This window comes from Streptomyces sp. NBC_00353 (genome assembly GCF_036108815.1).
GTDB lineage: Bacteria > Actinomycetota > Actinomycetes > Streptomycetales > Streptomycetaceae > Streptomyces.
Genome location: NZ_CP107985.1, coordinates 6,656,110 through 6,771,452 on the forward strand (window position 1 = coordinate 6,656,110; position 115,343 = coordinate 6,771,452).

The 115,343-nt window shown below is 69.9% G+C and carries 96 protein-coding genes and 4 tRNA genes (2 of these 100 only partly in view); 79 read left to right on the plus strand and 21 right to left on the minus strand.

Annotated elements, in window-relative coordinates; genetic code table 11:
* Together OHA88_RS44695 and OHA88_RS29970 are read right to left on the minus strand one after the other, a co-directional pair.
* Positions 1-143, minus strand: partial view of a hypothetical protein gene (locus OHA88_RS44695; RefSeq protein WP_443044306.1) — the 5' portion only. Its footprint begins 256 nt before the window's first position; only the first 143 of its 399 coding nucleotides appear in the window; its start codon is at positions 141-143; its stop codon lies beyond the left edge, outside the window.
* Between the two features lie 139 nt (positions 144-282).
* Positions 283-1,752 (minus strand): amino acid permease, encoded by a 1,470-nt coding sequence (locus OHA88_RS29970; RefSeq protein ID WP_328627807.1) that lies wholly within the window; start codon positions 1,750-1,752, stop codon positions 283-285.
* 251 nt (positions 1,753-2,003) lie between these two features.
* On the opposite strand from OHA88_RS29970, the gene OHA88_RS29975 reads away from it, so the two are divergent.
* Together OHA88_RS29975 and OHA88_RS29980 are read left to right on the plus strand one after the other, a co-directional pair.
* The gene (locus tag OHA88_RS29975) at positions 2,004-2,492 is read left to right on the plus strand and encodes a ribose-5-phosphate isomerase (RefSeq protein WP_326603730.1); all 489 of its coding nucleotides are present in this window, start codon (positions 2,004-2,006) and stop codon (positions 2,490-2,492) included.
* Between the two features lie 84 nt (positions 2,493-2,576).
* Positions 2,577-3,386: an Fpg/Nei family DNA glycosylase gene (locus OHA88_RS29980; protein WP_328627808.1), complete on the plus strand. Its 810-nt coding sequence runs from the start codon at positions 2,577-2,579 to the stop codon at positions 3,384-3,386.
* 184 nt (positions 3,387-3,570) lie between these two features.
* On the opposite strand, the gene OHA88_RS29985 is transcribed toward OHA88_RS29980, so the two are convergent.
* Positions 3,571-4,803 carry a GNAT family N-acetyltransferase gene (locus OHA88_RS29985; protein ID WP_328627809.1) on the minus strand — a complete coding sequence of 411 codons (1,233 nt, stop codon included), beginning with the start codon at positions 4,801-4,803 and terminating at the stop codon, positions 3,571-3,573.
* Between the two features lie 105 nt (positions 4,804-4,908).
* Between OHA88_RS29985 and OHA88_RS29990 the strand changes: the two genes are divergently transcribed.
* On the plus strand, positions 4,909-6,054 hold the full coding sequence (locus tag OHA88_RS29990; protein WP_328627810.1) for a PP2C family protein-serine/threonine phosphatase: 1,146 nt from the start codon (positions 4,909-4,911) through the stop codon (positions 6,052-6,054).
* A gap of 100 nt (positions 6,055-6,154) precedes the next feature.
* Positions 6,155-6,661, plus strand: coding sequence for an HD domain-containing protein (locus OHA88_RS29995; protein ID WP_328627811.1), 507 nt, complete (start codon positions 6,155-6,157; stop codon positions 6,659-6,661).
* Between the two features lie 5 nt (positions 6,662-6,666).
* Here the strand turns inward: OHA88_RS29995 and OHA88_RS30000 are convergent, their stop codons facing one another.
* Positions 6,667-7,821, minus strand: a complete 1,155-nt coding sequence (locus OHA88_RS30000) for an acyltransferase family protein (protein WP_328627812.1) — start codon at positions 7,819-7,821, stop codon at positions 6,667-6,669.
* Between the two features lie 480 nt (positions 7,822-8,301).
* Between OHA88_RS30000 and OHA88_RS30005 the strand changes: the two genes are divergently transcribed.
* The gene (locus tag OHA88_RS30005) at positions 8,302-8,496 is read left to right on the plus strand and encodes a hypothetical protein (protein ID WP_136325240.1); all 195 of its coding nucleotides are present in this window, start codon (positions 8,302-8,304) and stop codon (positions 8,494-8,496) included.
* A 76-nt stretch (positions 8,497-8,572) separates the two neighbouring features.
* Here OHA88_RS30005 and OHA88_RS30010 read toward each other — a convergent pair.
* Positions 8,573-8,646: transfer RNA gene (locus OHA88_RS30010), tRNA-Gly, on the minus strand.
* A 159-nt stretch (positions 8,647-8,805) separates the two neighbouring features.
* Here OHA88_RS30010 and OHA88_RS30015 point away from each other — a divergent pair.
* The 5 genes from OHA88_RS30015 (at position 8,806) to clpX (ending at position 13,478) form a co-directional block, all read left to right on the plus strand.
* Positions 8,806-8,882, plus strand: a tRNA-Pro gene (locus OHA88_RS30015).
* 150 nt (positions 8,883-9,032) lie between these two features.
* On the plus strand, positions 9,033-10,421 hold the full coding sequence (tig, locus tag OHA88_RS30020; RefSeq protein ID WP_328627813.1) for a trigger factor: 1,389 nt from the start codon (positions 9,033-9,035) through the stop codon (positions 10,419-10,421).
* A 264-nt stretch (positions 10,422-10,685) separates the two neighbouring features.
* On the plus strand, positions 10,686-11,291 hold the full coding sequence (locus OHA88_RS30025) for an ATP-dependent Clp protease proteolytic subunit (RefSeq protein WP_267008104.1): 606 nt from the start codon (positions 10,686-10,688) through the stop codon (positions 11,289-11,291).
* 47 nt (positions 11,292-11,338) lie between these two features.
* Entirely contained in the window at positions 11,339-12,022 is a 684-nt protein-coding gene (locus OHA88_RS30030; RefSeq protein WP_030921266.1) for an ATP-dependent Clp protease proteolytic subunit, read from the plus strand.
* Positions 12,023-12,179: 157 nt separating this feature from the next.
* Positions 12,180-13,478: an ATP-dependent Clp protease ATP-binding subunit ClpX gene (gene clpX / locus OHA88_RS30035; RefSeq protein WP_030970081.1), complete on the plus strand. Its 1,299-nt coding sequence runs from the start codon at positions 12,180-12,182 to the stop codon at positions 13,476-13,478.
* Positions 13,479-13,554: 76 nt separating this feature from the next.
* Here the strand turns inward: clpX and OHA88_RS30040 are convergent, their stop codons facing one another.
* Positions 13,555-14,538 (minus strand): hypothetical protein, encoded by a 984-nt coding sequence (locus OHA88_RS30040; protein ID WP_328627814.1) that lies wholly within the window; start codon positions 14,536-14,538, stop codon positions 13,555-13,557.
* A 138-nt stretch (positions 14,539-14,676) separates the two neighbouring features.
* Here OHA88_RS30040 and OHA88_RS30045 point away from each other — a divergent pair, with 138 nt between their 5' ends.
* From OHA88_RS30045 to OHA88_RS30140, 20 genes are all read left to right on the plus strand, one after another.
* Positions 14,677-17,298 carry a valine--tRNA ligase gene (locus tag OHA88_RS30045; protein WP_328627815.1) on the plus strand — a complete coding sequence of 874 codons (2,622 nt, stop codon included), beginning with the start codon at positions 14,677-14,679 and terminating at the stop codon, positions 17,296-17,298.
* A 130-nt stretch (positions 17,299-17,428) separates the two neighbouring features.
* Complete coding sequence (folC, locus tag OHA88_RS30050) at positions 17,429-18,952, plus strand: bifunctional tetrahydrofolate synthase/dihydrofolate synthase (protein ID WP_328627816.1); 1,524 nt, start codon at positions 17,429-17,431, stop codon at positions 18,950-18,952.
* Positions 18,953-18,956: 4 nt separating this feature from the next.
* Positions 18,957-19,298 (plus strand): DUF4233 domain-containing protein, encoded by a 342-nt coding sequence (locus OHA88_RS30055; protein WP_326603713.1) that lies wholly within the window; start codon positions 18,957-18,959, stop codon positions 19,296-19,298.
* 112 nt (positions 19,299-19,410) lie between these two features.
* Positions 19,411-19,824 carry a nucleoside-diphosphate kinase gene (gene ndk, locus OHA88_RS30060; RefSeq protein ID WP_267005201.1) on the plus strand — a complete coding sequence of 138 codons (414 nt, stop codon included), beginning with the start codon at positions 19,411-19,413 and terminating at the stop codon, positions 19,822-19,824.
* Between the two features lie 292 nt (positions 19,825-20,116).
* A complete protein-coding gene (locus OHA88_RS30065) occupies positions 20,117-21,136 on the plus strand; it encodes a rod shape-determining protein (protein WP_267005202.1) in 1,020 nt (339 codons plus the stop codon).
* A gap of 109 nt (positions 21,137-21,245) precedes the next feature.
* A complete protein-coding gene (mreC, locus tag OHA88_RS30070; RefSeq protein ID WP_326603712.1) occupies positions 21,246-22,265 on the plus strand; it encodes a rod shape-determining protein MreC in 1,020 nt (339 codons plus the stop codon).
* Positions 22,266-22,276: 11 nt separating this feature from the next.
* Complete coding sequence (gene mreD / locus OHA88_RS30075; RefSeq protein ID WP_030921244.1) at positions 22,277-22,939, plus strand: rod shape-determining protein MreD; 663 nt, start codon at positions 22,277-22,279, stop codon at positions 22,937-22,939.
* Between the two features lie 61 nt (positions 22,940-23,000).
* Positions 23,001-25,175, plus strand: coding sequence for a penicillin-binding protein 2 (gene mrdA / locus OHA88_RS30080; protein WP_328627817.1), 2,175 nt, complete (start codon positions 23,001-23,003; stop codon positions 25,173-25,175).
* The gene (gene rodA / locus OHA88_RS30085; RefSeq protein WP_267005206.1) at positions 25,175-26,365 is read left to right on the plus strand and encodes a rod shape-determining protein RodA; all 1,191 of its coding nucleotides are present in this window, start codon (positions 25,175-25,177) and stop codon (positions 26,363-26,365) included. The genes mrdA and rodA overlap by 1 nt, the downstream gene beginning before the upstream one ends.
* A gap of 61 nt (positions 26,366-26,426) precedes the next feature.
* A complete protein-coding gene (locus OHA88_RS30090; RefSeq protein WP_328627818.1) occupies positions 26,427-27,968 on the plus strand; it encodes a CYTH and CHAD domain-containing protein in 1,542 nt (513 codons plus the stop codon).
* 50 nt (positions 27,969-28,018) lie between these two features.
* Positions 28,019-29,974, plus strand: coding sequence for a TIGR03960 family B12-binding radical SAM protein (locus OHA88_RS30095; protein WP_326603708.1), 1,956 nt, complete (start codon positions 28,019-28,021; stop codon positions 29,972-29,974).
* A 280-nt stretch (positions 29,975-30,254) separates the two neighbouring features.
* Positions 30,255-31,484, plus strand: a complete 1,230-nt coding sequence (locus OHA88_RS30100; protein WP_328627819.1) for a hypothetical protein — start codon at positions 30,255-30,257, stop codon at positions 31,482-31,484.
* Between the two features lie 123 nt (positions 31,485-31,607).
* Positions 31,608-32,390, plus strand: coding sequence for a TIGR03936 family radical SAM-associated protein (locus OHA88_RS30105; RefSeq protein ID WP_328627820.1), 783 nt, complete (start codon positions 31,608-31,610; stop codon positions 32,388-32,390).
* A gap of 232 nt (positions 32,391-32,622) precedes the next feature.
* Positions 32,623-36,633 carry an Rne/Rng family ribonuclease gene (locus tag OHA88_RS30110; protein WP_328627821.1) on the plus strand — a complete coding sequence of 1,337 codons (4,011 nt, stop codon included), beginning with the start codon at positions 32,623-32,625 and terminating at the stop codon, positions 36,631-36,633.
* 269 nt (positions 36,634-36,902) lie between these two features.
* Entirely contained in the window at positions 36,903-37,655 is a 753-nt protein-coding gene (locus OHA88_RS30115; RefSeq protein WP_326814359.1) for a phosphocholine cytidylyltransferase family protein, read from the plus strand.
* Complete coding sequence (locus tag OHA88_RS30120; protein ID WP_326603703.1) at positions 37,643-38,704, plus strand: iron-containing alcohol dehydrogenase family protein; 1,062 nt, start codon at positions 37,643-37,645, stop codon at positions 38,702-38,704. Before OHA88_RS30115 ends, OHA88_RS30120 begins: the two co-directional genes overlap by 13 nt.
* Before the next feature lie 195 nt (positions 38,705-38,899).
* On the plus strand, positions 38,900-39,220 hold the full coding sequence (rplU, locus tag OHA88_RS30125; protein ID WP_073723125.1) for a 50S ribosomal protein L21: 321 nt from the start codon (positions 38,900-38,902) through the stop codon (positions 39,218-39,220).
* A 14-nt stretch (positions 39,221-39,234) separates the two neighbouring features.
* Positions 39,235-39,492, plus strand: coding sequence for a 50S ribosomal protein L27 (gene rpmA, locus OHA88_RS30130; protein WP_028813462.1), 258 nt, complete (start codon positions 39,235-39,237; stop codon positions 39,490-39,492).
* 142 nt (positions 39,493-39,634) lie between these two features.
* On the plus strand, positions 39,635-41,074 hold the full coding sequence (gene obgE, locus OHA88_RS30135) for a GTPase ObgE (RefSeq protein WP_328627822.1): 1,440 nt from the start codon (positions 39,635-39,637) through the stop codon (positions 41,072-41,074).
* Positions 41,075-41,424: 350 nt separating this feature from the next.
* The gene (locus OHA88_RS30140; RefSeq protein WP_328627823.1) at positions 41,425-43,458 is read left to right on the plus strand and encodes a glycosyltransferase family 4 protein; all 2,034 of its coding nucleotides are present in this window, start codon (positions 41,425-41,427) and stop codon (positions 43,456-43,458) included.
* Between the two features lie 72 nt (positions 43,459-43,530).
* Here the strand turns inward: OHA88_RS30140 and OHA88_RS30145 are convergent, their stop codons facing one another.
* A complete protein-coding gene (locus OHA88_RS30145; RefSeq protein ID WP_328627824.1) occupies positions 43,531-47,106 on the minus strand; it encodes a bifunctional glycosyltransferase/CDP-glycerol:glycerophosphate glycerophosphotransferase in 3,576 nt (1,191 codons plus the stop codon).
* 22 nt (positions 47,107-47,128) lie between these two features.
* Positions 47,129-49,360: a bifunctional glycosyltransferase/CDP-glycerol:glycerophosphate glycerophosphotransferase gene (locus OHA88_RS30150; protein WP_328627825.1), complete on the minus strand. Its 2,232-nt coding sequence runs from the start codon at positions 49,358-49,360 to the stop codon at positions 47,129-47,131.
* Positions 49,361-49,642: 282 nt separating this feature from the next.
* On the opposite strand from OHA88_RS30150, the gene galE reads away from it, so the two are divergent.
* Positions 49,643-50,614 (plus strand): UDP-glucose 4-epimerase GalE, encoded by a 972-nt coding sequence (gene galE, locus OHA88_RS30155; RefSeq protein ID WP_328627826.1) that lies wholly within the window; start codon positions 49,643-49,645, stop codon positions 50,612-50,614.
* 103 nt (positions 50,615-50,717) lie between these two features.
* Here galE and OHA88_RS30160 read toward each other — a convergent pair whose 3' ends face one another.
* Positions 50,718-52,781 (minus strand): hypothetical protein, encoded by a 2,064-nt coding sequence (locus tag OHA88_RS30160; RefSeq protein WP_328627827.1) that lies wholly within the window; start codon positions 52,779-52,781, stop codon positions 50,718-50,720.
* 552 nt (positions 52,782-53,333) lie between these two features.
* Here OHA88_RS30160 and OHA88_RS30165 point away from each other — a divergent pair.
* Genes OHA88_RS30165 through rfbD form a run of 3 tightly spaced genes read left to right on the plus strand, consistent with a single transcriptional unit; the run spans position 53,334 to position 56,280 of the window.
* Positions 53,334-54,404, plus strand: a complete 1,071-nt coding sequence (locus OHA88_RS30165) for a glucose-1-phosphate thymidylyltransferase (RefSeq protein WP_267005219.1) — start codon at positions 53,334-53,336, stop codon at positions 54,402-54,404.
* A complete protein-coding gene (gene rfbB / locus OHA88_RS30170) occupies positions 54,401-55,387 on the plus strand; it encodes a dTDP-glucose 4,6-dehydratase (RefSeq protein WP_328627828.1) in 987 nt (328 codons plus the stop codon). Before OHA88_RS30165 ends, rfbB begins: the two co-directional genes overlap by 4 nt.
* Positions 55,384-56,280, plus strand: a complete 897-nt coding sequence (gene rfbD / locus OHA88_RS30175; protein ID WP_328627829.1) for a dTDP-4-dehydrorhamnose reductase — start codon at positions 55,384-55,386, stop codon at positions 56,278-56,280. The genes rfbB and rfbD overlap by 4 nt, the downstream gene beginning before the upstream one ends.
* A gap of 57 nt (positions 56,281-56,337) precedes the next feature.
* On the opposite strand, the gene OHA88_RS30180 is transcribed toward rfbD, so the two are convergent.
* On the minus strand, positions 56,338-56,937 hold the full coding sequence (locus tag OHA88_RS30180) for a dTDP-4-dehydrorhamnose 3,5-epimerase family protein (protein WP_328627830.1): 600 nt from the start codon (positions 56,935-56,937) through the stop codon (positions 56,338-56,340).
* 377 nt (positions 56,938-57,314) lie between these two features.
* On the opposite strand from OHA88_RS30180, the gene proB reads away from it, so the two are divergent.
* The 5 genes from proB (at position 57,315) to OHA88_RS30205 (ending at position 62,465) form a co-directional block, all read left to right on the plus strand.
* Positions 57,315-58,421 (plus strand): glutamate 5-kinase, encoded by a 1,107-nt coding sequence (gene proB / locus OHA88_RS30185; RefSeq protein WP_326608460.1) that lies wholly within the window; start codon positions 57,315-57,317, stop codon positions 58,419-58,421.
* A 143-nt stretch (positions 58,422-58,564) separates the two neighbouring features.
* Positions 58,565-59,068 carry a hypothetical protein gene (locus tag OHA88_RS30190; RefSeq protein ID WP_328627831.1) on the plus strand — a complete coding sequence of 168 codons (504 nt, stop codon included), beginning with the start codon at positions 58,565-58,567 and terminating at the stop codon, positions 59,066-59,068.
* An 82-nt stretch (positions 59,069-59,150) separates the two neighbouring features.
* On the plus strand, positions 59,151-60,434 hold the full coding sequence (locus tag OHA88_RS30195) for a glutamate-5-semialdehyde dehydrogenase (RefSeq protein ID WP_328627832.1): 1,284 nt from the start codon (positions 59,151-59,153) through the stop codon (positions 60,432-60,434).
* Positions 60,435-60,500: 66 nt separating this feature from the next.
* Complete coding sequence (locus OHA88_RS30200; RefSeq protein WP_328627833.1) at positions 60,501-61,100, plus strand: SCO2584 family spore wall biosynthesis protein; 600 nt, start codon at positions 60,501-60,503, stop codon at positions 61,098-61,100.
* Positions 61,101-61,328: 228 nt separating this feature from the next.
* On the plus strand, positions 61,329-62,465 hold the full coding sequence (locus OHA88_RS30205) for an SCO2583 family membrane protein (protein WP_328627834.1): 1,137 nt from the start codon (positions 61,329-61,331) through the stop codon (positions 62,463-62,465).
* Here the strand turns inward: OHA88_RS30205 and OHA88_RS30210 are convergent.
* Positions 62,383-63,528, minus strand: a complete 1,146-nt coding sequence (locus OHA88_RS30210) for a M48 family metallopeptidase (RefSeq protein WP_328627835.1) — start codon at positions 63,526-63,528, stop codon at positions 62,383-62,385. The genes OHA88_RS30205 and OHA88_RS30210 overlap by 83 nt on opposite strands.
* Before the next feature lie 111 nt (positions 63,529-63,639).
* Here OHA88_RS30210 and OHA88_RS30215 point away from each other — a divergent pair, with 111 nt between their 5' ends.
* The 11 genes from OHA88_RS30215 to OHA88_RS30265 all read left to right on the plus strand — a co-directional run bounded on the left by OHA88_RS30215 (position 63,640) and on the right by OHA88_RS30265 (position 69,306).
* Positions 63,640-63,792, plus strand: coding sequence for a hypothetical protein (locus OHA88_RS30215; protein WP_176902209.1), 153 nt, complete (start codon positions 63,640-63,642; stop codon positions 63,790-63,792).
* 84 nt (positions 63,793-63,876) lie between these two features.
* Positions 63,877-64,041: a hypothetical protein gene (locus OHA88_RS30220; protein ID WP_030921167.1), complete on the plus strand. Its 165-nt coding sequence runs from the start codon at positions 63,877-63,879 to the stop codon at positions 64,039-64,041.
* Positions 64,042-64,079: 38 nt separating this feature from the next.
* A complete protein-coding gene (gene nadD / locus OHA88_RS30225) occupies positions 64,080-64,697 on the plus strand; it encodes a nicotinate-nucleotide adenylyltransferase (protein WP_267005228.1) in 618 nt (205 codons plus the stop codon).
* A gap of 19 nt (positions 64,698-64,716) precedes the next feature.
* Positions 64,717-66,468, plus strand: a complete 1,752-nt coding sequence (locus tag OHA88_RS30230) for an LCP family protein (RefSeq protein WP_328627836.1) — start codon at positions 64,717-64,719, stop codon at positions 66,466-66,468.
* Between the two features lie 103 nt (positions 66,469-66,571).
* Positions 66,572-67,003 (plus strand): ribosome silencing factor, encoded by a 432-nt coding sequence (rsfS, locus tag OHA88_RS30235; protein ID WP_267005230.1) that lies wholly within the window; start codon positions 66,572-66,574, stop codon positions 67,001-67,003.
* On the plus strand, positions 67,000-67,653 hold the full coding sequence (locus OHA88_RS30240) for a histidine phosphatase family protein (protein ID WP_030921157.1): 654 nt from the start codon (positions 67,000-67,002) through the stop codon (positions 67,651-67,653). The genes rsfS and OHA88_RS30240 overlap by 4 nt, the downstream gene beginning before the upstream one ends.
* A 140-nt stretch (positions 67,654-67,793) precedes the next feature.
* Positions 67,794-67,866: transfer RNA gene (locus OHA88_RS30245), tRNA-Ala, on the plus strand.
* A gap of 403 nt (positions 67,867-68,269) precedes the next feature.
* Positions 68,270-68,503, plus strand: a complete 234-nt coding sequence (locus OHA88_RS30250) for a hypothetical protein (RefSeq protein ID WP_328627837.1) — start codon at positions 68,270-68,272, stop codon at positions 68,501-68,503.
* Entirely contained in the window at positions 68,494-68,871 is a 378-nt protein-coding gene (locus tag OHA88_RS30255) for a hypothetical protein (protein ID WP_328627838.1), read from the plus strand. Before OHA88_RS30250 ends, OHA88_RS30255 begins: the two co-directional genes overlap by 10 nt.
* Before the next feature lie 3 nt (positions 68,872-68,874).
* Positions 68,875-69,108: a hypothetical protein gene (locus OHA88_RS30260; RefSeq protein ID WP_030921150.1), complete on the plus strand. Its 234-nt coding sequence runs from the start codon at positions 68,875-68,877 to the stop codon at positions 69,106-69,108.
* 125 nt (positions 69,109-69,233) lie between these two features.
* Positions 69,234-69,306 (plus strand) — tRNA-Ala (locus OHA88_RS30265).
* A gap of 75 nt (positions 69,307-69,381) precedes the next feature.
* On the opposite strand, the gene OHA88_RS30270 is transcribed toward OHA88_RS30265, so the two are convergent.
* Together OHA88_RS30270 and OHA88_RS30275 are read right to left on the minus strand one after the other, a co-directional pair.
* Entirely contained in the window at positions 69,382-70,959 is a 1,578-nt protein-coding gene (locus OHA88_RS30270; protein WP_328627839.1) for an NADH-ubiquinone oxidoreductase-F iron-sulfur binding region domain-containing protein, read from the minus strand.
* On the minus strand, positions 70,956-72,320 hold the full coding sequence (locus tag OHA88_RS30275) for a hypothetical protein (protein WP_328627840.1): 1,365 nt from the start codon (positions 72,318-72,320) through the stop codon (positions 70,956-70,958). Before OHA88_RS30275 ends, OHA88_RS30270 begins: the two co-directional genes overlap by 4 nt.
* A gap of 462 nt (positions 72,321-72,782) precedes the next feature.
* Here OHA88_RS30275 and leuS point away from each other — a divergent pair, with 462 nt between their 5' ends.
* The 5 genes from leuS (at position 72,783) to OHA88_RS30300 (ending at position 81,355) form a co-directional block, all read left to right on the plus strand.
* A complete protein-coding gene (gene leuS / locus OHA88_RS30280) occupies positions 72,783-75,656 on the plus strand; it encodes a leucine--tRNA ligase (RefSeq protein WP_328627841.1) in 2,874 nt (957 codons plus the stop codon).
* Positions 75,657-75,808: 152 nt separating this feature from the next.
* Complete coding sequence (locus OHA88_RS30285; protein WP_328627842.1) at positions 75,809-76,564, plus strand: hypothetical protein; 756 nt, start codon at positions 75,809-75,811, stop codon at positions 76,562-76,564.
* A gap of 139 nt (positions 76,565-76,703) precedes the next feature.
* Positions 76,704-77,549, plus strand: coding sequence for a DegV family protein (locus OHA88_RS30290; protein WP_267005237.1), 846 nt, complete (start codon positions 76,704-76,706; stop codon positions 77,547-77,549).
* Between the two features lie 516 nt (positions 77,550-78,065).
* Positions 78,066-78,767 (plus strand): helix-hairpin-helix domain-containing protein, encoded by a 702-nt coding sequence (locus OHA88_RS44700; RefSeq protein ID WP_443044307.1) that lies wholly within the window; start codon positions 78,066-78,068, stop codon positions 78,765-78,767.
* Positions 78,764-81,355, plus strand: a complete 2,592-nt coding sequence (locus tag OHA88_RS30300; RefSeq protein WP_328627844.1) for a ComEC/Rec2 family competence protein — start codon at positions 78,764-78,766, stop codon at positions 81,353-81,355. Before OHA88_RS44700 ends, OHA88_RS30300 begins: the two co-directional genes overlap by 4 nt.
* Positions 81,356-81,381: 26 nt before the next feature.
* Here the strand turns inward: OHA88_RS30300 and OHA88_RS30305 are convergent, their stop codons facing one another.
* Entirely contained in the window at positions 81,382-81,837 is a 456-nt protein-coding gene (locus OHA88_RS30305; protein WP_328627845.1) for a pyridoxamine 5'-phosphate oxidase family protein, read from the minus strand.
* 101 nt (positions 81,838-81,938) lie between these two features.
* Here OHA88_RS30305 and OHA88_RS30310 point away from each other — a divergent pair, with 101 nt between their 5' ends.
* A complete protein-coding gene (locus OHA88_RS30310) occupies positions 81,939-82,766 on the plus strand; it encodes an arylamine N-acetyltransferase family protein (protein WP_328627846.1) in 828 nt (275 codons plus the stop codon).
* A 184-nt stretch (positions 82,767-82,950) separates the two neighbouring features.
* Positions 82,951-83,835, plus strand: coding sequence for a YceI family protein (locus tag OHA88_RS30315; RefSeq protein WP_326814346.1), 885 nt, complete (start codon positions 82,951-82,953; stop codon positions 83,833-83,835).
* A 28-nt stretch (positions 83,836-83,863) separates the two neighbouring features.
* Here OHA88_RS30315 and OHA88_RS30320 read toward each other — a convergent pair whose 3' ends face one another.
* Positions 83,864-84,109 (minus strand): hypothetical protein, encoded by a 246-nt coding sequence (locus OHA88_RS30320; RefSeq protein ID WP_267005243.1) that lies wholly within the window; start codon positions 84,107-84,109, stop codon positions 83,864-83,866.
* Between the two features lie 84 nt (positions 84,110-84,193).
* Here OHA88_RS30320 and holA point away from each other — a divergent pair, with 84 nt between their 5' ends.
* A complete protein-coding gene (gene holA / locus OHA88_RS30325) occupies positions 84,194-85,180 on the plus strand; it encodes a DNA polymerase III subunit delta (RefSeq protein WP_328627847.1) in 987 nt (328 codons plus the stop codon).
* Between the two features lie 223 nt (positions 85,181-85,403).
* Here holA and rpsT read toward each other — a convergent pair whose 3' ends face one another.
* Positions 85,404-85,670 (minus strand): 30S ribosomal protein S20, encoded by a 267-nt coding sequence (rpsT, locus tag OHA88_RS30330; RefSeq protein ID WP_326603674.1) that lies wholly within the window; start codon positions 85,668-85,670, stop codon positions 85,404-85,406.
* 215 nt (positions 85,671-85,885) lie between these two features.
* On the opposite strand from rpsT, the gene lepA reads away from it, so the two are divergent.
* The 5 genes from lepA (at position 85,886) to OHA88_RS30355 (ending at position 94,696) form a co-directional block, all read left to right on the plus strand.
* Positions 85,886-87,760, plus strand: a complete 1,875-nt coding sequence (lepA, locus tag OHA88_RS30335) for a translation elongation factor 4 (protein WP_267005245.1) — start codon at positions 85,886-85,888, stop codon at positions 87,758-87,760.
* 315 nt (positions 87,761-88,075) lie between these two features.
* Complete coding sequence (locus tag OHA88_RS30340; RefSeq protein ID WP_328627848.1) at positions 88,076-89,965, plus strand: AMP-dependent synthetase/ligase; 1,890 nt, start codon at positions 88,076-88,078, stop codon at positions 89,963-89,965.
* Positions 89,966-90,167: 202 nt separating this feature from the next.
* Positions 90,168-92,141 (plus strand): ATP-binding SpoIIE family protein phosphatase, encoded by a 1,974-nt coding sequence (locus OHA88_RS30345; protein ID WP_328627849.1) that lies wholly within the window; start codon positions 90,168-90,170, stop codon positions 92,139-92,141.
* A gap of 33 nt (positions 92,142-92,174) precedes the next feature.
* Positions 92,175-93,416, plus strand: coding sequence for a radical SAM family heme chaperone HemW (hemW, locus tag OHA88_RS30350; protein WP_328627850.1), 1,242 nt, complete (start codon positions 92,175-92,177; stop codon positions 93,414-93,416).
* Positions 93,417-93,442: 26 nt separating this feature from the next.
* A complete protein-coding gene (locus OHA88_RS30355) occupies positions 93,443-94,696 on the plus strand; it encodes a hypothetical protein (protein ID WP_328627851.1) in 1,254 nt (417 codons plus the stop codon).
* Here OHA88_RS30355 and OHA88_RS30360 read toward each other — a convergent pair.
* Together OHA88_RS30360 and OHA88_RS30365 are read right to left on the minus strand one after the other, a co-directional pair.
* Positions 94,684-95,502, minus strand: coding sequence for a DUF3097 domain-containing protein (locus OHA88_RS30360; protein WP_328627852.1), 819 nt, complete (start codon positions 95,500-95,502; stop codon positions 94,684-94,686). The two genes, OHA88_RS30355 and OHA88_RS30360, sit on opposite strands and share 13 nt — an antisense overlap.
* Before the next feature lie 25 nt (positions 95,503-95,527).
* Positions 95,528-96,250 (minus strand): MBL fold metallo-hydrolase, encoded by a 723-nt coding sequence (locus tag OHA88_RS30365; protein WP_328627853.1) that lies wholly within the window; start codon positions 96,248-96,250, stop codon positions 95,528-95,530.
* A 191-nt stretch (positions 96,251-96,441) separates the two neighbouring features.
* On the opposite strand from OHA88_RS30365, the gene hrcA reads away from it, so the two are divergent.
* The 9 genes from hrcA to OHA88_RS30410 all read left to right on the plus strand — a co-directional run bounded on the left by hrcA (position 96,442) and on the right by OHA88_RS30410 (position 107,010).
* A complete protein-coding gene (hrcA, locus tag OHA88_RS30370; RefSeq protein ID WP_267008107.1) occupies positions 96,442-97,458 on the plus strand; it encodes a heat-inducible transcriptional repressor HrcA in 1,017 nt (338 codons plus the stop codon).
* A complete protein-coding gene (gene dnaJ / locus OHA88_RS30375) occupies positions 97,459-98,595 on the plus strand; it encodes a molecular chaperone DnaJ (protein WP_030921089.1) in 1,137 nt (378 codons plus the stop codon).
* Between the two features lie 188 nt (positions 98,596-98,783).
* On the plus strand, positions 98,784-99,863 hold the full coding sequence (locus OHA88_RS30380) for a nitronate monooxygenase (RefSeq protein ID WP_328627854.1): 1,080 nt from the start codon (positions 98,784-98,786) through the stop codon (positions 99,861-99,863).
* On the plus strand, positions 99,860-100,606 hold the full coding sequence (locus OHA88_RS30385) for a 16S rRNA (uracil(1498)-N(3))-methyltransferase (RefSeq protein ID WP_267005253.1): 747 nt from the start codon (positions 99,860-99,862) through the stop codon (positions 100,604-100,606). The genes OHA88_RS30380 and OHA88_RS30385 overlap by 4 nt, the downstream gene beginning before the upstream one ends.
* A 76-nt stretch (positions 100,607-100,682) precedes the next feature.
* Entirely contained in the window at positions 100,683-101,243 is a 561-nt protein-coding gene (locus OHA88_RS30390) for a hypothetical protein (protein ID WP_328627855.1), read from the plus strand.
* A 79-nt stretch (positions 101,244-101,322) separates the two neighbouring features.
* Positions 101,323-104,565, plus strand: a complete 3,243-nt coding sequence (locus tag OHA88_RS30395) for a S41 family peptidase (protein WP_328627856.1) — start codon at positions 101,323-101,325, stop codon at positions 104,563-104,565.
* Between the two features lie 128 nt (positions 104,566-104,693).
* The gene (locus OHA88_RS30400; protein ID WP_326630482.1) at positions 104,694-105,053 is read left to right on the plus strand and encodes a histidine triad nucleotide-binding protein; all 360 of its coding nucleotides are present in this window, start codon (positions 104,694-104,696) and stop codon (positions 105,051-105,053) included.
* A gap of 14 nt (positions 105,054-105,067) precedes the next feature.
* Positions 105,068-105,982, plus strand: a complete 915-nt coding sequence (locus tag OHA88_RS30405) for a ribonuclease Z (RefSeq protein ID WP_326603663.1) — start codon at positions 105,068-105,070, stop codon at positions 105,980-105,982.
* A 35-nt stretch (positions 105,983-106,017) separates the two neighbouring features.
* The gene (locus OHA88_RS30410) at positions 106,018-107,010 is read left to right on the plus strand and encodes an adenosine deaminase (protein ID WP_328627857.1); all 993 of its coding nucleotides are present in this window, start codon (positions 106,018-106,020) and stop codon (positions 107,008-107,010) included.
* Here OHA88_RS30410 and OHA88_RS30415 read toward each other — a convergent pair.
* Positions 106,974-108,332: an MFS transporter gene (locus tag OHA88_RS30415; RefSeq protein WP_328627858.1), complete on the minus strand. Its 1,359-nt coding sequence runs from the start codon at positions 108,330-108,332 to the stop codon at positions 106,974-106,976. The two genes, OHA88_RS30410 and OHA88_RS30415, sit on opposite strands and share 37 nt — an antisense overlap.
* Positions 108,333-108,662: 330 nt before the next feature.
* Here OHA88_RS30415 and OHA88_RS30420 point away from each other — a divergent pair, with 330 nt between their 5' ends.
* The 7 genes from OHA88_RS30420 to era all read left to right on the plus strand — a co-directional run bounded on the left by OHA88_RS30420 (position 108,663) and on the right by era (position 114,634).
* A complete protein-coding gene (locus OHA88_RS30420) occupies positions 108,663-109,766 on the plus strand; it encodes a carbohydrate kinase family protein (RefSeq protein ID WP_326603660.1) in 1,104 nt (367 codons plus the stop codon).
* Positions 109,767-109,914: 148 nt separating this feature from the next.
* Entirely contained in the window at positions 109,915-110,931 is a 1,017-nt protein-coding gene (locus OHA88_RS30425) for a PhoH family protein (protein WP_267005261.1), read from the plus strand.
* A 12-nt stretch (positions 110,932-110,943) separates the two neighbouring features.
* Positions 110,944-111,441, plus strand: a complete 498-nt coding sequence (ybeY, locus tag OHA88_RS30430; protein WP_030921061.1) for an rRNA maturation RNase YbeY — start codon at positions 110,944-110,946, stop codon at positions 111,439-111,441.
* Entirely contained in the window at positions 111,438-112,730 is a 1,293-nt protein-coding gene (locus OHA88_RS30435) for a hemolysin family protein (RefSeq protein WP_267005262.1), read from the plus strand. The genes ybeY and OHA88_RS30435 overlap by 4 nt, the downstream gene beginning before the upstream one ends.
* Positions 112,727-113,080 carry an MmcQ/YjbR family DNA-binding protein gene (locus tag OHA88_RS30440; protein WP_267005263.1) on the plus strand — a complete coding sequence of 118 codons (354 nt, stop codon included), beginning with the start codon at positions 112,727-112,729 and terminating at the stop codon, positions 113,078-113,080. Before OHA88_RS30435 ends, OHA88_RS30440 begins: the two co-directional genes overlap by 4 nt.
* Before the next feature lie 53 nt (positions 113,081-113,133).
* The gene (locus tag OHA88_RS30445; RefSeq protein ID WP_267005264.1) at positions 113,134-113,487 is read left to right on the plus strand and encodes a cytidine deaminase; all 354 of its coding nucleotides are present in this window, start codon (positions 113,134-113,136) and stop codon (positions 113,485-113,487) included.
* A gap of 172 nt (positions 113,488-113,659) precedes the next feature.
* Entirely contained in the window at positions 113,660-114,634 is a 975-nt protein-coding gene (era, locus tag OHA88_RS30450; RefSeq protein ID WP_326630492.1) for a GTPase Era, read from the plus strand.
* Between the two features lie 23 nt (positions 114,635-114,657).
* Here era and OHA88_RS30455 read toward each other — a convergent pair whose 3' ends face one another.
* Complete coding sequence (locus OHA88_RS30455; protein ID WP_267005266.1) at positions 114,658-114,924, minus strand: protealysin inhibitor emfourin; 267 nt, start codon at positions 114,922-114,924, stop codon at positions 114,658-114,660.
* A gap of 111 nt (positions 114,925-115,035) precedes the next feature.
* Positions 115,036-115,343, minus strand: the 3' end of a protein-coding gene (locus tag OHA88_RS30460; protein WP_328627859.1) for a M4 family metallopeptidase. It continues 766 nt past the right edge of the window; 308 of the gene's 1,074 nt are visible here — the last part of the coding sequence; the start codon falls outside the window, past its right edge; its stop codon occupies positions 115,036-115,038.

Consider the following 115,343-nt stretch of genomic DNA (forward strand, 5'->3'; position numbering starts at 1 on the left):
CCGCGTCCGGTCCGCTCGGCATGGCGCTGTCCGCGCCCGGGGGCGGACACGACGGCGGCCCGGACCTCGTCGGCATCGGTGACGCCGACGAGGTCCGGGCCGGAGCGTGGAACCTGTCCGGAACCCGGCCAGTTCCTCCGCATGTCCGGGGTCGCCGGGACGGAAGGTGTTCTGGGCGGGCAGCTGGTCGTTCGTGGAGAGGCTCTCCGTTCGCCCGGTGTGCGGCAGGAGAGAGCCTCCCCGGTGTACCTGACATCGACCGTCAGGTGGGGACGGGCTCGATCAGGCGTCGGCGGACGCGTCCGCCGTGACCGCGGCCGTTCCGGCCTTGCGCTGACGGACCTCACGTACCAGCGAGATCGCCACCACGATCGCCGCGACGAGCAGCGAGAGCAGTACCTGCTCACGGCCGCTGTCGTCGGTCAGCATGTAGACCAGCACGAACGAGATCATCGCGATGGTCGCCCAGGTCAGATACGGGAAGAGCCACATCCGCACGACCAGCTTCTCCGGCGACTCGCGCAGGATGATGCCGCGCATCCGCAGCTGGGTGAAGCAGATGACCAGCCAGACGAACAGGGCGACGGCACCGGACGAGTTCAGCAGGAACTGGAAGACGGTGTCCGGCCACTGGTAGTTGAAGAACACGGCGACGAAGCCGAAGACGACGGAGGACAGGATGGCCGCCCGCGGCACGCCCCGCTTGTTCGTCCGGGCGAACGCCTTCGGCGCGTCACCGCGCTCGCCGAGCGAGAACGCCATCCGCGAGGCCGTGTAGAGGCCGGAGTTGAGGCAGGACAGCACGGCCGTCAGCACGATGACGTCCATCACCTGTCCGGCGTGCGGAATGCCGATCGAGTTCAGTGCGGCCACATAGCTGCCGTCCTTGAGGATCGACGCGTCGTTCCACGGCAGCAGCGTCAGCACGATGAAGATCGAGCCCAGGTAGAAGACGGCGATCCGCCAGATCACGCTGTTGGTGGCCTTCTGGACGGCACGCTGCGGGTTCTCCGACTCGCCGGCCGCCAGCGTCACGATCTCGCTGCCCATGAACGAGAAGACGACCATGAGCACACCGGTGAGGATGGCACCCGGCCCGTGGGGGAAGAAGCCGCCGCTGTCGGTGAGATGCGCGAGCCCCGAGCCCGGATTGTCCGAACCGGGCAGCAGTCCGAAGACGGCGAGCAACCCGACGACCACGAACGCGGCGATCGCCACGACCTTGATCCCGGCGAACCAGAACTCGAACTCTCCGTACGAACTGACCGAGACCAGGTTCGTCGCGGTGAGCACCAACATGACGATCAGTGCCCATGCCCACTGCGGGACGGCCGGCACCCAGCCCTCCAGGATCTTGGCACCCGCCGTGGCTTCGACGGCGAGCACCACGACCCAGAAGAACCAGTACAGCCAGCCGATCGAGAAGCCGGCCCAGCGGCCGAGGGCCCGGTCGGCGTAGGCGGAGAAGGAGCCCGAGCTGGGCCGGGCCGCGGCCATCTCGCCGAGCATCCGCATCACGAAGACGACCATGAGGCCGACCAGCGCGTACGAGAGCAGAATGGCCGGTCCCGCGGCGGCGATACCGGCACCGGAACCCACGAAGAGGCCCGCGCCGATCACTCCGCCGATGGCGATCATCGAGAGGTGACGGTTCTTGAGACCGGCCTGGAGCCCGTCCGAGGAGCCCGGCTTGTCCGCCCGGCCCGGCTCGCCGGGCTGATGGCCCGGCCCTGCCAGAGTCGTTTGCGTCATGGATCGAATCCTTACGTTCTGGATCACTCGGTTCCGTGGCTGCGCCGCTGCACGGTGGTGGGCGGCGGGACCCAGGCATTGAAGCCCGCAGAACCCCGGAAGCGGAACCCCCTCTTCCGGATCATTGTCCGGATCGTTGCCGGTGTGGGGTTACGCACACACTCCCCGCACAAGGGCTCCGCACGGGGTAGCCCCGGAGGGTCCCGACCCCGATGACGGCTACCCCGTGATCCGCATGCCACACTCGACACATGCGCGTGTACCTCGGCTCAGACCATGCCGGCTTCGAACTCAAGAACCACCTCGTCGAGTGGCTCACGGCCCAGGGCCACGAAGCCGTCGACTGTGGCCCCCACATCTACGACGCCCAGGACGACTACCCGCCGTTCTGCCTGCGCGCCGCCGAGAGGACGGCCGCGGACGCGGGCAGTCTCGGCATCGTGATCGGCGGCTCCGGCAACGGCGAGCAGATGGCCGCCAACAAGGTGAAGGGCGTACGTGCCGCGCTCGCCTGGAGCGAGCAGACCGCCGCTCTCGGCCGCGAGCACAACAACGCCAACGTGGTGTCCATCGGTGGCCGCATGCACACGGTGGAGGAGTCCACGAAGTTCGTCGAGATCTTCCTCGCCACGCCGTACTCGGGTGAAGAGCGTCACACCCGCCGCATCGAGATGCTGACGGCGTACGAGACGACGGGCGAGCTCCCCCCGATCCCGGCCCACCACCCGCAGCAGGGCTGACCGCCCTACCCCCACCGTGCCGCCGGCCTGCCCGGCGGCACAGCCATTTCCCCCTATCCCACGTCACCGAGGAGAGCCGCCGCCGTGCCCGAGGGACACACGATCCACCGCCTGGCCGCGGACCACCGCGATCGGTTCGTGGGCGGGCCGGTGCGGGTCAGCAGCCCGCAGGGCAGGTTCTCGGACAGCGCGGCGCTCCTCGACGGCCGTGGGTTCACCGGCGTCGACGCGCACGGCAAACACCTGTTCCTCGGCTTCGAGGACGCCGGGTGGATCCACATCCACCTCGGCCTGTTCGGCAAGCTCCACTTCGGTACGACGCCGGTTCCGCCGCCCACGGACACCGTCCGGCTGCGCCTGGCCAACGACGACCACCACGCGGACCTGCGCGGCCCGACCACCTGCGCCCTCATCACGGAACCCGAGAAGCGCGCGATACACGACCGGCTGGGCCCGGACCCGCTGCGGACCGACGAGGACGGCGAACGCGCCTGGCGGCGGATCTCACGCAGCCGTATCACGGTGGCCGCGCTGCTGATGGACCAGAAGGTCATCGCGGGCGTCGGCAACGTGTACCGGGCGGAGGTCCTGTTCCGGCACGGTATCGACCCGTACCGGCAGGGCAAGGACCTCACCCGTGCGGAGTGGGACGCGATCTGGGTGGACCTGGTGACGCTGATGCGCGCGGGTGTACGGAACAACCGGATCGACACGGTGCGTCCGGAGCACATGCCGGAGGCGATGGGGCGGGCGCCGCGGGTGGACGACCACGGGGGCGAGGTGTACGTGTACCGGCGGGCCCGGCAGGGGTGCCACATCTGCGGCACGGAGATCCGCGCGGCGGAGCTGGCGGCCCGCAACCTCTTCTGGTGCCCGACCTGCCAGCGCGCCTAGCCCCGTGTCCTCAATCGCCGGGCGGGCTTGATTTTGCGCCCCCGCGCGCCTTCCGCACCGCCCCGGCCGTCACCCACCCCAGTCGGCGGACGGCCCGATTTCCCCGCACGCAGGCGCCTTCAAGGCCGCGCATCTTCTCCGAGCCGCGACCGGCCGCCGGGCGCCTCCGGCAACGTCACCCCCGCTAGAACCCCCGCGGAAGCCACGGCTCCACCATCCCCGAGAACGCCGACGCCGCCTCCGCCACCGCGCCCGCCCGCAGCTCCTGTACCCGCCCGGCCCGCGCCAGTGAGAGCAGCGATTCGCCGCCCAGGTAAGCCGACCCCAGCTCCCGTACGGAAAGCGCCAGATCAGCCGGATCATCCGTCCGCTTGCACGACGCGCCCCCCTTCGTGTCGGCCGTGAGCCGCCAACGCCCCGCGTTCCACGGGCAGAACGCGTCCTCGACCTCGAACACCACGTCCACCGCAGCCCGGTACGCCCGCGCCTCCAACGCCGCGCCCAGCTCCACCAGCCGTACGTACAGCGAGTCGCGCAGCTTGATGTTGCACCGGCGTACGTCCGAGACGAGATGCAGAACCGCATCGTCGACCGGCCGGTTCCGCGCCTCGACCGTCGACGTCAGGTCGATCTCGAAGAGGAACCGCCACAGCGCCGCGTACGCCGCCGGGTCAAGCGCCGACAGGTCGTCCACGGCGATCCGGCCCTTGGGGCCCGCCGCGTCCCAGTCCGGCTTGATGCGGAACGTCGAGTACCCGACGACCTCACCCGCCCGCTCCGCCAGCAGGCACTGCAGCGGCGACGCCCCCTGCCGCGCGCTCGCCGGGTCGATCAGCGCCCTCCGCTCCCAGCCGGGACCGTGCGCCGGCGTCCCCGGCCGCCCCGCCACCAGCCGCTCGTACACGCCCTCGCACGCAGCGGTCGCCTCGTCCGGCCTGGCGTACCGCAGGCGGACCTCGTCCGTGCCGTCCGGCACCGCCAGCCGCACCCGGTCCGTGTCGATCTCCAGGGACATCTGCTTCGTGGCCGCCCCGTACCCGAACCGGCCGTAGATCGCGGGCTCCGAGGCCGTCAGCACGGCCAGGGGTTCACCCAGCGCTCGGACGTCGTCGAGCTGACGCCGCATCATCGAGGTCAGCAGTCCGCGCCTGCGGTGTGTGGCCGCTACACCGACCATTGTCACGCCGGCTGCGGGCACCAGCGCCCCGCCGGGCACGGCCAGCCGGAAGCTGAAGGCCCCCGCCGTACCGACCACATCCGGGCCGTCCCAGATGCCGATCGACCGCTCGTGCTCGGTCAGCTCCTCCCAGAGCTCGCGCTCCTCCGGAGAGTCGGCTACGCCGCCGAACGCGAGCTCCAGGCTCCCGAACCATTCGTTCCATTCGGACGGACGCAACACCCGCAGCTCAGTAGTCATATGCCATGCCTACCAGGGGTACGGCAGACGGGCGACCCGTTTTCGAACGCATTGTCACAGGGGTCCCCCTGCACCTGAGGCGCTCGTGTGGATAAGGTCCCCGCAATGGCCCGTCGCGCAGGAGCAGACTCGTACCCGGCCCGATTGCAGAAATCGGCGCACCGGGCGCGCATCGCGCTGCGCAAATCCGGTGTCGACTACTTCCGCGGCGACGGCTCCGACTGGATCGCCCTGGTCGGCCTCCTGCTGACCGTCCCGGCCATCACCTGCGGCACGCTGCTGAACGCGGTGTGGTGCGCACCGGCCGCGCTCGTCCTGCCGATCGTCGCGGGCGGTCTGCTGCTGCGACCGGCCAGCCTGCTGGGGCTGTACGCGACCGCTGCCGCGGCCCTGATCGTGGAGTCGATCGCGCTCGGCCCGTACTCGGAGGGGCCGGCCCGGGTGACGCCGGGCACCGTCCTGGTGGTCGCGGCCTGCGGCTTCTTCGGCCTGATCCTCGCCCAGTTCCGGGCCAGGGTAGGCGTGCCGTGGCGGCGCGGCGGCACCATGCTCTTCGACCTGCGCGAACGCATCCGGGTGCAGAGCGCCCTGCCGCGGCTGCCGCAGGGCTGGCACCGCGAGATGGCGCTGCGCCCGGCTGGCGGCCAGTCGTTCTCCGGCGACTTCGTCGTCGCGGCCCGCACCAACGGCGGCCGCACCCTGGAGGCCGTACTCACCGATGTCTCCGGCAAGGGCATGGACGCGGGGTCCCGTGCCCTGCTGCTGTCCGGCGCGTTCGGTGGCCTGCTCGGCTCGCTGCCCCCGCACGGCTTCCTGCCCGCGGCCAACGCCTACCTGCTGCGCCAGGACTGGGACGAGGGCTTCGCCACCTCCATCCATCTGGTGCTGGACCTCGAATCGGGCGACTACGAGCTCCTCTCCGCGGGCCACCCGCCGGCCCTGCAGCTGCACGCGGGCAGCGGCCGGTGGGAGGAGAAGGCTGCGGAGGGCCCGCTGCTCGGGGTGTACGACGGGGCACAGTTCGACGCGGTGAAGGGCTCACTGGCCCCCGGCGATGTGCTGATGCTCTTCACGGACGGGCTGGTGGAGGCGTCCGACCGGGACATCGCGGAGGGCATGGACCGGCTGACCGGCGAGGCCGACCGCTATGTCGTCACCGGCTTCGACGGCGCGGCCTGGCATCTGATCGAGGCGTGCGCGAAGGACGTCAACGACGACCGTGCGCTGCTGCTGCTGTCCCGTCGGTCCTGAACCGTACGAGCCAGGGCTCGGCACTCGGCACCTGCCGGTCATGACGACGCCCGTCCACGCGGCCCTGCGCCGGACGACCACCCGTCCGTAGAGTCGTCCCATGCCCACGCCACGCACACCCCTGACCCTGACCGAAGTCGAGGCGATCGCCCGCAGCGCGCACGCCGGCCGGCAGGACAAGGCGGGACGCCCGTACGCCGAACACCTCGCCGCCGTCGCGGACGGTGTACGGGCCAGGGGCGGCAGTGTCGACCAGATCGCCGCCGCCTGGCTGCACGACGCGGTCGAGGACGACGCCCTGTCCGCCGAGTGGCTGGCGGACGCCGCGCTGCCGCAGCAGGTCAAGGACATGGTCCTCGCCGTCACCAAACGGCAGGGCGAGGACCTGGCCGCGTACACCCGGCGCATCCTCGCCACGCCGGGCGCTCTGCTGATCAAGGAATCCGACCTCGCCCACAACACCGACCCGGCCCGCCTCGCGGTCCTGGACCCGGCGACGCGTACCCGGCTGACCGCGAAATATGCGCAGGTACGCGCGCTGCTCGGACTCAGCGCCGGTGAATCGCCCACCGAACAGCTGGATCCGGCCAACACCACGGAGGGCTGATCCACTCAGAGCTTGGCGGCGTCCCGCCGGAACGCCCAGTCCATGTCCGGCTCGGTCACGAAACGCAGCGCCCGTCGCACCGGCGGCGTACACATCAGCGTCACCGCGCAGGCCGCGACCAGCGAGACGAGGACCAGCCCGGCCGGCGAGGCCAGCCACTCGTACCGGTCGAACAAGCCGACGTAGCCGGCACCCTTGACCAGGAAACCGTGCAGCAGATAGCCGCAGATCGTCCCGGCGCCCAGCACGGTGAACCACATGTGGCGACGCGGCACCCATGCCAGGAACCCGATGGTGAGCAGCAGCGCGCAGCCGAACATCATCAGCGTCATCACCGCACCCGACCACCACGGGGCGCCCATCTCAGGCGCGCTGTTGCTGCGGTAGAACCAGCCCAGCTGCATCCGCGGCGCCGCCCAGTACGCGAACAGGGTGGCCCCGGCGAACAGCGGCAGCGCCAGCAGACGCACCTCACGCCGGCGAACCAACTGAAAATGCTCGGGCTTCAGTTGGAGTCCGAGCACGAAGAACGGCAGGAACTGCAGGACCCGCTGGAGATCGAGGTCGTCGCCGATCGTGGGGGAGAACGACGCGAGCACGGCGATGACGAGCGCGACCGGCAGCGGGTGGCGCAGCGCCTGCCAGACGGGCGTGGTGAGCCGCCAGATGAACAGCGCGGCCAGGAACCAGGTGAGGAACCAGGGGTCGATCAGGCTGATCGGATGATCCGGCGAGTCGTCCGCGTACCGCTTGAAGAGCGAGTACGCCGTCTCGAACACCACATACGGCACGGCGATGCCGGTGACCAGGCGCTTCATCTTCTTGGCGCTCATGTCGAACGAGCGTGAGAAATAGCCGGAGATGATGATGAAGGCCGGCATGTGAAACGTGTACGCAACCATGTACAGCGCACGGGCGGTCCGGCTCCCGTCCATCACCGGCACCCACGCGTGCGCCACGGCGACCAGCACGATCGCCAGATATTTGGCGTTGTCGAAGTAGGCGTCACGCCGCTTCGTCGGCGCGACCGCAGAGGGCTGGTTCACCACCGGTGCGGGGGGCCTCGCGGTGATGGTCGTGCCGCCCTGGCGTCTGGGCTCCGACTCCCGGGTCGCTGGGCGGAGCGGGGCCCTCTGAAATGTGTTCGGAGCGTGGAACATCTAAAGCACCTTAGACGCCTCGATTGGAATTCGTAAAACTGCCGGCAGGTATTGCGTGTTCCCGCCCAATGGAAAGTGAAACTACCGAAAACCGCACCCTATGGCCCGATTGATCCTCCTTAAATGGTGCATATCGCCAGGCGGTTGGGCGGAGTGAATTTCATCGCATCCGGGGTGGCGAAACGCGTGTGAACGACCTGTGTGGATATGGAAACGATCACGGTCCCGGTTTTTTATGATCGCCGCCCACGGGTGGCCCCGTGCTGCAGGCCGCCCTCCCGGGCGGAGCCCCGGAAGGGCGGGTCGACGGGCCTGTCCGCCCCGCGCACGCGGGGCGTGAGGATGGCGCGATCCCGACAGTTCGATTCGTCACCTGGCAGCAACCACAGGGGAGTTGGTGGCACGATGGACGCAACGGAGGAGTGCTCGGCCGCACGCTTCCGGGCCGGCAAGGCGGACCGACCAAGGGTGTGATCAGTCGTGGCCATTTCACTGTCTGTGGTGCTTCTGTTGGCGATCATCCTGGTGGTCCTGATCCGAGGCGGCTCCATCAAGGCCGGACCCGCGATCGTCGCGGTGCTCTTCGGCTTCTTCCTGGCATCGACCGGCATGGCGCCGTCGATCAACAGGTTCATGAACTCGATAGCGGAGACCATCAACCAGATCAGCTTCTGATCCGCACCGCAGAAGGCGGGAAGCGGAACGCAGAAGGCCCGGTCCGACGAGCAATTCGCCGAACCGGGCCCACGCATGGAGCGGGCGACGGGAATCGAACCCGCGTAGCTAGTTTGGAAGACTAGGGCTCTACCATTGAGCTACGCCCGCAGGCGCCGCAGGTCCTCGGACCGCGGCACGAGGAGCATCGTAGCGGGTCGCGGACGTTGTCCGCACACCTCATTGCGGCACGGGGTGCCGCAATCCACGCCGCCCCCGTAAAGCGGTCTGTGTCCTGCCGGTCTGCATGTACCCTACGTGTCGCACCGACGGGGTGTGGCGCAGCTTGGTAGCGCGTCCGCTTTGGGAGCGGAAGGTCGTCGGTTCGAATCCGGCCACCCCGACCACATGCAAGATCGCATTGTGGGAGTCATCCCCCTTGCCGTTACTATGCAAATTGCGTGCCCGTGTGTCTGATGTACCGGGCTCGATCCGCGGAGCCGCTGTCCGGTGGCCGAGCAGAACCCCAAGAAGTCAGCCACCAAGGAGACCGAACCGTGAAGAGCGCCGTGGAGACCCTGAACCCGACTCGGGTTCGGCTCAGCATCGAGGTGCCCTTCGAGGAGCTCAAGGACAGCCTCGACGCGGCGTACAAGAAGATCAACCAGCAGGTCACGGTGAAGGGCTTCCGTAAGGGCAAGATCCCCAACCGCGTCATCGACCAGCGGTTCGGCCGTGGTGCTGTGCTGGAGGAGGCCGTCAACGACGCCCTCCCGAAGTTCTACACCGAGGCTGTCAACGAGGGTGAGCTCAACGTTCTGGGCCAGCCCGAGGTCGACATCACCGAGCTGAAGGACGGCGAGCTGCTGGCCTTCACCGCCGAGGTCGACGTGCGCCCCGCGATCGAGATCCCGGACTACTCCGGCATCGAGGTCACCGTGGACGCCCTCGAGGTCAGCGACGAGGACGTCGAGAAGGCCGTGGAGCAGCTCCGTGGCCGCTTCGCCTCCACCAACCCGGTCGAGCGCGCCGCCGCAGAGGGCGACGTCGTCACGATCGACCTGCAGGCCAAGGTCGACGGCGAGGTCCTGGAGGACGGCGTGGCCGATGGTGTCTCGTACACCATCGGTTCCGGCGAGCTCCTCGACGGCATCGACGCGGCCGTCACCGGCCTGGAGGCGGGTGGCGAGGCCACCTTCACCTCCGAGCTGAAGGGTGGCTCGGCCGAGGGCAAGGAGGCCGAGGTCACCGTCAAGGTCACCGCCGTCGCCGCCCGTGAGCTCCCCGAGCTGGACGACGAGTTCGCCCAGATGGCGAGCGAGTTCGACACCCTCGACGAGCTGAAGGCGGACAGCCGCAAGCGCCTCGAGAACACCAAGCAGTACGACCAGGCCACCCAGGCCCAGGAGCGCGTCCTCGACGAGCTGCTGAAGCTGGCCGAGGTCCCGATCCCCGAGAAGCTGCTCGCGGACGAGATCCAGACCCGCAAGCACAACCTCGAGCACCACCAGCTCGGCCAGATGGGTCTGACCCTCGAGAAGTACCTGGAGATCCAGGGCAAGACGCTCGAGGAGTTCGAGGCCGAGACCTCCGAGCAGGCGATCAAGGGCATCAAGACCCAGTTCATCCTGGACGAGCTCGTCAACAAGGAGAAGCTGAACGTCAACCAGGAGGAGCTCACCGAGCACCTCATGCGGCGCGCTGCTTCCTCCGGCATGAGCCCCGACCAGTTCGCCCAGGCCGTCGTCGAGGGCGGCCAGGTGCCGATGCTCGTCGGCGAGGTCGCCCGCGGCAAGGCGCTCGCCGTGGTCGTCGAGGCCGCCAAGGTCGTCGACACCAACGGTGAGCTCGTCGAGCTCGAGGACGACGAGGAAGAGGCCATCGAGACGGTCGAGGCCGCCGAGGGTCACACCGAGACCGCCGCCGAGGAGAAGACCGAGGCCTGAGCCTCGCGCTGAACCCGTACGACGGGCTCCGGACGCTCAGCGTCCGGAGCCCGTCGTCGTATCGGTGGCCGACCCCTACAACCCTTGTGCGCACTGCTCAGCTTGCGCTCCCAGCGAACAGTTGCGGAAGCGGGATGGCGTTGTCCTACCTGCGCGTTAGGGTCCATGAATAGGAAGGGTGGGGGAGTCCCCGCCCGCCCGGTACGAAGACGCTGAGACGGCCGGAGCCGTCAGAGACGAGCAGGTGGATACGTGACGAATCTGATGCCTTACGCCGCCGGAGAGCCGTCCCTCGGTGGTGGCCTCGGCGACCAGGTCTACAGCCGACTGCTCGGCGAGCGCATCATCTTCCTCGGTCAGCAGGTCGACGATGACATCGCCAACAAGATCACGGCGCAGCTGCTTCTCCTTGCCGCGGAGCCGGACAAGGACATCTACCTCTACATCAACAGCCCCGGTGGCTCGGTGACGGCCGGCATGGCGGTCTACGACACCATGCAGTACATCCCGAACGACGTGGTCACCATCGGTATGGGCATGGCGGCCTCGATGGGCCAGTTCCTGCTGACCGGTGGCACCGCGGGCAAGCGCTTCGCGCTCCCGAACACCGACATCCTCATGCACCAGGGTTCGGCCGGCATCGGTGGTACCGCGTCGGACATCAAGATCCAGGCGCAGTACCTGCTCCGCACGAAGCAGCGGATGGCGGAGATCACCGCCCGCCACTCCGGCCAGACCGTGGAGACGATCATTCGCGACGGTGACCGCGACCGCTGGTACACCGCGGAGGAGGCCAAGGAGTACGGCCTCATCGACGAGATCATCACGATCGCCTCGGGCGTTCCGGGCGGCGGCGGCACCGGGGCCTGAGCCCTGTCCGCCCAGCCCGCAGCCCCAGCCCCCAGAACGCCACCAGGATGGTGAACACCCACATGAACAACTTCCCCGGCGCCTCCGCGAGCGGTCTCTACACCGGCCCGCAGGTGGACAACCGCTACATCGTGCCGCGCTTCGTGGAGCGCACCTCGCAGGGTGTGCGTGAGTACGACCCGTACGCGAAGCTCTTCGAGGAGCGCGTGATCTTCCTCGGCGTCCAAATCGACGACGCCTCCGCCAACGACGTCATGGCGCAGCTGCTGTGCCTGGAGTCGATGGACCCGGACCGCGACATCTCGATCTACATCAACAGCCCCGGCGGCTCGTTCACCGCGCTCACCGCGATCTACGACACGATGCAGTTCGTGAAGCCGGACATCCAGACGGTCTGCATGGGCCAGGCGGCCTCCGCCGCGGCCGTGCTGCTCGCCGCCGGTACGCCCGGCAAGCGCATGGCACTGCCCAACGCCCGTGTGCTGATCCACCAGCCGTCCTCGCAGACGGGCCGTGAGCAGCTCTCCGACCTGGAGATCGCGGCCAACGAGATCCTGCGGATGCGTACCCAGCTGGAGGAGATGCTGGCCAAGCACTCCACCACGCCGCTGGAGAAGATCCGCGACGACATCGAGCGCGACAAGATCCTGACCGCCGAGGACGCCCTCGCCTACGGTCTCGTCGACCAGATCGTCTCCACCCGCAAGAGCGCGGCCGGAGCGATGGCCTGACGTCGGTCTTTACCCCTTGGCACGGTCGGTTCACACGGTCGTGACCGCGTGAACCGTGCCAAGGGGGGCCCGAACGGGGGGCCAGGCAAGGTACCGTCGGATAGAGGCACCAGGAGCCGCTGCACCAAGCTGCTCCCAGGCGAAGGGGAAGCACCTCGTGGCACGCATCGGTGATGGCGGCGACCTGCTCAAGTGCTCGTTCTGCGGAAAGAGCCAGAAGCAGGTGAAGAAGCTCATTGCGGGACCCGGTGTGTACATCTGCGACGAGTGCATCGATCTCTGCAACGAGATCATCGAGGAGGAGCTCGCGGAGACCTCCGAGGTGCGGTGGGAGGAACTTCCCAAGCCGCGCGAGATCTACGAGTTCCTCGAGGGGTACGTCGTCGGTCAGGAGCCCGCGAAGAAGGCCCTCTCGGTCGCTGTGTACAACCACTACAAGCGGGTCCAGGCGGGCGAGAACGCCGGCGCGCAGGGCCGGGACGACGCCATCGAGCTGGCCAAGTCCAACATCCTGCTGCTGGGCCCCACGGGCTCCGGCAAGACGCTCCTCGCGCAGACGCTGGCCCGCATGCTCAACGTTCCGTTCGCCATCGCCGACGCGACGGCGCTGACGGAGGCCGGCTATGTCGGCGAGGACGTCGAGAACATTCTGCTGAAGCTGATCCAGGCCGCGGACTACGACGTCAAGAAGGCCGAGACCGGGATCATCTACATCGACGAGATCGACAAGGTCGCCCGCAAGAGCGAGAACCCGTCGATCACCCGTGATGTCTCCGGCGAGGGCGTCCAGCAGGCCCTGCTGAAGATCCTGGAGGGCACCACCGCCTCCGTGCCGCCGCAGGGCGGCCGGAAGCATCCGCACCAGGAGTTCATCCAGATCGACACGACGAACGTGCTGTTCATCGTGGGCGGTGCCTTCGCCGGCCTGGAGAGGATCATCGAGTCCCGGGCGGGCGCCAAGGGCATCGGCTTCGGCGCGACGATCCGCTCCAAGCGCGAGATCGAGGCGAGCGACCAGTTCCAGGAGGTCATGCCGGAGGACCTGGTGAAGTTCGGGATGATCCCCGAGTTCATCGGCCGCCTCCCCGTGCTGACCTCGGTGCACAACCTGGACCGCGAGGCGCTGCTGCAGATCCTCGTCGAGCCGCGCAACGCACTGGTGAAGCAGTACCAGCGGCTGTTCGAACTCGACGGTGTGGAGCTGGACTTCGACCGCCCGGCACTGGAGGCCATCGCCGACCAGGCGATCCTGCGCGGCACCGGCGCGCGTGGTCTTCGGGCCATCATGGAGGAAGTTCTGCAGTCCGTGATGTACGAGGTGCCGTCCCGCAAGGACGTCGCCCGCGTCGTCATCACGGCGGACGTGGTCCGCAACAACGTCAACCCGACGCTGGTCCCGCGCGAGCCGCGCACGATCGGCAAGAACGACGGCGGACGGCACGAGAAGTCCGCGTAGCGGCAGCGATACGTACGTGAAGGGGCGCCCGGCCAGGTGACTGGCCGGGCGCCCCTTTTCGGTGCCGTGCGAAGTGCTACTTGACCTCGACGCGGACGTCGTTGCGGAGCTTGGCCGCGTTGTCGGCGGCGCTCTCCACCGACATGCTCTTACCGGTCATCATTGCGGCCATGTCCATGTCGATGACCACGGCGACGGTGCTGTGGTCGCCCCAGATGCAGATGGGCATGGACGTCGGCTTGGCCGATCCGCTCTCGCCCGAGATCTTGGATTCCTGGCACTTCAGGATGCCGTTCTCGAACCCGGCCGGGGTGTAGGTCTTCGGGCTGCCCACCAGTTCGCCGGTGGACTCCTTGTCCTTGGCGGCTTCGGTCTTCATCTTGCCGAACATGGCGTCGACGACAGCGGCGGGATCCTCGATCTCGCCGTACACGCCGCTGAACGACAGCAGCTTCTGGGCGGCCGCGTCCCCGGAGGCGTAATTGCCCGCAGCACTCTTGGGGTTGGCCACCCCGTACTGCTCGAACTCCTTGAGGTCCTCGTCCGTCATCTTGTCTTCGGTGCTGTTCGGCGCCTTCTTGTACGTGCCCCCGAGCACCGTCGCCGGCGTCGTCAGCTTGTACGTCTTGCCGTCGTCCGCGACCGACGTGCTGCCGCCCCCGCCCGACGTCAGGAAGTACGCCCCGCCCGCGATGACCGCCAGCGCGACCACGACGACGCCGATGATCAGGCCGGTCTTCTTCTTCGGCGCGGCCGGCGGCATCGGGACCTGGCCGCCGTAGGGGGCCTGGCCGTACGGGGCCTGGGGCTGCTGGCCGTACGGGCCCGGCTGCTGGGCCTGCGGGTAGCCGTAGCCCGGCTGGGGCTGCTGAGGAACACCCTGGGGGGCCTGCTGCGGGTATCCGTACCCCGGCTGGCCGCCCTGCGGCGGCTGACCGCCGTACGGGCCCGGCTGCTGGCCGTACGGGCCGGGCTGACCCTGCGGCGGCTGGCTGCCGTACGGTCCGGGCTGGCCCTGCGGCGGCTGGCCCCCGTACGGGCCCGGCTGGTTGTGGCTCATCTGTGCTGTCCCCTCCAGAATGCTTATGCGTTCCGAACATCCTGTCGGAAGCCCCACTGGCATGGGGCGACGGGAGCCACACCGTTACTCAACAAACCGGTTTCAGTGCACGACTGTGACGGCCCTAAACTGTCCCCCGTGACCGAGAACACTCAGCAGACGCCAGCCAGCAACCCCGAACTGCCGACCCAGTACGCACCGGCCGAGGTAGAGGGGAAGCTGTATGAGCGCTGGGTAGAACGTGGTTACTTCGAGGCCGACGCGACAAGCGACAAGCCTCCGTTCACCGTTGTCATCCCGCCGCCGAACGTCACGGGCAGCCTCCACCTGGGGCACGCCTTCGAGCACACGCTGATCGACGCCCTCACCCGCCGCAAGCGGATGCAGGGCTACGAGACGCTGTGGCAGCCCGGCATGGACCACGCCGGTATCGCCACGCAGAACGTGGTCGAGCGTGAGCTCGCCAAGGAGGGCAAGTCCCGCCACGACCTGGGGCGCGAGGCCTTCATCGACCGCGTCTGGCAGTGGAAGGGCGAGTCCGGCGGACAGATCTCCGGGCAGATGAGGCGCCTGGGTGACGGTGTCGCCTGGTCGCGTGAGCGCTTCACCATGGACGAGGGTCTGTCCCAGGCCGTCCAGACCATTTTCAAGAAGCTCTACGACGACGAGCTGATCTACCGGGCCGAGCGCATCATCAACTGGTGTCCGCGCTGTCTCACGGCCATCTCGGACATCGAGGTCGAGTACCAGGACGACGACGGCGAGCTCGTCTCCATCCGGTACGGCGAGGGCGACGACTCCATCGTCGTCGCGACGACGCGTGCCGAGACGATGCTGGGCGACACGGCCGTCGCCGTCCACCCGGAGGACGACCGCTACAGGCACCTGGTCGGCAAGGAGATCGAGCTGCCGCTCACCGGCCGCCGTATCCCGGTCGTCGCCGACGAGCACGTCGACCCCGAGTTCGGCACGGGCGCCGTCAAGGTCACGCCCGCGCACGATCCGAACGACTTCGAGATCGGCCAGCGGCACGGTCTGCCGAGCCTCGCCGTCATGGACGAGCACGCGATCATCACGGCGCACGGTCCCTTCCAGGGCCTGGACCGGCTGGAGGCGCGCAGCGCCATCGTCGGCGCTCTGCGCGCCGAGGGCCGGATCGTCGCCGAGAAGCGTCCGTACGTCCACTCCGTCGGCCACTGCTCGCGCTGCAAGACGACGATCGAGCCGCGGCTGTCCATGCAGTGGTGGGTCAAGGTCGGCCCGCTGGCCAAGGCGGCGGGCGACGCGGTTCGTGACGGCCGGGTCAAGATCCACCCGCAGGAGATGGAGAAGCGGTACTTCGACTGGGTCGACAACCTCCATGACTGGTGCATCTCGCGTCAGCTGTGGTGGGGCCACCGCATCCCCGTCTGGTACGGCCCGAACGGGGAGATCGTCTGCGTCGGCCCCGATGAGCAGCCGCCGACCGGCGAGGGCTGGACGCAGGAGACCGATGTCCTCGACACCTGGTTCTCCTCCGGCCTGTGGCCGTTCTCGACGCTCGGCTGGCCGGAGCAGACCGAGAGCCTGGCGAAGTTCTACCCGAACTCCGTCCTGGTCACCGGCTACGACATCCTCTTCTTCTGGGTCGCCCGGATGATGATGTTCGGCCTGTACGCGATGGACGGCACCCCGCCCTTCCACACCATCGCCCTGCACGGCATGGTCCGCGACCAGTTCGGCAAGAAGATGTCCAAGTCCTTCGGCAATGCGGTCAACCCGCTGGACTGGATGGACAAGTACGGCTCCGACGCACTGCGCTTCACCCTGGCGCGCGGCGCCAACCCGGGTGTCGACGTCCCGATCGGCGAGGACTGGGTCCAGGGTTCGCGCAACTTCGCCAACAAGATCTGGAACGCCACGCGCTTCGCGCTCATGAACGGCGCAACGATCGAGGGCGAGCTGCCCGACCCGTCGCAGATGTCCGCGACGGACCGCTGGATCCTGTCGAAGCTCAACAAGACCGTCGCCGAAGTCGACGCGTTCTACGAGGATTTCCAGTTCTCCAAGCTCAGCGACGCGCTCTTCCACTTCGCGTGGGACGAGGTCTTCGACTGGTACGTCGAGCTGTCGAAGACCACGTTCTTCGCCGGCGGCGAGCAGGCCAAGGTCTCCGGGCGGGTCCTCGGTGAGGTCCTCGACGTGATGCTGCGGCTCCTGCACCCGGTCGTCCCGTTCGTCACCGAGACGCTCTGGACCTCCCTGACCGGCCGCGAGTCCGTCGTCGTCGCCGACTGGCCGAAGGACTCCGGTTTCCGTGACGAGGCCGCCGAACAGGAGATCGAGCTCGTCCAGCAGGTCGTCACCGAGGTCCGCCGGTTCCGCTCCGACCAGGGCCTGCAGCCCGGCCAGAAGGTTCCGGCCGAGCTCACCGTGACCGGCACGGCGCTGGCCCCGCACGAGGCGGCCATCCGCCAGCTGCTGCGCCTGCAGCCCGCCGGGGACGGCTTCCACGCCACCGCGTCGCTGCCGGTCGCCGGGGCCACCGTCGCCCTCGACCTGTCCGGCACCATCGACGTGGAGGCCGAGCGCAAGCGCCTGGCGAAGGACCTGGGCGCCGCCGAGAAGGAGAAGGCCCAGGCCAACGCGAAGCTCGGCAACGAGGCGTTCCTGGCCAAGGCCCCGGACAACGTGGTCGACAAGATCCGTACCCGGCTCGCCAAGGCCGACGCGGACATCGCGCGGATCACCGCTCAGCTGGCGAACCTGCCGCAGAGCTGATGACCTGAGTGCGAAGCCCCCGTGCCCCTGACCGACCAGGGGCACGGGGGCTTCGCCGTACGGGCGCCCATTCGTGCCCATTGCCCGGGCGCTGCGCCGGATGTCCGTCCCGGTCCGTAGACTGGGCCCCGTGAGTGAGCCCCGCCCTTCCGACCGGCACGACGCGTCCGAGTCCGACGACACCTTCGCGGAGATCGTCGACGAAGCGACCCAACGCGACCCCGACCTGGCGGTGATCGAGGCCGGCAGCCGCACCCTGCGCACCGCCTCGGGACCGGTCCCGGGTGACGAGGTCCCCGCCCGCCCCGCCGACCCGGAGGTGGACAAGGCGCTGCGCGCGGTGGAGCAGGAGCTCGCCGGCCGCTGGGGTGAGACCAAACTCGAACCCTCGGTGGCGCGCATCGCCGCGCTGATGGACGTGCTCGGCGAGCCGCAGCGCGCGTACCCCTCGATCCACATCACCGGCACCAACGGCAAGACGAGCACGGCACGCATGATCGAGGCGCTGCTCGGCGCCTTCGACCTGCGCACCGGCCGCTACACCTCGCCGCACGTCCAGTCGATCACCGAGCGGATCAGCCTGGACGGCTCGCCGATGGACCCCGAGCGGTTCATCGAGACGTACCAGGACATCAAGCCGTACGTCGAGATGGTCGACGCCCAGCAGCCGTACCGGCTCTCCTTCTTCGAGGTGCTGACCGGCATGGCGTACGCGGCCTTCGCCGACGCACCGGTCGATGTCGCGGTCGTCGAGGTCGGCATGGGCGGTAGCTGGGACGCGACGAACGTGATCGACGGCTCGGTCGCCGTCGTCACCCCCATCTCGCTGGACCACACCGACCGGCTCGGCACCACGCCCGCCGAGATCGCCGGTGAGAAGGCTGGAGTCATCAAGCAGGGCGCCACGGTCATCCTGGCCCAGCAGCCGGTCGACGCCGCCCAGGTGATGCTGAAGAAGGCCGTGGAGGTCGACGCCACGGTCGCCCGCGAAGGCATGGAGTTCGGCATCGTCTCCCGCGAGATCGCGGTCGGCGGACAGCTGCTGACACTGCGTGGCCTCGGTGGCGAGTACGAGGAGATCTTCCTCCCGCTGTACGGCGCCCACCAGGCGCACAACGCGGCGGTGGCGCTCTCCGCGGTCGAGGCGTTCTTCGGTATCGGTGCCGAGCAGTCCGGCTCGCTCGACCAGGAGACGATCCGCCGGGCCTTCGCCTCGGTGCGCTCGCCCGGCCGCCTCGAAGTCGTACGGAGCAGCCCGACCGTGGTCCTGGACGCTGCCCACAACCCGGCGGGTGCCCGCGCCACCGCCGACGGGCTGTCCGAGGCATTCGGCTTCTCCCGGCTGATCGGCGTGGTCGGCGCCAGCGACGACAAGGACGTCCGGGGGCTCCTCGAAGCCTTCGAGCCGATCTTCGCCGAGGTCGTCATCACACAGAACTCCACCGGCCGCGCGATGGACGCCGACGCGCTGGCCGCCGTCGCGGTCGAGGTCTTCGGCGGTGACCGTGTCCAGGTCGAACCGCGCCTCGACGACGCGCTGGAGGCGGCGATCACCCTCGCCGAGGAGGAGAACGAGTACGCGGGCGCCGGCGTACTCGTCACCGGTTCCGTGATCACGGTCGGCGAGGCCCGGCTGCTTCTGGGAAGGCACTGACCCTGTGCGTACGCTCTGTGCATCGACGCTGATCGGCGAGTTCTTCGTGATCGGCTTCGCCGGACTCGTCGCCATGAAGTCCGACGACCTGTCGAGCGCCACCGTCTGGACGGTCTGCGGCATCGGCATGTTGCTGTCCGTCCTGCTCTGCGGCGTGATCACCCGCCCCGGCGGCGTGCAGCTCGGCTGGGCGCTGCAGATCGCGCTGGTCGCCGGCGGGTTCTTCATCCCGATGATGTACATCCTCGGTCTGCTCTTCGGCGCCCTCTGGTGGGCCTCGGTGCACTACGGGCGCAAGATCGATGAGGCCAAGGCCCGCTGGGCGGCGCAGGAAGCGACCAGCTAGGACCTCGGCGGCCGGCCGAAGCCGGTCACGGCGGGCAAACCCGGCCGTTGGCCCGTCCGCGTAGCCCTGTAATCTCGCCTCACCGCACCCGCATGCCTTCAAGGAGCCGCACATGACTCAGCGCACCCTCGTCCTTCTCAAGCCCGACGCCGTCCGGCGTGGGCTGATCGGCGAGATCGTCGGCCGGATCGAGCGCAAGGCCGGCTGGCAGGTCACCGCGCTGGAGCTGCGCACGCTGGACCGTGCGACCCTGGAGCAGCACTACGCCGAGCACGTCGGCCGCCCGTTCTACGAGCCGCTCGTCGAGTTCATGCAGTCCGGCCCGGTCGTCGTCCTGGTCGCCGAGGGCGAGCGGATCATCGAGGGCGTCCGCGCCCTGGCGGGCCCGACCGACCCGATCGCCGCCGCGCCCGGATCGATCCGTGGCGACTTCGGGACGATCACCCGCGAGAACCTCATCCACGCCTCGGACTCCGAGGAGTCCGCAGAGCGAGAACTGAAGCTGTTCTTTCCGGGACTTTCCTGACCTCGGATCAGCCGAACAGCGCTGATGACCTGGGGCGACCGAAGTAATTCGGTCGCCCTTCGGCATATGACCGCCGATCGGGGGAACGCATCCCTCCGACGTAGCGTCACCATGAGTGGAACGGCCACCCGTTCCGCCCAAACTGGCGAAGGCCCCTCGCGCGGTGTCCGTGCATACGGCACTACGATGGAATCTTCCACGCCCGCAGCGCTCACTTCGCCTACCAAAAACAAGCCATCATCGCTTTCTTGGGAAGGCCCGACGCATCCTCATGGGGAACAAGGGGAACTCAATGTCGTTCATCGGCCGTGACATGGCTATCGACCTCGGGACTGCCAACACGCTGGTGTACGTCAGGGGGCGCGGCATCGTTCTGAACGAGCCGTCCGTCGTGGCCATCAACACCAACACCGGCGGCATCCTGGCAGTCGGTTCCGAGGCCAAGAAGATGATCGGGCGCACGCCCGGCAACATCGTTGCCGTGCGGCCCCTGAAGGACGGCGTGATCGCCGACTTCGAGATCACGGAGCGGATGCTCCGCTACTTCATCCTGAAGATCCACAAGCGCCGCTACCTGGCCCGCCCGCGTGTCGTCGTCTGCGTTCCCTCCGGCATCACCGGGGTCGAGCGACGCGCCGTCATCGAGGCGTCTACGCAGGCCGGTGCGCGCCAGGTGCACATCATCGAGGAGCCGATGGCCGCCGCCATCGGCTCGGGCCTGCCGGTCCACGAGGCCACCGGCAACATGGTCGTCGACATCGGCGGCGGCACCACCGAGGTCGCGGTCATCTCGCTCGGCGGAATCGTCACTGCCCAGTCGATCCGGGTCGCCGGCGACGAGCTGGACAACGCGATCATCCAGCACATCAAGAAGGAGTACTCGCTGCTCCTCGGTGAGCGGACCGCCGAACAGATCAAGATCACCATTGGCTCGGCGTACGAGATCGACAAGGACGAGCACACCGAGATCCGCGGTCGCGACCTGGTCTCCGGACTGCCCAAGACCGTGGTCATCTCCGCGGCCGAGGTCCGCAAGGCCATCGAGGAGCCGGTCAACGCGATCGTCGACGCCGTGAAGACGACGCTCGACAAGTGCCCGCCGGAGCTCTCCGGTGACGTCATGGACCGCGGCATCGTCCTCACCGGCGGCGGTGCGCTGCTGCGCGGACTGGACGAGCGGCTGCGCCAGGAGACCGGCATGCCGATCCATATCGCCGAGGATCCGCTGGACTCGGTGGCGCTCGGATCAGGCAAGTGTGTCGAGGAGTTCGAGGCGCTCCAGCAGGTGCTGGACGCCCAGCCCCGCAGGTAATACCGGGTCGACAACACAGCGGTCCGCCGTACGGGCGCTGCCGCCCCGTACGGCGGATCGTTGATATACAGACACGAACATCCCGACGAGGAAGGCACGGCCGCCGCACGTGAGGGACACACGAGAGAGCCGGCTGCTCCTGGTTCTGCTGATCGCCATCGCATTCGCACTGATTACGGTGGACATCCGCGGCGGCGAGGAGTCACCGGTGGACGGCGCCCGGCAGGCGGCCGCAACGGCCTTCGGGCCGGTCGAGAAAGGTGTCGCGGCAGCCGTCGATCCGGTGGGCAACGCCATAGGGGCGATCCGTGCATCCGGTGCACGACACGACCGGATCGCCGTCCTGGAACAGCAGAACGCCGCGCTGAAGGCGAAGCTCGGCAGCGACGACCGCAACCGCAGCCGGGTCCGCGAACTCGACAAGCTGCTGAAGAAATCGTCCGCCGGGCAGTACGGCATCAAGGCTGCCGAGGTCATCGCCATAGGAGCGGCCCAGGGCTTCTCCTGGACCGTCACGATCGACGCCGGCTCCGACGACGGCATCAAGCGCGACATGACCGTCATCAACGGCGACGGGCTCGTCGGCCGGGTCACCACCGTCGGCCCGGACACCGCGACGGTGCTCCTCGCCAACGACCCCGACTTCACCGTCGGCACCCGGATGGAGAAGACCGACGAGCTCGGCTTCGCCACCGGCCAGGGCGACCGTCCGCTGTCCGTCCAGTTCCTCAACGGCAAGGCCAAGGTGAAGAAGGGCGACCGGCTGGTCACCTTCGGCTCCAGCAAGGGCAAGCCGTTCGTGCCGGGCGTCCCGGTCGGCGAGGTCGTCCGCGTGGACCCGTCGGGCGGTGACCTCACCCGTACCGTCTACGTCCGCCCGTACGCCGCCTTCAGCAAGCTCGACATCGTCGGCATCGTCGTCCAGGCACCGCGCGAGGACCCCCGCGACATGGTCCTGCCGAAGAAGGCCGAGAAGCCGAAGCCCACCCCGACGGTCACCGTCACGATCTCGCCCAACGGCGACATCGTCGACACCAACGGCAAGGTGGTCGGGAACGTCAACGGGACCCCCAGCGGGAGTCCGAGCCCCACCGGATCCACCGGCAACGCGGTCAACGAGCAGAGGTAGAGCTGATCCCCATGCGCTTCAACAGGACTCTGCTCTCCACCGCCCTGGTCGTGATCGCCCTCGTCGTCCAGGTCTCCGTACTCGCCCGACTGCAGCTCCCCGGCGCCGTCCCCGACCTGCTGCTCCTCGTCGTCCTCGGTCTGGCCTTCGTGTACGGACATGTCGCCGGCGCCCTGATCGGTTTCGGCGCGGGACTCCTCGCCGACCTGGCACCGCCCGCCGACCACGCCGCCGGACGCTACGCCCTGGTCCTCTGCGTCATCGGCTACTGCGCCGGACTCGTCCGGCCGGACAACGGCCGGCTCAAGTCCGCGTTCGTCCCGATGGCCGCCGTGGTGGCCGCAGCGATCGGGTCGACCCTGCTGTACGCCCTCGTCGGCGCCCTCGTCGGGGACACCGCCGCCCGTCATGTCGGCCTCGGCAGCCTGCTGTTCACCGCAGCCGTCTACGATCTGCTCCTCGCGCCGTTCACCGTTCCACTGATCATGGCGCTCGCCAGACGCACCGAGAACGACCCGCTCTCCGAGTCCTCCAGCGGCGGCGACATGGCCGCGGGCTGGCTCTCCTCCGGCACCGGACTCAGGATCGGCGGCCCGCGCGGCGGACTGCGTTTGAAGGCTGCCCGCAGCAGAGCGGCACGGGCCGGACGGATCAAGGGAGTCAAGCGACTGTGAGGCTGAACCTCGCCGGGGACACCCCCCGGACCCCCGGCCCGACCACTACCGGGGGCGCCCCGTGAGCAACATCCCGGAGACGGGCCGGACCCAGCGGGTCCAGATCCGGCTCATCATCATCCAGGTCCTCGTCTTCTCCCTGCTGCTGACGCTCGGCGGCCGCCTCTGGTACCTCCAGATCCGCAACGGCCAGGAGTACACCGACGAGGCGAAGAACAACCACGTCCAGCAGGTCGTCCAGCCCGCGGTCCGCGGCTCGATCCTCGACGCGCGGGGAGTGCCCCTCGCCGACAACGAGACCCGCCTGGTCGTCTCCGCCGACCGCACCGATCTGATGAAGATGGACGACGACGGCAAGGGCGTCCTGACCCGCCTCGCCGATGTGCTCGGCATGAAGCCGAAGGACGTCTTCGACAAGATCCGGCTCTGCGACGCGAAGACCCCGCAGCCCTGCTGGAACGGTTCGCCGTACCAGCCGATCCCGGTCACCGACGAGGCCACCACCCAGCAGGCCCTCCAGATCCGCGAACGTGCCGAGGACTTCCCCGGCATCACCGCCGAACCCACCGCCGTACGCCGCTACGCCGCACCCGGCAAGGCCAACACCGCCCAGGTCCTCGGCTACCTCTCGCCCGTCACCGACGAAGAGATCACCAAGGCCAAGGACACCGACTCGCCGTACCTCCGCTCCGACCAGGTCGGCCGCTCCGGCCTGGAGCGTACGTACGACAAGGAACTGCGCGGCAAGGCCGGCGTCACCCGCTACGAGGTCGACAACCTCGGCCGGGTCATCGGCCAGGCGAAGGACGACAAGGCCGAGCCCGGATCGAGCGTTGTCACCTCCATCGACGCCCGGGTCCAGGCCGTCGCGGAGTACGAGCTGAACGACGCGATGAAGGTCGCCCGCACCCAGTTCGACAAGAACACCAACGAGAACTACAAGGCGGATTCCGGCGCCGTCGTCGTGATGGAAGCCAAGACCGGCCGCGTCGTCGCGATGGCCTCCCTGCCCGACTACGACCCCAACGCCTGGGTCGGCGGCATCTCGGGCAAGGACTACGCCCGGATGACCAGCAAGAAGTCCAACTATCCGCTGCTCAACCGGGGCATCCAGGGTCAGGCCGCTCCGGGCTCGATCTTCAAGGTCGTCTCGACCGCGGCCTCCATCCAGGCGGGCTACCCGTTCGACGGCCACTACACCTGCGGCAGCTCGTACACGGCCGAGGGCCACACCTACCAGAACTTCGAATCGCAGAGCCACGGCCCCATCACCCTGGGCCAGGCACTCGAGGTCTCCTGCGACACCGTCTTCTACGCCCTCGGCTACCAGCAGTGGCAGAAGGACGGCGGGATGAAGCCGAAGAAGAACGCCAAGGACTGGTTCTTCAAGACCGCCCACCAGTTCGGCCTCGGCAAGGAGACCGGCATCGACCTCCCCAACGAGGTCACCGGCCGCGTCCCCGACCGCCAGTGGAAGAAGGACTTCTGGAAGGCCAACAAGGACACGTGGTGCGAACAGGCCAAGAAGTGGCCCAAGAAGAAGGACTTCAACACCGTGCTCGCCCACGAGAACTGCCTCGAAGGCATGAAGCTGCACGCCTATGACTCGATCAACTACTCGATCGGTCAGGGCGACACCCTCGTCACCCCGATCCAGATGGCGACCATCTACGCCGCCATCAGCAACGGCGGCACGCTCTACGACCCGACCGTCGGCAAGGCGATCGTCAGCCCCGACGGCAAGCACGTCAGCATGATCGGGCCCAAGTCCCACGGCAAGCTGCCGGTCAGCGCCAAGACCCTGAAGGAGATGGAGGGGGCGCTGGCGGGCGTCGCGACCCGCGGTACCGCCGCCTGGAGGTTCGGCGGCTGGCCGCAGGACAAGATCCCGATGCACGCCAAGACGGGCACGGCCGAGGTCTACGGCAAGCAGACGACCTCGTGGTTCGCGACGTACACCAAGGACTACTCGATCGTCATGACGATCTCCCAGGGTGGTACGGGCTCCGGCGCCTCCGGGCCTGCCGTCCGCAACATCTACGACGCGCTCTACGGACTCGACGACTCCGGCAAGCAGGATCTCAAGAAGGCGCTGCTGCCCACCCCGCAGAAGTCCCTGCCCAAGATCCAGCACGACGGCTCGATCGACTCCCCGACGATCAAGCCCTACGACCCGGACTCGCAGAAGGTCCCGGCGGAGCAGACACTCGCCGCGGTGCTCGGGAGGCGTGACTGATGTCCGGCTTCTCCGTCTCCCGGTACGCCCCCAAGCGTTCCGCCTGGGGCCGGCTCACCGCCCGCGACTCGGTCGTGCGCCGGCTCGACTGGCCGCTCCTCGGCTCCGCCATCGCGCTCTCCCTCATCGGCTCCGCCCTGGTCTACTCCGCGACCCGCGGCCGCGACGCCCTCACCCACGGGGACCCGTACTACTTCCTGCTCCGGCACGCACTCAACACCGGCATCGGATTCGCCCTGATGGTCGGCACGATCTGGCTCGGCCACCGCACCCTGCGCGGCGCCGTCCCGATCCTCTACGGCCTCTCGGTGCTCCTGGTCCTCGCCGTACTCACCCCGCTCGGCGCCACCGTCAACGGCGCCCACGCCTGGATCATCATCGGTGGCGGCTTCTCCCTGCAGCCGTCCGAATTCACCAAGATCACCATCATCCTCGTCATGGCGATGGTCCTCGCCGCCCGCGTCGACGCGGGCGACCAGGTGCACCCCGACCACCGGACCGTCGCCAAGGCGCTGGGCCTCGCGCTCCTCCCCATGGTGATCGTCATGGGAATGCCGGACCTCGGCTCCGTCATGGTCATGGCCGTCATCGTGCTCGGCGTGCTCCTCGCCTCCGGGGCGTCGAACCGCTGGATCTTCGGCCTCCTCGGCGCCGGCGTGGCCGGAGCCGTCGCCGTCTGGCAGCTCGGTCTGCTCGACGACTACCAGATCGCCCGCTTCGCCGCCTTCGCCAACCCGGCACTCGACCCGGCGGGCGTCGGTTACAACACCAACCAGGCCCGCATCGCGATCGGCTCCGGCGGACTCACCGGCACCGGCCTCTTCCAGGGCACCCAGACCACCGGTCAGTTCGTCCCCGAGCAGCAGACCGACTTCGTCTTCACCGTCGCGGGCGAAGAACTCGGCTTCCTCGGCGCCGGACTGATCCTCGTCCTCCTCGGCATCGTCCTGTGGCGCGCCTGCCGGATCGCCCGCGAGACCACCGAGCTGTACGGCACGATCGTCGCCGCCGGAATCATCGCCTGGTTCGCCTTCCAGGCGTTCGAGAACATCGGCATGACGCTCGGCATCATGCCCGTCGCCGGACTCCCCCTGCCGTTCGTGTCGTACGGAGGGTCGTCCATGTTCGCCGTCTGGGTGGCCATCGGACTGCTCCAGTCGATCAGGATGCAGCGGCCGATAACGGCCTGAGCAGGTGACCCATCCGCCGGGCCCCCTGCCGGGCGGCGGCAAACGCGTCTAGATTCGGTGCATGGCGGACTCGAAGCGCGAAATCGAGCGGAAGTACGAAGCCACCGTCGACACCCGGCTCCCCGAGCTCACCCGGGTGGCCGGGGTCGCGGCCGTGGACCACTGCGGCGTCATGGAACTCGACGCCGTCTACTACGACACCGAGGACCAGCGGCTCGCCGCCGACTCCCTCACCCTGCGTCGCCGCACCGGCGGCGACGACGCGGGCTGGCACGTCAAATTCCCCGTCGCCCATGGAATCCGTGACGAGATCCGGGCCCCGCTCTCCGACACCCTCCCGCGCAGCCTCGCCGCGCTCCTGCGCTCCCGGGTCAGGGAGACGGAACTCGTCCCCGTCGTCCGACTGCATTCCTCGCGCGACGTCCACCATCTGCTCGGCCCCGACGGGTCGCTCCTCGCCGAACTCAGTGTCGACGAGGTCCGGGCCGTTCGGCTCGCGGGCGGCAGCGGCACAGCGGCCTGGACCGAGATCGAGGTCGAACTCGCCGACGACGGTGACCCCGCCTTCCTCGACGCCGTCGAACACCGGCTCCGCAAGGCCGGCGTGAAGCCGTCCGCATCGGCCTCCAAACTGGCCCGGGCTCTCGCCGAGACAGCCCCGAGAGACAAGACGGTCCCGAAGAAGCAGCGCACCGCGAAGAAGACCGCACCACGGCCCCGGACGGCGGGCGACCACGTCATGGACTACGTGCGCGACCAGATCACCGCCGTCGTCGCCCTCGACCCCGCCGTACGCCGCGACCTCCCCGACTCCGTGCACCAGATGCGGGTCGCCACCCGCAGACTGCGCAGCGCCTTCAGGACGTACCGGAAGATCCTCGACCGCACCGTCACCGACCCCGTCGGCGACGAACTGAAATGGCTGGCGGCAGAGCTCGGAATCGACCGCGACCAGGAGGTCCTCGACGAACGCCTGCGCGCCCGGATCGCCGAGCTGCCCCGCACCCTGGTTCTCGGCCCCGTCCGCAGCCGGCTCCGGATCTGGTCCGTGGCCCGGCGGGCCGGCTCCCGTCGCCGGACCGTCGGCGTACTCGACGGCAAGCGCTACCTGGCTCTCCTGGAAAGCCTCGACGCACTCCAGGCCGCGCCGCCGCTGCTGCCCGCCGCGGCCCACGCCCCCGAGGACGCACTGCCCCGCGCCGTGCTGCGGGACTACGAGCGCCTCGCCACCCGTATCGGCCACGCCCTGGAACTCCGGCCCGGTCCCGACCGCGACCTCGCCATGCACGACGCCCGCAAGGCGGCGAAACGCGCCCGGTACGCGGGGGAGGCGGCGACCGTCGCGCTGGGCCGCCCCGCCAAGAAGTTCGCCCGGCGGATGAAGGCCGTACAGACCGTGCTCGGCGACCACCAGGACAGCGTCGTCGCCCGCGACGCCCTGCGCACACTGGCCGCCCAGGCGCACGCCGCGGGGGAGACCGCATTCACTTGGGGACTGCTGTACGGGCACGAGGAGGCGACCGCCGCCGCCCGCGAGCAGGAGCTTCCCGAGGTATGGGAACGGGCGTCCCGGCCGAAATTGCGGGCGGCGCTGGAAGGCTGAGCACCGGGGTACGCTGGATGGTCACCCCTGCCGGCTCTCGAAAGTTCGCGATGTCTGTCGAATCGGTCTTCCCACAGCTCGAAGCTCTGCTCCCGCATGTGCAGAAGCCCATCCAGTACGTCGGCGGTGAGCTGAACTCCACCGTCAAGCCGTGGGACGAGTGTGACGTCCGCTGGGCTCTGATGTACCCGGACGCGTACGAGGTCGGACTGCCCAACCAGGGCGTCATGATCCTGTACGAGGTACTCAACGAGCGCGACGGCGTCATGGCCGAGCGCACGTACAGCGTCTGGCCGGACCTCGAAGAGCTGATGCGCGAGCACAAGGTCCCGCAGTTCACCGTGGACAGCCACCGCCCGGTGAAGGCGTTCGACGTCTTCGGGCTGAGCTTCTCCACCGAGCTCGGCTACACCAACATGCTCACCGCCCTGGACCTCGCGGGCATCCCCCTCGACGCCCGGGACCGCGGCCTCGACGACCCGATCGTGCTCGCGGGCGGCCACGCCGCCTTCAACCCCGAGCCGATCGCGGAGTTCATCGACTGCGCGGTCATCGGCGACGGCGAGCAGGCGGTCCTGGAGATCACCGAGATCATCCGCGGCTGGAAGGCCGAAGGCCGCCCCGGTGGGCGCGAGGAGGTGCTGTTCCGGCTCGCGAAGACCGGCGGCGTCTACGTGCCGAGGTTCTACGACGTCGAGTACCTCCCGGACGGCCGCATCGGCCGCGTCGTGCCGAACAAGTCGGGCGTGCCGTGGCGGGTCTCCAAGCACACCGTGATGGACCTCGACGAGTGGCCGTACCCGAAGCAGCCCCTCGTCCCCCTCGCCGAGACCGTCCACGAGCGGATGTCCGTCGAGATCTTCCGCGGCTGCACCCGCGGCTGCCGTTTCTGCCAGGCCGGCATGATCACGCGCCCCGTGCGGGAGCGAAGCATCACCGGCATCGGCGAAATGGTCGAGAAGGGTCTCAAGGCGACCGGCTTCGAGGAGGTCGGCCTGCTGTCCCTGTCCTCCGCGGACCACAGTGAGATCGGCGACATCGCCAAGGGTCTCGCCGACCGGTACACCGAGGACAAGATCGGCCTCTCGCTGCCCTCCACCCGCGTCGACGCGTTCAACGTGGACCTGGCCAACGAGCTGACCCGCAACGGCCGCCGCTCGGGCCTCACGTTCGCCCCCGAGGGCGGCTCCGAGCGCATGCGCAAGGTCATCAACAAGATGGTCTCGGAAGAGGACCTCATCCGGACCGTCGCCACCGCGTACGGCAACGGCTGGCGCCAGGTGAAGCTGTACTTCATGTGCGGCCTGCCCACCGAGACCGACGAGGACGTCCTCCAGATCGGCGACATGGCGGTCAACGTGATCGCCAAGGGCCGCGAGGTCTCCGGGCAGAACGACATCCGCTGCACCGTCTCCATCGGTGGCTTCGTACCCAAGCCGCACACCCCGTTCCAGTGGGCCCCGCAGCTCAGTGCCGAGGAGACCGACGCCCGCCTGGAGAAGCTGCGCGACAAGATCCGCGGCGACAAGAAGTACGGCCGCTCGATCGGATTCCGGTACCACGACGGCAAGCCCGGCATCGTCGAGGGCCTGCTCTCGCGCGGCGACCGTCGCATCGGTTCCGTCATCCGCGCCGTCTACGAGGCCGGCGGCCGTTTCGACGGCTGGCGCGAGCACTTCTCGTACGACCGCTGGATGGCGTGTGCCGAGAAGACGCTTCCCGGGTTCGGGGTGGACGTCGACTGGTACACCACCCGTGAGCGCACCTACGAGGAGGTCCTGCCCTGGGACCACCTGGACTCCGGTCTCGACAAGGACTGGCTCTGGGAGGACTGGCAGGACTCGCTCGACGAGACCGAGGTCGAGGACTGCCGCTGGACCCCGTGCTTCGACTGCGGCGTGTGTCCGCAGATGGACACGTCCATCCAGATCGGGCCGACCGGCAAGAAGTTGCTGCCGCTGGCGGTCAAGAACGCCGCGCCTGCTCCCAGCGGGCACGCGCACTGAGGCGAGCGAGGCACTCGGTCGGGTGAGTCATGCCCTGGCGGGGGCGAGTGAGGCCGAGAGGGTGGCCGGGTGCGACGGCAGCCCTGGGCACCGGGATCCGCCGCGGGGGTACGGCCGAGGCCACATCCTCGCCAAGTCCCGTGCCTGCTCGACGACTTGCACAGCACTCAGCGCCGAGCGCGCAGACCGCATGGCCCCGGACGGCACGGTTCGGGTGACAGCTCGATGACGAAGACCCGGCCCGGGAAACCCTGGGCCGGGTCTTCGCGTCCTGTCCGGCATGGACCAGGAGAATCAGCCCCGCGCGTACGGCAACCATCAGGCGCCTGCGCACTACGAGTCCGGCGACGGCTGTCTGACCACGCTCATCAGGATTCCGGTACGGATCGTGGTGCTCGTGATCGTCCTGCCCGTACGGATGGTCTGGGACGCGCTCGTCGCCACCTCCCGCGCCGCCGACCGGATGCTGCTGCGCCCCGTGGGCCGGGCGCTGACGTGGCTGTGCCAGGTCCTCGTGGTGATCCCGCTGGTCCGGCTGTACGAGTCGGTCCTCACTCCGCTGGGGCACGGACTGCGGTGGCTGGCCGCCGTGGTCGGCCGGGGCCTGCGGTGGCTGGGCGCGGCCGTCCTCGTGTGGCCGTGGGTGGCGCTGTGGCGGTACGCGGTCGTGCCCGTGGTCCGATACGGCATCGTCGCGCCGGCGGTGTGGCTCTACGCGTCGGTCCTCATCCCGGTCGGGCACGGGCTGCGCCGGGTGTACCGCGTACTGCTCGTCCCCGCCGGACGGGGCGTCGCCACCGCGATCGGCCGGCTGCTCACCGCTCTCTTCGTGTGGCCGGTGGTCGGCGTGTGGCGGTACGTCCTGGTCCCGCTCGCGCTCACCCTCGGCCGGCTCGCGGAGTACCTGATCGTCGCGCCGCTGGCCTGGACGTACCGGGAACTGCTCACCCCGCTCGGCCACGGCATCGCCTGGCTGGCCGGCGTGGTGGCGCGCGGCCTCGTCGCGGCGGCCCGGGGGCTGGGCACAGCCGTCGCCTGGCTGGTCGTGACGGTCCTCGTCACCCCCGTGGGGTGGATCCGGCGGCGGGTCCTCGCCCCGGTCGGCCGGGAGATCGCCACCGCGATCGGTGTCGCCTGGCGCATTGCCGGACACGTCTCGCGGGCCGTCGGCCGCGCTCTCGCCCGGCTGGCGTGGTATCTCATCGGCGCCCCGGTGGCCTGGACCTACCGGACGGTGTGCACACCCGTCGGACACTTCGTACGCGACATGGTCTGGGCCCCGGCCGCACGCGCCGCCGTCGAGGCGGGACGCGCGGCCCGCGATGCCCTGCGCACCGCACGCGAGACCGTGCGCCAGGCCCGCCGCGACGCATGGCGGGCGCTGGTCGGCCGGGGCCCGGTCCCCGAGCCCCGGGAACCGGTGGCCCCCCTTGCGCGTACTCTGGGTAGTACAACGACTGTGCCCAGCGCGGCGCCCGAACCAGAGATCTCCCTGCGAAAGCAGGGGTGAGCCGGACCGGACACCCCCGGGCCACCCGTATTTCGAGGGCGGCGTGCCACCGCGTCCGCTCCGCACCGAGGAGAAGAACCACTGGGCAAGCGACAGCCCGAAGGCCCGCCGCCCGCACCGGCAGTGCAGCGCATCCGACTGCGCTACACCAAGCGCGGCCGCCTCCGGTTCACCAGCCACCGCGACTTCCAGCGCGCCTTCGAGCGGGCGCTGCGCCGCGCCGAGGTGCCCATGGCCTACTCGGCGGGGTTCACCCCGCATCCCAAGGTGTCGTACGCCAATGCCGCACCCACCGGCACGGGCAGCGAGGCCGAGTTCCTGGAGATCGCCCTCGCCGAACGTCGGGATCCCGACACGTTGCGCGACCTGCTCGACGCGTCGCTCCCGGACGGCCTCGACATCACCGACGCCGTGGAGGCCCGCACCTCGGGTCTCGCCGATCGGCTGACTGCCTCCGTCTGGGAGATGCGGCTCGACGGGGTCCCGTTCGAGGACGTCGAGAAGGCCGTCGCCGGTTTCCTCGGCGCCGAGAGCGTCGAGGTCCAGCGCCGCACGAAGAACGGCATGCGGACCTTCGACGCCCGCGCCGCTGTCGCGGACCTGGAAGCCGTCGATCCCCGGGCTGATAGGCCGGAGGACAAGCCCTGTGCGATACTGCGGCTGGTTGTTCGGCACGTGACACCTGCCGTGCGACCTGACGACGTCCTGTCCGGTCTCCGCGTTGTGGCCGACCTGGCGCCGCCGGTCCCCGCAGCGGTGACCAGGCTGGCGCAGGGGCTCTTCGACGAGGAGTCCGGCACGGTGACCGACCCGCTCGCGCCCGACCGCGAGGCAGCCCCGACCGTGCTACCCACGGCCACCGGGACCGCCGTCGCGACGGCGCCGGAAGGTGCAGGTTCCGCGTAAGGCGGTCGTTGTAGCGCAGTCCTCGGACTCGGGAGCCACCTGGGTCGGGCAGCGCGCTGACCCATAAGACTTTCGCCAGGCCGTGCGTACATCGCGTACGGAACCGGCGAGCCAGACATTCAGCTCCCGTGCGGCGCCCGCGCCCCGGACGGCGGTACCGCGTTTTCCATGCGGACCGTGCCGGACCGGAATCAGGCGTGGCGCCCGGGAGCGTGACGGGAGAACCGCCCGCATGCTCGAACCGAACGAGCCCGGCACGACCGGGAACGCCGAAGAGAACAACACCCCCGGGGACAAGCTGCCGCCGCGCCGCAGGCGCCGTGCCGCCTCCCGCCCGGCCGGTCCGCCGTCGGGCGCCGCCGGCTCGGAGGCTGCGGCGCCGGCCATACCGGCCGTTGACGCCGCAGTGTCCGACACCACCGTCGCCGCCGACGAGGCGGAGGCCGCACCGCCGGCACGTACGCGTCGCCGTGCGGTCCGCAAGGCGACCGCCCCCGCGGGTGCGCCGGAGGCCGCCGAGGTCGTGGAGACCTCCACGAGCGCTGCCCCCGCAGAGGCTGCGGAGGCCGCCCCGGTCGAAGAGACCGCTGAGGCCGCTGAGGCGCCGCGTGCGCGTCGCCGGGCGACCCGTAAGGCGACCGCTCCGGCGGGTACGCCGAAGGCCGAGAAGACCGCCGAGGTCGCCGAGACCGAGGCCGCCCCGGTCGAAGAGACCCCTGAGACCGCTGAGGCGCCGCGTGCGCGTCGCCGGGCGTCCCGCAAGGCCACCGCTCCGGCAGGTGCTCCGCCGGCCGCCGAGGCCGTGGAGGTCGTCGAGCCCACCCCGGCCGTCGAGACCGAGGCGCCCGAGCAGCCCGCCGTCGCCGAGCCCGTCGTGGCCGAGGCGCCCCGCCGTACCCGCCGCCGGGCATCCGCTCCGGCCGGTACGCCGCAGACCACGCCGGCCGACACCGGGACCGGTGAGACCGTGGAGGCCGCACCGGTCGCCGAGGCCGCTGAGCCGGAGGCCCCGCGCGGCCGTCGTCGGGCGGTCCGTAAGGCGACCGCTCCGGCGGGTGCGCCGCAGGCCGCCGAGGCCGTTGCCCCTGCCGAGATCGTCACCGAGACCCCGGTCGAGGCCGCTGCCGCCGAGGAGCCGGCCGCCGAGCCCGAGGAGGCGGCCGAGGGCGCCGCGCCGCGTGGCCGTCAGCGCCGTCGGGCCACCGCCGCCGCGGGCAGGCCGGAGTTCACCGGAAAGGTCGAGGAGCCCGCCCGTAAGAGCCGTCGCGCGACGCGCCCGGCCGTGGCCGTCTTCCAGGCGCCGGTCTTCGCCGAGCCGATGTTCCAGACCCCGGAGACCGCCGCAGCCGCGGCTGCGGCCGCCGGCACCCCCTCGCGTTACGACGAGGCCGAGGAAGAGATCGAGACGGTCGAGGAGACCGCCGTGACCGAGGAGGCCGCTGCCGAGGCGGCCCCCGTCGCCGAGGCCGCGCCGCAGGGCGGCTCCCGTCGGCGTCGCCGCCGTCGTGGCGAGGCCGCCGAGACCGAGCCGGTCGCCGAGCGGACGCCCGCGCCCGCCGCCCCGGTCGAGGAGCCGGCCGAGGACGAGCACGAGCTGGAGGCCGAAGGCGAGGCCGAGCACGAGGGCGAGGAGTCGGACGAGTACGGGGACCGGCCCTCGCGCCGTCGCCGTCGCGGTGGCCGTCGCCGTCGCCGCGGTGAGTCGACCGAGGGCGAAGAAGCCGCGGAGCAGCACGCCGACGAGCACGCCGCCGACACGTCCGAGGAAGAGCACGAGGCCGACGAGGAGGAGGAAGAGGACCACGAGCTGTCCGCTTCCGGCTCCAGCAGCAGCCGTCGCCGGCGTCGTCGCCGTCGTCGCAGCGGTGACGCCTCGCCCGAGGCCGAAGCCGGTACGGACGACCCGGAGCGTACGGTCGTCAAGGTCCGTGAGCCCCGGAAGAAGGAAGCCGAGCGCGAGCCCGGCACCGGCTTCGACGAGGTCCAGTCCATCAAGGGCTCGACCCGTATGGAGGCGAAGAAGCAGCGTCGCCGCGAAGGCCGTGAGCAGGGGCGCCGGCGCGTCCCGATCATCACGGAGGCGGAGTTCCTGGCCCGCCGCGAGGCCGTCGAGCGCGTGATGGTCGTCCGTCAGAACGGCGAGCGCACCCAGATCGGCGTCCTCGAGGACAACGTGCTCGTCGAGCACTACGTCAACAAGGAGCAGGCCACCAGCTACGTCGGCAACGTCTACCTGGGCAAGGTGCAGAACGTACTGCCGTCCATGGAGGCTGCCTTCGTGGACATCGGCAAGGGCCGCAACGCCGTCCTGTACGCCGGTGAGGTCAACTTCGAGGCGCTCGGCATGGCCCATGGGCCGCGTCGGATCGAGACCGCGCTGAAGTCCGGCCAGTCCGTCCTCGTCCAGGTGACGAAGGACCCGATCGGCCACAAGGGCGCCCGTCTGACCAGCCAGGTCTCGCTGCCCGGCCGTTACCTGGTCTATGTGCCCGAGGGCTCGATGACCGGTATCAGCCGCAAGCTGCCCGACACGGAGCGCGCCCGGCTGAAGACCATCCTCAAGAAGATCGTCCCCGAGGACGCGGGCGTCATCGTGCGCACCGCCGCCGAGGGTGCGAGCGAGGACGAGCTGCGCCGCGATGTCGAGCGGCTGCAGCAGCAGTGGGAGGACATCCAGAAGAAGTCGAAGAGCAACGGCAGCGCCAACGCGCCGACGCTGCTCTACGGCGAGCCGGACATGACGGTCCGAGTCGTCCGCGACATCTTCAACGAGGACTTCTCGAAGGTCATCGTCAGCGGTGACGACGCGTGGGAGACCATCCACGGTTACGTCGCACACGTTGCCCCCGACCTGACGGACCGTCTGTCGAGGTGGACCTCCGAGGTCGACATCTTCGCGACCTACCGGATCGACGAGCAGTTGATGAAGGCGCTGGACCGCAAGGTCTGGCTGCCCAGCGGCGGTTCGCTGGTGATCGACAAGACCGAGGCGATGGTCGTCGTCGACGTCAACACCGGCAAGTTCACCGGTCAGGGCGGCAACCTCGAGGAGACCGTCACCAGGAACAACCTGGAGGCGGCCGAGGAGATCGTGCGCCAGCTGCGGCTGCGCGACCTCGGCGGCATCGTCGTCATCGACTTCATCGACATGGTCCTGGAGTCCAACCGGGATCTGGTGCTGCGGCGTCTGCTGGAGTGCCTGGGTCGCGACCGTACGAAGCACCAGGTCGCCGAGGTCACCTCGCTGGGCCTGGTCCAGATGACCCGCAAGCGGGTGGGCCAGGGTCTGCTGGAGTCCTTCTCCGAGACCTGTGTCCACTGCAACGGGCGCGGCGTGATCGTGCACATGGAGCAGCCGACCACGGTCGGTGGCGGCGGCAACGGCAAGCGTGCGAAGAAGCGCGGCCGCGGTGGCGTCGGTGAGCAGCCCGAGGCTCTCGTCGAGCACGAGCACGAGCACGTTGAGGCCGAGGTGGAGACCGAGGCCGAGGTGGCTGCCGAGGTCGCCGCTCCGGTGGCACTTCCCGAGCCGGAGTTCGTACCGGACGAGGAGCTGTACAGCAGCCCGGCCGAGGCCGAGGCGGCCGCTTCGCGCGGCCGTGGCCGTCGGCGCGCGACCCGCAAGGCAACGGCCCCGGCCGGCGCCCCGAGGACGGCGCCCGAGCCCACCCCGGTCGTGGAGCCGGAGCCGGTGACCGAGCCCGTGCCGGTTGTCGAGGCCCCGGTGGCCGAGGCTCCGCAGGGCCGTACGCGCCGTCGGGCGACCCGCAAGGCGACCGCTCCGGCGGGCTCGCCGGCCGCGGCCGGCGAGCCGGTCGAGGCGCCGCTGCCCGTAGCGGACGTGGTTGCTGCCGAGGCCGTGGTGGTCGAGGCCCCGGTGGCCGAGGCCGCACCCGAGGAGGTGGCCGCCCCGCCGCGTGCCCGGCGCCGGGTGACCCGCAAGGTCACCGCCCCCGCGGGCTCGCCCGCAGGTGCGGACGGTGCGGAGGTCGTCGTGGTGACGGGCTCCACCGAGCCGAAGCCCGAGGCCGCACCGGCCCCGGCCGACGCCACCGCCGTTGCCCCGGAAGCCGCGGAGACCGCGGAGGCCGAGGCCCCGGCGAAGAAGACGGCCCGCAAGACCGCCAAGAAGGCCACCGCCAAGAAGGCAGCCACCAAGAAGACGGCTGCCAAGAAGACCGTCGCGAAGAAGACGACGGCCAAGAAGGCGGCGGCGAAGAAGACGGCGGCGGCGGAGCAGTAGTCGCCGCAGGCTTTGCAGAGGTCGGGCCCGACCAGGCCCGACCTCTGCAGCAGCGGACGCATCCGGACCGGCCCGTACGAGTGGCCGGTCGGCATGCGTCCGGTGCACCTGCCGCACCCGCCCCGGTCCTCGGAGACTGCGCGGGACCGGACCCGGCCGGGGCGGCTTCGCTCACGTGACCGAGGCAACTGTCCTCGGGCCGTCGTCGGACGCGCCGCGACCGGACAATGAGCTCGTAGAGCACGACCCAGGAAGCAAGGAGAACCTTCATGATCGGCCTGATACTCGCAGCCGGTGCCGGACGGCGTCTGCGCCCGTACACCGACACCCTTCCGAAGGCCCTGGTGCCGGTAGGCCCCGAGGGCGACGAGGAGAGCCTCACCGTCATCGATCTGACGCTGGGCAACTTCGCCGAGGTGGGGCTGACCGAGGTCGCGATCATCGTGGGTTACCGCAAGGAGGCCGTGTACGCCCGCAAGGAGGCTCTTGAGGCGAAGTACGGCGTCACGATCACGCTGATCGACAACGACAAGGCCGAGGAGTGGAACAACGCGTACTCCCTCTGGTGCGGCCGCGACTCGATCAAGCACAGCGTGATCCTCGCCAACGGCGACACCGTGCACCCGGTCTCCGTCGAGAAGACGCTGCTGGCCGCACGCGGTGACGGCAAGCGGATCATCCTTGCCCTCGACACGGTGAAGCAGCTCGCCGACGAGGAGATGAAGGTCGTCGTGGACCCCGAGAAGGGCGTCCAGCGGATCACCAAGCTGATGGACCCGGCGGACGCGACGGGCGAGTACATCGGTGTCACCCTCATCGAGGGCGATGCGGCCGACGAGCTCGCGGACGCGCTGCGGACGACCTTCGAGCGCGACCCGGACCTGTACTACGAGGACGGCTACCAGGAGCTCGTCAACCGCGGCTTCAAGGTCGACGTGGCGCCGATCGGCGACATCCAGTGGGTCGAGATCGACAACCACGAGGACCTCGCCAAGGGCAGGAGGATCGCGTGCCAGTACTGACCCGCCTCATACCGGCGCCGATCGTCGTCGATATCCGCGCGGGTGCCCTGGCCGATCTCGCGAGCGTCCTCGCGGACCAGAGGATCTCCAGCTCGGGGAAGCTGGCGGTCGCGATCAGCGCAGGGTCCGGTCAGGCGCTGCGCGAGCGGCTCTCGTCGAGCCTGCCGAGTGCTTCCTGGTTCGAGGTCGGCGGCGGCTCCCTCGGGGACGCGATCAAGCTCGCCGAGGCCATGAAGTCCGGGCGTTACGACGCCGTGGTGGGCCTCGGCGGCGGCAAGATCATCGACTGTGCGAAGTTCGCCGCGGCGCGTGTCGGGCTGCCGCTGGTCGCGGTGGCGACGAACCTCTCCCACGACGGTCTCTGCTCGCCGGTCGCCACACTGGACAACGACGCGGGCCGTGGCTCGTACGGTGTCCCGAACCCGATCGCGGTCCTGATCGACCTCGACATCATCCGCGAGGCCCCGGCCCGGTTCGTGCGCTCCGGGATCGGCGACGCGCTTTCCAACATCTCCGCGGTCGCGGACTGGGAGCTCGCCCATGAGGTCAAGGGCGAGGACATCGACGGCCTCGCTGCCGCGATGGCCCGCCAGGCCGGTGAGGCGGTGCTGCGCCACCCCGGCGGCATCGGGGACGACAGCTTCCTGCAGGTGCTGGCCGAAGGGCTGGTGATCACCGGTATCTCGATGTCGGTCGCGGGCGACAGCCGCCCCGCTTCCGGCGCGTGCCACGAGATCAACCACGCCTTCGATCTGCTCTTCCCTCAGCGTGCCGCCAGCCACGGCGAGCAGTGCGGTCTGGGCGCGGCGTTCGCGATGCATCTGCGCGGTGCCCGCGAGGAGTCCGTACAGATGGCCCGGACGCTGCGGGGCCACGGCCTGCCCGTGCTGGCCGAGGAGATCGGCTTCACCGCGGACGAGTTCGTCTCGGTGGTCGAATTCGCTCCGCAGACCAGGCCGGGGCGCTACACGATTCTGGAGCACCTGAACCTGTCCGCGGACGGGATCCGGGATGCCTACGCCGAGTACGTGAAGGCTGTCGAGGCCTGAATCAGGGGCCCGGTTTGACCGGCTGTCCAAGGCCCCGTAGCCTTGACCGTCGGCGTTTGTTCGCCACACCTCTGAGCACTGACCTCCCGCTCGTACGGGAGAGGCCGCTCGTCCAATCCGGATCGTCGCGGGTCTTCGGACCCGTGTGAGCGGCTGGCATCAGAGGATTCCGTTCCGAGCGAGAGTGAGATCCGCGTGTACGCCATCGTGCGCAGCGGTGGCCGCCAGCACAAGGTTGCTGTCGGTGACATCGTTGAGGTTGACAAGATTCCCACTGCCCAGGTTGGTGACACGGTCGAGCTCTCGACCCTGCTCGTGGTCGACGGCGACGCCGTGACCAGCGACCCGTGGGTGCTGGCCGGGATCAAGGTTCAGGCCGAGATCGTGGACCACCACAAGGGCGCGAAGATCGACATCCTTCGCTACAAGAACAAGACCGGCTACCGCCGTCGCCAGGGTCACCGCCAGCAGTACACGGCGATCAAGGTCACCGGTATCCCCGCGGCTGCGAAGTAAGGGACTGAGAAAAGATGGCACACAAGAAGGGCGCATCGTCCACCCGGAACGGGCGCGATTCCAACGCTCAGCGGCTCGGCGTCAAGCGCTTCGGCGGCCAGGCCGTCAACGCCGGTGAGATCCTGGTCCGCCAGCGCGGCACCCACTTCCACCCGGGCACGGGCGTCGGCCGTGGCGGCGACGACACGCTGTTCGCGCTCGCCGCTGGTGCGGTCGAGTTCGGCACCCACCGTGGCCGCAAGGTCGTGAACATCGTTCCGATCGCCGAGTAATTTCGGCGCTCGTCGAGCGGTTTCTGCGGAGGCGGACCTCACTTCCCGTATGGGAAGCGGGTCCGCCTTTCGCGTGTTTCTCCTAAGAGACACAGCATGAGCTTGAATCATTTCTGCATGTATGTAACTGGAGGTTCCAACCATGACCACCTTCGTGGACCGCGTCGATCTGCATGTCGCCGCGGGTAACGGAGGCCACGGCTGTGCCTCCGTTCACCGTGAGAAGTTCAAGCCGCTCGGCGGCCCGGACGGCGGCAACGGCGGCCGTGGCGGCGATGTGACCCTGGTCGTCGACCAGGACATCACCACGCTCCTCGACTATCACCACAGTCCGCACCGCAAGGCCACCAACGGCCAGCCCGGCGCGGGCGACCACCGCACCGGCAAGGAGGGTCAGGACCTCGTCCTGCCGGTCCCCGACGGCACGGTCGTGCTCGACAGGAACGGCAACGTGCTGGCCGACCTGGTCGGTCAGGGCACCACGTTCGTGGCCGGCCAGGGCGGCCGCGGCGGCCTCGGCAACGCGGCACTCGCCTCCGCCCGCCGCAAGGCCCCCGGCTTCGCGCTGCTCGGCGAGCCGGGCGAGTCCCGGGACATCGTCCTGGAGCTCAAGACCGTCGCCGACGTGGCTCTGGTGGGTTACCCGAGCGCCGGCAAGTCCTCGCTGATCTCGGTCCTGTCCGCGGCCAAGCCGAAGATCGCCGACTACCCGTTCACCACGCTCGTCCCGAACCTGGGCGTGGTCACCGCGGGCAGCACCGTCTACACCATCGCCGACGTCCCGGGCCTGATCCCGGGCGCCAGCCAGGGCAGGGGCCTCGGTCTGGAGTTCCTGCGGCACGTCGAGCGCTGCTCGGTCCTCGTACACGTGCTGGACACGGCGACGCTGGAGTCCGACCGCGACCCGGTCTCCGACCTCGACATGATCGAGGAAGAGCTGAAGCAGTACGGCGGTCTGGACGACCGGCCCCGCATCGTCGTCCTCAACAAGATCGACATTCCGGACGGTCAGGACCTCGCCGACTTGATCCGGCCGGAACTGGAGGAGCGCGGCTACCGCGTCTTCGAGGTGTCCGCCGTCGCCCGTACCGGTCTCAAGGAGCTCTCCTACGCGCTCGCCGGTGTGATCGCCGAGGCGCGTGCCGCCAAGCCCGTGGAGGAGGCGACCCGCATCGTCATCCGTCCGAAGGCCGTGGACGACGCGGGCTTCACCGTCACGCTGGAGGAGGACGGCATCTACCGGGTGCGCGGCGAGAAGCCGGAGCGCTGGGTGCGGCAGACCGACTTCAACAACGACGAGGCCGTCGGCTATCTGGCGGACCGTCTCAACCGTCTCGGTGTCGAGGACGAGCTGATGAAGGCCGGCGCCCGGGCGGGTGACGGTGTGGCCATCGGCGCCGAGGACAACGCGGTCGTCTTCGACTGGGAGCCGACCGTGGCGGCGGGTGCGGAGATGCTCGGGCGTCGTGGCGAGGACCACCGTCTCGAAGCGCCGCGTCCGGCCGCTCAGCGCCGTCGTGACCGTGAGTCGGAGCGGGACGAAGTCAGCAAGGAATACCAGGAGTTCGACCCGTTCGCGTAGCGCGGGATGCCGAGGGGCCTGTCCCCGGACCAGAGTTTTCTCTGGGCCGGGGACAGGCCCCTCGGCCGTTCCGGGAGACTGTCCGGCCGGCTCTCCTGCTCCTTGCCGGACGGCCTGTTGTTCGAATATGTGGGCTGATTCCGTACGTGATCACGGTAAATGGTTGGTTTTGTCCAAAGATTGGATAAACTTTCGTCCGGTGCGCAGCCTTTTGGTGCTTCTGTGTGTCTACCTCATGCGAGGACAGAAGCCTGCCCTCGCGACGACCGAGGGGGTAGGGGGAGCGTGATGACACTCGCGCGAGGCTGCCCGGGGATTGCTGCGAGCTGCGGCCCGGCCGAAAGACGCTGGTGAAGATTTCATTCCTGGTACGTGACCTGTGCCATATGGGCGGGGTGGTCAGCGCGACGCAGAACCTTGCGGGCGCGCTCGCCTCCCGGCACGAGGTGGAGATCGTGGCCCTGCGCAAGGTGCGGGACAAGTCGCACTTCCCGCTCGACCCGCGGGTCTCCGTGCGCGTTCTCACCGACCTGCGGGGGCATTCCCCCGCCTCCGATCTGGAGCACCCGTTGATCGGGGTCTTCCCGAAGGTCTACCCGGTCGACCCGGCAGAGAAGAAGCCGGTGGTCAGCAGACTGGCCGAGCTGCGGCTGCTGGAATTCCTCGCGACCACCGACTCCGATGTCGTGGTGAGCTCCAGCCCGCGGAACACGATCATGCTCTCGTACGCCGAGGGTGACTACCTGCGGGTCACGCAGGAGCACTCGATGCCCTCGATCTACGCGAAGTACTACCAGGGCCGACTGTTCAAGGCGTACCACTCGCTGGACGCGCTCACCGCTCCCACGCCCGAAGAGGCCGAGAGCATCGGCAAGCAGGTGCCCGGCGTCCGTAACCGGCTGGCCGTCATGCCGAACTGCGTGCCCGCCGCCCCGGTGCAGTCCAAGAGCACCAACAAGGTCATCATCGCGGCGGGTCTCCTCAAGGAGAACAAGAACTTCGCGGCGGTCGTCGAAGCCTTCGCCACCGTCGTACGCAAGCATCCCGACTGGCGGCTGCGCATCTATGGCGAAGGAATGGAGAAGGCCGATCTGCGCAAGCAGATCGAGAACCTCGGCCTGCACAACACCGTGGCGCTGATGGGACCGGTCGCCCCGGTCGCCCCGGAATTCAGCAAGGGTTCGATCTTCGTGCTCCCGTCCAAGCGGGAGGCGTTCGGCAATGTGATCGTCGAGGCGATGGCCGCCGGTCTGCCTGTGGTCAGCACCGACGCCGACCATGGACCGCGCAACATCATCACCCACGGCGAGGACGGTCTCCTCGTCCCGTGCGGCAACAGCGACGCCATGGCCGAGGCCGTCCTCGAACTGGTCGAGAACGACGAGCGCCGCAAGCTGATGGGCGAGGCCGCGGTACGCAACGCCGTGCGTTTCCACGAGCCCGCGAGCTGCGAGCGCTTCGAGGCGATCCTGCACGACGCGTTCGCCCGCCGGGCACTGCTGACGACGGCCGGCGCACAGGTGGACCCGGAGGGATCGGTCCGGATCGAGGTCGGCGTCCTGCCTCCGGAGGCGCACGGCGCCGAGATCGCCTGCCGCTTGGTCGGCAGCCTGGACCAGGAGCGGCGGTTCGCGATCGAACCCGGGGGCACCGCAGTGGTGCCGTGGCGCGACGGACTGCCCGAGGGGACCTGGGAGCTGTCGGTACGTACCCCGGCGGGCATCGAGGTGCCGCTGACGGTGGACGGTTACGGCTGCGACTTACGTGATGTGTTCAATGTGCCGTTGCCCCGGGAGGACGGCGCCCCGGCCCTGGAGCTGTTGCTGCCGCACCGGGGCGAGATGGACCGCCTCCGGATCCGTAGCGTGGTGCGCGACGCCCATGTGGAGATCGACGCGCTGGCGGTCAGCACCGAGACCATCGAGATGGAAGCGGTCGGCTGGGGTGTGGAGCTCGGCCGCGGAGCCGTCCTGGAGGCCGTGCTCCGCAAGGACAAGGAACGGGTGATGACCTTCCCGGTGGCGGCCGTGGAGGGCCGCCGGATCACCGCCCGGGTCGACTGCGCCGCGCTGGTGCGTGCGCACGAGGGACCCGAGCAGATCTGGGACATGTGGCTGCGGCCCGCGGAGGAGGCGGACCGGGTCCAGGTCGGCAAGCTGGCCACCGACGTGCTGCAACCGATCGGGGTGTTCACCTTCCCCCGTCCGGTGATCCGGGTACTGCCCGAGCCCAGCACGACACTGCCGGCCAAGGTGAGGCGCCGGGTGACCAGGGCGCTGAACGGTGGCAAGCCCGTACCGCTTCCGGTCACCAGGATCGAGATCAGGCCGTACTTCACGGCCCTGTCGCAGCTCGCCTTCAAGACGGTGGACGTACAGCCGTAGGACGGCACGGACAGGGGACAGAAGGGCGGGCCCGCGGAGATGTTCTCCGCGGGCCCGCCCTTCTGTGTGTGGCTAGTTCCCGTCGGAGAGCTCCGCGGGCTGCTCCATCATGCGGTCCACGACGCGCTGCGAGGCCCGGCCGTCGTCCAGGTCGCAGAACAGGTGGTGGAAGCGGTCGAAGCGCTCGCGGTACTCGGGCCAGACGCTGTCGATGTTCCGGATGGAATCGATCAGCTCACCGGAGGTGCGGATCAGCGGGCCGGGCGAGTCCTTCTCGAAGTCGAAGTAGAACCCGCGCAGGGTGTCGCGGTAGTGCTCCAGGTCGTACGTGAAGAAGAGCATCGGCCGCTTGAGGTGGGCGTAGTCGAACATCACGGACGAGTAGTCGGTGATCATGATGTCGGCGGCCAGATACAGATCGGCGATGTCCGGGTACTCGGAGACGTCCCAGACGAAGCCGTTCCCGGCCCCCGGCACGGCATCGACCACGTTGGAGTGACGGCGGATCAGCAGCACGTGGTCGTCCCCGAGCCGGCGGCGCGCGTCCTCCAGATCCAGCCGCAGGTCGAACAGGTACTGGCCCGCGCTGTGCGACTGGTCGTCGCGCCAGGTCGGCGCGTAGAGGACGACCTTCTTCCCGGCGGGCAGACCGAGCTTCGCCTTGACCTGCTCGACGATCTTCTCCCGGTCGGGGGAGTAGAGGTAGTCGTTGCGCGGGTAGCCGGCTTCGAAGATCTCGCCGTCGTACGAGAAGGCGCGCTTCAGGATGGGCGTGCTGAACCGGTTGGACGAGACGAGCAGGCTCCAGTTGTTCGCCTCGAGCGCCAGCCGGTTCTGGTACTCGCGGTCGAAGTAGAGCGTCTCGATGTCATGGCCGATCTTCTTCAGCATCGTGCCGTGCCAGGTCTGCACGATCACCTGGCCGGGGCGGCGCACCAGCCACTCGGGCAGGTGCCCGTTCGTGACGATGTACCGGGACCTGGACAGGGCCTCGAACCACTCGCGGCCCCACATGCGGACCTTCTCCGTGGCCGGCGGCAGGACGACCTGCCCGTCCCGGACGGCCCACAGGTGCTTGAGGTCACTGCCGCGGCGCAGGAGCTCCTCGTGGATGGCGCGAGGGCTGTCGGAGTATTGCTTGCCGTTGTAGCTCAGGTAGAAGACCTGGTCGAGCAGCGGCTTCTCGCGGCCGAGCTCGTACACCTCGCGGCGCAGCTGCAGCTGCCGGTACGGGCCGAGCTCCATGTCGCTCAGCTCGGAACGGCAGTTGAGCTGCGGGAAGTCGCCCCAGCGGTGCTCGAACCAGTAGCGGCGGCCGCCCAGTTCGGTGAGCAGCGGGAACTGGGAGGTGGCCAGCCGGTCGATGACGAAGGCCGCGTCCGGGACGTTCTCCTCCTCGGACCGCAGGAAGAGGTTCCACCGTCCCGCCTTGAGCGGAACCTGGCCGGAGCCGCCCATGACCGACGGGTCGAAGGAGGTGGTGAAGGTCCCGTCCGCGGCCCATTCGACGGCCGCCACGCGTTCGTCGAAGCGGCTGCGGGCCTTGAGGACCAGTTCGGCGCCGACGAGCCGGGGGCTCGTGCGGCCGCTGACGACGATCCGGCCGTCGCGCTCGGAGACGTCGGTGATCACGGCACGCCGCGCCCGGCCGATGATCTTCAGATAGCCGTTGTGGCCCGAGACCACGGCCAGCTCCTGATGGGTGCCCTCGTCGCCGAAGCTCTCCGGCAGGTCGAGGCGGAGGTCGGCCAGGCCCTCCCGGACGACACTGCTGAACTGGCGCTCCGTGCCGTCGGAGGCCGTGGCGAGCAGGGCCGTGCTCCACAGCCGGCGCTCGGGCTGTGCCTTCTCGTCCACCGCGTCGGCGGCGAGCAGGGCCACCTCGGCAACGGGTACGCGCACGCGGAACGTGGCGGTGTCACCGGCCCGCTCCACGGTCGCCGGGAACTTCTTGATCTCACCGCTCTTGGGGTTGGCCAGCCGCAGGTCGAGCGTCTCGCCGTGCTTCAGCGTGACCCGCAGCTCACCCCGGATCTCCAGCTGGTCGCCGTCCAGCCGGCGGTCGGTGACGAGGGCGAGGACCTTCTCGATGCGGAGCTTGAGCGCGCTGCGCTCGACGCTGGGCAGCAGCCGGAAGTCCTTGTCGAGCCACTGGTAGGGCGGGAAGTTGGCAGCCGCCCCGCCGCGCGCCCACACACCGCTGCGCCGCACCAGGCCCGAGGAGTAGACGTTGATGCCGACGTGCCACAGACCCTCCTGCCAGGCGCCGCCCTTGCGGAACTTGGCGGGGTCGAGTTCGAGCTCCCAGCCGGCCCAGTCGTAGTTGTAGCGCTTCTGACCGGAGCTGGTGGTGCACTCGGGGCGGTGGACGTTCTTCGCGGGCAGGAACAGCCGGCGCCGCGAGTTGTCCCGCTTGAGCTGGACGACCTTGATGCTGCTGCGCCTCGTCGACATGTCGATCTTGTCGATCCAGGCGTCGCCGGACAGCACCAGCCGGCCGTTCCTCCACTCGACCGAGCGCAGCGGCGCGCGCAGGTCCAGGTCCTGGTCGATGCGCAGCGCGGCCTTGGGCAGCTCGACGGAGCTCGACTCCAGCGGCGCGAAGCTGGCGTACTTACGGAAGCCGCCGGAGACCTCGACGGGCTCCTTGCGGCGCTGCGAGGCCAGCAGGGCGATCAGCTCGGGCGTGGCGTGCTTGCGCACGAGCAGCCACTGCACCCGCAGGTCCGCGGGCAGGGCCATGACGATCTGCGGGTCGATCGTGTCGAGGTAGCGGTTGGCGGCCTCGAGAAAGGCCTCGTGGAACTCCGCAGTCGCGTCGGGCAGCACGCGCAGGAACAGCCGCAGGTCGTCGCGGAGTACGCGGTCGTCGTACTGCCGCTTGTACTCGGCGAACTCGGGGCCCTGCTGCCGGGAGAGGAAGTCGCTGACCAGGCTCACCGCGGTGACCCGGTCCCTGATCGCCTGGGGCTCCCGGCGGCGCTGGGTGATCGACGGGGCGGACTCGCCCTCGCGCAGCCGCCAGAAGTACGTCGGCTCACCGATGATGTCGATCGCTTCGGCCCGGTAGTGGGCGGGGAGGACGACGGGGATGTCCTCGTGCAGGATGCCCTCGGGGAAGGCGAACCCGTGCTTCTCCCAGAAGGTGCGCCGGAACACCTTGTTGCAGGCGATGCGGTCGGCGACGAGATTGGGGTTCTTCGAGATGTGGGTCCGCTTGCGGGCCTCGCCCGCCAGCATCTTGAACAGCGGCACCTGCCAGGACTTCTCGCCCTTGAGGTGGAAGACGTTCCCGGTGGCGAAGTCGGAGCCGCTTTCGTCGAGGCTCGCGGTCATCAGCCGGTAGGCGTCCGGCGGGATGATGTCGTCGCTGTCGACGAACGTCAGGAACTCTGCGTCGGGAGATATGTGCGAGACACCCGTGTTGCGGGCCGCGCCGAGACCGCCGTTCTCCTTGCGTATGAGGATGAACCGCGGGTCGCGGGCCGCGTATTCGGCGGCTATCGCCGCGGAGCCGTCCGGGGACCCGTCGTCCACCATCAGGACCTCGATCTCCCGCAGCGTCTGCGACGCCAGCGAGTCGAGGCAGGCCGGGAGATAGCGCTCCACGTTGTAGATGGGGACGATGACACTGAGCCGAGGGGTCATGTCTTTCAGGATTCCTTTCGGGTCAGACCCGCTCGACCGGTTCGAGCGCCTGAGCTGGGGAGGGTGCCGGCTTGCGTTCGGCAAGCGGCACGACGGGAAGAAGACTCTCCTCGCCCAGGAAGACTCTGCGGACGACACGCTCCGCGGCGTGACCGTCGTCGTAGTCGCAGTACCGTTCGCGGAACTGGCTGCGGAAGGTGGCGGACTCCTCGCTCTGCCACTCGCCGGATCCGAGGATCTCGGTGAGCTGCGCCTGGCTGGTCGCAACGGCGCCGGGAGGCTCGGCCATCAGGTCGAAGTACGTACCGCGGACCGCCTTGTAGGTGTCCCAGTCGTCGGCGAAAATCACGATCGGCCGATCAAGATTCGCATAGTCGAACATTGCTGACGAGTAGTCGGTGATCAGGGCGTCCGAGGCGAGGTAGAGGTCCTCCACACACCGGTGCGCCGAGACATCGATGATGCGACCGCTGGTCTGGAGCTCGGCCATCCGCCCGTTCGGCTTGTAGAAGTAGTGGCCGCGCACCAGGAGGGTGATGTCCTCGCCCAGTTCATCGGCCAGCCGTGGAAGGTCGAGCCTCGGGGTGAAGTCCTTCTGGTACTCGCGGTGGGTCGGCATGTAGAGGAAGACGCTGGAGCCGTCGTTCAGGCCGAGCTCCCGGCGAACCCTTGCCACGTCCGCGGCAGTTGAGTTGATCAGGACGTCGTTGCGCGGATAGCCGGTCTCCAGGGAGGTGTACCGGCACGGGTACACCCGCTCCCACACCGTGGTCGAGAACCGGTTGGAGGAGAGACTGTAGTCCCAGCGGTCACAGCGCTTGAGCAGGTCCTCGAAGTCCATGCTGGTGGAGGCCGGGAAGTTCATCTGGTCGAGCCCCATGGTCTTCAACGGGGTGCCGTGATGGGTCTGCAGATGAATCTGGCCCTCGCGCTTGACCACCGCGTTGGCGAAGTTCACGTTGTTGACCAGGTACTTGGCGCGGGCCACCGCCGTCCAGTACGAACGGGAGCCCACGACCGCCACCTCGACGCCCTTGGGCACCCGGCCGACCTGGTCGGCCCTGACCGCCCATACCCGGCGGATGTGCGGGGCCAGACGGGCCAGTTCGGCGTCGATGGCCGCGGGGTTGCAGGAGTAGCCGCGGCTCCAGTAGGCGGAGAACACCGCCAGGTTGTCGTCCAGTCCCAGCCTCAGCTGGGACTGGTAGAACATCCCCATGGCAGCGCGCTTGGCGCGGATGACGCGTTCGCGGCTGCGAAGGCGGGACCGGTTGCGCAGCCGACGGGCCCGGGTGGCGGCGGCCAACGCCGGATAGGAGCCCATGCCGAGCAGCGCGTACTTGTAGCCGCGGCCGCCCGAGGGGCGTACGAAGCCGTCCGGCAGTCTGCGTCTGTAGTCCGCGGACGCCCGGTGGAAGAACTCGGACCGTGCGTTGCGCGGCAGCCGGCCCGGCTTCTCCATGATGGTCAGATAGTGGTCGGCCATCTTCCGGAAGACTGCCGTGCGCCAGTGGTCGAGCTCGGGGTGTTTTTCCAGATAGGTGAAAATGCGGTCGTACTGCTCGAAGACGTCGAAGTGTTTGCGGCTGACGGTACGGAGGATGTTGCCGCCCTCGCGTCGCTGCCGGTAGAAGACGCACGTGCGGTCGAGCACCGCCAGGCGGTCCGCGGTTATCAGGGTGGAGTACGTCCAGGGGGCGTCCTCGTAATAACCGGGCGGGAACTGGAAGCCGTGCCGGGTGACGAAGTCGCGTCGGTATGCCTTGTTCCATACGATCTGCAGCAGGTCCAGCAGCTCGGGCCGGTCCGCCAACGAGAAGACCGCGGGCCCGGTCTCGGCGAGCAGGTCGGCGCGCTGGTTCGGCAGGCGCCGGCCGTCCCAGTAGGTGCGCGTGTAGTCGAAGATCAGGACGTCGGGATCGTCTGTCGCGTCGAGCCGCCGGGCGATGGCGCCCAGGGCGCCGGGCGCAAGGGTGTCGTCACTGTCCAGGAACAGCAGATAGTCACCGGTCGCCTGTTCGATGCCGGCGTTGCGGGCGCGGCCCAGGCCCACATTCTCACCGAGGTGCAGGACGCGCACACGGGTGTCGCGACGGGCGAACTCGTCCAGGATCTCGCCGGAACCGTCCGGCGAGCAGTCGTCGACGGCGACGATCTCGAAGTCGGTGAAGTCCTGCTCCAGTACGGAGTCGATGCACTCCCGGATGTATCCCTGCACGTTGTAGGCAGGCGCGATGAGTGTCAGTCGAGGCATCCTTCACCAGTCCAGAGAGCTGTCGAGGGTCCGTGTGACGGCGCCGATTCGTACCGTCGAACGACGGGATGGCGCCGAAGTACCCGGACAGCGTAATTGATCGTCATTGGCTCGCTGTGGCCCTGCGTTGGCTGGGACTTCACCCGAAGGTGCCCGTCCCGGCATCTCCCCCGCGAGGGGGCATGTTGAAAGATAGTTCCGATTGGTCCTATTTGCTCGACTCCATTTTTCCCACACGTAGAGTGAAGCCGACGGTATGACCTCGTACAGGGAGACGCGCGAATGGCCTGGATGGTTACAGGTGGGGCGGGATATATCGGTGCGCATGTCGTGCGTGCGATGCTCGCGGGCGGTCAGTCGGTAGTCGTGTATGACGACTTGTCGACGGGAAGCGCAGAGAAGATTCCCGCCGGGGTGTCCCTGGTCGTCGGCAGCGTGCTCGACCGGCAGCGCCTCGACGCTGCGATCCGTGACCACGGTGTGACAGGCGTGGTGCACGTCGCAGGGAAGAAGCAGGTGGGCGAGTCCGTCGAGCGGCCGCTCCACTATTACCGGGAGAACGTGACCGGGCTGGAGACACTCCTGGAGAGCATGGTCGCGGTGGGCGTCGACCGGCTGGTGTTCTCCTCGTCGGCCGCCGTCTACGGCATGCCGGATGTGGATCTGGTCAGGGAGGACACCCCGTGTCTGCCGATGAGCCCGTACGGCGAGACGAAGCTCGTCGGAGAATGGCTGATCCATGCGGCCGCTCGGGCCCACGGCCTGCGCTGCGCCTCGCTCCGTTACTTCAATGTCGCGGGTGCCGCCTCCCCCGAGCTCGCCGACGCCGGAGTGTTCAATCTCATCCCGATGGTCTTCGAGCGGCTGGCGGCCGGTGAGGGACCGAGGATCTTCGGCGACGACTACGAGACGCCCGACGGCACATGCATCCGTGACTACATCCATGTGGAGGACATAGCCTCCGCGCACCTTGCGGCCGTGCGCAGGCTCGACGAGGCCGGGAGCGGTACCGACCTCACGCTCAATATCGGCCGCGGTGAGGGCAGTTCCGTGAAGGAGATGGTCGACCGGATCCTCAAGGTGACCGGCCGCGGCGACCTCACCCCGGAGGTGACGGCCCGCCGTGCCGGTGACCCGGCGCGCGTGGTCGCCGGGGCCGACCGGATCCGGACGGAGCTGGGCTGGTCGGCCACGTACGGAGTGGACGAGATGATCGACTCCGCGTGGCAGGGCTGGCTCCACCACCACCCGTAACTCCGCCACCACCCGTAAGCTCCACCACCCGTCACGAAGAGCAAATGGCGAAGGGGCCCGCATACCTGCGGGCCCCTTCGCCGTTGTGCCGGTGCGCCGGGCGCTACACCTCGGGCGTTGCCTTCAGCAGGGACTTCGAAGCCTCCGCCGACGTCGTCGTTTCCTCGGTCACGGCCCCGCGCGGCGCCGGAATCATGGACAGCAGCCGCTGCGCCATGCGCGCACGGTGACCGTCCGCCGTCGCGCAGAGACTGCGTGCCGCCTCGTTGAAGCGCTCCAGCGACGGCGGATCCGAGGGGCCGAGCAGATGAAGCTTCAGCTCAGCACGGCTCCGGGCCAGCGTGTCGTGCTCCGGATTGCGTACGGAGTGCAGCAGCGCCGCCACACCCTCGGCGTCCGGGGTGAGGATCGTCGCCGCGCGGACCGTCGGGAACGCTTCCCGGAAGGCGTCCTCCGGCAGCTCGCTGGTGTTCGCGACGGCGTACGGCTTCTCGCTCGCCAGGTAGTCGGTGACCACGCTCGACACATCGCTGATCAGCAGATCCGCCTGGTTGAAGCAGGCGTACAGCGCGGGCTGCGGGGCCGTGATGATCTGGTGCTCCCAGTCGGGCAGGGATTCCCAGTAGGTCTCTTCCCAGGCTGCGGTGGCCGCGGCGACCGCTTCGGCACGGCCCGCGACCGGTGCGCTCTGGGCCAGCATCCGCTCCGCGTCGTCCGAACCCTTCCGGAAGGTGGAGGCGGTGATCCGTTCCAGCTCAGTGGTCCGCAGGGCCAGCGCGGCCGCGGCCTCGGGGCCGGGCCGGGAGCCGGTGCGCCGGCGGTTGGCCTCGCGGATCAGCTCCTGCATGCGCTCGTTCGCGGCTCCCGCACGCGGATCGACCGAACCCGTCATCGGGTGCGGCTTGTAGAGGAGCCGTACCCCGGGATCGGCGAGCAGCGCACGGACGATGTTCTCGCCGGCCAGTATCACCGATGTGTTGCCGGGGTTGCCGTCCCAGCCCTCCCAGGTCGGGGCGTAGAGCACGGTGGTGAACGGGCCGGTGGGCGGGCCCGCGTACGGGGCGATCGGCGCCAGCTGGGGGCGGCCGATCTCCACCACGTCACGGTCGTCGATACCGACCTCGGCCTGGGCGTAGCGCTCCCGGGCGGCCGGTCCCGCGACCCAGACCTCGTCGTACGCCTTCGCGTAGGGATTGCAGCTGGAGAGCTTGTCGCTCTCACCGTGGTTGACGAAGGCGTGCTTGATCGTCGGGATGCGCAGGACCTGCGAGGTCTTGCCCGAGTTCGCGGGGTGGATCAGCATCTTGAGCGTCGAGTGCTCGAGGCGCATCAGCTGGGCGACCCTGGGGATGCACACGATGGGGATGTCCGTCGCGCCGATCTTCTGCATCATGAAGCGCTCGCGCAGCACGATGAGCGGGCGGCCGTCGGTCCGGGCCAGCGTGTCGAGCCACATATTGGCCTGGTACGCGGACGAGGAGCCGCCCGAGAAGTACATGCCGACGGTCGGCTGGTACTCGGCGAGCCAGGCGTCGAACCAGTCGAGCACCTCTTCCTGCGAGGCAGGACGGCGACGCGCAAGCCGCCACAGCAGGACGGCCAGTCCGGCGCAGGCGAGAAGGACCGAAAGCCCGATGCCGGCCGCGGCGAACTCCGGCTCGTCGCCCGCCGCCGTCACCAGCAGGCCCGCGGTCGCGGGCAGGCCGAACAGCAGCAGCCGCGGACCGGGCCCGCCCATCAGCAGCGCGGGGGGCGCCGGGGTGATCCGCAGGGCGGAGGCGTCGATGTTGCGCGTGAGCAGGGGCATGGTGCGGCTGGCGCGCACAAGTATCGCCGTGGCGTGACCGGCGAAGTGGAGCGCGTAGAAGAAGAGCAGCCCGCAGACGAGGGGGAGGTAGGCCGTTTCCTGCTGCTGACTGTCCAGTTCCAGCACGCCCACGACGAGCAGGAGGTCACGTATGACCTGTCGTACCGTGACATCGGCCCTGACCTTCGTGAACTGCGAGTTCAGGCCTGGCTGCCAGCGGTGCAGGGCGGCTTCTGTCGCGAGACCGGTTGCCGTGGCTGCGATGAGCAGGGGGACGTTCGGGAGAAGCGCGGCGGTGGCCTGGGCGACGAACGACGCGGCCAGCACGAAGATGAAGAAGGGCTTCGCGGCAGGCCGCATAGTGAGGGGAAGAGGTTGCACTCGGGGGACTCCAAGCAGCTCGAGCTCGCGCAGGGCGCGGTTGCGGCCGGATGGCACGGTGGTCGGGCCGACTGGTCAAGCCAGGGCCGGGGCCCCGGAAGTGGGTGTGATCCGCCCCCACCGTAGAGAAGGCACGTCATCCACTTGTGTGGCTCAGGTGAGGACTATGTAACAATATGCAGCTTCGTACAACCATTCTAGATGATGACCGTGCGGCTGTGCACACCCCGTCAGGCACCTGTGAGCGGACAGTCGCGGGCCGGTCCGCGCGGATGGAGTGCGGACCTGCGCCCGGGGATGGCCTCGGATGGCCTCGGACGGGCGGAAACGCGGTCGGTGCGGAAAATAATTCCCGCAATCCTCTCTCGCGGTGGAAGAAGCGTACGAGACGAGAAAATGTTTCCGAGTGTCAATCGGGCGCATCTCGATTCCATGGGCCCATTCGCGGCAGATCGGACAGTGAATCTCAGTAAAATCGCCCCGAAGGTCGCGGTCGCGACATGACCGGAATCTCACCATCGGGCAGGGAAAATGAAAGCTCTCGTACTTTCCGGTGGGGCCGGCACCCGGCTCCGTCCCATTACGCACACCTCTGCCAAACAACTGGTCCCGGTGGCGAACAAACCGGTGCTGTTCTACGGCCTGGAAGCCATTGCGGAAGCGGGCATCACCGAGGTCGGCATCATTGTGGGCGACACTGCCGCAGAGATCCGCGCGGCCGTCGGTGACGGTTCCCGGTTCGGCATCGAGGTCACGTACATCCCGCAGGACGAGCCGCTCGGACTCGCGCACGCGGTGCTGATCGCCCGGCGCTTCCTGGGGGACGACGACTTCGTCATGTACCTCGGCGACAACTTCATCGTCGGCGGGATCGCCGGCCTGGTCGAGGAGTTCCGCGCCGACCGGCCCGATGCGCAGATCCTGCTGACCCGGGTGCCCGACCCGAGCGCCTTCGGTGTCGCCGAACTCGACGGCGACGGCCGGGTGGCGGCGCTGGAGGAGAAGCCGAAGGAGCCGAAGAGCGATCTGGCGCTGGTCGGCGTCTATCTCTTCACCGCCGTCATCCATGAGGCGGTGCGCTCCATCGCGCCCTCCTGGCGGGGCGAACTGGAGATCACGCACGCCATCCAGTGGCTGATCGACCAGAAGCGCGACGTCCGCTCCACCACGATCCGCGGGTACTGGAAGGACACCGGCAATGTCACCGACATGCTGGAGGTCAACCGGACGGTGCTGGAGACCGTCGAGCCGTCCGTCGAGGGCGCCGACGTCGACGACGAGAGCGAGATCATCGGCCGGGTCCGGATCGAGGCGGGCGCCAAGGTCAGCGGCAGCCGGATCGTCGGCCCCGCGATCATCGGCGCCCGCTCGGTGATCAGTGGCGCGTATGTCGGTCCGTTCACCTCGGTCTCGGAGGACTGCCGGATCGAGGACAGCGAGATCGAGTACTCGATCGTCCTGCGGGGCGCCTCGATCGACGGTGTCCGCCGCGTCGAGGCGTCACTCATCGGCCATGACGTCGAAGTGACCCCCGCGCCCCGCTCCCCGTCCGCCCACCGACTCGTGCTCGGCGACCACAGCAAGGTGCAGATCTCCTCATGACCACTCGCATCCTGGTGACCGGCGGGGCCGGCTTCATCGGCTCGCACTACGTCCGCACGGTGCTCGGCCCGCAGGGGCTTGGAGATGTCGCCGTCACCGTGCTCGACAAGCTCACCTACGCGGGCAACCCGGCCAACCTCGACGAGATCCGCGACCATCCCGGTTTCGCCTTCGTGCAGGGCGACATCTGCGATGCGGAGCTGGTCGCCAAGGTGATGGTCGAGCACGACCAGGTGGTGCACTTCGCCGCCGAGTCCCATGTGGACCGATCCATCGACGGCGGCGCCGAGTTCGTCCGTACGAATGTGGTGGGCACTCACACCCTGGTCCACGCCGCGCATCTGGCGGACATCGAGACCTTCGTGCACATCTCCACCGACGAGGTCTACGGCTCGATCGACGAGGGCTCCTGGCCCGAGACCGACCCGCTGGCACCCAACTCGCCGTACTCCGCGGCCAAGGCGTCCAGCGACCTGATCGCCCTCTCGTACCACCGCACCCACGGCCTCGACGTGCGCGTGACCCGCTGCTCCAACAACTACGGGCACCACCACTTCCCCGAGAAGGTCATCCCGCTGTTCGTCACGAACCTGCTGGACGGCAAGCCGGTCCCGCTGTACGGCGACGGCGCCAACGTCCGCGACTGGCTGCACATCGACGACCACGTGCAGGGCATCGAACTGGTCCGCACGAAGGGCAGCGCCGGTGAGGTCTACAACATCGGCGGCGGCACCGAACTGTCCAACAAGGAGCTCACCGGCCTGCTGCTGGACGCCTGCGGTGCCGACTGGGAGACCGGTGTCATTCATGTCGAGGACCGCAAGGGCCACGACCGCCGCTACTCCGTCGACTGCACGAAGATCCGCAACGAGCTCGGCTACGAGCCCCGCAAGGACTTCCGTACCGGTCTCGCCGAGACCGTGCAGTGGTACCGCGACAACCGCGCCTGGTGGGAGCCGCTGAAGGACAGGGCCGCGCTGTGAGCCCCGTCTGGCTGGTCACCGGAGCCGCCGGCATGCTCGGCCGGGACGTCCTGGCCCGGCTCGCCGGCGAGTCCGTCACCGCGGTCGCCGCGAACCGCGTGGCCCTCGACATCGCCGACCCCGCCCTGGTGCGTGCCGCCCTGGAGTTCCACCGCCCCGCCGTCGTGGTGAACTGCGCCGCCTGGACCGCCGTCGACGACGCCGAGTCCCAGGAAAAGGCGGCGCTGCGGGTCAACGGCACGGGCCCCGAGGTCCTCGCCGCGGCCTGCCGTGAGCACGGCGTCGTGCTTCTCCAGGTCTCCACCGACTACGTCTTCGCCGGGGACACCGAGAAGCCGTACCCGGAGGACGCCGCCGTCGGCCCCCGCAGTGCCTACGGCCGGACCAAACTGGCCGGGGAACGCGCGGTGCTGGACACCCTCCCGGACACCGGTTACGTCGTCCGTACCGCCTGGCTGTACGGCGCGTACGGCCCCAACTTCGTCCGTACGATGATCAAACTGGAGGGCGTCAAGGACGCCCTCGATGTGGTCGACGACCAGCGTGGGCAGCCCACTTGGACCGCTGATCTGGCCGACCGGCTCGTCCGGCTCGGACAGGCCGCCCTGGCCGGCGCCGTCCCCGCGGGCATCTACCACGGCACCAGCGGCGGGCAGACGACGTGGTTCGGCTTCACCCGGGAGATCTTCCGGCTGCTCGGGGCCGACCCGGCGCGTGTCCGTCCCACCACCAGCGACGCCTTCGTCCGGCCGGCACCCCGGCCCGCGTTCAGTGTGCTCGGACACGACCGCTGGGCGGCGGCCGGTATGGAACCGATCCGCGACTGGCGGGCGGCGCTGGAGGAGGCGTTCCCCGCTCTGCTCGCAGCGGAACGGCGCGGCTCGCAGCGGTGATCTCGACCTCTGAATTCCGCCGGGGCCGCCCGTACTTCCCGCGCGGCCCCGGCCTGCTCAGCCTCGGGCGCGCAGCTCCGCGTAGTACGCCTGACAGGCCTCGTACGACGGCAGCAGCCCCTGCTCCTCGGCCTCGGCCAGCGAGGGTGCGGCGGCATCCTTGTCGGAGAGGAGCGGCGTGACGCCCTCGGGCCATTCGATGCCCAGCTCGGGGTCGAGTGGATTGATGCCGCGTTCACGACCGGGCGCGTAGCCCTCGGAACACAGGTAGACGACCGCCGTGTCGTCGGTCAGCGCCATGAAGGAGTGGCCGAGCCCCTCGGCGACGTAGACGGCGTGATGAACCACGTCGTCGAGACGTACCGCTTCCCACCGCTTGTACGTGGGGGAGCCGACCCGGATGTCCACAATGACGTCGAGCACCACGCCCCGTACACAGGTGACGTACTTGGCCTGGCTCGGCGGCACATCGGCGAAGTGGATGCCGCGCAGGGTGCCCCGGCTGGAGACCGAGAAGTTGGCCTGCGCCAGCTGCAGACCGTGTCCGGCGGCGTCGTTGAGGTCGGACCTCTTGAACCACTCGTGGAAGCTGCCGCGACTGTCCGGGAAGAGCTTGGGCTCATGCACCCAGGCCCCTGGCAAGGAGAGCTGCCGCATGCGATCACATCCTTGTTCTGGCGTTCGAGACAGACCGGAATGGCGAAAGCCAATTTAACGGGAATTGTCGCCGTTCATGGCTCCGGTGAATGAGATGTCCCGATAGCCGATTGGATTGATGCGCAATGATTGAAACCGGCCACGGTGGTACGGAATATGTGAATCATTTGATGTGACTTTCGTTGTCACGCCATCCACGGGCTGTGCGGTCATTACTCCGTGGCCGGAGGATGGAAAGTGGGAGTCCGATTATCGGGAACGCCTGTTCGGTCCGATGGCCCACCCTGCTCGCGTACCCTGACGGCCAGGCAGACGAAGCCGATGACGATGAAGACGACGAGGGCAGGAACGTGCACGTGGCAGGGGCAAGGCAGGGTGTGACCGAAGCGCGCAGGATCGTGATCAAGGTCGGTTCCTCGTCCCTGACCACCGCGGCCGGCGGCCTCGACGCCGACCGGGTCGACGCGCTCGTCGATGTCCTCGCCAAGGTCCGGAGCGGCGGGGAGAAGGAGATCGTTCTCGTCTCCTCCGGAGCCATCGCCGCCGGACTCGCCCCGCTCGGCCTGCACCGCCGGCCCCGGGACCTGGCCAGGCAGCAGGCCGCGGCCAGCGTCGGCCAGGGGCTGCTCGTCGCCCGTTACACCGCCTCCTTCGCGCGTTACGGCGTACGCGTCGGCCAGGTGCTGCTCACGAGCAACGACACCAGCCGCCGCGCTCACTACCGCAACGCCTACCGCACCCTCGACCAGCTCCTGGCGATGGGTGCGCTCCCGATCGTCAACGAGAACGACACCGTCGCCACCGACGAGATCCGGTTCGGTGACAACGACCGGCTCGCCGCGCTCGTCGCCCATCTCGTCCGCGCCGATCTGCTGGTCCTCCTCTCCGATGTGGACGGCCTCTACGACGGCGACCCCAGCACCCCCGGCACCTCACGCATCGCCGAAGTGACCGGCCCGGCCGATCTGGCCGATGTCACCATCGGCAGCGCGGGAAAGTCGGGCGTCGGTACCGGCGGCATGGTCACCAAGGTCGAAGCCGCCCGAATCGCCACGGCCGCCGGAGTGCCGGTCGTCCTGACCTCCGCGAGCCGCGCCGCCGACGCCCTCGCCGGCCGCGACACCGGTACGTACTTCCGCCGCACCGGACGCCGTTCGGCGGACCGGCTGCTCTGGCTGGCCCACGCCTCCACCCCGCAGGGGTCGCTGACCCTCGACGACGGGGCGGTGCAGGCCGTCGTCGAACGCCACAGCTCGCTGCTGCCGGCCGGGATCGCCTCCGTCGAGGGCGAATTCACCGCGGGGGACCCGGTGGAACTGCGCGACCTCCAGGGCCGCCCCGTGGCCCGCGGACTCGTCAACTTCGATGCCAAGGAGATTCCGCAGCTGCTCGGCCGGTCCACCCGGGACCTGGCGCGCGAACTCGGCCCGGCGTACGAACGCGAGGTCGTACACAGGGACGATCTGGTCATCCTGCACCGCTGACCGGCCCCCTGAAACGGCTGAAAGTCCGGACTTCGGGCAGAGACCTTCATGAAAACCGCCCCACGCCAGGCCCCGGGCTGGTCAACTTTGTAACGGGGACACAGCGGGGTACAGCACAGCAACGCATTCACAGGAGGCCGCCGGTGAGACGAGCTCGCCCGGGGGCGCCGCCCCGAGGAACGGGTGGCCGCGCCTTGACCAGCGTCGGAGCAGGTGTCGGCTTCGACGAGGTCCGGTCCGTCGACCGGACCGCCGACGGGACCAGCACCGACCCCGAGCCGGTGGTGGCGAAGGAGGAACACACCCGGTCGAAGCTGTGGCACATCACGCTCAGCGTCTCGGGTACCGAGACACCGCTGAAGGAGGTCAGGCGCGGTCTCGAACAGCTCGCCAACGACCATCCCTTCCTGCTGACCAGCCGGTACGCCAACGACCACGCGGAGATCCGCTACTGGGAAGAGGCACGGGACCTGCACGACGCGGCGGCGGTCGCACTGCGGCTGTGGGGCGAGCACCGCTCCAGCGCCAAGCTGCCGCCCTGGGAGATCGTCGGCCTGGAGGTCATCGACCGGGAGACGTACCACCAGCGCATCGCCGAGGGATACGGACCGCCCCCGGCGGCCCCGGTCGGCGTCCACCCGTACTGACCGTTCGGCTCCACTTGGGACGGCCGTCTCGCATCACGGGATACCTGCGGGATGCCCGCAGTGTGCGCACTACTCTGCGGGCATGACCACGCTTTCGCCGTACGACAACATGTCCCCGGTCGCCCAGGCCGCCTACCGGGCCCGCTCCGCCGCCGCCGACATCGCGCCACTGCCGCGCGCGGCGAAGGACGACGCGCTGCTGGCGATCGCGGACGCGCTGGAAGTGCGGACGGCCGAGATCGTCGCGGCCAACGCCGAGGACGTGACCCGTGCGCGCGAGGCCGGGACCAGCGAATCGATCGTCGACCGGCTCACCCTCACTCCCGAGCGGATCCGGGCCATCGCCGCCGATGTGCGGGACGTGGCGGCGCTGCCCGACCCGGTCGGCGAAGTGGTGCGCGGCTCGACCCTGCCCAACGGCATCGACCTGCGTCAGGTCCGGGTGCCGCTCGGCGTGGTCGGGATCATCTACGAGGCCCGGCCCAACGTCACAGTGGACGCCGCGGTGCTCTGCCTGAAGTCCGGCAATGCCGTCCTGCTGCGCGGCTCGTCCTCCGCGTACGCCTCCAACACCGCACTCGTCCGGGTGCTGCGCGACGCGGTCGGCGGCTCCGGACTGCCGGCCGACGCGGTGCAGCTGGTGCCGGGCGAGAACCGTGACTCGGTACGGGAACTGATGCGGGCCCGCGGTCTTGTCGACGTACTGATCCCGCGCGGCGGTGCCTCCCTGATCCGCACGGTCGTCGAGGAGTCCACCGTTCCGGTCATCGAGACCGGTACCGGCAACTGCCATGTGTACGTGGACGCGCAGACCGACCTCGACATGGCCGTCGACATCCTCATCAACTCCAAGGCCCAGCGGCCGAGTGTCTGCAACGCGGCCGAGACGCTGCTGGTCCACAAGGACATCGCCGCGGAGTTCCTGCCCCGGGCGCTGGACGCGCTGGCCGACGCAGGGGTGACGGTGCACGGCGACGAGCGGGTGCTGGAGTTCGCCGAGGGGTCCAAGGCCACCGTCGTGCCGGCGACGCCGGACGACTGGGAGACCGAGTACCTCTCGTACGACATCGCGGCCGCCGTCGTCGAATCGCTGGACGCGGCCGTCGCCCACATCCGGCTCTGGTCCTCCGGCCACACCGAGGCGATCGTCACCACGTCGCAGGCTGCCGCCCGCCGGTTCACTCAACTGGTGGATTCCACGACGGTCGCCGTGAACGCGTCCACCCGGTTCACCGACGGGGGGCAGTTCGGGTTCGGTGCGGAGATCGGAATCTCCACCCAGAAACTGCACGCCAGGGGCCCGATGGGCCTGCCGGAGCTGACCTCGACGAAGTACATCGTGACCGGGGACGGTCACGTACGGTGATCTTGGGTACCCGGCGAGTTTGCAGTCTCCCTGCCCAAAACGACCCGCCGGGGCTACGCTGAAGCTGTGCCGGACGACGTGGGGGGCAGGCCGTTTCCGGACGGCTGGGAGCCCGACGACGACCGCGGGGGCGCGGACGAGGACTTCGCCTCCGTGGTGTTCGACGAGGACTTCGTCCGGGCTGCCCAGTTCCATGAAGAAACCGCGGTCGAGCGGCTGTTGGCTGCCGCCCAGGCGCGTGCCGAGGCCGAGGCCGCCCGGGCCCGCGCCGGCGGCGGCCCCGCCGACGACGAACTGTACGACGACGGATACGGGCCGGGCAGCGCATACGGCCGCGGGAGCCCCTACGGCGACCCGCTGGACCACGACGGGCTCGACGACTACGACAACGGCCCGTACGGGCGCCACGGCGGCTCTCTACGCCCCTACCGGGGCGCTGCGCGGTGGCACCGCCCGGTGGCTTGGCTGCTCGCGCTGCTGATGGGCATCGGCATGGTCGCGCTGGCCTTCAGCGCCGTCTACCGGGGCGCCTCGGCCAACCGTCAGGACCAGGTCCCACCACCCGCCACGACCGGCGTGGACAGCGCGCCCGGCTCCGGTGCCACCCCATCCGCTTCCGCCGACTATTTCCGCCCCGCGGTGTCTGCGGTCCCACGCACGCACTGATGCGCGGCCGCCATGGCGCGTGAGAGCTCGCTCCGAGTTCTCACACGCCAGAGCGTTTACGTTGGTGGCAATCGACCTACCCTGAAAGTGTGACCCCTCCCCCGGAGGGGGCTTCTCACTCGTCCGCACACGCGAACCCGTGACGGACAGGCCCTGCCCGAGGCCCTTTCGGCCGAAGCAGTGCGTAGCGTGTCGGCTTCGGCCGGTGACGTGGAGTCGGGAGAAGTCATGACAGGCCGTGGAGAACCGCCAGAAGGAGCACCCGAGGGGCTCCCCGGCGGTGGTGAGGACGAGTACCGGTCCGTCGTCTTCGACGAGTCGTTCGTCCGTGCTGCCCGGCTCCAGGAATTCTCCGCCCAGGAGCGCATGGGCGAGCACGCCCGCGCCGTACGCAGCCTCCCGGCCCGGCACTTCCGCACCGGAACCCGGGCCGTCATCGCCCTGATCGTCCTGATAGCCCTCGCCTTTGCCACGGCCGTCTACATGGGCCTCAGCAATCCGTACCAGCCACCCGTCGGCACACGCGCCGAACCGCTCCGGTCGACCGTCATACCCCTGGCGCCCCGCGGCGCCGTCCCCGGCGGCAAGGCTGCCGACCTCTACGCCACGAGCCCTGCCGCCCACTTCCGGACAGGTGCCGCTGGCATCAACCTTCCGATGACCCGGCGGACCGAAAACTTCTCGGACAGCCAGGTGATCACTGCCCTGACCACGGTCAAGGACTATCTGGTGGCGTCCTCCCTCGACCCCGACGTCCTCACCGGCGGCTCGGTGCGGCCGGTGGGGCTGCTGCTCGACCCGGACCAGACGAACCAGTTCGACCGGAGCATGACCCGATCGGCCGACGACGGGCAGCATGCCGCGACCGGCTGGCTGGTGCGGTTCGACCCGGCGAAGGTGGCGCTGGCCGACCCGGACATCCGGGTCCAGGGCACCCTGGCCTACTCCGAGGCGGGGTCCGACACCCTGGAGGTGGTCTCGGACCACACCTTCACGTACGCCCTGCGTCCGGCCGCCTCAGGCCCCCGACAAGCAGGCAGCGTCTCGCTGTTCACCGTACGGCGCGAGCTGCACTTCCGCTTCGACCGGGAGGACCTGCGGCTGCACCGGCTGGAGCTGCGGACCAGTTACGTCCAGGCCGGACCGCAGGCCTGCTCGACGGACAGGACCGGCACCCTGCACCCGCTGCTCGCCGGCGAGCGCTCGGCTTCCCGCGGGCCGGCGGGCACCGACCCGTATGCGACGGGCCGGCCCACAGCGGCGCTCTGCGGGACGCTGGAGGTCAGCTCCCGGCCGGCCCGGGCCCCTGAGGGCTCCCCGGGTCCTCCGTCCCCGACTGCCGGGTCGCCCCGGAGTCATCCGTAGCGCCACCCTTGCCTGCCGCACCACCGCCATGGCTGCCGCCGGTGAACTTGTCGCGCAGCTTGCCGCCCAGGTCCCCGGCGCCGCCGGCTATGTCGCCGACGAGCTTCATCAGCGGGTCCTTGCTGGTGCGCACCGAGTCGGCGTAGTGCGAGGCGGACTCCCGGAACGAGTCCGTCACCGACGTGTCCTTGTCGTCCTCGCGCCGTGGGTAGTGGCCGTCCATGATCCGCTGGTAGTCGCGGCTCTCGGACCACTTCTTCAACTCGGCCGCGCGCACCGTGGTGAACGGGTGGGATCGGGGCAGCACATTGAGGATCTTGAGTACGGAATCGCGCAGGTCGCCACCCTTCTCGTACTCGTCCGCCTGGGCGAGGAAGGCGTCCACATTCATCTCGTGCAGATGATTGCCGCCGGCAATCTTCATCAGACCGCGCATGGAGGCCTGCAGATCCTGGCCGACCAGCAGCCCCGCCCGGTCCGCGGACAGCTCCGACTTGCGGAACCACTCGCGCAGCGCCATCACGATCGTCATGATCGCCACATTGCCGAGCGGGATCCAGGCGACCTTCAGGGCGAGATTGGTGAGGAACAGCAGAATCGTGCGGTAGACGGCGTGACCGGAGAGGGCGTGCCCCACCTCATGGCCGACGACCGCCCGCATCTCCTCCTCGTCGAGCAGCTCCACCAGCCCCGTCGTCACCACGATGATCGGCTCGTCGAGACCGATGCACATGGCATTCGGCTGCGGGTCCTGGTTCACGTACATCGGCGGGACCTTCTCCAGGTCCAGGATGTAACAGGCGTCGCGCAGCATGTCGTTGAGATGGGCGAACTGGGCGTCACTCACCCGTACGGAGTCGGAGAGGAAGAGCAAACGCAGACTGCGCTCGGGCAGCAGGCCGCTCAGCGCCTTGAACACGGTGTCGAAGCCGCTCAGCTTGCGCAGGGCCACCAGAGCCGACCGGTCCGCCGGGTGTTCGTACGCCCGGGACGAGATGCCCGAGAAACGCCTGCGCTGCCTGCTCGGCACGTGCTCGTGACTCGCGTGGCTGTTGTCGGTCATGAACTGGGCCCCCTGTTCGTACGAGACGTCGCTCGCCCCCTGACAAGTCCCAGCGTAGGTGCTGGGGCTACGGTGTGCGGGGGGCTGTGGATAACTGAGGAGACGCCCAACATGCCGCACACCGTTGCTCTGCTCGCCGCCGCATCCGAGGACCAGGGCCCGGGCAACACCCTTCGGATCGTGCTGCTCGCCGCGCTCATCGGCGCGGCGCTGCTCGCCTGGTTCCTGCTGCGCGGATACCGCAACGACGACAACAACGACTGAGTCGGCGTGAGCGTGCCCGGGGCCCCCGCATACGATGTCCGCGACGTCTTCCTTCCGACTCCCGATCGATAGGTCCTGCCGAAGATGAGCCTCACGAGCACCGCACACCAGCTGGTCACTCTCGCCTCCGAGGGCGGCGAGCACGGTGGTAACCACGAAAGCCTCAGCCCGTACCTCACCGGGGGCGGTGCGTTCGTCACGCTTCTGCTCCTGCTGTGGATCACCACCCGCTTCAACCGCGACCGCTGAGGCAGAGGCGTACAGCTGTGCCAGTAGGCTCTGCACGCATGGGAGAGCAGGAAGTGCCTACCGGCCGCGGCAAACGCCGACTCGGTGTGATGGGCGGGACGTTTGACCCGATTCATCATGGACACCTGGTGGCGGCCAGCGAAGTGGCCGCCCAGTTCCACCTCGACGAGGTGATCTTCGTTCCGACCGGGCAGCCGTGGCAGAAGAGCCACAAGCAGGTTTCCCCGGCCGAGGACCGCTATCTGATGACGGTCATCGCGACGGCGTCCAATCCGCAGTTCTCGGTCAGCCGCAGTGACATCGACCGTGGCGGACCGACGTACACGATCGATACGCTGCGGGACCTGCGCGCGGTCCATGGCGACGCGGACCTCTTCTTCATCACCGGCGCCGACGCGCTCTCGCAGATTCTCACCTGGCGGGACGCCGAGGAGCTGTTCTCGCTGTCCCACTTCATCGGTGTGACACGGCCTGGGCACGTACTCACGGACGACGGGCTGCCGGAAGGCGGTGTCTCCCTCGTGGAGGTCCCGGCGCTCGCGATCTCGTCCACGGACTGTCGTGCGAGAGTCGCGCAGGGGGAACCGGTCTGGTACTTGGTGCCGGACGGTGTGGTCCGCTACATCGACAAGCGCCAGCTGTACCGCGGCGAATGAGCCACGGAGAGGGGCACCGGTGAACGACCGACAGAACCCGTACGACCCGTACTACCCGCAGCCGCAGATCGTCGGCTACGACGAGTACGGGCAGCCGGTGTATCAGCAGCCCGGGCAGCAGCAGGAGCAGCAACAACACCAGCAGCCCCAGCGGCAGTACGACCCGTATGCGCAGCAGGGGCAGGGGCAGGGGCAGCCGGGATACGGATACGACCCGTACATCCAGCACCAGCCCCCGCAGCAGTCCCAGCCCCCTCAGCAGCCTCAGCAGTACGACCCATACGCCTCCCAGCAGCCTCAACAGTCTCAGCAGTCTCAGCAGCAGGCCTACGGCTACGACGGATACGGCTACGACACCGGCCAGCAGCCGGCCGCGGTCGACACCACGGCGCAGTGGAACATCCCGCAGCAGGCCCCCACACCGACGGCCGCCCCGGCGCCCACCCCGCAGCAGCGGGAGCGGGAGCCGGAGTTCGAGCCGGAGACGGTCGTTCCCGAGCAGCGCCGGGCGGACCGTGACTACGGCACCGGGCAGTTCTCCTTCATCGAGGAGCCCGACGAGGACTCCGAAGACGTCATCGACTGGCTGAAGTTCACCGAGAGCCGCAGTGAGCGGCGCGAGGAGGCGCGCCGCCGCGGCCGCAACCGGATGGTCGCGCTGATCGTCGTGGTGGCCCTGGTCGTGGTCGGCGGTGTCGGCTACCTCTGGTCCGCGGGCAAGATACCGGGCCTCGGTGGCTCGGAGAAGGAGAACACCGCGACGACGGGCCCGCAGAAGCGAGACGTCATCGTGGTCCATCTGCACGACACCAAGAAGGGCGGCACCTCCACGGCGCTGCTCGTCGACAACGTGACCACCAAGCAGGGGACCACGGTCCTGCTGCCCAACTCGCTCGCGGTAGCCGACGACGAGGGCAGCACGACCACCCTCGGCAAGTCCGTCGACGACGACGGCTCCAACGGCACCCGCGAGTCCATCGACACACTGCTCGGCACCGAGATCAGCGGCACGTGGCGGCTCGACACCCCGTACCTGGAGAACCTCGTCGACCTGGTCGGCAACATCGAGGTCGACACGGACATCGATGTGCCGGACGCCAAGAAGGGTGCGTCGCCCTTGGTCAAGAAGGGCGAGGCGCAGACCCTGAGCGGCCAGATGGCCGTTGCGTACGCCACCTACCGGGGCCCCGGTGAGGCCGAGACGAAGCAGCTCATGCGGTTCGGCCAGGTCATGCGCGGTGTGCTGCGGAAGATCTCGGACGATCCGAAGGCCGCCACGGTCACGGTGCAGACGCTGGCGCAGATCCTGGACCCGTCGCTGCCCGAGAAGGACCTCGGCGCGTCCCTCGCGAAGCTCGCCGAGCACGCCAAGATCGGCGACTACAAGACGGCACTGCTGCCGGTGCAGCCCGACGGCACCCTCACCGACGCGGCCACCGAGAGCGTCGTCAAGGACATCCTGGGCGGCACGGTGAAGGCCCCGGACCAGGACGCGGCCGTGCGGGTCGGTGTCAAGAACGGCACCGGGAACCAGGACGGCACGGAGTCCGCCCGGATCAGGCTGGTCAACGGTGGCTATGCCTTCGTCGGGGGCGGGAGCACCGACACCGCGGTGTCGTCCGCGGTCGTCTACAAGGCGGCGGCCGACAAGGAGAAGGCGACCCAGGTCGCCAAGACCCTGGGCCTGCCGGCGAGCGCGGTGAAGCAGGGCAAGCCTGCCGCGAACGTCGATGTGTCCGTTGTCCTCGGCCAGGACTACAAGATCAAATAGTCGGGGCTCCGCGCCTTGAACGATCTTCGAAAGATCGCTGCGTGGGCTGTCGGCGGTCCGTGAGACCCTAGAGGTTGATCTGACCGCCGACGAAAGCCTGCTTGTGACCGCCACGGACCGCTCCATCGAGCTCATCAACGCCGCCGCTCAGGCGGCCGCCGACCGGCTCGCGCACGACATCATTGCGTACGACGTCAGCGACGTGCTGTCGATCACGGACGCCTTCCTGCTGGCCTCGGCCCCTAACGACCGCCAGGTCAAGTCGATCGTCGACGAGATCGAGGAGCGGCTCCAGAAGGAGCTCGGTGTCAAGCCGGTGCGCCGCGAGGGCGACCGCGACGCCCGCTGGATCCTCCTCGACTACGTCGACATCGTGATCCACGTCCAGCACAGCGAGGAGCGTGTCTTCTACGCGCTCGAGCGCCTCTGGAAGGACTGCCCCGAGATCGCGCTCCCCGAGGACGCCGTCAAGACCCGCGGCAAGGCCGAGGAGCACGCCCAGCTCACCGGCAGCACGGAAGGTGACCTGAGCTGAACGGCAGCAGTAGCGGCAGGGGCCGCAGGATCGTCCTCTGGCGACACGGTCAGACGGCGTGGAACCTGGAGCGCCGGTTCCAGGGGTCCACGGACATCGAGCTGACCGAGACCGGCGTCGGGCAGGCCCATCGGGCCGCCCGGCTGCTCGCCTCGCTGAAGCCGGACGCGATCGTCGCCTCCGATCTGCGACGGGCGGCGGCCACGGCCGCCGAGCTCGCCGCGATCACCGGGCTGGAGATCGCCCATGACGCGGGGCTGCGGGAGACCTACGCGGGTGCCTGGCAGGGCCTCACTCATGAGGAGATCGTCCGGCAGTACGGCGAGCAGTACGCCGCGTGGAAGCGCGGCGAGCCCGTGCGGCGCGGCGGTGGCGAGCTGGAGACCGAGGTCGCCGACCGGGCCGCCCCCGTCGTGCTCGATCACGCCGACAAGCTGCCCGACGGCGGCACGCTCGTCGTGGTCAGCCACGGCGGCACGATCCGCACGACCATCGGGCGGCTGCTCGGCCTGGAAGCGCACCACTGGGAAGGGCTCGGCGGACTCTCGAACTGCTGCTGGTCGGTGCTGGGCGAGGGTGCGCGCGGCTGGCGCCTGTTGGAGCACAACGCCGGCACGCTGCCCGAGCCCGTGCTCGGCGACGACGCCTAGCGCGCCTCTTCGGGGCGCGCCGGTTCGGTGGCCGGAGGCCGCCTCCGGGCGGCGTCGGCCGGATTTCACTTTCTGGCTGGTCACAGGCTAAAGTTCTTCTTGTTCGCAGCGCGGAAACGCAGGGAAACACAGCGAACAGCGGGGCTATAGCTCAGTTGGTAGAGCGCCTGCATGGCATGCAGGAGGTCAGGAGTTCAATTCTCCTTAGCTCCACAATCAGGATCCCGTCCCCGTCAGGGGGCGGGATCCTTGCGTTCCGGGCTCGCTCCTCACGGCGTAGGCGCAGCGCCGCCGGCTCCCGCTCTCCTCGTCCGCCGGGGTGTACGCCACGATCCGGCACTCCGCCAGCCCGCAGGCCCTGGGGCCGGTGCACGACGGGACAGATCTTCTCGGCCACCGTGAACAGCGTCCACGCCATTGCGGATCCCTGTCGCCGTGATCGCGACCTTCATCGTCAATGTCGCCGGCCCGACGATCCGTACCGAACTCGGCGCGTCCGGCACCGGGTTGCAGTTCGTCGCTCGCGGTCTTCACTGCCGCCTCGTTCGCCTGCGGACTGGCTTCGGGCACCGGGCAGTTGATCGCCTTCCGGCTGGTTCAGGGCGTGGGTGCGGCGGTGGGGATCCCACAAAAGGTCCTGGTTCGGGGCGGGTTCGTCCTGGTGGCTGTCGCTTCAGTGGCTGTCGGGCTCGTGATGCGCGACGGCGGGGAGGGCGAAATCGGGCTGTATCTCGCTTTCGTCGTCTTGGGGGCCGGACTGGTGTCGGGCTTCGGCTCCACCCTGCCGGGCGCGCCCGCCGCCGTACGGCCGGAGGGCGCCGCCGATGCGAGCGTGTGCTGGTGGCCGTGACCCAGCTCGGCCAGTTGATCGGTGTCGCGACCTTCGGCACGCTCTTCCTCAACCGCCTTGATACGCCAGGGGCGCACGGGTCCGCGGGCGCGCTGTGGGTAAGCGCCTTCGCGCTCCTGATGGCCGCGATCGCGGGTGCGTCGGCAGGTCTGTACGGCGTCGGCAGCCGGTCGATTCTCCGCAGGGCTGACCCCCTTGCGGGGCCATGGCAGAATCGGACCGCCGGAGGGGGAGACGGACCGAACGGGAGGGAGCGCGCGATGCCTGCGAGCCGCCACGAGGTCGCGGACCTGCCCTTTGTTCCCGAAGTTTCCCGAGTGTCCGAAGCCCCCGAGGTCTCCGAGTTCCCCGAAGGCGGCGTCGGCTGACTCATGGGTGCACACAGGCGGAAGTGCGACTGGTGCGGCAGCGGTACGCCCATCGTCAGGGACATGGACCCGATCAACCTCGAGTACCAGTACTGGTGCGAGGAGTGCGCGCGGGCGCTGATCATAAAAGGCGACCCGATCGAGACATATCGGGAACTGGAGGGGGAGCCGATCTACGGGCGGCTCCTGGAGGAGCACTGCACCCTCAAGCGCTTCTACTCCTTCGCCACCGCCTGAGCGTCACGCCGGCGACTCTCCCGAATCGGGTCATACCGACACCGCGGGGAATCGATTTGGTGGTGGGCCGGGGTGACCGTGTAATGTTCTCGATGTCGCCAGGGAGACCGGGCGGAAAACAGCACGGGGCTATAGCTCAGTTGGTAGAGCGCCTGCATGGCATGCAGGAGGTCAGGAGTTCAATTCTCCTTAGCTCCACAGTGAAGTAACAGGAAGCGGGTCATCCGAATCGGATGACCCGCTTCCTGTCTGTGCAGGGCTTGTTTGTGCAGGTCAACTACGGCCGCTGCCAAGAGCCTTGCGGCCGGCGGCCGGCGGCAGCGCGGGACGTTCCGCCGGTGCCTGCTCGATACGGAGTGCCAGCGCGGGGCACCGGCGCACAGCGCGCTGCGCACGCCCTCGCAGATGCACCGGAACCGCGGCGTCCGCGAGCGCGGGATAACCGTCTGGGCCCAGCCTGATCAGCTCCGGGACGATGTCCGCGCAGAGCCCGTGACCCTTGCAGAGTGTCCAGTCCACCGCCAGCTTCTCGCCGCTCGGAATGGACTCCTCCAGGTCCTGGTAGCCGGGCGCGGGCAGGGGTAGTACCCCGACCGTCTCCCGGCCGCAGCCGCCGTCCAGGACGTGCGCGGCCAGATCGTCCGTGAACGCGGACAGGGTCGAGGCCAGGAAGCGGGCTGAGCCGTCCGGATGTTTGCAGGCGCCCCGGCCCTTCACCGCCTGCGTCACCTCGCGCAGCGCCTCCAGGGCCGCGGGACCGCCGCCGTTCAGCACGTCGGACAGTCCGCCGGCCGCGGCCGGCAGCCCCAGCTTGCAGGGGCCGCACTGGCCCGCGGTCTCGGCGGCCAGCCAGTTCGCGATCCGCAGCGACTCGCCCAGCGGGCAGGTCTCGGGCCCGATCGGCAGGATCGCGCCCGCGCCCAGCGCGCCGCCCGCCGCCGCCAGGGAGGCCCGGGAGACGACGGCGTCGTGCGTGGCCATCGCATCGATCCAGTTGCCGTGGTAGCCGCCGGTCAGCACGCCCTGGGGCAGTGGCGGCGCGCCGGCGAGCTGGAGTACGTACCGCAGGGGCACACCGGTGGGCACCTCGATGACCATCGGGCGCGAGACGGCGCCGGAGAGGGTGAGCAGCACCGTGCCGGGCTCGTCGGGCAGTCCGGTGTGCCCGTAGCGGCGGGCGCCGATCCGGGCGGCGACGGCGAGCTGCGCGTATGTCTCGGCGTTCGACAGCAGTGTCGGGGCGCCGCCGACGCCCGACTCGGCCGCCCGCTCGCGACGGCCCGGCGGCAGCGCGGGGCCGCCGCCCGCCGCCCTGATGACCGCGGAGGCCTCGCCGGAGACCATCCGCTCGGGGGTGCGCACCACCCGGGCGCGCAGCTGCTGTCCGCGCCGGTCGGACAGGCCACGCTCGGCGAGGGCGTTGCGTATGGAGATCTCCGTGGAGTTACGGGTGACGGCGACGATCAGCGTGCGGGCGCCGAGCGCCTCCGCCGCCAGCAGGGCGCCGTCCAGGATCAGGTGCGGTGCGCGGTTCAGCAGGACGGTGTCCTTGCGACAGGCCGGCTCGCCCTCGCTGCCGTTGATCACGACGACGGGGCGTACCCCGCGCCGGATCGATGCCTTGGCGACGGCACGCAGCTTCTTCCCGAAGGGGAAGCCCGCACCGCCGCGGCCACGCAGCGAGATGGTTTCGGCCAGTTCGGCCAGGCGCTCTCCGGTCATCGGTTCGAGCGGTCCGTGCACCTTCAGATGCATGGCGAGGTCGAGCCGCTCCACCAGGTCGAAGCCGGTGGTCAGCTGAGGGAGGCCGACGACACGGACTTCGGGCACGTCGGGGAGGGGGAGGTTCACGGTCGGTCTCCTGCGGGTGCCTGCCAGGGTTCTCCGGCAGGGGGCGGATAGAGCGGCCCCGGTAGCGGTGCGGTCTCGTCGACGGCGGGCAGCGGGCCGGTCGGCACGTCGGTTCCGTACGGGTCGTACGGGTGCTCCTGGGCGGGTTCGTACGGGGGACGGAACGTCTGGGTCTGCGCCTGGGCCGGTGGTGCCGGTGAGGGAGCGGGCCAGCGGCCGGCCGGTTGCTGAGGGCTCGGCCCGGGGACCGGGACCGCGTTCTCGGCGGCCCGCGAGACAGCACGGTAGGCGGCGGAGATTCCGGGGTCGGGGCCTGTACGGGTGGGTCCTGTGCCCCCGACGGGTCCGGTGTCGGGGCTCGTGGCCAGACGGTCGGCGTTGCGGGGCGGAGCCTCGTACGAAGTCTCGTACGGAGCCTCGTACAGCGGTGGGGCGGGTGCGGAGAGAGGCGTGCGCGGGCGGTCGAACGACGATGGCAACGGGGTCCCTCGCAGCTCCCGCCCGAGCTCGTCGCGACCCAGTTCGTCCCGGCCGAGCCCGCCGTAGGCACGTTCCCGGCGCAGTTCCTCCCGGCCCAGTTCCTCCCGCCCGAGCGGAAGTACGCGCTCCGCGCCGGGCAGCGGGGACTCGCGGAGCGCCGGATCCGGCTCGGAGAGGAGGGCGTCCGGCTTGATCAGAGCGGCGATCAGACCGGTGATCCGGCGTTTCGTCGTCGGCGGCAGCAGCCGCAGGCACAGGGCGGCGGCCACCGCGACCAGACAGAGGCTGTACATCACGACGACCCAGGTCGCGGGTGGCCGGCCCGCGTACAGACCGTGGATCAGCGCCGCACACCAGGCCGGATAGGACAGTGCGTGCAGCGCGCGCCAGCGGCCCGCTATGCGGCCCGGGGTGGCGAAGGCACTGCGCAGCGCGCCGGTCGCGGCGGCGACGACCATCAGCAGGCCCGCCAGCGAGCCGAAACCGATCAGCCCGGCGGTGCCACGCACACCGAGGCCGAAAGGTATGACGGCGCCGAGCAGCGCCACATGTCCGAGCGCGACCTTCACGGTGACATGCAGGAGCAGGAAGCCGAGCGAGGCGGCGGCAGCGGCCCGGTGGATGCCCTGGCCGAGCAGGCGCTGCCGTGAGGACAGGAACAGCCGGTCGGTGGCGATCAGGCCCCAGGCCACCGCGGCGGTGAGCGAGACCAGTGACAGCACACCGGTGGTGAAATCGAGTGCGGCGCGCAAGTCGTCGCTCCCTGCGACGGCGAGCAGAGGGATGAGAACCAGCACGGCGACGGTGAGCCCGCCCTGTACCGAGCGGTTCGGTCCGGCGCTCAAGGTGGGGGATGAGCGGATCTTGCGATGAGGGTTCATTGGGGCGACTCCGAATTGTTCGGCAAAGCGGTCCCGTTGCGGCATGCTAAGTCGCTCCATACCGGCCAGTACGGGGTTTGAGCGGTTGCCCCAATAGAGGGCGGTACGCGGAGTAACCCCCGCTTCCCGGACGTTCCGCCGCTGCCTCACGGAAGCCCGGCAGGAGCCTTGCGGACGATCCGCTGCCGCTTCCCGGGGCTTCTCCCGGGGCGTTCCTCGGGCCTTTCCGGGGGCTCCGTCGTCCGTCGTTGTCCACGGAGCGGCAGCGCCGGGCTGCGCTCCGGGCCTGTGCGGTACCCTGACGCCATGCGTGCCGTACGCCTTCTGCTTAGCGAGCCGCGCTGATCAGTCCCGACCGGTGTGAATGCCTGGTTGGAATCGGCGCGGCGTCCCCTCCTGTGCGAGGGGCTTTTTCGTTTCCGTAAGCGCTGGCAGATGACGATCGATGGAGCTTTGAGGATCATGAGCGAGACGAATTCCGCATCCGAGGTGGCTGCGCCGCACCGCTATACAGCGGCAATGGCTGCCGACATCGAGGCACGCTGGCAGGACTTCTGGGACGCCCACGGCACGTACGAGGCGCCGAACCCGACCGGCGATCTGGCGGACAATCCGGAACTGGCCGCCAAGCCGAAGAAGTTCATCATGGACATGTTCCCGTACCCCTCAGGTGCGGGCCTGCACGTCGGTCACCCGCTGGGCTACATCGCCACCGATGTCTTCGCCCGTCATCAGCGCATGACCGGGCACAACGTGCTGCACACCCTGGGCTTCGACGCCTTCGGCCTGCCGGCGGAGCAGTACGCCGTGCAGACGGGTACGCACCCGCGCGCCTCCACCGAGGCCAACATGGAGAACATGAAGTCCCAGCTGCGCCGGCTGGGGCTGGGCCACGACAAGCGCCGCTCGTTCGCGACGATCGAGGCGGACTACTACAAGTGGACCCAGTGGATCTTCCTGCAGATCTTCAACTCCTGGTACGACACCGAGGCGGACCGGGCCCGGCCGATCGCCGACCTGGTCGCGCAGTTCGAGAACGGTGAGCGCCCGACCCCGGACGGCCGTGACTGGAGCGCGCTGAGCGCCGTCGAACGCGCCGACGTCCTGGGTCAGTACCGCCTGGCGTACGCCTCCGACGCGCCCGTCAACTGGTCGCCGGGGCTGGGCACCGTACTGGCCAACGAAGAGGTGACGGCCGACGGCCGTTCGGAGCGCGGCAACTTCCCCGTCTTCAAGGCCAAGCTGCGCCAGTGGAACATGCGCATCACCGCCTACGCCGACCGGCTGCTGAACGACCTGGACGGGCTGGACTGGCCCGAGGCGATCAAGCTGCAGCAGCGCAACTGGATCGGGCGTTCCGAGGGCGCGCGTGTCGACTTCCCGGTCGACGGCGCGGGGGACATCACCGTCTTCACCACCCGCCAGGACACCCTGTTCGGCGCCACCTACATGGTGCTGGCGCCCGAGCACGACCTGGTGGAGCGGATCATTCCGGCCGCCTGGCCCGAGGGCACCCACCCGGTGTGGACCGGCGGTCACGCGTCCCCGGCCGAGGCGGTCACCGCCTACCGCAAGCAGGCCGCTGCCAAGTCCGACGTGGAGCGCCAGGCCGAGGCCAAGGACAAGACCGGTGTCTTCACCGGCGCGTACGCGACCAACCCGGTCAGCGGCGACAAGGTGCCCGTCTTCATCGCCGACTACGTCCTGATGGGCTACGGCACCGGCGCGATCATGGCCGTTCCGGCGCACGACGCGCGCGACTTCGCCTTCGCGCGCGCCTTCGAGCTGCCGATGCGCTGTGTCGTCGAGCCGTCGGACGACCGCGGCACGGACCCCTCCACCTGGGACGACGCATTCGCCTCGTACGAGGCGAAGCTGGTCAACTCCGCGAGCGACGAGATCTCGCTGGACGGCCTGGGTGTCGTCGAGGCCAAGGCGAAGATCACCGCATGGCTGCAGGCGAAGGGCCTGGGCGAGGGAACCGTCAACTTCCGGCTGCGCGACTGGCTGTTCAGCCGTCAGCGCTACTGGGGCGAGCCCTTCCCGATCGTGTACGACGAGGACGGCATCGCCCACTCGCTGCCCGAGTCGATGCTGCCGCTGGAGCTGCCGGAGGTCGACGACTACTCGCCGCGCACCTTCGATCCGGACGACGCCGACACCCAGCCCGAGACCCCGCTGTCGCGGAACGCCGACTGGGTCAACGTCACGCTGGACCTGGGCGACGGCAGCGGCCCGAAGAAGTACCGCCGCGAGACCAACACCATGCCCAACTGGGCAGGTTCCTGCTGGTACGAGCTGCGCTACCTGGATCCGAACAACGACCGGCAGCTGGTCGACCCGGCGATCGAGCAGTACTGGATGGGTCCGCGCGAGGGCCGGCCGACCGGTGGCGTCGACCTGTACGTGGGTGGCGCCGAGCACGCCGTACTGCACCTGCTGTACGCGCGGTTCTGGTCCAAGGTCCTGCACGACCTGGGGTACATCTCCTCGGCCGAGCCGTTCCACAAGCTGTACAACCAGGGCATGATCCAGGCGTTCGTCTACCGGGACAGCCGCGGCATCGCGGTTCCGGCGGCCGACGTCGAGGAGCGCGACGGCGCGTTCTACCACCAGGGCGAGAAGGTCAGCCGCGTCCTGGGCAAGATGGGCAAGTCCCTGAAGAACGCCGTCACGCCCGACGAGATCTGCGCCGAGTACGGGGCGGACACGCTGCGTCTGTACGAGATGGCGATGGGCCCCCTGGACGTGTCGCGGCCGTGGGACACCCGCGCCGTCGTCGGTCAGTACCGGCTGCTGCAGCGGCTGTGGCGCAACGTCGTCGACGAGGAGACCGGTGAGGTCACCGTCGTGGACACCGAGCCCGGCGAGGACACGCTGCGCGCGCTGCACAAGGCCATCGACGGCGTCGGCCAGGACATGGCCGGGATGCGCTTCAACACCGCCATCGCCAAGGTCACCGAGCTCAACAACCACCTGACCAAGGTGGGCGGCCCGCTGTCGCGGTCCGTCGCCGAGCGGCTGGTGCTGCTGGTCGCGCCGCTGGCGCCGCACATCGCCGAGGAGCTGTGGCGCAGGCTGGGCCACACCGATTCGGTCGTGCACCAGGACTTCCCGGTCGCCGACCCGGCGTACGTCGTGGACGAGACCGTGACCTGCGTGGTGCAGGTCAAGGGCAAGGTCAAGGCACGGCTGGAGATCTCCCCGTCGATCACGGACGAGGAGCTGGAGGCGCTGGCCCTGGCCGACCCGGCAGTGGTCGCGGCGCTGGACGGGGCCGGGATCCGCAAGGTGATCGTGCGGGCGCCGAAGCTGGTCAACATCGTCCCTGCGTGACGGTCTCCGGCTAGCCATCGAACGGCTGACGACGGTGTGAGGGCTTTCCCTTACGGGCAGGTTAGGGGTTCCGAAGGAACCCTCGGCCTGCCCGTTCCGTTTACGGTGGAGGGGCCGGTAGTCGGCAGCCGAATCGACATCCAAGGGGCGTCATGGAAGCCGTGATCCTGATCCTGGGGCTGCTCTTTGTCGCGTTCATGGCCCTGGGCGTCTATGTGAGCGTCAAGGTCATCGGCGCGGCGAAGCGCGGCGTGGACCGCACGATCACGCAGGCGCGCCGCACGGTCGAGGAGACCACGCTGCGGGCGAAGAGCTTCGGCCAGGTGGGAGTGGCCGGAGAGCTGGCACAGCTGCGGCTCTCGCTGCGGACGTCGATGCGAGCCACCCAGGAGGCGTTGCAGGCGGGTGTGGCCGAGGACGCCTCGCTGTCGGAGTCGCTGGGACTGTTCCAGCGACTGAGCGTGCACGGGCGGGAGCTCGATGACGAGCTGAAGAGGCTGGAGCGCGAGCCCGACCGGGCGACGGTCGCGTCGCTGCTTCCGGGCCTGAAGCAGCGCACGGAGCGGATCACGCACTCGGCGGAGTCGCTGCGGTGGGCCGCGCGCGATCGGGCGCGGCAGTTCGCCGACGACGATCTGGCGGCGCTGAACACGCAGATCAATGTGGAGGCGGGGGCGCTGCGGCACTGGACGGTGGAGGAGCCTTCGGCTGGTGCTGGTGCTGGTGCTGCTGGTGCTGCTGGTGCTGGTGGTGCTGGTGGTGCTGGTGGTGCTGGTGGGCGTGGGGGCGACCGGGCGCGGAGCGCGCAGACCGGCGAGGAGGGTCCGGAGGCGCTCACAGCTCGGGACCCCAGGGCGCAGACCGGTTACCCCTGGCAGAAGGCCGTGCGGCCCGAGACGACCAATTGAGCAGGTGGGGCGGGGCCGAAAGCCCGGGCTCGAACTGATGTGATCGGTCGTGGCAGGATGCGGCCCGAAGCGATCGGAAGTGATCACTCGGTCGGGGTCGGACTGCCGAGACAGCGTCCCGGCAGGTAACCTCCCGCTCATGTCCCGCCATGTCGCGATCGTCACCGATTCCACGGCCTACCTGCCGCCCCAGGCGATGGAGCGGCATGGCATCACCGCAGTGCCGCTCACCGTTGTCCTCGGCGATCAGGCGCTGGAGGAGGGCACCGAGATCTCGGCCCGCTCCCTCGCGCTGGCGCTCCAGAAGCGGCACCCCGTGACGACGTCCCGCCCCAGTCCCGAGGTCTTCGCCGCCACGTACCGGGCTGCGGCCGAAGCCGGCGCCGCCGGCATCGTCTCGCTGCACCTCTCGGCCGAATTCTCGGGCACGTACGACGCCGCGCTGCTCGCCGCGAAGGATGCCCCGGTGCCGGTACGGGTGGTGGACACCGGCATGGTCGCCATGGCCCTGGGGTTCTGCGCCCTGGCTGCGGCCGAGGCGGTGGAGGCGGGCGGCAGCCTGGACGAGGCGGTCGTGGCCGCCGAGAAGCGGGCCGCGGGCACCTCCGCCTACTTCTACGTCGACACGCTGGACTATCTGCGCCGCGGGGGACGCATCGGCGCGGCCCAGGCGCTGCTGGGGTCGGCGCTCGCGGTGAAACCCCTGCTCCAGTTGGACGGTGGCCGGATCGAGCTGCTGGAGAAGGTGCGGACGGCGTCGAAGGCCATCGCGCGGCTGGAAGAGATCGTCGCCGAGCGGGCGGGCACCGGCCGGGTGGACATCGCCGTGCACCACCTGGCGGCGTCCGAACGGGCCGAGCGGCTGGCCGAGAGGCTGCGGGAGCGCGTTCCGGGACTCGTCGATCTGCATGTCAGCGAGGTCGGCGCGGTGATCGGCGCGCACACCGGTCCCGGTCTGCTCGGAGCAGTGGTTTCGCCTCGCTGATCTCGCTCGTGAAGGTGAGGGAGTTATCCACAACCGGTCGGTTTTCCACCGGAATCAGGGCTGTTCAACGGGTTCGGGCGAATGTGCCTAGCGTCATGAGGCATGGCTCCCCGATCAGATCGTGCACATCGAGCACACCGTGCAAGCAGTGGAAGTGGACCCGGCCGCGCCGCGGCGTCGGACGTGCGCGCCCGACGCGGGTCCGGTGCGGGTCAGGGCGTCGGCGCCGGACACGGTCCTGGGTCCGGCTCCGGACCTGGACACGGACCCGCACCCGGGCGACGACGGTTGGCGCGTGGGCGTGCCGCCGGGGTCGCGGCGGCTTCGCGGCATCGCGCGGACGCACTCATGACCGGTGCGTACGGGGGGCGCGTCGCCCGGCCGGTGGTGGGCCTTGCGCCGCCTCCGGTACCACAGCCGACTCCGGCAGAGGAGAACGCGCGGGCGGTGCCGACGGCTCCGATCGCGCCAGGGCGGTGGGAGCGGCTGTTTCCGGCGGTGCGGGAGCGGCTCCCGATGTGGTTGCAGCTCAGGTGCGGTCTGGAGCCGAGAACCCTCGCCGCGCTGGCCGTCGTCCTGGTCGCCGCCGCGGTCTTCGCCGCCGTCCACTTCTGGTCCGCACGCCCGCAGTCCGTCCGTGCCCCCGATCCGGTCAGCGAGGGCGCGCAGGCCCCGGCATCGGACCCACGCATGGACGGGGGCGTGGAGCGGGCCCGCACCCCCGATCCGTCACCCGGACCGCCGCCCACCGGAGGACCGGGTGGAGGGATCGTCGTCGATGTGAGCGGCAAGGTGCGCCGGCCGGGCATCTACCCCTTACCGTCCGGTGCGCGGGTCGCCGACGCGCTGCGGGCGGCGGGCGGAGTCCGGAGCGGCGTGGATCTCACCGGGCTCAACCGGGCGCGGGTGCTCATGGACGGGGAGCAGGTCGTGGTGGGCGCGCCACCTGGGCCGCAGGCCTTCGGCGCCACAGGAGGAGCTGCCGCAGGAGGGGCTGCGGCGGGCGCCGGTGGCGGCCCCACGACCGGTCCGGTCAGCCTCAACAGCGCGACGGTGGAACAGCTGGACACCCTGCCCGGTGTCGGCCCCGTTCTCGCCCAGCACATCGTCGACTACCGCACGCAGCACGGCGGCTTCCGGTCCGTCGGTGAGCTCCGTGAGGTCAATGGGATCGGCGACCGCCGGTTCGCCGACCTCCAACCGCTGGTGCGGCCATGAGCCGCCCTGAGGACCTGCGACCGGAAGGCCGTCCGGACGTCCAACCGGGCACGCATCAGGACGTCCATACGGTGTCGGGCCGACGGCTGGGTGTCTCCGACCCGCAACAGGAGGGTCCGGTCGATCTGCGGCTCGTCCCGCCTGCCCTGGCGACCTGGGCAGCCGCGGCCCTCGCCGTGGGGGCGCCGGGGCGCTGGACGGCTGTGGGGACAGTGGTCTGTCTCGTCGCCGGCCTGGTGCTCCTGGGCGTGTCGCGGGCATCGGCGGCCCGGGCCACGTGCGCCCGGCCGGCCGGCGAGGGAGACGCTCGGGACGGCGGGGAGAGCGCCGTACGGAAGCGGCGGCGACTGCAGGCCACCGCGGCCGCCGCCGCTCTGCTGTGCGCGGCTGCCGGGGCGACGGCTGCCGGGCTGCACAGCGCGTACCTGCGGCAGGAGCCGGTTCATGGCCTCGCGCAGCGCTTCGCGCAGGTCGAGGCGGAGGTGACCGTGACGTCCGACGCACGGCAGACCCGGACCCAGGTCCGCGGTGACCACAGCAGCCCGGTCGCCCTGCTCCTGGACGCCGAGATCACCCGGCTGACGGCGCCCGACGGCGCCGTCACCCGGCTCCGGGTCCCGGTGCTGGTGATCGTGTCACCCGACCATTCGGCGGCGCAGTGGCAGCGGCTGCTGCCGTCCACACGGCTGCGCCTGAGCGGCCGCCTCTCGCCGCCTCTGCACAGCGGGGAGCGCAACGCCGCCGTACTGCGGCCGGACGGCAACGGCCCGCCCCGCGTCACCGGGCCTCCCACCCTTCTCCAGCGCGCGGCGGGTGGTCTGCGCGCCGGGCTGCGCACGGCGACCGAGGGGCTGGAGCCCGATGCGCGTGCGCTCTTGCCGGGGCTGGTCGTCGGTGACACCTCGCGGGTCACCCCCGAACTCCACGATGTGTTCCGAGCAGCCGATCTCACGCACCTGATGGCGGTCTCCGGCGCCAATCTGGCGATTCTGCTCGTGCTGCTCATCGGGCCACCCGGCACCGCGCTTCGGGTCGAACGCCGCGGTCTGGCACCTCGGTTGGGTCTGTCGCTGCGGATCACCGCGCTGCTCGGCGGGGCACTCACTCTCGCCTTCGTCCTCGTCTGCCGGCCGGAGCCGAGTGTGCTGCGGGCCGCGGTCTGCGGGCTGATCACGCTGCTGGCCATCGGCACGGGGCGCCGCCGATCGCTGATTCCGGCACTGGCGGCCGCCGTTCTGCTTCTTGTGCTGTACGACCCATGGCTGGCCCGTAGTTATGGCTTCGTGCTCTCCGTCCTGGCCACCGGGGCACTGCTCACCGTCGCGCCGCTATGGAGTGCCGCGCTGCGGCGGCGCCGGGTGCCGTCCCGGCTCGCGGAGGCGCTGGGTGCCGCTGCCGCGGCGCAGGCGGTGTGCGCGCCGGTCGTCGTGGTGCTCGCCTCGCGGGTCAGCCTGGTGGCGATTCCGTGCAATCTGCTGGCCGAGTTCGCGGTGGCGCCCGCCACCGTCCTCGGGTTTGCCGCGCTCGCCCTGGCGCCGGTGGCCATACCGGTGGCCCAGCTGCTCGCCAGGATCGCGGGGTGGCCGGCCGGGTGGATCGCCTCCGTGGCCCGCACCGGAGCGGCCCTCCCAGGGGCGGAGGTCGGCTGGCCCGACGGCTGGCAGGGAGCGCTGCTGCTTGCCGCCCTCACGGCGCTCGCGGTGCTGTCCGCCCGCCGTATCGCGCGCCACCCGTGGGTGTGTTCGGCCGCGGCACTGCTGCTGATCCTCGCTGTGCTGCGTCCGGTGCCGCTGACCCGGGTGCTGACGGGATGGCCGCCGCCGGACTGGGTGTTCGCGATGTGCGACGTGGGCCAGGGGGACGCCGTGGTGTTGGCGGCGGGGGCCGGCGACGGCGTGGTCATCGACACCGGGCCCGATCCACGGCTCGCCGACCGATGTCTGCACGACCTGGGTGTCACCCGGGTGCCACTGCTGCTGCTCACGCACTTCCACGCGGATCATGTCCGGGGCCTGCCCGGCGTGTTGCGGGGCAGAGCGGTGGGCGCGATCCAGACGACAAGCCTGGACGAACCGCCGGACCAGGCCGCGTTCGTACGCAGAACGGCTGCCGCCGCACGGGTCCCTGTGATGCGGGCGGCGCCGGGGGAGCGGCGCCGCATCGGTCCGCTCGACTGGCGCGTCCTGTGGCCCGTCGGCGGTGTCACGGCAGTCCCCGAACCGGAGGAGCCCAACGACGCCAGTGTCACGCTGTTCGTCCGGACCGGCGGACTGACCCTGCTGCTCCTCGGAGATCTCGAACCACCGGCCCAGCAGGGGCTGTTGCGCCAGTACCCGGCGCTGCCGCGGGTGGACGTCCTCAAGGTCGCCCATCACGGTTCCGCCCACCAGGACCCCGCGTTGCTGCGCAGTGCTCACCCTCGACTCGCGCTGGTGAGCGTGGGCAAGGACAACCCGTACGGGCACCCGGCGGCCCGTACCGTCGAGGCGCTCAGGGCCGGGGGAGCGGTGGTGCTGCGCACGGACCTGGACGGCGCGATCGCGGTGACAGGTTCCGGGCCGGGGCTGCGGGCGGTCGGACGCTCATGACTCCTGCCCGGCCGATCGCAACCGCCTCAGCTCAGCCACGTGCCGTCAGTCATCAACTCGCGCCCGGTCAGTTCGTTCTCCTCCCGCCAGGCCCTGACCGCGTACGGCGTGAAGCGGAGGTACACCCAGGGCGTGCGGCCACACAGGTCCCAGTCGAGTTTCGTCGCGAAGGCGTCGCCCGATTCCGCGGAGAGTTCCGCGCCCTCCACGACCTCGGCGGTCGCGTCGATGAGCACCACATCGCGGGTGTGGCCCAGGCTGATCCTGGCCTGTCCGGTCGGAGTCACATTGCGCGCGGTCGGATCGGTGCGCCGAGTGGCCATCAGGAGCGTCCCCCGGTCCCACACGAACGACAGCGGCACCAGTGTCGGCACACCATCCGCCGAAGCGGTCGCCACCCAGGCGTCGTTGTCCTTCTCCAAGCGGTTGAGCACATCCTGCCTGCGCTGTTCCCGGCTGCGCGCCGGCTCCGCATTCGTCATGCTCCGTACGCTGGCGAGTGTGCGCGATCGCGCACCTGGGTCGGCGGTCCTAGGACCACCGGATCATGGCGCGGGGCGGCGCACCGGGACAGACTGTGGCCATGGACCCGCAATCGCCGCAGACCGTCGACGCCTACCTGGACCGCATCGGCGCCGTCCGTCCCGCGCGCCCCGACGCGGCTGCCCTGCGCGATCTGCAGGTGCGGCACCTCACGGCCGTGCCCTTCGAGAATCTGTCGATCCATCTCGGCGAAGACATCGTGCTGGAGGAGAAGGCGCTCCTCGACAAGGTGGTGGGCGCCCGGCGGGGCGGCTTCTGCTACGAACTGGGCGGCGCCTTCGCGGCCCTGCTGAGGGCCCTCGGCTTCGGCGTCACCCTGCTCCAGGGCCGCGTCTACGGGGACGGCGGACGACTCGGGATTCCGTACGACCATCTCGCGCTGCGCGTCGAGACCGACGACGGCACCGGACCCTGGCTCGCCGATGTCGGCTTCGGCGACCACGCCCACTTTCCGCTCGTGCTCGACGACCGTACGGACCAGGAGGACCCGCGGGGTACGTACCGGATCCGGGAGACGCCCGACGCCACGGACGGTGCCGGGGATCTCGATGTGCTGCGTGAGGGAGTGCCCCAGTACCGCCTCGATCTGCGGCCGCGGGCTCTCGCGGACTTCCGCGCCGGCGCCTGGTACCACCGCACCTCGCCCGATTCGAACTTCACCAAGTCACTGGTCTGCTCCCGGCTCACCGGCGTGGGCAGGGTCACCCTCAGCGGGCGCACCCTCATCACGACGGTGGGTGGCGAGCGACATGAAGTTCCGCTGGCCACCGACGCCGAGGTGCTCGCCGCCTACCGTGAGCACTTCGGGCTGCGGCTCGACCGGCTGCCCACAGTTCGCACGTCGGGCATTCACGGACCGAACGGTTGACGCACACAAGCGGAACGTTCAATTCGGACCTTCGGTAACACCTCCACCCAAGCCCTGTCCAGACCCTCCGTTTGCCTCGAACACCTCAAGGGTGATCGAATGCATGCTCGTCGGCGGGCCGCTGCTCCGACAACGACGTCCAGCCGTCAGGCCCCATGGTGAATCTCCCCCGGGGGTACTGAAGATGTTCGGCCGTTGGCTGGGAAGCAAGAAGGCGACGCACGCGGCGGGCAGCAGCCCGCTCGCCGGACTCGCGGTGCCGCGCACTGCGGGGGTGCTGAGCTGTCGTGTGCTCGATCCGGTCAACGTGGCTGTTCAGCAGGCCGAGTTCGTGGTCACGGACAGCGCGGGCCGCAAGGTCGTCGGCGGCGAGACGGACCCGTACGGGAACGTCCTCGCCACCGTCCCGGCGGGCGAGTACCGGCTGGCTGTCACGGCGGAGGGCTTCACGCCGTTCCATGGTTCGGCCACCGTCAGCGAGAGTGGCCACGCGGGCCTCGGCGACGTGATGCTTCAGGTCTCCGCGCCCCCGCAGTTGCCCGCCCCCGGTGACTGGGAGATCGAGCCGAACCACTCGCAGATCGGGTTCACCGCCCGTCACATCGGGCTGGCCCGTATCCACGGCCGGTTCAACACGTTCGCCGGTGCGGTACGGATCGCCGACCGCATGGAGGACTCCGCCATGCACGTCATCATCGATGCCGCGTCGATCGACACGAACGTGCAGATGCGCGACGACCACCTGCGCTCCAGCGACTTCCTCGACGTCGGGCGCTACCCGACGCTCGAGTTCTACAGCGACCGTTTCGTTCACCGGGGCGGCAGCCGCTGGGGCGTCAGCGGCGCGCTGACCCTGCACGGCGTCAGCCGTACGGTGACGCTGGACACCCAGTACCTCGGCCTGGGCAACGGTCTTGAGGGGGAGACCCGGGCGGCGTGCCGGGCCACCACGGAGCTGCACCGTGAGGACTTCACGCTGACCTGGCAGACGATGCTGGCCCGCGGTATCGCCGTCGTCGGTCCCAGCATCGCCATCGACATGGACATCCAGATCGTCCCCAAGAGCTGACTCCGGGGTGGCCTGCGGCCGGGCGCCGTCAGGGCGCTTCCAGCCATCCCTCGTACTCCGCGGCGAACGCGTCGAGCGTCGCGGAGTCCAGCCGGCCGGCCGGGTCCTCGACGACCACCAGCCACTGGGCGTCCTCGGCGTCGTCCTCGCCGGCCAGCGCGTCGCGTACGAGCTGGGGCTCCTCGGCGACACCGAAACGGTCGGCGAGCTCTCCGGCCACCTCCTCCGCCGTGTCGCGGTCGGGCAGGACCAGCACATGTCTCACATCGCTCACCTGCCCATTCTCCGGTACGGCGACGTATGCGGGGACAGGCTGTCCGAGCCGGGCTGTCAGTGGGGCGTGGGATGCTGGACGGCGATGGCCACCAGAAGGAATTCCACCGACGACCCGCTCGCCCCCCTCACGCTCGCCGTGGGCCAGGAGGACCTCCTCCTCGACCGTGCGGTGCAGCAGGTGGTGGCGGCGGCCCGTGCGTCCGACGCCGACACGGACGTCCGCGACCTCACCCCCGACCAGGTCCAGCCGGGCACTCTTGCCGAGCTGACGAGCCCTTCGCTCTTCGCCGAGCGCAAGGTGGTGATCGTGCGCAATGCGCAGGATCTCTCCGCCGACACGGTGAAGGACGTCAAGGCGTACCTCGGTGCGCCGGTCGAGGAGATCACGCTCGTGCTGCTCCATGCGGGCGGCGCCAAGGGCAAGGCGCTGCTGGACGCGGCGCGCAAGGCTGGTGCGCGGGAGGTTGCCTGCCCGAAGACGACCAAGCCCGCCGAGCGGCTCTCGTTCGTACGGTCGGAGTTCCGGGCGCTGGGGCGTTCCGCGAGCCCCGAGGCCTGCCAGGCGCTCGTCGACTCCATCGGCAGCGATCTGCGCGAGCTGGCGAGTGCGGTGTCGCAGCTGGTCGCGGATGTCGAGGGCACGATCGACGAGGCGGTGGTCGGGCGCTACTACACCGGCCGTGCGGAGGCGTCCAGCTTCACCGTTGCCGACCGGGCGGTGGAGGGACGGGCGGCGGAGGCGCTGGAGGCGTTGCGCTGGTCGCTGTCGACCGGGGTGGCGCCCGTACTGATCACCAGTGCGCTCGCGCAGGGCGTACGAGCCATCGGCAAGCTGTCCTCGGCACGCGGGGGGCGTCCTGCGGATCTTGCGCGTGAGCTGGGGATGCCGCCGTGGAAGATCGACCGGGTGCGGCAGCAGATGCGGGGGTGGACGCCGGACGGGGTGGCGGTGGCGCTGCGGGCCGTCGCGGATGCGGATGCGGGGGTGAAGGGCGGTGGGGACGACCCCGAGTACGCCCTGGAGAAGGCCGTCGTTGCTGTTGCGCGGGCGGCGCGGAGCGGCCGGTGACCGTGGCACGGCGAGGTGGGTGCCGGTCGTGACCGGCTGGGCTTGAGCGGGTATGCCGAAGGCCCCGGTTCGCCGCCCTGGGGAGGGTGGCGGGCCGGGGCCTCGGTTTCAGCTTGGTGCGCCGCACCCGCGTGGCGAACGCAGGTTCGGTGTGCGGCGCGGGGGCCGGGCAGGGACGGGAGAGAGGGCCCGCTGGTCCGTTCCGGCAGTTACATCAGAAAGCTCAGCCCTGGAGGGCGGCAACCTTGGAGGACAGCGCCGACTTCTTGTTGGCGGCGGCGTTCTTGTGGATGACGCCCTTCGAGACAGCCTTGTCGAGCGCGCGCGAAGCGTCGCGAACGGCCGTGGTGGCCTTCTCGACGTCGCCCGCTGCGGCAGCCTCACGGGCCTTGCGGATCGCGGTCTTGAGCGAGGACTTGACGGCCTTGTTGCGCAGGCGCGCCTTCTCGTTCGTCTTGTTCCGCTTGATCTGGGACTTGATGTTCGCCACGAAAGAGCCTTTTCAGGTTCGTTGGATCTTCGATGTGCGCCCCGCCGCTCGTAGGAGCCACGAGGCACAGCTGTCAACGGTACCAGCCGCGCTCCGACCGGCCCAAACCGGTCTCTGCGCCGCAGCCGTGGGACGATGGAAGCTACGTATCGATCCGACCGACCCGACATCGACCCGAGACACGGCGTTCGGCGTCTCAAGAATCAGGACCCTGCGTGCCCGCGACTCCTACCAACGTGCCCGAGCCGAGCCGTACCGACCCGGCGCTGATCCGCAACTTCTGCATCATCGCTCACATCGACCACGGCAAGTCGACCCTTGCCGACCGGATGCTCCAGCTGACGGGCGTGGTCGACCAGCGGCAGATGCGCGCTCAGTACCTCGACCGGATGGACATCGAGCGCGAGCGCGGCATCACCATCAAGTCCCAGGCGGTCCGTCTGCCGTGGGCGCCCACCACGGGCGAGGGCGAGGGCAGCACCCACGTCCTCAACATGATCGACACCCCGGGCCACGTGGACTTCACGTACGAGGTCTCCCGCTCGCTCGCCGCCTGCGAGGGCACGGTCCTGCTGGTCGACGCCGCGCAGGGCATCGAGGCCCAGACGCTGGCCAACCTGTACCTGGCGATGGAGAACGACCTCACCATCGTTCCGGTGCTCAACAAGATCGACCTGCCGGCCGCGCAGCCCGAGAAGTTCTCCGAGGAGCTGGCCAACCTCATCGGCTGCCAGCCCGAGGACGTCCTCAAGGTCTCGGCGAAGACCGGCGTCGGCGTGGACGCACTGCTGAACCGCGTGGTCAGGGATGTCCCGGCGCCGATCGGCAAGGCCGATGCCCCGGCCCGCGCGATGATCTTCGACTCGGTCTACGACTCGTACCGCGGCGTCGTCACGTACGTCCGTGTCGTCGACGGTCAGCTCAACAAGCGCGAGCGCATCAAGATGATGTCCACCGGCGCCACCCATGAACTGCTGGAGATCGGTGTCTCCTCCCCGGAGATGACCCCGGCCGACGGCATCGGTGTGGGCGAAGTGGGCTACATCATCACCGGGGTGAAGGACGTCCGGCAGTCCAAGGTCGGTGACACGATCACCTCCCTGAGCAAGGGTGCGACCGAGGCGCTGGGCGGTTACAAGGACCCCAAGCCGATGGTGTTCTCGGGTCTGTATCCGCTGGACGGCTCCGACTACCCGGACCTGCGCGAGGCCCTCGACAAGCTCCAGCTCAACGACGCCGCCCTGGTGTACGAGCCGGAGACCTCCGCGGCCCTCGGCTTCGGCTTCCGTGTCGGCTTCCTCGGGCTGCTGCACCTCGACGTGATCCGCGAGCGGCTGGAGCGCGAGTTCGGTCTGGAGCTCATCGCCACCGCCCCCAACGTGGTCTACCGCGTCGAGATGGAGGACGGCAGCGAGCACATCGTCACCAACCCGAGCGAGTTCCCCGAGGGCAAGATCGACAAGGTGCACGAGCCGGTCGTACGTGCCACTGTCCTCGCCCCCAGCGAGTTCATCGGCGCGATCATGGAGCTCTGCCAGAACCGGCGCGGCACCCTGCTCGGCATGGACTACCTCTCCGAGGACCGGGTCGAGATCCGCTACACCCTGCCGCTCGCCGAGATCGTCTTCGACTTCTTCGACCAGCTGAAGTCCAAGACCCGCGGCTACGCCTCGCTCGACTACGAGCCCACCGGCGAGCAGTCCGCCCAGCTCGTCAAGGTCGACATCCTGTTGCACGGCGACAAGGTCGACGCGTTCTCCGCGGTCACGCACAAGGACAAGGCCTACGCGTACGGCGTGCGGCTCGTCGCCAAGCTGCGTGAGCTCATCCCGCGGCAGAACTTCGAGGTGCCGATCCAGGCGGCCATCGGCTCCCGGGTCATCGCCCGTGAGACCGTCCGCGCCATCCGCAAGGACGTTCTCGCCAAGTGCTACGGCGGTGACATCTCCCGTAAGCGGAAGCTGCTGGAGAAGCAGAAGGAAGGCAAGAAGCGGATGAAGATGGTCGGCAATGTGGAGGTGCCGCAGGAGGCCTTCATCGCCGTGCTGTCCACCGACGAGTCGGGCGGGGAGAGCAAGGGCAAGAAGTAGTTCCCGGCGGATTTCCGCTTCTGTCCCGGCTTGAGCCAGGCTGCCCCTACTCGGTGGTAGCCCCAACGGACCCTTGCGTCGCAGCACCCTGCGGCGTGGGGGTCCGTTTGTTATGAAGCGGCGTCCGATTGCCTCTTACGCGGCGGACCCGCGCGCTCTACCCTGATCACGGCTCGTAGTTACTCGCGAGTTAAACAAGCGGAATCAGGTACGCAGGATCAGCACGCAGACGGACGCACGTAAGCAGGAACAAGCAGCAGCACGCAGCAACCAAACAACCGGTCGTGAAGCACTGCCGCAGGCCCGGAGGATGTCGTGAGCGACACACAGACCCTGATCGATAACCGACCGCCCTCCGTGGCGACCCTCTTCAGCGACCGCGTCGCGGCCACTCCGGACGGGGAGGCCTACCGCTACCCGGTTCCCTCGGCCACCGGACAGGGGGCCGACGAATGGAAGTCGCTGAGCTGGGCACAGGCCGCGGAGCGCGTGTACGCGATCGCCGCAGGGCTCATCGGTCTGGGGGTGGAGCCGGAGGAGCGGGTCGCGCTCTCCTCCGCCACCCGCGTCGAGTGGATCCTGGCCGACCTCGGCGTGATGTGCGCCGGCGCCGCGACCACCACGATCTACCCGTCGACCAACGCCGAGGAATCGTCGTTCATCCTCGCCGACTCCGAGAGCCGGGTGCTGATCGCCGAGGACGCCGGTCAGCTGGCCAAGGCCCGCGAGCGCCGCGCCGACCTGCCGAACCTCACCCACGTCGTCGTCATCGACCCGGACGGCGTCGAGCCCGACGCGGCCGACCCCGAGGGCTGGGTGCTCTCGCTGGCCGATCTGGAGGCCCGCGGCGCCGAACTCCTGGCGAAGAACCCGGGAGCGGTGAAGGAGCGGGTCGACGCGATCACCGCCGAGCAGCTGGCCACCCTGATCTACACCTCGGGCACCACAGGCCGCCCCAAGGGCGTACGGCTGCCGCACGACAACTGGTCGTACATGGCCAAGGCCACCGTGGCGACCGGCCTGATCACCAAGGACGACGTCCAGTACCTCTGGCTGCCGCTCGCGCACGTCTTCGGCAAGGTCCTCACCTCGGGCCAGATCGAGGTCGGCCATGTCACCGCCGTCGACGGCCGGATCGACAAGATCATCGAGAATCTGCCGGTGGTCCAGCCGACGTACATGGCCGCAGTGCCCCGCATCTTCGAGAAGGTCTACAACGGGGTCGCGTCCAAGGCGCGGGCCGGTGGCGGAGCCAAGTACAAGATCTTCCAGTGGGCGGCCGGGGTCGCCCGCGAGTACGCGAAGGTGTCCCAGGACAACTTCCGGCGCACCGGCACGGCCTCGGTCCCGTTCGGCCTCGGCGCCAAGCACAAGGTCGCCGACGCCCTGGTGTTCGCCAAGATCCGTGAGGCCTTCGGCGGCCGGCTCCGCGCCTGTGTCTCCGGCTCCGCGGCGCTCGCCCCCGACATCGGCTACTTCTTCGCAGGTGCCGGCATCCACATCCTGGAGGGCTACGGACTCACCGAGTCCAGCGCCGCCTCCTTCGTCAACCCGGGTGAGGCCTACCGCACCGGCACGGTCGGCAAGCCGCTCCCCGGCACCGAGGTACGGATCGCCGACGACGGCGAGATCATGCTGCGCGGCCCCGGCATCATGCAGGGTTACCACCGGCAGCCGGAGAAGACCACCGAGGTGCTGGAGGCCGACGGCTGGCTGCACAGCGGTGACATCGGCGAGCTGTCCGTGGACGGCTACCTGCGGATCACCGACCGCAAGAAGGACCTGATCAAGACGTCGGGCGGCAAGTACGTCGCTCCGGCGGAGGTCGAGGGACAGTTCAAGGCGGTGTGCCCGTTCGTCTCCAACATCCTGGTGCACGGCGCGGACCGTAACTACTGCACCGCCCTGATCGCCCTCGACGAGCCGACCATCCTCGGCTGGGCCGCCGAGAACGGCCTGGAAGGCAGGCCGTACGCCGAAGTGGTGGCGTCCCCGAAGGCCGTGGAGCTCATCGACGGCTATGTGAAGCGGCTCAACGGGGGGCTGCAGCGCTGGCAGACCATCAAGCAGTTCCGGCTGCTGCCGCGCGACCTCGATGTCGAGCACGGCGAGCTGACGCCGAGCCTCAAGCTCAAGCGGCCGGTCGTCGAGCGCGAGTACAAGGGCCTCATCGACGAGATGTACGTGGGCGCCCGCGAGGCCTAGGCACGGCCCATGGTGCGGGCGGGGCGGACTGCCCCGTCCGCACTGCTGTTCCAGGTCCCGTTCCTGATCGTGGTTCCTGCGTCTTCTCCTCCCACTTCGGTAACTCGGTGCTTCTGGGGAGGATCGGTCTGTCACTCTGTCCGTGTCGTCAGCGGCACACGGCGCGAAACAGGCCGTGCGAGAACAGGTCAGGAGCGGCGCCATGGGGCCCATTCCCTTGCAGCGGGACACCGTTCAGCGTCCCGGTACCCACGTCGGGCGGGAGGACGCGCAGCCGGTCGCCCGGACGAGCCTGCCGGGGAATCTCCTCGCGCCGGCCGCCGCGCGCCGGTTCGTCCGGGCCGCCCTCGCCGAGTGGACCGGGCTCGGGCTGCCCGCGGCCGTGGGCTTCAGCGACCGGCTGGCCGACGACGCGGTGACCGTCGCCGATGAGCTCGTCACCAACGCCGTCGTGCACGCCGGGACCACCGTCGACCTGCTCTTCCGGCTGGAGGAGGCGGCCGAGGACGAGGCCGCAGCTCTGGTGCTGGAGGTCGCCGACCACCACCCCGCCCGTTCCGTACGCAGCGAACGCCCCGGCCCGGTGCCCGCAGCGGACCCGGATGACCCGGCCGAGGGCGGGCGCGGGCTGCAGGTCGTCGCCGCACTCGCCGAGCGCTGGGGCATCACGTACCGCACCGGCCTGAAGACCGTCTGGGCCCGGCTGCCCGTCGACGACTGGACCGCGTTGCCCGAGCCGGCCGCCGAGCCGGAACTCCGGAGCGGGCTGCGCACCGCCGAACTGCTCGCCCCCACTGCCCGGCGCGCTCTGCGCGACGACGCGGACTGGGCGGGCCGCGGTGCGCTCTCGTTCCTCGCCGAGGCCTCCGACCTGCTCGCCGGTCAGCTCGACGAGGACATCGTGGCGGCGCTCGCCGGGCAGTTACTGGTGCCGAGACTCGCCGACTGGTGCGCGATCTGGCTGGAGCCGGAGAACGGCGGGCCCGCGGCCGTCCCCCGGCTCGCGAGCGTCTGGCACCGTGACGAGGCCGAGACCGGGCAGCTGCGCAGCGTGTTGGAGCAGGACCCGATCCGGCTGCCGGAGCGGGTGGGCACCGGGCCGGTCTCCATGCCGTGGCCCGGGGCCGACGAGGACGGGACCGGCCCGGGCGCCGGCGAGCGCTCCAGCGGCCGTGCGGGGGCCGCGCTCGCCTATCGGATAACCGCCGGCGGCCGCACGCTCGGAGCCGTGCTCCTGGGGCGGGAGGGCATCGCCCGCGTCCCTGACGGGGTGACCGCGCTGATCGAGGACTTCGTACGCCGTGTCGGCCTCGCCGTCGGCGCCGCCCGCGCCTACACCCGGCAGGCCACCATCAGCCGCATCCTGCAACGCGGACTGCTGCCCAGCAAGGTCGCCGACATCCCCGGAGTCACCAGCTCGCTGGTGTACGAGCCCAGCGACGACGGCGTCGTCGGTGGTGACTTCTACGACATCTTCGCGTGTCCCGGCGACCGCTGGTGCTTCATCCTCGGCGATGTGCAGGGCAGCGGTCCCGAGGCCGCCGTCGTCACCGGTCTCGCCCGGCCCTGGCTGCGGCTGCTGGCCCGGGAGGGCTTCCGCGTCGGCGAGGTGCTGGACCGGCTCAACCGGCTGCTCCTCGACGACGCGATGGAGACCGCCGAGGCCGCCGCCCTCATGGTCGCTGCGGCGGGCGGGCAGCACCTGCAGGAGGGCGGCCAGCGTCTGCGGGAGGACGGTCAGCAGCTGGCGGACGGCGGGCAGCCCCGGTTCCTCTCCCTGCTGTACGGGGAGATGGTGCCGCTGCCCGGCGGCGGTGTGCGCTGCACGCTGGCCAGCGCGGGCCATCCGCTGCCGCTGCTGCTGCGCCCGGACGGCACCGTGCGGCCCGCCGCCGAGCCGCAGGTGCTGCTCGGGGTCGTCGAGGACGTCGCGTACGAGAGCCAGAGCTTCGACCTGGCGCCGGGCGACAGCCTGCTGTGTGTCACGGACGGCGTGACGGAGCGGCGCTCCGGGCCGCTGATGTTCGACGACGGGGACGGTCTGGCCCGGGCACTGGCCGGCTGCGCCGGGCTGACCGCGGAAGGGATCGCGGACCGGATCAAACGGGCCGTGCACGAGTTCGCCGAGCGGCCGCCGGACGACGATCTGGCGCTGGTCGTGCTGCAGGCCCAGTGAGCGTGGGCCGGGAACGGTCGGCGGCGAGTGACAATGGACGGTATGCCTTCCGTACTGCCCGATGGTGAACCCGTGCCCGACGACGGGGCCCTGCCCCGCCATGCCCTGGAAGGCGCCGCCGACCGCCCGCTCGGCTTCTACCTGCATGTGCCGTACTGCGCGACCCGCTGCGGCTACTGCGACTTCAACACGTACACCGCGACCGAGCTGCGCGGCTCCGGCGGTGCGCTGGCCTCCCGTGACAACTACGCCGCCCACCTGATCGGCGAGGTCCGGCAGGCCCGCAAGGTGCTCGGCGACGACCCGCGGCCGGTCCGTACGGTGTTCGTCGGCGGCGGCACGCCCACGTTGCTGGCCGCCGGCGATCTCGTACGGATGCTGGCGGCGATCCGGGACGAGTTCGGGCTCGCCGACGACGCGGAGATCACGACCGAGGCCAATCCGGAGTCCGTCGATCCGGCTTATCTGTCGGAGCTGCGGGAAGGCGGCTTCAACCGGATCTCGTTCGGGATGCAGAGTGCGCGGCAGCACGTGCTGAAGATCCTCGACCGTACGCATACGCCCGGGCGGCCCGAGGCCTGCGTGGCGGAGGCGAGGGCCGCGGGCTTCGAGCACGTCAACCTCGACCTGATCTACGGCACCCCCGGGGAGTCCGACGACGACTGGCGGGCCTCGCTGGACGCGGCGATCGGGGCGGGGCCGGACCACGTGTCCGCCTACGCGCTGATCGTCGAGGAGGGGACGCAGCTGGCGCGGCGGATCCGGCGAGGCGAGGTGCCGATGACGGACGACGACGTCCACGCCGACCGCTATCTGATCGCCGACGAGGCGATGGCCGCGGCGGGCTTCTCCTGGTACGAGGTGTCGAACTGGGCCCGGACGCCGGAGGGGCGGTGCCTGCACAACGAGCTGTACTGGCGGGGCGCCGACTGGTGGGGGGCCGGCCCGGGCGCGCACAGCCATGTGGGCGGGGTGCGGTGGTGGAACGTCAAGCATCCCGGTGCGTACGCGCAGGCCCTGGCGGAAGGGCGGTCCCCGGGCGCGGGACGCGAGGTGCTCTCCGAGGAGGACCGTCGCGTCGAACGGATCCTGCTGGAGCTGCGGCTGGTCGACGGCTGTCCGCTGTCGCTGCTGGCTCCGGCCGGGCTGGCCGCGGCGGGGCGCGCGGTGGCGGACGGGTTGCTGGAGGCGGCGCCCTATGCGAAGGGGCGGGCCGTGCTGACTCTGCGGGGTCGGCTGCTTGCGGATGCGGTGGTCAGGGACCTGGTGGACTGACCGCGGAAGAATTACAGTGCCGCGTCATGATCATTGACATACAGCCGGCCGCGGATGCCACCGTGCTGCGGTACGGGTTGCGGCGGCTGTTGTGGGCGCTGCCCCTTCTGTTCGTGGTGCTGTTCGGTCCGTTCATTTTGTACGTGACGCTCACCACGCGGTCCGCCGGCAGCGGTTGGCAGTGGCTCCCTGTGGTTTTGTGCCTGCTGTTCAGCGCCGTGTGCGGAGGCGTCCTCGTCTCCCGTTGGCGCAAGCGCCGCGCGGTGACCGCGTTCGACGCCGTCGGCTTCTGGTGGATCGAGGGCAAGCAGGCCGCGCTCATCCGCTGGGACTCACTGGCCGGTGTCGGGATCTACTGGGCACGGCCCGGCAAGACCGTGGTGCACACGGTCGAGCTGTGCCCCAAGGGCGAGATCGACCGTGACGACCCGCTGCTGTGGAGCTACGTCCGGGACGCCGCCCCGCTCCACCCGGACCTGCCCCGGCTGCGGTACCGCATCGACGTGGGGAACTTCTCCGTGGCGTACGGGAAGGCGCTGCAACAGTGGGCGCCGGAGCTGTGGTTCGGTCGCCAGGAGCAACCCGATTCGTATATGGGCGCACCGGACCGCGTGGGTCACCGGGAGCGGACGGCCGCCGCGCAGGAGGCCGCTCTCCAGCCGCCCGAGATCGGCGAGACGGTCGTCGTCCACGAAGGCAGGCGCCGCGCCCGGCGCGGATTCCTCGTCCTGCCGATCCTGACCGTCCTCGGCGCACTCGCCGTGTGGGGACTTGTTCCAGGGCACGGGCACGGAGTGGTCGCCGTCGTCCGGTATGTGATCGCGGCGGTGATCGCGTTGTATGTCGGCTGGCTGGATGCGATCGGTGTGCGGAACATGCGGACGAAGTGGAATCAGCGCATCACCATGGACGCCACCGGAGTCCACTGGACTCAGAAGGGGATCGGGGCGACGGTGCCGTGGTCGTCGCTCGCCGCCGTGGGCATCCACTACTCCGCGCACGACCACACGCTCGAACTCTGCCCCAAGGGCGAGGTGGACCGGGACGCCCCGGTGCTGTGGCAGTTCGTCCGTGACGCCGAACCCCAGCAGCCGGGCCTGCCACGGTTGCGCTACCGCATCTCCGTGTTTCCCGCCTCCGGGCAGTACGCCGTAGCGGCAGGCTGCCGGCGCTGGGCACCCGAGCTGTGGTTCACCGGCGGGCGCATGGCCGACAACTACGTGGGAAGCCCTGACCGGAAGGGGCACAGGCAGCGCCTGCGTGCCGCTCAGGCCGGCTGAGTCACGAAGTCGATCAGCTCCTCCACCCGGCCCAGCAGCGCCGGCTCCAGGTCCCGGTACGAGCGGACCGTGGACAGGATGTGCTGCCACGCCGCCCCCGTGTTCTCCGGCCAGCCCAGTGACCGGCACACGCCCGTCTTCCAGTCCTGGCCGCGCGGCACCACCGGCCAGCTCGCGATGCCGACCGACGACGGTTTCACCGCCTCCCAGACGTCGATGTAGGGGTGGCCCACCACCAGCACGTTCGCGTCCGTGACCTCGCTCGCGATCCTCGACTCCTTGGAGCCGGGGACCAGGTGGTCCACCAGGACGCCCAGTCGCGCGTCCGGGCCGGGGGCGAAGTCGCGGACGACGGCCGGGAGGTCGTCGATGCCCTCCAGGTACTCGACGACCACGCCCTCGATGCGCAGGTCGTCGCCCCAGACCCGTTCGACCAGCTCCGCGTCGTGCCGGCCCTCGACATAGATCCGGCCCGCCCGTGCCACCCGCGCCCGCGCCCCGGGGACCGCGAGCGAGCCGGAGGCCGTGCGGGCGGGGCGTACGGGACCGGGCGCCGACGGGCGTACGAGGGTGATGACCCGGCCCTCCAGCAGGAAGCCGCGCGGTTCCATCGGGAACACCCGGTGCTTGCCGAAACGGTCCTCCAAGGTCACCGTCGGGCCCTGGGCCGTCTTCTCGCAGCGGATCACCGCACCGCAGAAGCCGCTGGAGACCTCCTCCACGACCAGATCGGGCTCGGCGGGGACCTCGGGGGCGGGGGCGGACTTCTTCCACGGTGGGGTCAGGTCCGGGTGGTAGCTGCGCATCGGACGACGATAGGACGGGAACGGGTCACGACACGCCGAATGCAGTGGACAGTTGGTCACGTTGCGCACGTAGGAACGAGGCGTCCACGAGCGCACCGTGCCCCGGCACATACACCGCATCCTCGCCGCCCAGCGCCAGCAGCCGGTCCAGCGCGGCCGGCCAGCGCGACGGGATCGCGTCCGGGCCCGCCTGCGGTTCGCCGGACTCCTCGACCAGGTCGCCGCAGAGCACGACGGCGGGGGAACCGGGCACCAGGGCCGCGAGATCGTGGCCGCTGTGGCCGGGGCCCACGTTCGCCAGCAGCACCTGGCGGCCACCGCCCAGGTCGAGGGTCCACTCGTCGCACACCTGGTGGTGCGGCGCCACCAGCACGTCGGCCGCCTGCGCCGCGTCCTCCTCGGGCACCCCGTGGCGCACCGCGTCGGCGCGCAGCTCGTCCGCTCCGCGGGCCAGGAGATCCGTCACTCCGACCGCCCCGTACACCTCGGCCCCGGAGAAGGCCGCGGCGCCGAGCACATGGTCGAAGTGGGGGTGGCTGAGTGCGATATGCGTCACCCTCCGGCCGGTCAGTGCCTGCACCTGGGCCCGGACCTCCGCGCCTTCGCGCAGCGTCGATCCGGTGTCGAAGAGCAGCACCCCGTCCGCTCCGACCACCAGTGCGACTGTCGCATCCCACCCGGGGAGCCGCCGCCGGCCCACACCGTTGCCGAGTCGCTCCCAGCCGAACTCTTCCCAAGAGGCGTCCATGCGGCGACGCTATCGGCAACGACCTGCGCAGTCTCGGGGTAGCGTGGCCGGTCGCCCTTGCTAGGGCCCTACCCGACCGCCGTACACTGGCGGGGGATTACTGGCACTCGTACGCATCGAGTGCCAGGGCTCTTCGAGGAACGACCGAAACGACCGGGATCCACCGAGTGACACAGCTGGAGGTGTGCGCCATGCTCAGCGAACGCAGACTCGAAGTGCTGCGCGCCATCGTCCAGGACTATGTCGGCACCGAGGAGCCCGTCGGTTCCAAGGCGCTCACCGAGCGGCACAAGCTGGGGGTCTCCCCGGCCACGGTCCGCAACGACATGGCAGTGCTGGAGGACGAGGGCTTCATCGCCCAGCCCCACACCAGCGCGGGACGCATCCCGACGGACAAGGGCTACCGGCTCTTCGTCGACAAGCTCGCGGGGGTCAAGCCCCTGTCGTCGCCGGAGCGCAGGGCCATTCAGAACTTCCTCGACGGCGCGGTCGACCTCGACGACGTCGTGGGCCGCACCGTACGGCTGCTCGCGCAGCTGACGCGGCAGGTTGCCGTCGTGCAGTACCCCTCGCTGACCCGGTCGACGGTGCGGCATGTGGAGCTGCTGTCGCTGGCGCCCGCCCGGCTGATGCTCGTGCTGATCACGGACACCGGCCGGGTCGAGCAGCGCATGATCGACTGCCCCGCGCCGTTCGGTGAGACCTCTCTTGCCGATCTGCGGGCCCGGCTCAACAGTCGGGTCGTAGGACGCCGTTTCTCGGACGTCCCGCAGCTGGTGCAGGATCTGCCGGAATCCTTCGAGAGCGAGGACCGGGGAACCGTGTCCACCGTGCTCTCGATCCTGCTCGAAACCCTCGTCGAGGAGACGGAGGAGCGGCTGATGATCGGCGGCACCTCCAACCTCACCCGCTTCGGGCACGACTTCCCTCTGATGATCCGGCCGGTGCTGGAGGCATTGGAGGAGCAGGTCGTGCTGCTGAAGCTGCTCGGCGAGGCCAAGGACTCGGGCATGACCGTACGTATCGGGCACGAGAACGCCCACGAGGGGCTCAACTCCACGTCCGTCGTCGCGGTCGGCTACGGTTCGGGCGACGAGGCAGTCGCCAAACTCGGCGTGGTCGGACCGACCCGCATGGACTACCCCGGAACGATGGGAGCGGTACGCGCAGTGGCACGTTACGTCGGACAGATCCTGGCGGAGTCGTAAGTGGCCACGGACTACTACGCCGTACTCGGCGTGCGCCGCGACGCATCTCAGGACGAGATCAAGAAGGCCTTCCGGCGGCTCGCACGCGAGCTGCATCCGGATGTCAACCCCGATCCGAAGACCCAGGAGCGGTTCAAGGAGATCAACGCCGCCTACGAGGTGTTGTCGGACCCGCAGAAGAAGCAGGTCTACGACCTCGGCGGCGACCCGCTGTCCGCCTCCGGCGGCGGTGGCGCGGGCGGATTCGGACAGGGTGGCTTCGGCAACTTCTCCGACATCATGGACGCGTTCTTCGGTACGGCGTCGCAGCGCGGACCCCGTTCGCGCACCCGGCGCGGCCAGGACGCGATGATCCGGCTGGAGATCGATCTCGGCGAGGCCGCGTTCGGCACCACCAAGGACATCCAGGTCGACACGGCCGTGGTCTGTACGACCTGCAGTGGCGAGGGCGCGGCCCCCGGCACCTCCGCACAGACCTGTGACATGTGCCGCGGCCGCGGTGAGGTCTCCCAGGTCACCCGGTCGTTCCTCGGCCAGGTCATGACCTCGCGGCCCTGCCCGCAGTGCCAGGGCTTCGGTACGGTCGTGCCGACCCCGTGCCCGGAGTGCGCCGGTGACGGCCGCATCCGTTCGCGGCGCACGCTCACCGTGAAGATCCCCGCCGGTGTCGACAACGGCACCCGCATCCAGCTCGCGGGCGAGGGCGAGGTCGGCCCCGGCGGCGGCCCGGCCGGTGACCTGTATGTCGAGATCCACGAGCTGCCGCACGCGGTGTTCCAGCGCCGCGGCGACGATCTGCACTGCACTGTCACGATCCCCATGACGGCGGGCGCGCTCGGCACCAAGGTGCCGTTGGAGACGCTCGACGGCCTGGAGGAGGTCGACATCCGGCCGGGCACCCAGTCCGGTCAGTCGGTCCCGTTGCACGGCCGCGGCATCACCCACCTGCGTGGTGGCGGGCGCGGCGATCTGATCGTGCATGTCGAGGTGATGACCCCGTCGAAGCTGGACCCGGAGCAGGAGCGACTGCTGCGTGAACTGGCGAAGCTGCGCGGCGAGGAGCGGCCCACCGGTCAGTTCCAGCCGGGGCAGCAGGGGTTGTTCTCCCGGCTCAAGGACGCGTTCAACGGCCGCTGAGGGCCGTCCGTCGCGTCACCGCCCTCTGTAGCGCACCGCCCGCCGGTTCTGGACCGGCGGGCGGTGCGCATATGGCGGTACCCCTTCCGGTCACCCTTCGGCTCCCCTTCCGGATCCCGCTTCGGATATCTTTCGGGCCGCCTCATGGCTGATTCGGCACGGTGCAGGCGACGTGGCACGATGCGGTCATGTCATCCGCGTTGACCGATCTCTGCCGGTATCCGATCGTGCAGGCCCCGATGGCGGGCGGTGTGTCCTGTCCACAGCTGGTCGCGGCCGTCGCCGAAGCGGGCGGGCTCGGCTTCCTCGCTGCCGGGTACAAGACGGCGGACGGCATGTACAACGAGATCAAACAGCTGCGCCGACTGACCGGGCAGCCGTTCGGCGTCAACCTCTTCATGCCGCAGCCGAACCTCGCGGACCCGAGCGCCGTCGAGGTGTACCGGCAGCAACTGGCCGGTGAGGCCGCCTGGTACGAGACTCCGCTCGGCGACCCGGACTCGTCCGGCGACGACGGATACGAGGCCAAGCTCGCCATCCTTGTGGAGGACCCGGTTCCGGCGGTCTCCTTCACGTTCGGCTGCCCCACCCGCGACACCTTCGACGCGCTCGCCGGAGTCGGTACGTACACCGTCGTGACCGTCACCACGCCGGAGGAGGCGCAGACCGCCCAGTGGGCGGGCGCCGACGCGGTCTGTGTCCAGGGCATCGAGGCGGGCGGCCACCGGTCCACCTACCGTGACGACCCGGAGACCGACGGCACCGGCATCGGCATCGGGGTGCTCTCCCTGGTGGCCGAGGTCCGTGAGACCGTTCAGCTGCCGGTCATCGCGGCGGGCGGCATCATGCGTGGCTCCCAGATCGCGGCCGTGATCGCGGCGGGTGCGGAAGCGGCGCAGCTCGGCACGGCTTTCCTGGCCTGCCCCGAGTCCGGTGCCCATCTGCTGCACAAACAGGCGCTGACCAACCCGTTGTTCGCACGGACGGCGCTGACCCGGGCGTTCTCCGGGCGCCCGGCCCGCGGCCTGGTCAACCGCTTCATGCGCGAGCACGGGCCGTACGCCCCCGCCGCCTACCCGCAGGTGCACCATGTCACCAGCGGGCTGCGCAAGGCCGCCGCCAAGGCCGGGGACGCCCAGGGCATGGCCCTGTGGGCGGGCCAGGGCCACCGGATGGCACGCGAGCTGCCGGCCGGCCGGCTGACCGAACTGCTCGCCGAGGAACTGGATGCCGCACGCGCGGCAGTGAGCACAAGGAGCACGCAGTGACCGCACCGGTCTTCGTCGTCGAGCAGGTCCCCAGCGGCCCGCGGTTCGTCCTGGACGGGCCCGAGGGGCGGCACGCCGTATCGGTGAAACGGCTGCACGCCGGTGAGGACGTCGTCCTGACGGACGGGCACGGCCGGTGGGTGGAAGGCGTCGTGGAGGCTGCCGAGGGCAAGGACCGGCTCGTCCTGACGAGCCTCGGCACGGTCCACGAGGAGCCCCGGCCCGCGCCCCGTATCACCGTGGTCCAGGCGCTCCCCAAGGGCGACCGCGGCGAGGTCGCCGTCGAGACCCTCACGGAGACCGGCGTCGACGCGATCGTGCCGTGGCAGGCCTCGCGCTGCATCACCCAATGGAAGGGTGATCGTGGCCTCAAGTCCCTGGCGAAATGGCGGAACACGGCCCGCGAGGCGGGCAAGCAGTCGCGCCGGGTGCTGTTCCCTGAGGTGACGGACGCAATGACGACCAAACAGGTGGCCGCACTTCTGGCCACAGCGGACTTCGCGGCCGTCCTGCACGAGGAGCGGGCGTACGACAGCGAGCCGCTGGCCACCGTCGGACTCCCGGCAGGGGGCGAGATCATGCTGGTCGTGGGGCCCGAGGGCGGTGTCTCGCCGGACGAGCTGGAAGCCTTCGCCGAGGCCGGCGCCCGGACCTGCCGGCTCGGCCGGAGCGTGCTGCGCACCTCCACGGCCGGCACCGCGGCGACGGCCCTGCTGCTGGGGCGCACCGGTCGCTGGGCGTAACCACCCCATACAGCAAGTACGGTGTGGCCGCAAGCGGTCTACCGCGCGGTGGGGGAGTAGTGGGACGCTTCCACGTATGCGGACATTGAGGGCATCAAGTCCATGGGGGCGCGGCCGGACCCGTCGCATTCCGGCCGTACTGTGCCTCGTCGGTACGGCGGTTGCGGGGGCCGTCGCCTGTGAGCCGATCGACGGGCTGAATTCCGCGTCCGTCGCCCTGACCACGGACCGGACCGGCACCGGGGCGCTGGAGCGCAAAGGGGTCGATGTGCGGTGGCTGAACTGCACGGCCGAGGTCGAGGGCGGCGGTGCGACACGGTCCTCGCCCTCACCCTCCGCGTCCGTGCGGCAGGTGGCGCGGGTCGACTGCCGCGGCCGGACCGTGGGCGGCAAGGACATCACGCTCGCCGGCAAGGTCACGAAGGAGGTCAACGGGGTTTGTGTGCGGGGGGACTTGACGGGGAGGGTCAGCGACAGGACCGTCCTGCGGGCCGATGCGCTCGGCAACTGTGACGCCTCACCCTCGACCGGCGGTGCGAAACCGCCGACGGGAGGTGGAGCCGGCGGAAGCGGCGGCGGTGCCCGGCCGACGGTCACCGTGACCGTCACGGTGACCGAATATCCCGGGGGCAAGTGAGCGCGTCCGACACGCAGGTGTGGGCGGACTCCGGCCAACCCCGTTCCCCGGAGCACGACCGCGGCCTAGGGTGATCGATGTGACACAGCCTGCCTATCTCCGGTACCCCCATGTCCAGGGCGAATTGATCGCCTTCACCGCTGAGGACGATGTCTGGCTGGCGCCGCTCGACGGCGGCCGGGCCTGGCGGGTCAGCGCCGACAACCGGCCCGTCAGCCAGCCGCGGATATCGCCCGACGGCACCCACGTCGCCTGGACATCCACCCGGGACGGTGCCCCCGAGGTGCACCTCGCGCCCGTCGACGGCGGCCCCTCGAAGCGGCTGACCTACTGGGGCGACGCCCGGACGTCCGTACGCGGCTGGACCCCCGAAGGCGACGTCCTCGTCATCAGCACCCAGGGGCAGGTGTCGCTGCGCCGCAGCTGGGCCCGCGCCGTCCCGGTCGACGGCGGGCCCGCCCGGACCCTGCCGTACGGACCGGTCGGCTCCCTCGCGTACGGACCCGGCGGACGGGTCCTGCTGCTCTCCGCCACCATGGGGCGCGAGGCCGCCACCTGGAAGCGCTACCGGGGCGGCACGGCAGGCAAGTTGTGGCTCGCGCAAGCACCCGGGGAAGGCCAGGGACCGGACGGCGTCGCGGACTTCGTACGGATCCACGAGGGCCTCGACGGCAACATCGAATGCCCGATGTGGGTCGGCGACCGTCTCGCCTTCCTCTCCGACCACGAAGGCGTCGGCGCGCTCTACTCCTCGCTCCCCGACGGCTCCGACCTGCGCCGGCACACCGAGGCCGACGGCTTCTACGCCCGCCACGCGACGACCGACGGCACCCGCGTCAGCTACGCCTCGGCCGGTGAGCTGTGGCTGCTCGACGACCTCGAAGGCGCCGGACCCCGACGTCTCGACATCCGCCTCGGCGGCCAGCGCGCCGACCTCCAGCCGCACCCCGTGCACGCCGGGAGCCACCTCGACTCGGCGTCCCCGGACCGTACCGGCCGCGGCAGCGCCGTCGGGACGCGCGGCGCCGTCCACTGGGTCACCCACCGGGAGGGCCCGGCCCGCGCACTGGCCGTCGAACCCGGGGTACGGGCCAGACTGCCCCGTACCTTCCAGGCCGACGGCGATCAGCACGTCGTCTGGGTCACCGACGCGGAGGGCGACGACGCCCTCGAGTGCGCACCCGCCACCGGGATCGCCCCTGGCACCGCACCGCGCCGGCTGGCCGCCGGCCGGCTCGGCAGGGTGCTCGACCTGGCGGCGTCCCCCGACGGCAGCCGGTTCGCCGTCGCCTCGCACGACGGCCGGATCCTGATCGTCGAGCGGGAGAGGGGAGAGGTCCACGAGGTCGACCGCAGCGAACACGGCGACGCCTCCGGGCTCGTCTTCTCGCCCGACTCCGCATGGCTCGCCTGGTCCCACCCCGGGCCCGAGCCGCTGAGCCAGCTCAAGCTCGCGCACCTCGCCGACCTGTCGGTCGCCGAGGCCACGCCGCTCCGCTTCCGGGACTACGCCCCGGCGTTCACCATCGACGGCAAGCACCTCGCCTTCCTCTCCGAGCGGGCCTTCGACCCGGTCTACGACGCGCACGTCTTCGACCTGGCCTTCGTCGGCGCCTGCCGCCCGCACCTGCTGACGCTCGCGGCCACCACACCCTCCCCGTTCGGGCCGCAGCGCCACGGCCGCCCGACCGAGAAGGAGAAGAGCTCCGGCGAGGGCGACCAGGACAACCCCACCGCGCTGCCCGTCACCCGGATCGACCTCGAAGGGCTCGCCGACCGGATCGTGCCGCTGCCCGTCGAGGCCGCCCGCTACTCCTCCCTGCGCGCGGCGAAGGACGGACTGCTGTGGCTGCGGCACCCGGTGACGGGCGTGCTCGGAACGGCAGGGGCGACGCCGGACTCCCGGGGGCCGGAGACCGTCCTGGAGCGGTACGACCTGGAGAAGCTGCACAGCGACGAACTCGCCTCCGACGTCAGCCGGTTCGCCGTCAGCGGCGACGGCAAGCGGCTGGTCCTGCACACCCGGGGCAAGCTGCGCGTCGTACCCGCCGACAGTCGTGTCCCGGCGGGCTCCGACGACGACCACGACGGCGGCAGCGACACCGTCGACCTCTCCCGGATCCGCCGGACCGTCGAACCGGCCGCCGAATGGCGCCAGATGTACGACGAGGCCGGCCGCATCATGCGCGACAACTTCTGGCGGCCCGACATGGGCGGCGTCGACTGGGACGGGGTCCTCGACCGCTACCGGCCCGTGCTGGCGCGCGTCGCCACCCATGACGACCTCGTAGACCTGCTCTGGGAGGTGCAGGGGGAGCTCGGGACCTCGCATGCGTATGTGACGCCGCAGGGCGGCCGGCACGACGACACGAGCCGGCAGGGGCTGCTCGGGGCCGACATCTCCCGTACGGACGACGGCCATTGGCGCATCGACCGGATCCTGCCGTCCGAGACGTCCGACCCGGCAGCCCGCTCGCCGCTCGCCGCGCCCGGCGTCGCGGTCCGCGCCGGGGACGCGATCCTTGCCGTCGACGGGCAGGAGATCGACCCCCTGACCGGGCCCGGACCGCTGCTCACCGGCTCGGCGGGCAAGCCGGTCGAGCTGACCGTCGAACCGGCGGACGGCGGCAACCTGCGTCATGTCGTCGTCGTGCCGACCGCGGACGAGGAGGCGCTGCGGTACCACGCGTGGGTGGCGGACCGGCGGGCGTACGTGCACGAGCGGTCCGGCGGGCGCCTCGGCTACCTCCACGTCCCCGACATGGTCGGCTCGGGCTGGGCCCAGCTCCACCGGGACCTGCGGGTCGAAGTGGCCCGTGAAGGGCTGGTGGTGGACGTGCGGGAGAACCGGGGCGGCCACACGTCGCAGCTGGTCGTGGAGAAGCTGGCCCGCCGCATCGTCGGCTGGGACCTGCCGCGCGGCATGCAGCCGTACAGCTACCCCGGGGACGCGCCGCGCGGTCCGGTGGTGGCCGTGGCGAACGAGTTCTCCGGCTCGGACGGCGACATCGTGAACGCGGCGATCAAGGCGCTCAGGATCGGGCCGGTGGTCGGTACGCGGACGTGGGGCGGCGTGGTGGGCATCGACAGCCGGTACCGGCTGGTCGACGGCACGCTGGTCACGCAGCCCAAGTACGCGTTCTGGCTGGAGGGGTACGGCTGGGGCGTGGAGAACCACGGGGTGGATCCCGATGTGGAGGTCGTGATGGCGCCGCAGGACCATGCGTCGGGGCGGGATCCGCAGCTGGATGCGGCGATCCGGATCGCGCTCGAGGGGCTCGCGGAGAGCCCGGCGAAGACGGCACCGGGTCTGCCGGAGTAGGGGCGGGGGCTTGTTCCCCTGCTCGCCCGTTCCCGAAGCCGGGGCGCCGCCCCGGCTTCGGGAACGGGGCAACCGCGCCCGATAGCATGCCCGTGTACGGATCAACCACGCGACCGAGGAGCCCGGCCATGGCGGGAGAACCGCAGCCCGACTGCCTGTTCTGCAAGATCGTCTCGGGAGACGTCCCGGCAACCATCGTCCGCGAGACCGAGACGACCGTCGCCTTCCGCGACATCAACCCCCAGGCCCCCACCCACATCCTCGTCATCCCGCGCGTCCACCACCGCGACGCCGCCACCCTCGCCGCCGCCGAACCGCAGATCGCCGCCGACATACTGCGCGAGGCCGGGCACGTCGCCGCCGACGAGAAGATCACCGACACCGGTTACCGGGTCGTCTTCAACACCGGCGCCGGTGCCGGGCAGACCGTCTTCCACGCGCACGCCCACATCCTGGGCGGCCGCGGAATGCAGTGGCCTCCCGGATAACAGGCCGCCGCACCATGTCCGTACGAGAACTCGTCGTCCTCGGCACCGCCAGCCAGGTCCCCACCCGGCACCGCAACCACAACGGCTATCTGCTGCGCTGGGACGGCGAGGGCATCCTCTTCGACCCGGGCGAGGGCACCCAGCGCCAGATGCTGCGGGCCGGGGTCGCCGCGCACGACATCAACCGGATCTGCATCACGCACTTCCACGGCGACCACTCGCTCGGCCTGGCCGGGGTGATCCAGCGGATCAACCTCGACCAGGTACCGCACCCCGTCACCGCGCACTACCCGGCGAGCGGCCGGCACTTCTTCGAGCGGCTGCGGTACGCGACCGCCTACCGCGAGTCCGTCGAGCTGACCGAGGCCCCGGTCGCCACCGACGGGATCCTCGCCGAGACGGACGCGTACACCCTGCACAGCCACAGGCTCTCGCACCCCGTCGAGTCGTACGGCTACCGCCTCGTCGAGCCCGACCGGCGGCGCATGCTCCCCGACCGGCTCGCCGAGCACGGGATCAGCGGGCCGGACGTCGGACGGATCCAGCGCGAGGGCTCGCTGGGCGGCGTCGGCCTCGACGAGGTCTCCGAGCGCAGGCGCGGACAGCGCTTCGCGTTCATCATGGACACAAGGCTCTGCGACGGCGTGTACGCGCTCGCCGAGGGGTGCGACATGCTGGTCATCGAGTCGACCTTCCTCGACGAGGACGAACGTCTCGCCACCGACCACGGTCATCTCACCGCCGGACAGGCGGCCCGGGTGGCCCGGGAGGCAGGCGTACGGCATCTCGTACTCACGCACTTCTCGCAGCGGTACGCAGACCCGGATGTCTTCGCCACCCAGGCTCGCGCCGCCGGGTTCGAGGGCGAACTGACCATCGCCCAGGACCTGATGAGCGTTCCCGTTCCCACCCGCCATCAGCAGCAGTGACAGCAACAGCAACACCATTCGTTAGCGAGAAACCCGTGCAACTCCCCAAGGCCGAACTCCACCTCCACATCGAAGGAACCCTCGAACCCGAGCTGGCCTTCGTCCTCGCCGCGCGCAACGGCGTGGTGCTGCCGTACGCGGACACCGAAGAGCTGCGCACCGCCTACCTCTTCGACGATCTGCAGACCTTCCTCGACCTGTACTACGCGCTGATGGCCGTCCTGCGCACCGAGCAGGACTTCGAGGAACTCGCCGACGCCTATCTCACCCGCGCCGCTGCCCAGGGCGTGCGCCACGCGGAGATCTTCTTCGACCCGCAGGCGCACACCGCCCGTGGCGTCCCGATCGGCACCGTCGTCGAAGGACTCGGCCGGGCGCTGGACCGCAGCGAGGAGGAGCACGGCATCTCCACCCAGCTGATCATGTGTTTCCTGCGCGACCAGACCGCTGAGTCGGCCCTGGAGACCCTCGACGCCGCGAAGCCCTATCTGCACCGGATCAGCGCCGTCGGCCTCGACTCGGCGGAGGTCGGGCATCCGCCCGCGAAGTTCCGTGAGGTGTACGAGGCGGCCGAGGCGCTCGGGCTGCGGAAGGTCGCGCACGCCGGCGAGGAGGGCCCGCCCGAGTACATCCGGGAGGCGCTCGACATCCTCGGGGTCGAGCGCATCGATCACGGGCTGCGCTGCATGGAGGACCCGGAGCTGGTGAAGCGGCTCGTCGCCGAGCGGGTGCCGCTCACGCTCTGCCCGCTGTCCAACGTGCGGCTGCGCGCCGTCGACACCCTGGAGGACCACCCGCTGCGGGCCATGCTGGACGCCGGGCTGGTCTGCACGGTGAACTCCGACGACCCCGCCTACTTCGGCGGATACGTCGGAGACACCTTCCACGCCGTCCATGAGGCCCTCGGCCTGGAGCGTGAGCAGCTGCGCACGCTGGCCCGCAACTCCTTCGAGGCGGCCTTCCTCGACCACGACGAGGAGCGCAGGTCGCGCTATCTGTCGGAGGTCGAGGCGTACGCGTTCGACTGACCGCCCGCACCCGACGGACCGGCCGTCCGGAACGCGTTCCTGCCGAGACGCCTGCGGCGCAGCGCGGGCACGCTGATCTCCGTGACGGCCTGTTCGGGCGACCCCAATTTCGGCACCGCACCCGACAGCGTGCCGGTGGTGGCGGCGAGCAGGGCCGCGGGAGCGCCGCCCCGGCGGCGGACCGAACCGGGCACCAGCGGACGGCCACCGGTGTGCAGCGCGACGGCCGTGACCGGGGCGGCGACCAGCAGCGTCACGGCGCCCAGGATCAAGCCCATGACCGGATAGCCGGCCACCTCGGACAGCACACTGCCGAGCACCGGGCCGCAGGCCACGCCGACGGACGACGCGGCGCCCGCAAGGACCGCCCAGCGTCCGCGTACGTCCAGGGCTGCGGCCAGACCGATCAGATACGACAGGACCACCGGGTAGACGATGTTCCACGTGATCTCGCCGGCGGCGAACGAACCGAGGCCGCCCGCCGACGAGCTGAGCACGATGCTGGCCGCGATGATCACCGTCCCGAGACCGATCGGCAGGGCCCGGCCGAGCCGTGCGCCCAGCACCCCGGCACCCATCACACCGAGCAGCGCGGCGCCGAGTGCGGCGGCGAACACCGCTCCGACGGTGACCTCGGAGAGCCCGGCCTGGACCACGCCGATCCGGCTGCTGACGCCCCACAGTGCGTTCTGTGCCATGGACCAGACGAGCATGCCGCCCGCCAGCACGAGACCGGAGCGGCGGTGCGGCAGCCGCCCGGAGGCGGACGTGCCGGTACCGGTGGCCGCCGAGCCGCCGAGCCGTGCGGTGGCGGGCCAGACGAGCAGGGCGACCAGCGCGATCGAGGCGAACGGCAGCCGGTGGCTGCTGCCCAGGTGCGGCATCGTCAGATAGAGGGCTCCCGCGGTCGCGGAGACGCTGAGCAGTCCCAGGGACGAGGTGCGGTGCGGATCGCGCTGCGCGGCGATGCCGGCCGCGGCCACCGCCGTCGCCGTACCGGAGCCGAAGCCGCCGATCATCGCGCCCATGACCACCAGCGGCACGGAGCCCGTCAGCGCGGCGCAGCCGTACCCGGCCACGGCCAGGAGCAGCCCGATCCGCGCCGGTCTCCGCAGTCCGTACACCTCGACCCGGCCCGCCAGTGAGAACCCGGCGGTGGCCGAACTCAACAGCAGCGCGCTGCCGACCAGACCGGCCTGGGCCGCGCTGAGGCCCAGATGGGTGGAGAGCCTGGCGACAAGGGTGGGGAGCAGATAGGCGGCGAGGTAACCGGCGGTGAACACGGCGACCAGGGGCCACGCGGCGCGAGGGCGCGAGGACATGGGAGTTCCTGAAGACATGCCGAAGAAGGCAGGGGAGGGCAATGAAGGAAAATGCAGGGGGAAGCGGCGCACCCGTCGGTGACGTCGACGGCGATGCTCGCGCGCCAATTTGTATCAAGTGCGCACAGCTGACCGAAAGGCGCCCTCATGTGATCTGGATCACATTTGTGTTTACAGTTTTACGGGCCGGGTAGCAGCGAATGTTTACGCAGGTCAGCGCGCGTACGCGCAGGCCGGCCGCACGCCCTCCCGGCGCGGCGGCGCGGACCCTCCGGATGTGTACGCGTATCGGGCACACTGGCGGGATCTGCCACGACCGGGGAGTGCAAGGTGAGCACAGACAATCCAGGCATCGACCCACTGGACGGACTGCGCGCCCCGCAGGACCCGGCCTGCGACGTGTTCCTCACCGGCACGGTCTTCCTCGACATCGTCTTCACCGGCCTGGACAGCGCCCCGGTGCGCGGCACCGAGTCCTGGGCGCGCGGCATGGGTTCCAGCCCCGGCGGGGTCGCCAACATGGCCACCGCACTGGCCAGACTCGGACTGCACACCTCGCTCGCCGCGGCATTCGGTGACGACCACTACGGGGAGTACTGCTGGGACGCCCTCGAGCAGGGCGAGGGCATCGACCTCTCGATGTCGCACACCGTCCGTGGCTGGCATTCACCGGTGACCGTGTCGATGGCGTACGAGGGCGAGCGGACGATGGTCTCGCACGGCCACGAGGCCCCGCCGCCCGCCACCCCGGCGAACCGGACCTTCCCGCACTGCCCGCCGCGCGCCCGCGCCGCCATCGCCTCACTGGCTCCCGGCCGCAGCGAACCGTGGGTGGCCACCGCGGCCCGGCACGGCGCCCGGATCTTCGCCGACGTCGGCTGGGACGAGACCGGCCGGTGGGACCTGGACGCGCTGCCCGACCTGGAGCACTGCCAGGCCTTTCTGCCCAACGCGGAGGAGGCGATGCGCTACACCCGCACCGACTGCCCGCGCGCCGCCGCCCACCATCTGGCCGAGCGGGTGCCGCTCGCCGTCGTCACGCTCGGTGCGGAGGGCGCGTACGCGGTGGACGCGGCGACCGGCGTCACCGCCGAGGTGCCGGCGATCGAGGTCGAGGCGCTCGATCCGACCGGGGCGGGCGACGTCTTCGTCGCCGGTTTCGTCACCGGCACCCTGGCGGACTGGCCGCTGGCCGACCGGCTGGCCTTCGCCGGACTGACCGCGGCGCTCTCCGTGCAGGAGTTCGGCGGGTCCCTGTCGGCGCCGGGCTGGGCGGAGATCGCCGCCTGGTGGCAGCGGGTCCGCACCTGCGACGGCCAGGATCCGGCGGCGCTGCAGCGGTACGCCTTCCTGGAGGACCTGCTGCCCGCGGCCGCCCGGCCGTGGCCGCTGCGCCGGGCCGTACCCACGATCGGCTTCCGCAGCCCGGCCTGACAGTGAGGCACGCGGGCACGCGTGTTCGCCATGCGTACGAAAAAGCCCTCGGTGTTGTCCGTGCGGAGTCGTACGCTTGGTAATCCAGAGGTTGTCGAGCAGCGAGAACCCTGCAACGGGAGGTATGTGCAGGCCCGAGGGCCGGCCCATGACTCAGACACCCACACAGCCGCAGGCGCGTGCCCAGATCAGGATCCCGGCCGCACACCCCATGGTGATGCTCCTGGGATCGGGAGACTCGCTGCTGCGCGTGATCGAAACGGCGTTCCCGGCCGCCGATATCCATGTCCGGGGCAATGAGATCAGTGCCATCGGGGATGCGGTCGATGTCGCCCTGATCCAGCGCTTGTTCGACGAGATGATGCTCGTGCTCCGCACCGGGCAGCCGATGACGGAGGACGCAGTGGAACGCTCGATCGCCATGCTCCGGGCGAGTGGCAACGGTCAGGGGGAGCCGCAGGGCGAGACTCCCGCCGAGGTGCTCACCCAGAACATCCTTTCCAGCCGCGGTCGCACGATCCGCCCCAAGACGCTCAACCAGAAGCGGTACGTGGACGCGATCGACAAGCACACGATCGTCTTCGGCATCGGACCCGCCGGTACCGGCAAGACCTACCTCGCCATGGCGAAGGCGGTCCAGGCCCTGCAGTCCAAGCAGGTCAGCCGGATCATCCTGACCCGGCCCGCCGTCGAAGCGGGGGAGCGGCTCGGCTTCCTGCCCGGCACGCTCTTCGACAAGATCGACCCGTATCTGCGTCCGCTCTACGACGCGCTGCACGACATGCTCGACGCCGACTCGATCCCGCGGCTGATGGCGGCGGGCACGATCGAGGTGGCGCCGCTGGCCTACATGCGCGGCCGCACGCTCAATGACGCGTTCATCATTCTCGACGAGGCGCAGAACACCAGCGCCGAGCAGATGAAGATGTTCCTCACCCGCCTCGGCTTCGACTCGAAGATCGTCGTCACCGGTGACGTCACCCAGGTGGACCTGCCGAACGGCACGAAGAGCGGCCTGCGCCAGGTCCAGGACATCCTCGACGGTGTCCAGGACGTGTACTTCTCCCGGCTCACCTCCCAGGATGTCGTCCGGCACAAGCTGGTCGGCCGTATCGTCGACGCGTACGAGAAGTACGACAACCGAGACAGCCACAACGGGAAGTAGTCGCAGCGCACCATGTCGATCGACGTCAACAACGAGTCCGGAACCGAGGTCGACGAGCAGGCGATCCTCGACATCGCCCGTTACGCGCTCGCGCGGATGCGGATCCACCCGCTCTCCGAACTCTCGGTGATCGTGGTGGACACCGACGCCATGGAGCAGCTCCACATCCAGTGGATGGACCTGCCGGGTCCGACGGATGTCATGTCCTTCCCGATGGACGAACTGCGTCCGCCGGCCAAGGACGACGAGGAGCCCCCGCAGGGCCTCCTCGGTGACATCGTGCTCTGCCCCGAGGTGGCGAAGAAGCAGGGCGAGGACGCGGAGACCCAGCACTCCATGGACGAGGAGCTCCAGCTCCTCACCGTCCACGGAGTGCTGCATCTCCTCGGGTACGACCACGAGGAGCCGGACGAGAAGGCCGAGATGTTCGGTCTCCAGGCGGCGATCGTCGACGGCTGGCGCGCCGAGCACGGCCTGACCGGTCCGTCGCCCGCCCCGACCGTGTCGTGAGCGTCCCCCTCATCACCGGAGCCGTCCTGCTGATCGTCGTCGGCTGGCTGGCGGCCTGCGCCGAGGCGGGCATCGCCCGGACGTCGAGCTTCCGGGCCGCCGAGGCTGTCCGGTCCGGGCGGCGCGGCAGCGACAAGCTGGAACAGGTCGCGGCCGACCCGACCCGCTATCTCAATGTCGCCCTGCTGGTGCGGGTCGCCTGCGAGATGGCGGCCGGGGTGCTCGTCACGTACGCCTGCCTGAAGGAGTTCACGGAGACCTGGGAGGCGCTGGCCGTCGCGATGGGCGTGATGGTCCTCGTCTCCTATGTAGCCATCGGGGTCTCGCCGCGGACCATCGGCAGGCAGCACCCGCTGAACACGGCGACGGCCGCGGCGTACGTCCTGCTGCCGCTGGCCAGGATCATGGGCCCGATCCCGCAACTGCTGATCCTGCTGGGCAACGCGCTCACGCCCGGCAAGGGTTTCCGCAAGGGGCCGTTCGCGAGCGAGGCCGAACTGCGGGCGATGGTCGACCTCGCCGAGCAGGAGTCGCTGATCGAGGACGAGGAGCGGCGCATGGTGCACTCCGTCTTCGAGCTCGGCGACACGCTCGTACGCGAGGTGATGGTGCCGCGGACGGATCTGGTCTGCATCGAGCGGTACAAGACGATCCGGCAGGCGCTGACCCTGGCCCTGCGCTCCGGGTTCTCGCGGATCCCGGTCACCGGGGAGAACGAGGACGACATCGTCGGGATCGTCTACCTCAAGGACCTCGTCCGCAAGACGCACATCAACCGGGAGTCGGAAGCCGATCTGGTCTCCACGGCGATGCGGCCGGCCGCGTTCGTGCCGGACACGAAGAACGCCGGGGATCTGCTGCGCGAGATGCAGCAGGACCGCAGCCATGTCGCCGTCGTCATCGACGAGTACGGCGGCACGGCGGGGATCGTCACGATCGAGGACATCCTGGAGGAGATCGTCGGCGAGATCACCGATGAGTACGACCGCGAACTGCCGCCCGTCCAGGCGCTGGAGAACGGCTGCTTCCGGGTGACCGCCCGGCTCGACATCGGTGACCTCGGCGACCTGTTCGACCTCGACGAGTACGACGACGAGGACGTGGAAACGGTCGGCGGGCTGCTCGCGAAGGCGCTGGGCCGGGTGCCGATCGCCGGGGCGTCGGCGGTCGTCGACCTGCCCGACGGGCGTCGGCTGCGGCTGACGGCGGAGTCTCCGGCGGGACGCCGGAACAAGATTGTCACGGTGCTGGTGGAGCCGGTGGGGCCGGAGGAGGAGAAGGCGGAATGACTCCGCAGGAGCTGAGGGTGTTCTGCCTGGAGTTCAACGCGAGCGTCGAGGAGTTTCCGTTCGGACCGGAGACCTCGGTGTTCAAGGTGCTCGGCAAGATGTTCGCGCTCAGCACGCTGGACGCGCGGCCGCTGACGGTCAATCTGAAGTGCGATCCGGATGACGCGGTGCGGTTGCGGGAGGAGTACGCGGCGATCGTGCCGGGCTGGCACATGAACAAGCGGCACTGGAACACGGTGACGGTGTCCGGGGTGCCGGGACGGTTGCTGCGGGAGCTGATCGAGGACTCGTACGACCTGGTGGTGGCGGGGCTGCCGCGGGCGGAACGGCTGCGGCTGGACCGGGCGTAGTTCTCTGCGGGGGCGGGGCGGGGAACGAGCCACCCGCTTCGTATGCTCGGCACATGACTGAGAGCACCGACCTCGGCCCCGAGGACCGCAAGATCGTCACCCTGGCGCGCAGCGCCCGCGCCCGCAACGGTGTGCCGGAGGGCGCGGCCGTACGGGACGAGACCGGGCGTACGTATGTCGCGGGGACCGTGCAGCTGGAGTCGCTGAGGCTCAGCGCGCTGCAGACCGCCGTCGCGATGGCGGTGGCCAGCGGCGCCACCTCGCTGGAGGCGGCCGCGATCGTCTCCGAGGCCGAGGCCCCGTCGGACGCGGACCGTGCGGCGGTACGGGACCTGGGCGGGCCGGCGACCCCGGTGCTGCTGGCCGGGCCGGACGGTGTGCTCCGGCTCAGCGTGACGGCCGGCTGACGTCGGGCCGACACACCGCCGAGCGCACCCGGGCGCGGGTCCCCGGCACCGGAAAGAGCCCGGCCGGCATCCCGTACCGGGCCCGTCGGAGCCGCACCGGTACGGCCTGGGACGACGCCCGAGGAGCCATGCGGCGGCCCGCTGTGCGGCAGGGCCGTCCGGATCGGGGACAATGGGCGCCATGAGCGCTCGACCTAACCCAGAAGCTGCTGCGCAGCAGGCTGAGAACAACGCCCCCCACCGGGCCGGCTTCGCCTGCTTCGTGGGCCGCCCCAACGCGGGCAAGTCCACCCTTACGAACGCTCTGGTCGGCCAGAAGGTGGCGATCACCTCCAACCGGCCCCAGACCACCCGGCACACGGTGCGCGGCATCGTGCACCGCGAGGATGCGCAGCTGATCCTGGTCGACACCCCCGGCCTCCACAAGCCGCGCACCCTGCTGGGCGAGCGGCTCAACGACGTCGTACGCACCACCTGGGCCGAGGTCGACGTCATCGGCTTCTGCCTGCCCGCCGACCAGAAGCTCGGCCCCGGCGACAAGTTCATCGTCAAGGAACTCGCCGGGATCAAGAAGACCCCGAAGATCGCGATCATCACCAAGACCGACCTGGTCGACTCCAAGCAGCTCGCCGAACAGCTGCTCGCCGTCTCCCGCCTCGGCGAGGAGCTCGGCTTCGAGTGGGCCGAGATCATCCCGGTCTCCGCCGTGAAGGACAGCCAGGTCGGCCTGCTCGCCGACCTGATCGCCCCGCTGCTCCCCGAGAGCCCGCCGCTGTACCCGGAGGGCGACCTCACCGACGAGCCCGAGATGGTCATGGTCGCGGAGCTGATCCGGGAGGCCGCGCTCGAAGGCGTACGCGACGAGCTGCCGCACTCCATCGCGGTCGTCGTCGAGGAGATGCTGCCGCGCGAGGACCGTCCGGCGGACAGGCCGCTGCTGGACATCCACGCGAACGTCTACATCGAGCGGCCCAGCCAGAAGGGCATCATCATCGGCCCGAAGGGCAAGCGGCTGAAGGAGGTCGGCATGAAGTCGCGCAAGCACATCGAGGCGCTGCTCGGTACGCCGGTCTTCCTGGACCTGCACGTGAAGGTCGCCAAGGACTGGCAGCGCGATCCCAAGCAGCTGCGCAAGCTCGGATTCTGAGGCGGGTCAGCCGCGCACCGATCTCACGCGCCCTCCTTGAGGACGCGTGAGATCAGTGCGCGCTGCGCGTCGGTCAGATGCGGATCCGCGCAGTGGACGGTGCGGTCACCGACCGTGATCCGGTACTGGAAGCCGTCCGGCACCCCGGGCGGTGGAGTGCCCCGGCCGTCCGCGAGCGCGGATTCGGCCAGGGCCTCCCAGTCGGCGGCGTCGGCCAGGCCCGAGGTGTCGACCTCGCGGTGGCGTGCGATGCCGGCGAAACCGCCGGTGCGACGTACCTGGATGCGCAAGGTCCGGCTCCTCTCGGGTTGTCCCCGGGGCTCTGCCCCGGACTCCGCTCCTCAATCTCCCCCCATGGCCTCAAAAAGACATGGGGACCTCCGAGGGGCTTGCTCCTGGGACTACGCAGACGGCACGCCGACCTCCGACCAGGCCTTCCGTACCGCCTCCAGTTCGTCGCCCTCGCCGTAGCGGTCCTTCGCCGCCTCGACCGTCAGACGGGCGAAGTCCGAGAAGCCCGCGTCCCCGGCCAGTCCGTCGCCCGTGAGCACGTCGAACCAGAGCTGTCCCGCCCGCTCCCACGCGTTGCCGCCGAGCGCCGTGGCCAGCAGGTAGAAGGCGCGGTTCGGGATGCCGGAGTTCAGATGTACACCGCCGTTGTCCTCGGTGGTGTGGATGTAGTCCTCCATCGACGCGGGCTGCGGGTCCT

What these genes read in the sequence shown, in the direction of transcription:
- OHA88_RS29970 (WP_328627807.1), bottom strand. Translation starts at nt 1,752, where the DNA reads ATGACGCAAACGACTCTGGCAGGGCCGGGCCATCAGCCCGGCGAGCCG.
- OHA88_RS29975 (WP_326603730.1), top strand. Translation starts at nt 2,004, where the DNA reads ATGCGCGTGTACCTCGGCTCAGACCATGCCGGCTTCGAACTCAAGAAC.
- OHA88_RS29985 (WP_328627809.1), bottom strand. Translation starts at nt 4,803, where the DNA reads ATGACTACTGAGCTGCGGGTGTTGCGTCCGTCCGAATGGAACGAATGG.
- OHA88_RS29990 (WP_328627810.1), top strand. Translation starts at nt 4,909, where the DNA reads ATGGCCCGTCGCGCAGGAGCAGACTCGTACCCGGCCCGATTGCAGAAA.
- OHA88_RS29995 (WP_328627811.1), top strand. Translation starts at nt 6,155, where the DNA reads ATGCCCACGCCACGCACACCCCTGACCCTGACCGAAGTCGAGGCGATC.
- OHA88_RS30000 (WP_328627812.1), bottom strand. Translation starts at nt 7,821, where the DNA reads ATGTTCCACGCTCCGAACACATTTCAGAGGGCCCCGCTCCGCCCAGCG.
- OHA88_RS30025 (WP_267008104.1), top strand. Translation starts at nt 10,686, where the DNA reads ATGCCTTACGCCGCCGGAGAGCCGTCCCTCGGTGGTGGCCTCGGCGAC.
- OHA88_RS30030 (WP_030921266.1), top strand. Translation starts at nt 11,339, where the DNA reads ATGGTGAACACCCACATGAACAACTTCCCCGGCGCCTCCGCGAGCGGT.
- OHA88_RS30040 (WP_328627814.1), bottom strand. Translation starts at nt 14,538, where the DNA reads ATGAGCCACAACCAGCCGGGCCCGTACGGGGGCCAGCCGCCGCAGGGC.
- ndk (WP_267005201.1), top strand. Translation starts at nt 19,411, where the DNA reads ATGACTCAGCGCACCCTCGTCCTTCTCAAGCCCGACGCCGTCCGGCGT.
- OHA88_RS30065 (WP_267005202.1), top strand. Translation starts at nt 20,117, where the DNA reads ATGTCGTTCATCGGCCGTGACATGGCTATCGACCTCGGGACTGCCAAC.
- mreD (WP_030921244.1), top strand. Translation starts at nt 22,277, where the DNA reads ATGCGCTTCAACAGGACTCTGCTCTCCACCGCCCTGGTCGTGATCGCC.
- rodA (WP_267005206.1), top strand. Translation starts at nt 25,175, where the DNA reads ATGTCCGGCTTCTCCGTCTCCCGGTACGCCCCCAAGCGTTCCGCCTGG.
- OHA88_RS30090 (WP_328627818.1), top strand. Translation starts at nt 26,427, where the DNA reads ATGGCGGACTCGAAGCGCGAAATCGAGCGGAAGTACGAAGCCACCGTC.
- OHA88_RS30095 (WP_326603708.1), top strand. Translation starts at nt 28,019, where the DNA reads ATGTCTGTCGAATCGGTCTTCCCACAGCTCGAAGCTCTGCTCCCGCAT.
- OHA88_RS30100 (WP_328627819.1), top strand. Translation starts at nt 30,255, where the DNA reads ATGGACCAGGAGAATCAGCCCCGCGCGTACGGCAACCATCAGGCGCCT.
- OHA88_RS30110 (WP_328627821.1), top strand. Translation starts at nt 32,623, where the DNA reads ATGCTCGAACCGAACGAGCCCGGCACGACCGGGAACGCCGAAGAGAAC.
- OHA88_RS30115 (WP_326814359.1), top strand. Translation starts at nt 36,903, where the DNA reads ATGATCGGCCTGATACTCGCAGCCGGTGCCGGACGGCGTCTGCGCCCG.
- rpmA (WP_028813462.1), top strand. Translation starts at nt 39,235, where the DNA reads ATGGCACACAAGAAGGGCGCATCGTCCACCCGGAACGGGCGCGATTCC.
- obgE (WP_328627822.1), top strand. Translation starts at nt 39,635, where the DNA reads ATGACCACCTTCGTGGACCGCGTCGATCTGCATGTCGCCGCGGGTAAC.
- OHA88_RS30145 (WP_328627824.1), bottom strand. Translation starts at nt 47,106, where the DNA reads ATGACCCCTCGGCTCAGTGTCATCGTCCCCATCTACAACGTGGAGCGC.
- OHA88_RS30150 (WP_328627825.1), bottom strand. Translation starts at nt 49,360, where the DNA reads ATGCCTCGACTGACACTCATCGCGCCTGCCTACAACGTGCAGGGATAC.
- galE (WP_328627826.1), top strand. Translation starts at nt 49,643, where the DNA reads ATGGCCTGGATGGTTACAGGTGGGGCGGGATATATCGGTGCGCATGTC.
- OHA88_RS30160 (WP_328627827.1), bottom strand. Translation starts at nt 52,781, where the DNA reads ATGCGGCCTGCCGCGAAGCCCTTCTTCATCTTCGTGCTGGCCGCGTCG.
- OHA88_RS30165 (WP_267005219.1), top strand. Translation starts at nt 53,334, where the DNA reads ATGAAAGCTCTCGTACTTTCCGGTGGGGCCGGCACCCGGCTCCGTCCC.
- rfbB (WP_328627828.1), top strand. Translation starts at nt 54,401, where the DNA reads ATGACCACTCGCATCCTGGTGACCGGCGGGGCCGGCTTCATCGGCTCG.
- OHA88_RS30180 (WP_328627830.1), bottom strand. Translation starts at nt 56,937, where the DNA reads ATGCGGCAGCTCTCCTTGCCAGGGGCCTGGGTGCATGAGCCCAAGCTC.
- OHA88_RS30195 (WP_328627832.1), top strand. Translation starts at nt 59,151, where the DNA reads ATGACCACGCTTTCGCCGTACGACAACATGTCCCCGGTCGCCCAGGCC.
- OHA88_RS30205 (WP_328627834.1), top strand. Translation starts at nt 61,329, where the DNA reads ATGACAGGCCGTGGAGAACCGCCAGAAGGAGCACCCGAGGGGCTCCCC.
- OHA88_RS30210 (WP_328627835.1), bottom strand. Translation starts at nt 63,528, where the DNA reads ATGACCGACAACAGCCACGCGAGTCACGAGCACGTGCCGAGCAGGCAG.
- OHA88_RS30215 (WP_176902209.1), top strand. Translation starts at nt 63,640, where the DNA reads ATGCCGCACACCGTTGCTCTGCTCGCCGCCGCATCCGAGGACCAGGGC.
- OHA88_RS30220 (WP_030921167.1), top strand. Translation starts at nt 63,877, where the DNA reads ATGAGCCTCACGAGCACCGCACACCAGCTGGTCACTCTCGCCTCCGAG.
- nadD (WP_267005228.1), top strand. Translation starts at nt 64,080, where the DNA reads ATGGGAGAGCAGGAAGTGCCTACCGGCCGCGGCAAACGCCGACTCGGT.
- OHA88_RS30260 (WP_030921150.1), top strand. Translation starts at nt 68,875, where the DNA reads ATGGGTGCACACAGGCGGAAGTGCGACTGGTGCGGCAGCGGTACGCCC.
- OHA88_RS30275 (WP_328627840.1), bottom strand. Translation starts at nt 72,320, where the DNA reads ATGAACCCTCATCGCAAGATCCGCTCATCCCCCACCTTGAGCGCCGGA.
- leuS (WP_328627841.1), top strand. Translation starts at nt 72,783, where the DNA reads ATGAGCGAGACGAATTCCGCATCCGAGGTGGCTGCGCCGCACCGCTAT.
- OHA88_RS30285 (WP_328627842.1), top strand. Translation starts at nt 75,809, where the DNA reads ATGGAAGCCGTGATCCTGATCCTGGGGCTGCTCTTTGTCGCGTTCATG.
- OHA88_RS30290 (WP_267005237.1), top strand. Translation starts at nt 76,704, where the DNA reads ATGTCCCGCCATGTCGCGATCGTCACCGATTCCACGGCCTACCTGCCG.
- OHA88_RS44700 (WP_443044307.1), top strand. Translation starts at nt 78,066, where the DNA reads ATGTGGTTGCAGCTCAGGTGCGGTCTGGAGCCGAGAACCCTCGCCGCG.
- OHA88_RS30300 (WP_328627844.1), top strand. Translation starts at nt 78,764, where the DNA reads ATGAGCCGCCCTGAGGACCTGCGACCGGAAGGCCGTCCGGACGTCCAA.
- OHA88_RS30305 (WP_328627845.1), bottom strand. Translation starts at nt 81,837, where the DNA reads ATGACGAATGCGGAGCCGGCGCGCAGCCGGGAACAGCGCAGGCAGGAT.
- OHA88_RS30310 (WP_328627846.1), top strand. Translation starts at nt 81,939, where the DNA reads ATGGACCCGCAATCGCCGCAGACCGTCGACGCCTACCTGGACCGCATC.
- OHA88_RS30315 (WP_326814346.1), top strand. Translation starts at nt 82,951, where the DNA reads ATGTTCGGCCGTTGGCTGGGAAGCAAGAAGGCGACGCACGCGGCGGGC.
- holA (WP_328627847.1), top strand. Translation starts at nt 84,194, where the DNA reads ATGGCCACCAGAAGGAATTCCACCGACGACCCGCTCGCCCCCCTCACG.
- OHA88_RS30345 (WP_328627849.1), top strand. Translation starts at nt 90,168, where the DNA reads ATGGGGCCCATTCCCTTGCAGCGGGACACCGTTCAGCGTCCCGGTACC.
- hemW (WP_328627850.1), top strand. Translation starts at nt 92,175, where the DNA reads ATGGACGGTATGCCTTCCGTACTGCCCGATGGTGAACCCGTGCCCGAC.
- OHA88_RS30355 (WP_328627851.1), top strand. Translation starts at nt 93,443, where the DNA reads ATGATCATTGACATACAGCCGGCCGCGGATGCCACCGTGCTGCGGTAC.
- OHA88_RS30360 (WP_328627852.1), bottom strand. Translation starts at nt 95,502, where the DNA reads ATGCGCAGCTACCACCCGGACCTGACCCCACCGTGGAAGAAGTCCGCC.
- OHA88_RS30365 (WP_328627853.1), bottom strand. Translation starts at nt 96,250, where the DNA reads ATGGACGCCTCTTGGGAAGAGTTCGGCTGGGAGCGACTCGGCAACGGT.
- hrcA (WP_267008107.1), top strand. Translation starts at nt 96,442, where the DNA reads ATGCTCAGCGAACGCAGACTCGAAGTGCTGCGCGCCATCGTCCAGGAC.
- OHA88_RS30380 (WP_328627854.1), top strand. Translation starts at nt 98,784, where the DNA reads ATGTCATCCGCGTTGACCGATCTCTGCCGGTATCCGATCGTGCAGGCC.
- OHA88_RS30390 (WP_328627855.1), top strand. Translation starts at nt 100,683, where the DNA reads ATGCGGACATTGAGGGCATCAAGTCCATGGGGGCGCGGCCGGACCCGT.
- OHA88_RS30400 (WP_326630482.1), top strand. Translation starts at nt 104,694, where the DNA reads ATGGCGGGAGAACCGCAGCCCGACTGCCTGTTCTGCAAGATCGTCTCG.
- OHA88_RS30405 (WP_326603663.1), top strand. Translation starts at nt 105,068, where the DNA reads ATGTCCGTACGAGAACTCGTCGTCCTCGGCACCGCCAGCCAGGTCCCC.
- OHA88_RS30415 (WP_328627858.1), bottom strand. Translation starts at nt 108,332, where the DNA reads ATGTCCTCGCGCCCTCGCGCCGCGTGGCCCCTGGTCGCCGTGTTCACC.
- OHA88_RS30425 (WP_267005261.1), top strand. Translation starts at nt 109,915, where the DNA reads ATGACTCAGACACCCACACAGCCGCAGGCGCGTGCCCAGATCAGGATC.
- ybeY (WP_030921061.1), top strand. Translation starts at nt 110,944, where the DNA reads ATGTCGATCGACGTCAACAACGAGTCCGGAACCGAGGTCGACGAGCAG.
- OHA88_RS30440 (WP_267005263.1), top strand. Translation starts at nt 112,727, where the DNA reads ATGACTCCGCAGGAGCTGAGGGTGTTCTGCCTGGAGTTCAACGCGAGC.
- OHA88_RS30445 (WP_267005264.1), top strand. Translation starts at nt 113,134, where the DNA reads ATGACTGAGAGCACCGACCTCGGCCCCGAGGACCGCAAGATCGTCACC.
- era (WP_326630492.1), top strand. Translation starts at nt 113,660, where the DNA reads ATGGGCGCCATGAGCGCTCGACCTAACCCAGAAGCTGCTGCGCAGCAG.